The sequence below is a fragment of the Sphingomonas crocodyli genome, assembly GCF_004005865.1.
Lineage (GTDB): Bacteria > Pseudomonadota > Alphaproteobacteria > Sphingomonadales > Sphingomonadaceae > Rhizorhabdus > Rhizorhabdus crocodyli.
The window spans coordinates 729,188-844,530 of record NZ_SACN01000001.1 but is presented as its reverse complement, the minus strand read 5'-3'; the positions used below and the strand labels follow the sequence as shown (position 1 = coordinate 844,530).

Annotated in this window: 98 protein-coding genes and 1 pseudogene (1 of these 99 cut by a window edge); 60 read left to right on the top strand and 39 right to left on the bottom strand. The window is 64.6% G+C overall.

Translation table 11 applies throughout. The features are described from left to right. The 4 genes in view from EOD43_RS04005 to EOD43_RS03990 are tightly spaced (at most 29 nt apart) and all read right to left on the bottom strand, a layout consistent with a single transcriptional unit that may run on beyond the window. Positions 1 to 4,163: the 5' portion of a hypothetical protein gene (locus tag EOD43_RS04005; RefSeq protein ID WP_240653067.1), read on the bottom strand. The gene continues 889 nt to the left of window position 1, outside the view; 4,163 of the gene's 5,052 nt are visible here — the first part of the coding sequence; the start codon lies at positions 4,161 to 4,163; its stop codon lies off the left edge, out of view. Between the two features lie 16 nt (positions 4,164 to 4,179). Further along, positions 4,180 to 5,280 carry a DUF11 domain-containing protein gene (locus EOD43_RS04000; protein ID WP_127741314.1) on the bottom strand — a complete coding sequence of 367 codons (1,101 nt, stop codon included), beginning with the start codon at positions 5,278 to 5,280 and terminating at the stop codon, positions 4,180 to 4,182. Positions 5,281 to 5,309: 29 nt separating this feature from the next. Further along, positions 5,310 to 5,765 carry a DUF11 domain-containing protein gene (locus EOD43_RS03995; protein ID WP_164857081.1) on the bottom strand — a complete coding sequence of 152 codons (456 nt, stop codon included), beginning with the start codon at positions 5,763 to 5,765 and terminating at the stop codon, positions 5,310 to 5,312. Positions 5,766 to 5,779: 14 nt separating this feature from the next. After that, on the bottom strand, positions 5,780 to 6,751 hold the full coding sequence (locus EOD43_RS03990) for a DUF11 domain-containing protein (protein ID WP_127741310.1): 972 nt from the start codon (positions 6,749 to 6,751) through the stop codon (positions 5,780 to 5,782). Between the two features lie 282 nt (positions 6,752 to 7,033). Here EOD43_RS03990 and EOD43_RS03985 point away from each other — a divergent pair, with 282 nt between their 5' ends. The 6 genes from EOD43_RS03985 to EOD43_RS03960 all read left to right on the top strand — a co-directional run bounded on the left by EOD43_RS03985 (position 7,034) and on the right by EOD43_RS03960 (position 12,378). Next, complete coding sequence (locus EOD43_RS03985; protein ID WP_164857080.1) at positions 7,034 to 7,708, top strand: TetR/AcrR family transcriptional regulator C-terminal domain-containing protein; 675 nt, start codon at positions 7,034 to 7,036, stop codon at positions 7,706 to 7,708. 19 nt (positions 7,709 to 7,727) lie between these two features. Beyond that, positions 7,728 to 8,504, top strand: coding sequence for an SDR family oxidoreductase (locus tag EOD43_RS03980; protein WP_164857079.1), 777 nt, complete (start codon positions 7,728 to 7,730; stop codon positions 8,502 to 8,504). Positions 8,505 to 8,545: 41 nt separating this feature from the next. Continuing rightward, positions 8,546 to 9,301: an alpha/beta fold hydrolase gene (locus EOD43_RS03975; protein WP_127741304.1), complete on the top strand. Its 756-nt coding sequence runs from the start codon at positions 8,546 to 8,548 to the stop codon at positions 9,299 to 9,301. A gap of 3 nt (positions 9,302 to 9,304) precedes the next feature. Then, positions 9,305 to 9,949 (top strand): prolyl hydroxylase family protein, encoded by a 645-nt coding sequence (locus EOD43_RS03970; protein WP_127741302.1) that lies wholly within the window; start codon positions 9,305 to 9,307, stop codon positions 9,947 to 9,949. A gap of 917 nt (positions 9,950 to 10,866) precedes the next feature. Next, a complete protein-coding gene (locus EOD43_RS03965) occupies positions 10,867 to 11,703 on the top strand; it encodes a TauD/TfdA dioxygenase family protein (protein ID WP_127741300.1) in 837 nt (278 codons plus the stop codon). Positions 11,704 to 11,715: 12 nt separating this feature from the next. Beyond that, on the top strand, positions 11,716 to 12,378 hold the full coding sequence (locus EOD43_RS03960; protein ID WP_127741298.1) for a peroxiredoxin-like family protein: 663 nt from the start codon (positions 11,716 to 11,718) through the stop codon (positions 12,376 to 12,378). Here the strand turns inward: EOD43_RS03960 and EOD43_RS03955 are convergent. Further along, on the bottom strand, positions 12,375 to 13,136 hold the full coding sequence (locus EOD43_RS03955; RefSeq protein ID WP_127741296.1) for a class I SAM-dependent methyltransferase: 762 nt from the start codon (positions 13,134 to 13,136) through the stop codon (positions 12,375 to 12,377). The two genes, EOD43_RS03960 and EOD43_RS03955, sit on opposite strands and share 4 nt — an antisense overlap. A 7-nt stretch (positions 13,137 to 13,143) precedes the next feature. After that, on the bottom strand, positions 13,144 to 13,893 hold the full coding sequence (locus EOD43_RS03950) for a sulfite exporter TauE/SafE family protein (protein WP_127741294.1): 750 nt from the start codon (positions 13,891 to 13,893) through the stop codon (positions 13,144 to 13,146). Between the two features lie 81 nt (positions 13,894 to 13,974). Between EOD43_RS03950 and EOD43_RS03945 the strand changes: the two genes are divergently transcribed. Continuing rightward, a complete protein-coding gene (locus tag EOD43_RS03945; protein WP_127741292.1) occupies positions 13,975 to 14,868 on the top strand; it encodes a LysR family transcriptional regulator in 894 nt (297 codons plus the stop codon). Here the strand turns inward: EOD43_RS03945 and EOD43_RS03940 are convergent. The 7 genes from EOD43_RS03940 to cyoA are packed head-to-tail and all read right to left on the bottom strand — an operon-like array spanning position 14,861 to position 21,451. Continuing rightward, a complete protein-coding gene (locus tag EOD43_RS03940; RefSeq protein WP_127741290.1) occupies positions 14,861 to 15,391 on the bottom strand; it encodes a response regulator transcription factor in 531 nt (176 codons plus the stop codon). The two genes, EOD43_RS03945 and EOD43_RS03940, sit on opposite strands and share 8 nt — an antisense overlap. 1 nt (position 15,392) lies before the next feature. Next, complete coding sequence (locus EOD43_RS03935; RefSeq protein ID WP_127741288.1) at positions 15,393 to 16,694, bottom strand: ATP-binding protein; 1,302 nt, start codon at positions 16,692 to 16,694, stop codon at positions 15,393 to 15,395. Further along, on the bottom strand, positions 16,694 to 17,353 hold the full coding sequence (locus EOD43_RS03930) for an SURF1 family protein (protein ID WP_127741286.1): 660 nt from the start codon (positions 17,351 to 17,353) through the stop codon (positions 16,694 to 16,696). The genes EOD43_RS03935 and EOD43_RS03930 overlap by 1 nt, the downstream gene beginning before the upstream one ends. Positions 17,354 to 17,363: 10 nt before the next feature. Continuing rightward, complete coding sequence (gene cyoD / locus EOD43_RS03925; protein ID WP_127741284.1) at positions 17,364 to 17,714, bottom strand: cytochrome o ubiquinol oxidase subunit IV; 351 nt, start codon at positions 17,712 to 17,714, stop codon at positions 17,364 to 17,366. 1 nt (position 17,715) lies between these two features. Continuing rightward, positions 17,716 to 18,333 carry a cytochrome o ubiquinol oxidase subunit III gene (gene cyoC, locus EOD43_RS03920; protein WP_127741282.1) on the bottom strand — a complete coding sequence of 206 codons (618 nt, stop codon included), beginning with the start codon at positions 18,331 to 18,333 and terminating at the stop codon, positions 17,716 to 17,718. Beyond that, positions 18,330 to 20,336, bottom strand: coding sequence for a cytochrome o ubiquinol oxidase subunit I (gene cyoB, locus EOD43_RS03915; protein WP_127741280.1), 2,007 nt, complete (start codon positions 20,334 to 20,336; stop codon positions 18,330 to 18,332). Before cyoB ends, cyoC begins: the two co-directional genes overlap by 4 nt. A 14-nt stretch (positions 20,337 to 20,350) precedes the next feature. Further along, positions 20,351 to 21,451, bottom strand: coding sequence for a ubiquinol oxidase subunit II (gene cyoA / locus EOD43_RS03910; RefSeq protein WP_127741278.1), 1,101 nt, complete (start codon positions 21,449 to 21,451; stop codon positions 20,351 to 20,353). A gap of 131 nt (positions 21,452 to 21,582) precedes the next feature. Here cyoA and EOD43_RS03905 point away from each other — a divergent pair, with 131 nt between their 5' ends. Then, positions 21,583 to 22,920, top strand: coding sequence for an MFS transporter (locus EOD43_RS03905; protein ID WP_127741276.1), 1,338 nt, complete (start codon positions 21,583 to 21,585; stop codon positions 22,918 to 22,920). 11 nt (positions 22,921 to 22,931) lie between these two features. Here EOD43_RS03905 and EOD43_RS03900 read toward each other — a convergent pair whose 3' ends face one another. The 4 genes and pseudogenes from EOD43_RS03900 to EOD43_RS03885 form a co-directional block, all read right to left on the bottom strand. Further along, positions 22,932 to 23,822, bottom strand: coding sequence for a LysR family transcriptional regulator (locus EOD43_RS03900; RefSeq protein ID WP_127741274.1), 891 nt, complete (start codon positions 23,820 to 23,822; stop codon positions 22,932 to 22,934). Positions 23,823 to 23,942: 120 nt separating this feature from the next. Continuing rightward, positions 23,943 to 24,408: pseudogene (locus EOD43_RS03895) on the bottom strand (nuclear transport factor 2 family protein). Positions 24,409 to 24,436: 28 nt separating this feature from the next. Beyond that, positions 24,437 to 26,500, bottom strand: coding sequence for a 2Fe-2S iron-sulfur cluster-binding protein (locus EOD43_RS03890; protein ID WP_127741272.1), 2,064 nt, complete (start codon positions 26,498 to 26,500; stop codon positions 24,437 to 24,439). 53 nt (positions 26,501 to 26,553) lie between these two features. Next, the gene (locus EOD43_RS03885) at positions 26,554 to 27,171 is read right to left on the bottom strand and encodes a glutathione S-transferase family protein (RefSeq protein WP_127741270.1); all 618 of its coding nucleotides are present in this window, start codon (positions 27,169 to 27,171) and stop codon (positions 26,554 to 26,556) included. Positions 27,172 to 27,535: 364 nt separating this feature from the next. Between EOD43_RS03885 and EOD43_RS03880 the strand changes: the two genes are divergently transcribed. The 5 genes from EOD43_RS03880 (at position 27,536) to EOD43_RS03860 (ending at position 34,722) form a co-directional block, all read left to right on the top strand. After that, positions 27,536 to 28,336, top strand: a complete 801-nt coding sequence (locus EOD43_RS03880; RefSeq protein WP_127741268.1) for a class II aldolase/adducin family protein — start codon at positions 27,536 to 27,538, stop codon at positions 28,334 to 28,336. A gap of 146 nt (positions 28,337 to 28,482) precedes the next feature. Then, positions 28,483 to 29,466 carry an AraC family transcriptional regulator gene (locus EOD43_RS03875; protein WP_127741266.1) on the top strand — a complete coding sequence of 328 codons (984 nt, stop codon included), beginning with the start codon at positions 28,483 to 28,485 and terminating at the stop codon, positions 29,464 to 29,466. Positions 29,467 to 29,596: 130 nt separating this feature from the next. Further along, positions 29,597 to 30,928, top strand: coding sequence for an LLM class flavin-dependent oxidoreductase (locus tag EOD43_RS03870; RefSeq protein ID WP_127741264.1), 1,332 nt, complete (start codon positions 29,597 to 29,599; stop codon positions 30,926 to 30,928). Positions 30,929 to 31,201: 273 nt separating this feature from the next. Next, complete coding sequence (locus EOD43_RS03865; protein ID WP_164857077.1) at positions 31,202 to 33,388, top strand: TonB-dependent receptor; 2,187 nt, start codon at positions 31,202 to 31,204, stop codon at positions 33,386 to 33,388. Further along, on the top strand, positions 33,388 to 34,722 hold the full coding sequence (locus tag EOD43_RS03860; protein ID WP_127741260.1) for an MFS transporter: 1,335 nt from the start codon (positions 33,388 to 33,390) through the stop codon (positions 34,720 to 34,722). The genes EOD43_RS03865 and EOD43_RS03860 overlap by 1 nt, the downstream gene beginning before the upstream one ends. A 7-nt stretch (positions 34,723 to 34,729) precedes the next feature. On the opposite strand, the gene EOD43_RS03855 is transcribed toward EOD43_RS03860, so the two are convergent. Continuing rightward, a complete protein-coding gene (locus EOD43_RS03855) occupies positions 34,730 to 35,431 on the bottom strand; it encodes a hypothetical protein (protein WP_127741258.1) in 702 nt (233 codons plus the stop codon). 271 nt (positions 35,432 to 35,702) lie between these two features. On the opposite strand from EOD43_RS03855, the gene EOD43_RS23530 reads away from it, so the two are divergent. Together EOD43_RS23530 and EOD43_RS03850 are read left to right on the top strand one after the other, a co-directional pair. Then, a complete protein-coding gene (locus tag EOD43_RS23530) occupies positions 35,703 to 35,879 on the top strand; it encodes a hypothetical protein (RefSeq protein ID WP_164857076.1) in 177 nt (58 codons plus the stop codon). Positions 35,880 to 35,957: 78 nt separating this feature from the next. After that, complete coding sequence (locus EOD43_RS03850) at positions 35,958 to 36,437, top strand: pyridoxamine 5'-phosphate oxidase family protein (protein ID WP_127741256.1); 480 nt, start codon at positions 35,958 to 35,960, stop codon at positions 36,435 to 36,437. 39 nt (positions 36,438 to 36,476) lie between these two features. On the opposite strand, the gene EOD43_RS03845 is transcribed toward EOD43_RS03850, so the two are convergent. Both EOD43_RS03845 and EOD43_RS03840 read right to left on the bottom strand, forming a co-directional pair. Continuing rightward, positions 36,477 to 39,341: a PAS domain-containing protein gene (locus EOD43_RS03845; protein ID WP_127741254.1), complete on the bottom strand. Its 2,865-nt coding sequence runs from the start codon at positions 39,339 to 39,341 to the stop codon at positions 36,477 to 36,479. A gap of 121 nt (positions 39,342 to 39,462) precedes the next feature. Then, a complete protein-coding gene (locus EOD43_RS03840) occupies positions 39,463 to 41,706 on the bottom strand; it encodes an acyl-CoA dehydrogenase (RefSeq protein ID WP_127741252.1) in 2,244 nt (747 codons plus the stop codon). Between EOD43_RS03840 and EOD43_RS23525 the strand changes: the two genes are divergently transcribed. Genes EOD43_RS23525 through EOD43_RS03830 form a run of 3 tightly spaced genes read left to right on the top strand, consistent with a single transcriptional unit; the run spans position 41,705 to position 48,140 of the window. Beyond that, positions 41,705 to 41,878, top strand: coding sequence for a hypothetical protein (locus EOD43_RS23525; RefSeq protein ID WP_164857075.1), 174 nt, complete (start codon positions 41,705 to 41,707; stop codon positions 41,876 to 41,878). The two genes, EOD43_RS03840 and EOD43_RS23525, sit on opposite strands and share 2 nt — an antisense overlap. Before the next feature lie 53 nt (positions 41,879 to 41,931). Next, complete coding sequence (locus tag EOD43_RS03835; protein ID WP_240653066.1) at positions 41,932 to 43,932, top strand: autotransporter assembly complex protein TamA; 2,001 nt, start codon at positions 41,932 to 41,934, stop codon at positions 43,930 to 43,932. Further along, positions 43,932 to 48,140 carry a translocation/assembly module TamB domain-containing protein gene (locus EOD43_RS03830; protein ID WP_127741250.1) on the top strand — a complete coding sequence of 1,403 codons (4,209 nt, stop codon included), beginning with the start codon at positions 43,932 to 43,934 and terminating at the stop codon, positions 48,138 to 48,140. Before EOD43_RS03835 ends, EOD43_RS03830 begins: the two co-directional genes overlap by 1 nt. A gap of 217 nt (positions 48,141 to 48,357) precedes the next feature. On the opposite strand, the gene EOD43_RS03820 is transcribed toward EOD43_RS03830, so the two are convergent. The 4 genes from EOD43_RS03820 to EOD43_RS03805 form a co-directional block, all read right to left on the bottom strand. After that, on the bottom strand, positions 48,358 to 48,681 hold the full coding sequence (locus EOD43_RS03820) for a reverse transcriptase-like protein (RefSeq protein WP_127741246.1): 324 nt from the start codon (positions 48,679 to 48,681) through the stop codon (positions 48,358 to 48,360). A 48-nt stretch (positions 48,682 to 48,729) separates the two neighbouring features. Next, entirely contained in the window at positions 48,730 to 49,581 is an 852-nt protein-coding gene (asd, locus tag EOD43_RS03815; RefSeq protein WP_127741244.1) for an archaetidylserine decarboxylase, read from the bottom strand. A gap of 133 nt (positions 49,582 to 49,714) precedes the next feature. After that, positions 49,715 to 50,368 (bottom strand): pentapeptide repeat-containing protein, encoded by a 654-nt coding sequence (locus EOD43_RS03810; RefSeq protein WP_127741242.1) that lies wholly within the window; start codon positions 50,366 to 50,368, stop codon positions 49,715 to 49,717. Positions 50,369 to 50,453: 85 nt separating this feature from the next. After that, positions 50,454 to 52,310, bottom strand: coding sequence for a methanol/ethanol family PQQ-dependent dehydrogenase (locus tag EOD43_RS03805; protein ID WP_127741240.1), 1,857 nt, complete (start codon positions 52,308 to 52,310; stop codon positions 50,454 to 50,456). A gap of 154 nt (positions 52,311 to 52,464) precedes the next feature. Here EOD43_RS03805 and EOD43_RS03800 point away from each other — a divergent pair, with 154 nt between their 5' ends. Next, on the top strand, positions 52,465 to 52,854 hold the full coding sequence (locus EOD43_RS03800) for a hypothetical protein (RefSeq protein WP_206363486.1): 390 nt from the start codon (positions 52,465 to 52,467) through the stop codon (positions 52,852 to 52,854). Between the two features lie 12 nt (positions 52,855 to 52,866). On the opposite strand, the gene EOD43_RS03795 is transcribed toward EOD43_RS03800, so the two are convergent. Next, positions 52,867 to 53,376: a rhodanese-like domain-containing protein gene (locus EOD43_RS03795; RefSeq protein WP_240653220.1), complete on the bottom strand. Its 510-nt coding sequence runs from the start codon at positions 53,374 to 53,376 to the stop codon at positions 52,867 to 52,869. A gap of 112 nt (positions 53,377 to 53,488) precedes the next feature. On the opposite strand from EOD43_RS03795, the gene EOD43_RS03790 reads away from it, so the two are divergent. Together EOD43_RS03790 and EOD43_RS03785 are read left to right on the top strand one after the other, a co-directional pair. Continuing rightward, on the top strand, positions 53,489 to 54,253 hold the full coding sequence (locus tag EOD43_RS03790; protein WP_127741234.1) for a quinoprotein dehydrogenase-associated SoxYZ-like carrier: 765 nt from the start codon (positions 53,489 to 53,491) through the stop codon (positions 54,251 to 54,253). Further along, complete coding sequence (locus EOD43_RS03785; RefSeq protein ID WP_127741232.1) at positions 54,250 to 55,191, top strand: quinoprotein relay system zinc metallohydrolase 1; 942 nt, start codon at positions 54,250 to 54,252, stop codon at positions 55,189 to 55,191. Before EOD43_RS03790 ends, EOD43_RS03785 begins: the two co-directional genes overlap by 4 nt. 37 nt (positions 55,192 to 55,228) lie before the next feature. Here EOD43_RS03785 and EOD43_RS03780 read toward each other — a convergent pair whose 3' ends face one another. Next, the gene (locus tag EOD43_RS03780) at positions 55,229 to 56,623 is read right to left on the bottom strand and encodes a porin (RefSeq protein ID WP_206363485.1); all 1,395 of its coding nucleotides are present in this window, start codon (positions 56,621 to 56,623) and stop codon (positions 55,229 to 55,231) included. A gap of 243 nt (positions 56,624 to 56,866) precedes the next feature. Between EOD43_RS03780 and pedF the strand changes: the two genes are divergently transcribed. Beyond that, positions 56,867 to 57,298, top strand: a complete 432-nt coding sequence (gene pedF, locus EOD43_RS03775) for a cytochrome c-550 PedF (protein ID WP_127741230.1) — start codon at positions 56,867 to 56,869, stop codon at positions 57,296 to 57,298. A gap of 134 nt (positions 57,299 to 57,432) precedes the next feature. Next, complete coding sequence (locus EOD43_RS03770) at positions 57,433 to 58,092, top strand: response regulator (RefSeq protein ID WP_240653065.1); 660 nt, start codon at positions 57,433 to 57,435, stop codon at positions 58,090 to 58,092. Positions 58,093 to 58,111: 19 nt separating this feature from the next. Here EOD43_RS03770 and EOD43_RS03765 read toward each other — a convergent pair whose 3' ends face one another. The 5 genes from EOD43_RS03765 to adh all read right to left on the bottom strand — a co-directional run bounded on the left by EOD43_RS03765 (position 58,112) and on the right by adh (position 64,779). Then, complete coding sequence (locus EOD43_RS03765; RefSeq protein WP_127741228.1) at positions 58,112 to 60,346, bottom strand: hybrid sensor histidine kinase/response regulator; 2,235 nt, start codon at positions 60,344 to 60,346, stop codon at positions 58,112 to 58,114. Further along, entirely contained in the window at positions 60,346 to 61,518 is a 1,173-nt protein-coding gene (locus EOD43_RS03760) for an FIST N-terminal domain-containing protein (protein ID WP_127741226.1), read from the bottom strand. The genes EOD43_RS03765 and EOD43_RS03760 overlap by 1 nt, the downstream gene beginning before the upstream one ends. 4 nt (positions 61,519 to 61,522) lie before the next feature. Next, positions 61,523 to 62,776: a DUF3422 domain-containing protein gene (locus tag EOD43_RS03755; RefSeq protein WP_127741224.1), complete on the bottom strand. Its 1,254-nt coding sequence runs from the start codon at positions 62,774 to 62,776 to the stop codon at positions 61,523 to 61,525. After that, a complete protein-coding gene (locus tag EOD43_RS03750; RefSeq protein ID WP_127741222.1) occupies positions 62,776 to 63,165 on the bottom strand; it encodes a DUF779 domain-containing protein in 390 nt (129 codons plus the stop codon). The genes EOD43_RS03755 and EOD43_RS03750 overlap by 1 nt, the downstream gene beginning before the upstream one ends. A 93-nt stretch (positions 63,166 to 63,258) precedes the next feature. After that, complete coding sequence (adh, locus tag EOD43_RS03745) at positions 63,259 to 64,779, bottom strand: aldehyde dehydrogenase (RefSeq protein WP_127741220.1); 1,521 nt, start codon at positions 64,777 to 64,779, stop codon at positions 63,259 to 63,261. 182 nt (positions 64,780 to 64,961) lie between these two features. Here adh and EOD43_RS03740 point away from each other — a divergent pair, with 182 nt between their 5' ends. The 14 genes from EOD43_RS03740 to EOD43_RS03675 all read left to right on the top strand — a co-directional run bounded on the left by EOD43_RS03740 (position 64,962) and on the right by EOD43_RS03675 (position 82,040). Further along, a complete protein-coding gene (locus EOD43_RS03740; RefSeq protein WP_127744608.1) occupies positions 64,962 to 65,399 on the top strand; it encodes a pseudoazurin in 438 nt (145 codons plus the stop codon). Then, complete coding sequence (locus EOD43_RS03735; RefSeq protein WP_127741218.1) at positions 65,399 to 65,698, top strand: EthD family reductase; 300 nt, start codon at positions 65,399 to 65,401, stop codon at positions 65,696 to 65,698. The genes EOD43_RS03740 and EOD43_RS03735 overlap by 1 nt, the downstream gene beginning before the upstream one ends. Positions 65,699 to 65,812: 114 nt before the next feature. Continuing rightward, positions 65,813 to 67,807, top strand: coding sequence for a TonB-dependent receptor (locus EOD43_RS03730; protein ID WP_127741216.1), 1,995 nt, complete (start codon positions 65,813 to 65,815; stop codon positions 67,805 to 67,807). Positions 67,808 to 67,817: 10 nt separating this feature from the next. Further along, on the top strand, positions 67,818 to 69,752 hold the full coding sequence (gene acs / locus EOD43_RS03725; RefSeq protein ID WP_127741214.1) for an acetate--CoA ligase: 1,935 nt from the start codon (positions 67,818 to 67,820) through the stop codon (positions 69,750 to 69,752). 122 nt (positions 69,753 to 69,874) lie between these two features. Continuing rightward, positions 69,875 to 70,456 carry an ANTAR domain-containing response regulator gene (locus EOD43_RS03720; RefSeq protein ID WP_127741212.1) on the top strand — a complete coding sequence of 194 codons (582 nt, stop codon included), beginning with the start codon at positions 69,875 to 69,877 and terminating at the stop codon, positions 70,454 to 70,456. Continuing rightward, positions 70,453 to 71,670 carry a CmpA/NrtA family ABC transporter substrate-binding protein gene (locus tag EOD43_RS03715; RefSeq protein WP_127741210.1) on the top strand — a complete coding sequence of 406 codons (1,218 nt, stop codon included), beginning with the start codon at positions 70,453 to 70,455 and terminating at the stop codon, positions 71,668 to 71,670. The genes EOD43_RS03720 and EOD43_RS03715 overlap by 4 nt, the downstream gene beginning before the upstream one ends. A gap of 190 nt (positions 71,671 to 71,860) precedes the next feature. Then, complete coding sequence (locus EOD43_RS03710) at positions 71,861 to 73,099, top strand: nitrate/nitrite transporter (RefSeq protein ID WP_127741208.1); 1,239 nt, start codon at positions 71,861 to 71,863, stop codon at positions 73,097 to 73,099. 50 nt (positions 73,100 to 73,149) lie between these two features. Then, the gene (locus EOD43_RS03705; RefSeq protein WP_127741206.1) at positions 73,150 to 74,364 is read left to right on the top strand and encodes a hypothetical protein; all 1,215 of its coding nucleotides are present in this window, start codon (positions 73,150 to 73,152) and stop codon (positions 74,362 to 74,364) included. Positions 74,365 to 74,592: 228 nt separating this feature from the next. Then, the gene (nirB, locus tag EOD43_RS03700) at positions 74,593 to 77,100 is read left to right on the top strand and encodes a nitrite reductase large subunit NirB (RefSeq protein ID WP_127741204.1); all 2,508 of its coding nucleotides are present in this window, start codon (positions 74,593 to 74,595) and stop codon (positions 77,098 to 77,100) included. A 5-nt stretch (positions 77,101 to 77,105) separates the two neighbouring features. After that, complete coding sequence (nirD, locus tag EOD43_RS03695) at positions 77,106 to 77,450, top strand: nitrite reductase small subunit NirD (protein WP_127741202.1); 345 nt, start codon at positions 77,106 to 77,108, stop codon at positions 77,448 to 77,450. Then, the gene (locus EOD43_RS03690; RefSeq protein ID WP_127741200.1) at positions 77,447 to 80,065 is read left to right on the top strand and encodes a nitrate reductase; all 2,619 of its coding nucleotides are present in this window, start codon (positions 77,447 to 77,449) and stop codon (positions 80,063 to 80,065) included. The genes nirD and EOD43_RS03690 overlap by 4 nt, the downstream gene beginning before the upstream one ends. Continuing rightward, a complete protein-coding gene (gene cobA, locus EOD43_RS03685) occupies positions 80,052 to 80,834 on the top strand; it encodes a uroporphyrinogen-III C-methyltransferase (protein ID WP_127741198.1) in 783 nt (260 codons plus the stop codon). The genes EOD43_RS03690 and cobA overlap by 14 nt, the downstream gene beginning before the upstream one ends. A 70-nt stretch (positions 80,835 to 80,904) precedes the next feature. Continuing rightward, complete coding sequence (locus EOD43_RS03680) at positions 80,905 to 81,828, top strand: iron-containing redox enzyme family protein (protein WP_127741196.1); 924 nt, start codon at positions 80,905 to 80,907, stop codon at positions 81,826 to 81,828. Next, positions 81,828 to 82,040, top strand: a complete 213-nt coding sequence (locus EOD43_RS03675) for a hypothetical protein (protein ID WP_127741194.1) — start codon at positions 81,828 to 81,830, stop codon at positions 82,038 to 82,040. Before EOD43_RS03680 ends, EOD43_RS03675 begins: the two co-directional genes overlap by 1 nt. Positions 82,041 to 82,067: 27 nt before the next feature. On the opposite strand, the gene EOD43_RS03670 is transcribed toward EOD43_RS03675, so the two are convergent. After that, positions 82,068 to 82,586: an MgtC/SapB family protein gene (locus EOD43_RS03670; RefSeq protein ID WP_127741192.1), complete on the bottom strand. Its 519-nt coding sequence runs from the start codon at positions 82,584 to 82,586 to the stop codon at positions 82,068 to 82,070. A gap of 157 nt (positions 82,587 to 82,743) precedes the next feature. On the opposite strand from EOD43_RS03670, the gene EOD43_RS03665 reads away from it, so the two are divergent. The 5 genes from EOD43_RS03665 (at position 82,744) to EOD43_RS03645 (ending at position 86,910) form a co-directional block, all read left to right on the top strand. Beyond that, on the top strand, positions 82,744 to 83,040 hold the full coding sequence (locus EOD43_RS03665) for a plasmid stabilization protein (protein ID WP_127741190.1): 297 nt from the start codon (positions 82,744 to 82,746) through the stop codon (positions 83,038 to 83,040). Between the two features lie 65 nt (positions 83,041 to 83,105). Beyond that, positions 83,106 to 84,452 carry an APC family permease gene (locus EOD43_RS03660; protein WP_476712813.1) on the top strand — a complete coding sequence of 449 codons (1,347 nt, stop codon included), beginning with the start codon at positions 83,106 to 83,108 and terminating at the stop codon, positions 84,450 to 84,452. A 41-nt stretch (positions 84,453 to 84,493) separates the two neighbouring features. Beyond that, on the top strand, positions 84,494 to 85,099 hold the full coding sequence (locus tag EOD43_RS03655; RefSeq protein WP_127741186.1) for a DedA family protein: 606 nt from the start codon (positions 84,494 to 84,496) through the stop codon (positions 85,097 to 85,099). A gap of 102 nt (positions 85,100 to 85,201) precedes the next feature. Next, positions 85,202 to 86,080 carry a diacylglycerol/lipid kinase family protein gene (locus EOD43_RS03650; protein WP_127741184.1) on the top strand — a complete coding sequence of 293 codons (879 nt, stop codon included), beginning with the start codon at positions 85,202 to 85,204 and terminating at the stop codon, positions 86,078 to 86,080. Next, the gene (locus EOD43_RS03645) at positions 86,077 to 86,910 is read left to right on the top strand and encodes an inositol monophosphatase family protein (RefSeq protein WP_127741182.1); all 834 of its coding nucleotides are present in this window, start codon (positions 86,077 to 86,079) and stop codon (positions 86,908 to 86,910) included. Before EOD43_RS03650 ends, EOD43_RS03645 begins: the two co-directional genes overlap by 4 nt. Here EOD43_RS03645 and EOD43_RS03640 read toward each other — a convergent pair whose 3' ends face one another. The 6 genes from EOD43_RS03640 to EOD43_RS03615 all read right to left on the bottom strand — a co-directional run bounded on the left by EOD43_RS03640 (position 86,911) and on the right by EOD43_RS03615 (position 92,984). Then, positions 86,911 to 87,957: a c-type cytochrome gene (locus EOD43_RS03640; RefSeq protein ID WP_127741180.1), complete on the bottom strand. Its 1,047-nt coding sequence runs from the start codon at positions 87,955 to 87,957 to the stop codon at positions 86,911 to 86,913. It abuts the gene before it with no gap. Next, positions 87,954 to 88,547 (bottom strand): cytochrome c oxidase assembly protein, encoded by a 594-nt coding sequence (locus tag EOD43_RS03635; protein WP_127741178.1) that lies wholly within the window; start codon positions 88,545 to 88,547, stop codon positions 87,954 to 87,956. The genes EOD43_RS03640 and EOD43_RS03635 overlap by 4 nt, the downstream gene beginning before the upstream one ends. Beyond that, complete coding sequence (locus tag EOD43_RS03630; RefSeq protein ID WP_127741176.1) at positions 88,544 to 88,924, bottom strand: hypothetical protein; 381 nt, start codon at positions 88,922 to 88,924, stop codon at positions 88,544 to 88,546. Before EOD43_RS03630 ends, EOD43_RS03635 begins: the two co-directional genes overlap by 4 nt. After that, complete coding sequence (gene ctaD / locus EOD43_RS03625; RefSeq protein WP_127741174.1) at positions 88,921 to 91,443, bottom strand: cytochrome c oxidase subunit I; 2,523 nt, start codon at positions 91,441 to 91,443, stop codon at positions 88,921 to 88,923. Before ctaD ends, EOD43_RS03630 begins: the two co-directional genes overlap by 4 nt. After that, complete coding sequence (gene coxB, locus EOD43_RS03620; protein WP_127741172.1) at positions 91,440 to 92,402, bottom strand: cytochrome c oxidase subunit II; 963 nt, start codon at positions 92,400 to 92,402, stop codon at positions 91,440 to 91,442. The genes ctaD and coxB overlap by 4 nt, the downstream gene beginning before the upstream one ends. Positions 92,403 to 92,504: 102 nt before the next feature. Next, positions 92,505 to 92,984: a DUF4126 domain-containing protein gene (locus EOD43_RS03615; protein ID WP_240653064.1), complete on the bottom strand. Its 480-nt coding sequence runs from the start codon at positions 92,982 to 92,984 to the stop codon at positions 92,505 to 92,507. A 110-nt stretch (positions 92,985 to 93,094) separates the two neighbouring features. On the opposite strand from EOD43_RS03615, the gene EOD43_RS03610 reads away from it, so the two are divergent. The 9 genes from EOD43_RS03610 to EOD43_RS03570 all read left to right on the top strand — a co-directional run bounded on the left by EOD43_RS03610 (position 93,095) and on the right by EOD43_RS03570 (position 101,483). After that, positions 93,095 to 93,520, top strand: coding sequence for a DUF2231 domain-containing protein (locus EOD43_RS03610; RefSeq protein WP_127744606.1), 426 nt, complete (start codon positions 93,095 to 93,097; stop codon positions 93,518 to 93,520). Then, complete coding sequence (locus EOD43_RS03605) at positions 93,520 to 94,830, top strand: PQQ-dependent sugar dehydrogenase (protein WP_127741170.1); 1,311 nt, start codon at positions 93,520 to 93,522, stop codon at positions 94,828 to 94,830. Before EOD43_RS03610 ends, EOD43_RS03605 begins: the two co-directional genes overlap by 1 nt. 829 nt (positions 94,831 to 95,659) lie before the next feature. Next, a complete protein-coding gene (locus EOD43_RS03600; protein WP_127741168.1) occupies positions 95,660 to 96,874 on the top strand; it encodes a tyrosine-type recombinase/integrase in 1,215 nt (404 codons plus the stop codon). A gap of 298 nt (positions 96,875 to 97,172) precedes the next feature. Further along, complete coding sequence (locus EOD43_RS03595) at positions 97,173 to 97,838, top strand: hypothetical protein (RefSeq protein ID WP_127741166.1); 666 nt, start codon at positions 97,173 to 97,175, stop codon at positions 97,836 to 97,838. An 80-nt stretch (positions 97,839 to 97,918) separates the two neighbouring features. Next, positions 97,919 to 98,173, top strand: coding sequence for a helix-turn-helix domain-containing protein (locus EOD43_RS03590; RefSeq protein WP_127741163.1), 255 nt, complete (start codon positions 97,919 to 97,921; stop codon positions 98,171 to 98,173). Further along, a complete protein-coding gene (locus EOD43_RS03585; RefSeq protein ID WP_127741161.1) occupies positions 98,166 to 98,447 on the top strand; it encodes a helix-turn-helix domain-containing protein in 282 nt (93 codons plus the stop codon). The genes EOD43_RS03590 and EOD43_RS03585 overlap by 8 nt, the downstream gene beginning before the upstream one ends. Next, positions 98,437 to 99,807, top strand: coding sequence for a bifunctional DNA primase/polymerase (locus EOD43_RS03580; RefSeq protein ID WP_164857073.1), 1,371 nt, complete (start codon positions 98,437 to 98,439; stop codon positions 99,805 to 99,807). The genes EOD43_RS03585 and EOD43_RS03580 overlap by 11 nt, the downstream gene beginning before the upstream one ends. Further along, on the top strand, positions 99,804 to 100,784 hold the full coding sequence (locus EOD43_RS03575; RefSeq protein ID WP_127741157.1) for a hypothetical protein: 981 nt from the start codon (positions 99,804 to 99,806) through the stop codon (positions 100,782 to 100,784). The genes EOD43_RS03580 and EOD43_RS03575 overlap by 4 nt, the downstream gene beginning before the upstream one ends. 60 nt (positions 100,785 to 100,844) lie before the next feature. Beyond that, the gene (locus tag EOD43_RS03570; RefSeq protein WP_127741155.1) at positions 100,845 to 101,483 is read left to right on the top strand and encodes a hypothetical protein; all 639 of its coding nucleotides are present in this window, start codon (positions 100,845 to 100,847) and stop codon (positions 101,481 to 101,483) included. A 96-nt stretch (positions 101,484 to 101,579) separates the two neighbouring features. Here the strand turns inward: EOD43_RS03570 and EOD43_RS03565 are convergent, their stop codons facing one another. Next, positions 101,580 to 102,506: a hypothetical protein gene (locus tag EOD43_RS03565; RefSeq protein WP_127741153.1), complete on the bottom strand. Its 927-nt coding sequence runs from the start codon at positions 102,504 to 102,506 to the stop codon at positions 101,580 to 101,582. A gap of 549 nt (positions 102,507 to 103,055) precedes the next feature. Here EOD43_RS03565 and EOD43_RS03560 point away from each other — a divergent pair. The 9 genes from EOD43_RS03560 to EOD43_RS03520 all read left to right on the top strand — a co-directional run bounded on the left by EOD43_RS03560 (position 103,056) and on the right by EOD43_RS03520 (position 115,128). Then, positions 103,056 to 104,129, top strand: a complete 1,074-nt coding sequence (locus EOD43_RS03560; RefSeq protein WP_127741151.1) for a PGN_0703 family putative restriction endonuclease — start codon at positions 103,056 to 103,058, stop codon at positions 104,127 to 104,129. An 11-nt stretch (positions 104,130 to 104,140) separates the two neighbouring features. Next, positions 104,141 to 104,644 (top strand): hypothetical protein, encoded by a 504-nt coding sequence (locus EOD43_RS03555; protein WP_127741149.1) that lies wholly within the window; start codon positions 104,141 to 104,143, stop codon positions 104,642 to 104,644. Next, positions 104,641 to 104,970: a DUF2958 domain-containing protein gene (locus tag EOD43_RS03550; RefSeq protein WP_127741147.1), complete on the top strand. Its 330-nt coding sequence runs from the start codon at positions 104,641 to 104,643 to the stop codon at positions 104,968 to 104,970. The genes EOD43_RS03555 and EOD43_RS03550 overlap by 4 nt, the downstream gene beginning before the upstream one ends. Positions 104,971 to 105,554: 584 nt before the next feature. Beyond that, positions 105,555 to 106,274 carry an SHOCT domain-containing protein gene (locus EOD43_RS03545; protein ID WP_127741145.1) on the top strand — a complete coding sequence of 240 codons (720 nt, stop codon included), beginning with the start codon at positions 105,555 to 105,557 and terminating at the stop codon, positions 106,272 to 106,274. Beyond that, the gene (locus EOD43_RS03540) at positions 106,267 to 107,193 is read left to right on the top strand and encodes an SHOCT domain-containing protein (RefSeq protein WP_127741143.1); all 927 of its coding nucleotides are present in this window, start codon (positions 106,267 to 106,269) and stop codon (positions 107,191 to 107,193) included. Before EOD43_RS03545 ends, EOD43_RS03540 begins: the two co-directional genes overlap by 8 nt. Before the next feature lie 241 nt (positions 107,194 to 107,434). Further along, positions 107,435 to 108,544, top strand: coding sequence for a metallophosphoesterase family protein (locus EOD43_RS03535; RefSeq protein ID WP_127744605.1), 1,110 nt, complete (start codon positions 107,435 to 107,437; stop codon positions 108,542 to 108,544). Then, positions 108,541 to 111,174 (top strand): AAA family ATPase, encoded by a 2,634-nt coding sequence (locus tag EOD43_RS03530; protein WP_127741141.1) that lies wholly within the window; start codon positions 108,541 to 108,543, stop codon positions 111,172 to 111,174. Before EOD43_RS03535 ends, EOD43_RS03530 begins: the two co-directional genes overlap by 4 nt. A 121-nt stretch (positions 111,175 to 111,295) precedes the next feature. Further along, positions 111,296 to 113,416, top strand: a complete 2,121-nt coding sequence (locus tag EOD43_RS03525) for an ATP-dependent nuclease (protein WP_127741139.1) — start codon at positions 111,296 to 111,298, stop codon at positions 113,414 to 113,416. After that, positions 113,413 to 115,128 carry a UvrD-helicase domain-containing protein gene (locus tag EOD43_RS03520; RefSeq protein ID WP_127741137.1) on the top strand — a complete coding sequence of 572 codons (1,716 nt, stop codon included), beginning with the start codon at positions 113,413 to 113,415 and terminating at the stop codon, positions 115,126 to 115,128. The genes EOD43_RS03525 and EOD43_RS03520 overlap by 4 nt, the downstream gene beginning before the upstream one ends. Positions 115,129 to 115,343: the final 215 nt, after the last annotated feature.

Sequence of the window (115,343 nt, the reverse complement as noted above, 5' to 3'; positions counted from 1 at the left end):
GTGCGGCTGCTGTCGAATCCGGCGTCCACCGTCCAATGCTCCCCGATCGGCAGCGACTGGGCCAGGCCGAACTGCGCGAAGCTGCGCGGCCCATTTTCACCCACCACCTCCCGGTTGCCGGTCGTGCTGATCTTCGCCCCCGCCCAGGGGCTCAGTTCGAAACCGGCGCGGATGTTGCGCGCCGAATAACGCGCCCCTTCCGCAAACTCCGTGCCGCCGATCAGGCGAACGCTGTCGCTGATCGTCCACGCCGCCGTCACGCTGCGCCGCACGGGGAAATCCAGACTGTCCTTCTTGCCGCCCAGCGCGAACTGGTTCTCGGCCGCCACGGTCAGCTTGTGCTTGAAGAAGTCGCGCGTGCCGCCGACGGCGATCAGGCGCGAATCCCGTTCGACATTGGCATTGCCCTTGTCGTCGGCGATCTTGACCCCGGCATGCAGGGTCATGTCGTCGCCCTTCCATTCCAGCCGCGCGTCGATCGCGTCGCGCGTCGCCGGACCGGTCAGCGATTCCTGATGCCAGACGGAGGTGGAGGCCGACAGCCCCTTCCAGATGCGGATCCGCCCGTCCGCGCCGTACTTGCGCGTCCCCGCCTCGACCACATTCTGCTGGCCCAGCCCGAAGCGCGCATCCTGCTGCCGCACATAGGCGAGCAGGTCGGTGCGGCCGTCATGATGCTCGACCTCGGCGATATAGGCGCGGTTCTGCTTCAGCCCGTCCGGCCCGCCCGTCGCCGCCTCCGCGCGCAGCGTGGTGGTGCGCGTGATCTTGGCCTTCAGGTCGACGCCGCCCAGCGTCGCATTGCCCAAGGTCTCGTCGCGGATCAGGTTCGCGCCCACCTCGACCCGGCCGTTCAGCAGGGTCGCGGCCGCGCGGCCGCCCGCCACCAGCCGCTTCGTGCCGGTGCCGTAGAGTTCGTAATCGGCGACGATGAAGACCGGATTGCCGTCCAGATCGCGGGTCGGCACCGGCGCCTTGAAGGTCAGCGTGCCGTTGGTCGCATCGACATCATAATCGATGTGGCGGCTCAGCTGGCGGGTCTCGATGACGAGTTCGGAGCGGAAGCGATCGCGCGTCTCCAGCCGCACCAGATCGCTGTTCGGCACGATCTCGCGCGCCCGCAGGCGATAGGGGCCGGTCAGCCCGTTGCCCTGAATCTCGTCGCGGCCGTGCAGGTCGTCGCTGTTCGCGGCGAAGGCGGCGATCGACACGCTCTTGGCGCGGAACTCGCTCTTGAAGCCGTTCAGCGTGCGGTTGAACTTGGTCAGCTGCCCTTCGGTCAGGTCGGTACGGAAATCGCCGAACAGCGCGTAGAATTGCTGCCGCTCCAACCGCAGGTACAGCTTGCCGCGCGTCGCCGCGTCATAGCCCTGCTGGCTGCCGTCGCCATAGACGGTGTAATAACGATCGGGATCGATCACGCCCATCAGCCCGCGATCGCGATCGACCTTGCGGTCGCTGTCATAGGCGATCGTCGCCAGCCAGCTGCCCTTGATCCGGCCCTTGGCATAGAGCGCGACCTGGCCGTCGGTGATCGTGTCGTTCTTCTTCAGGCCGCCGGCCTTCTTCGCCTGACCCGACAACACCTGATGCCCGAACGTGCCCGCGCCGAAGCCCACGACCACCCAGTCGCGCGCCGCCGCCTGCAACCAGGGGCGAACCTCCTCGGTGCGCGCACGGCCGTCGGTGGGGAAGCTGAACACCATCCGCGCGGCGCCCGCCTGTGCGGTGGGATCGAGCGGGATGTAGGCGATGCCCTCATCACCCGTCACGCGCGCGGCGGGCGAGCTGTTGCCCAGCCCCTGCAACGGGCGTGCTTCCTGTGCCGCCGTCTCCATCGCCGCGCGATAGGGCGCGTCGATCGTGAAGGCGGCGGGGGTGCCGGCACGCACGGGCTTGCCCTCGCGGTCGGTCAGCCGCACCGCGATCACCGGCTTGGTCACGCCATCGGCGATCAGCTTGGAACGCGCGGGCAGATATTCGGCATGCGCGGCGACGTTGGCATAGTGGACCGTGCGGCGCAGGACGGCGACTTCGCGGCCGCTTGCGTCGGTCACGCGCGCCTCGACCTGGTTGTCGCCATCCTTCAGCGGCAGGCCGCTCCACTTGGCGATCACGATCTGGCCATTGCCGTCGCCCTGATCGCGCAGCAGTTCGTCGACGGGCGCGCCGTTGACGCGCAGCGCGACCTTTTGCCCCGGCAGATGCTTGATCACGACGCGCAGCACCGGCGCGCGCGGATTATGGTCGGTCGTCGGGAACAGGAAATCGACGCCCGGCTCGATGCCGTCCAGCCAGTCGATCCCGTTGCCCGCCGCGCTCGCATCGTCGGCGGCCTGCGGAATCACGGCTTCCTCAGCCTTTTCCTTGGCCGGATCGCGGTTCAGCACGAAATCGATGCGCTGCAGCGTGCCGCCCTGCCCTTCGACGAAGCGCGAAATCGCGCTGCCGGCGGTGCGGGTGTCCTTTTCGCAGTCGATCGGCGTCAGCGACGCCGGCAATCCGCCGACATCGAGCTGGACGACGTGCCTGCCGGCGCGAACCCCTTCAAAATGGTACAGACCATCTTTGTCCGTTACCACATAGGTTCCATCCTCCATCAGAATCCGGGCGTTGGCCACGCCCTTTCGCTGTTCGAAGGGAATCTCGCACGGCCCCTGGGTCACGCGGCCGATGATCGTGATGGCGTCGGTGTTCAGCAGCGGGCGGATGCGCACGCTCGCGCGGCCTTCGGCGCTGCGTTCGCCGTTCGCATTCATCGCGATCGCGCGGTTCAGCGCCTCGCCGACGGGCGCGCCGGGCGTGACTTCCACCGTATAGCGGATTTCGGCCGCACTTCCGGGCCGCATCATCGGCGCACGGAAGGTCAGGCTGCGTCCGTCGCCCGAAACGTCGGGCTCGGCGATGCCCCGCGTCGATCCGCGGCGATAGCGAAGCCCGGCGGGCAGGACGTCGCTGATCGTCACGCCGACCGCCGACAGATTGGCGTCGCGGTTCACCAGGCGCAGGCGGTACTGGATCACATCGCCGGGCGAAGCGGTGCGGGTCGAAGCCACCTTGTCGAGGGTCAGCGCGGCATTGCCGGGATCGAGCGGAATATCGACCTGCAGCGGCTCGGGATCCGACAGCAGGAAGGCCTGTCCATAGGACGGGCCGTCGATGATATAGCTGCCGGCCGGGCCTTCCAGGGTCGCGAGCTGGGCGGGCGTCGCGACCGATGGAGCGGCATAGCCTTCCGGCGGCTCGATCTTGAGGTGATAACGGCCCGCCGCGAGCAGCGGGAAGCGATACCGGCCGGGCGAGCCGGGATAGAGGGCGCCGCTGGCGTCGGACACCGTCTCGCCGCTCAGCATCGTGTTGGGATAGGCGCTGACCCCGTCGTCACCGAACACCTGGGCGGGCAGTCCGGTGGCGTCGTTGATCACGGTGATACGGGCGCCGTTGACGACCTGGCCCGTAACCGAGTCGAAAACGAACCCAAATGGATCTATCAGGGCGTCGTCGTCGCTATTGTTGGTTCCATCCTCGTCGCCGTCGAAGCTGACGTGGATCCTGTCACGGCGACGGATCTGCAGATGGCAGTCGTCCTGCACGATCGACGCGATCGCGCTGGGCAGCGCGCCGGCATAGATGCCGGTATCTTCGCCGGTTTCCTCCAGCCGCAGATGCTCGACGTCCCCGAAAGCCGACGTCAGCGTCACTTCCTCGAACTCGCGCACATTCGGGTCGCGATTGCCCGCCGGATTGGTGAGCTCGATCAGGATCGGGGCGGTCGACGCATAGCTGTGCGTGTCGCTATAGGCGCCGGCAGGCGGCTCCTCGGCCAGCCCGTCGCCATCGAAATCGGTGAGATCGTTTGTGCCGTTGCGGCACATCGCAATCGGCAGCTTGTTGGCATAGTTCGCGGCAATGCGCGTGAAGCGGACAACGGCCGGCGGCCCCTTGGCCGTCGTAGCCTGAACTTCGTTCGAGCTGATCGTCTGCACGGCGCCACCATTGGCGCGGAACGACATGCTCGCCGTGTTCGAAATGGTCGCGGCCCCCGAAGCGGTCGATAGGACCGCCGCGAAGGCACATAGCGCTCGCGCCAGCGGGCGGCGGACGAAGCCCAGGGAGTTGGCTTCGCCGCCGCCCGCGCGCTGCCGCGCGTTCAAGGCAGACAATAGGCGCAAGTGCGCTTTAGTTGACGGTCACGCGGAAGCGAGTCGTCACGGTGCTCAACGCCGGGACGGTCGCGATCAACGAATGGATCTTCGTATTGTCGAACGAACCCGTCGTGCCGTCGGCATCGTCGGCGCCGCTCGTATCGTCATCCTCGAACGATCCATCGGCGACGCATGCACCCAGCAGGGTCGAACCGCCGACATACAGGCTGCCCGGAACATAGGTCGAATTGGCGGGGATGGCGTCTTCCACCACCACGTCCTGCGCCGTGCCGGGGCCGGCATTGGTCACCTGGATACAATATTCCACGGTCGCGCCCGGAATCGCCTTGGGCAGCAGCGAACCGTTGACCGGATCCATGATCGTGGTCGCGGTCTTGATCGCGGTGACGGCGGCGGTGCCCACGACATATTCGTCGAAGGCGGAGAAGCGGCCGTCGCGAACCGCGTCGATCGCGCCCTGGCCATCGGCGAAGACGTTGTCGACGGCGCCCGGATTGTCGCCCAGCAGCGACGCGATCGTATCGGCGCCCAGCGCGCCGCCCGTGCCGCCGGTCGCGGCGACGGCGGTCAGCGAAATCCCGGCCACCGCGTTGGACGGGCCGGTCGCGGGAATGTCGGCGACGATGAACACCGCCACGCTGGCGTCGGGCGCCAGTTCGTCGACAAAGGTGCCGGTGTCGACGCCCGCATCGTAGATCCCGTTGCCGTTGCTATCGACGAAAACGCGGATGTTCGAGACGGTATAATTGTCCTGATGCCCGAAGATCGTCGAAACGAGCGCGAGCTGCTCGGTCGCGAACAGACGATAGTCCATTACCGAGTTGGTATTGTTGGTGACGGCGAAGGTCGTCACCTGGTTGGTCGAACCGAAGGTCACGGTCGTCGCCGCGCCGCCGACTTCGGACACGGTGACGTTGACCTTGCGGTCGACCAGGAAGTTCGCGGCGTTCGACGAGACCGGGCTCTGCGCGGTGCCGCCGACCGAGAAGTTCACGGTCGCGGTGTTCGTCACGGTCGTGCCCGCGACGGTGCCGGCGGCATGCGCGATGCCGGGCATGGCCAGTGCCAGGGCGGAGCCCGACAGCAGCAAGGGGTTGATAAACTTACGCAACATGACTGACTACTCCCTGTTGAAAACGAAGATCAGCGGACGACCGCGTGAAAAGAGACCTGGCCCGACGCCCCCGGCGCGATCGCCTGGTTCAGGTGCCAGCGCAGCTGGCGGACGTCGGTGAGGCGGGCGGGACGGCGGCTGCCGTCGGCGCCGGCGACCGTGAGCGAGGCGAGCGGGCCGAACTGAACGCCGTCGACCGACATGTCCGGCTCGCCGCCATCGCCGGCGCCGCGATAGAGCATGTCGGCGGGGATCGGGTTGCTCAGCACCACGTCCTTGGCGGCCTGATCGCCCGTGTTCTTGTAGGCGAGGACATAGACCATGTGGTCGCCCGGCACGGCCTTGGCGGCCGGGGTCAGCCGTTCGGCGCCCGCGACGGTTTCGACGCGCAGCACGCGGGCGTCGAGGGTGATGCCGCCGGCCAGCGCCGGAACGGCCGAAAAGGCCGCGAACATCGCAGCCAGCCGGGCAGTCGTGCGGGTCATGGTGTCACTCCATTTCATTGAATTCGAACCTGAAAGCTGACGGTGTGGGTCGCGGGCGCGGGCACATTGCCCAGCGCGACCGAGATGCCCGATCCGGTGAAGTTGCCCGCATCCCCGTCGCCCGCGTCGCTCAGCGCGGCGCCGTCGAGCTTGAGGCTGCCGGCGACATAAGCGGTGCCCGCGGGGATCGGATCGGCGATGACGACGTCGCTCGCGGTGCCGCCGCCGGTGAAGCGGCCTTCGAGCGTGTAGGTGATGATCGCGCCGCGCATCGGCGTCGCGCTGCCGTCGCGCGCCGTGATCGCCTGCGTCTTGACCAGTTCGGCCTGGACTTCCTGAACCGAGGTGGTGCGGATCGGCCGACCGTTCACGTGGCCGCCGGTGCCGCCGATCACGACGTCGCTGCCGCCTTCGCCCGCGCCGGTGATCACCTCGCCCACGCGACGGCGGCCGAAGCGCGAGGATACGGGCAGTTCGACCGTGCTGCCGTCGAGCGTCCCGGTGCCCAGCACGAACACGCGATAGCGCGCGAACGGGCGCAGCATCGGCGTCTCGGTGCCATAGGGAATGGCGGGATCGATGCCGGGATCGTAGCAGCCATTGTCGTTGGCGTCGGCGGCAAGGCCGGTAACCTGGAAATTGCCGGTGGCGACGGGCTCGCCGATGATGAAGCTCTCATCGCCATTGCCGGTGTTGAGGATTTCGAAGCCGACCGCGGTCACATCGCCGGTCGGATTGCCGCAGGCGGGCAGCGGATCGACGGTGAAGTCGATCAGTTCGTCCACGCGCGTGCTGACGGGATTGGACGCGATCGTGCTGGTCTGGCCGTCGATGCCGTACTGGACCTGGGCGACGTTGCGGATGGCAGTGCCCGCTTCGGTCGCCGCATGAACCGGATTGATCGACAGGCAGGCGATCAGCGCTGTCGCCGAAGCAACAGCGCCGGCCCATGCCCGGCGACCAATCCGAAGTTCAAGCAAACGCAACAGAACGCAACTCCCCTAACGCAGGTTCGGGGGTGCGCTCGCTTGCTTAATCAGGAGTTATTTTTGGTCGTCTCGGCGGCCCGCAATGTCATCATCGGCATGCCAATCTAATACTCAGGTATAACTTTGCCGAAACGGATTAGACCAAGGTCTTACGTAGAAATCCGCGACCGCGCGAAGGTTTGCGCAAACCGACGTTACGGCCGAATCACCTTCAGTTATGTCAGTAAGCATTTCCGAATTGTCTTCCGAAATAGGTCCGCTATCCATCGGCGGATGACCGTGCGTAACCAGACCATCTCCGCCGCCCCCGCCCCCCGCCGTCCGCAGGGGCGCCCGCGTCGGCTGACGCTCGACAAGATCATCGACACGGCGTGCGAGATCGGGATCGACCGGCTCGATATGGCGGGCCTCGCCGCCAAACTCGGCACCGGGGTCGCCACGCTCTACGGCTATGTCGACAATTACGACCATCTGATCCACCTGACGCTGCAGCGGCTGGGCCAGTCGACCCTGATCGTCGATCATGGCCAAAGCTGGCAGGCGGTGCTGCGCGAACATGCCGCCTCGATCTTCGCGGTCTATCGCCGCCATCCGCAGCTGATCGGCCATATGATGGACGGCACCCGCCGCACCCTGGCCGACATCGTCTATTTCGATCATGTCGTGAAACTGCTGGTCGATCGCGGGATCGCCCCGGTCGATGCGCTGTCGCTCTATTTCGAGGTCAATCAGATCACGGCCGGCGCCGCCGTCGGCCTGCATTACCGCGCCTCGGCCGAGGCGGCCGCCGGCGGGCCGGATGCGCTGCGGGAGGAACTGGTCGCCGCGTGCGACGCCAGTGGGCTGCCGGCGCTCCGCGAAGGCTTCGCCGCCACCGGCCTGCCGCCCGCGCTCGGCGACTATCAGCGCGCGCTCGAGCGGCTGATTGCGGAGCATGAATCAACGACGACATAACAAGAATGGAGAGTGGGGGATGCGATCGATCTTCGTAACCGGCGGCGCGAGCGGCATCGGCCACGCCACCGCAAAGCTGTTCGCCGGCAAGGGCTGGCGCGTCGGCATCGGCGATATCCAGACGCCGAAGGAACCGATCGACGGCGTCGCGTTCTTCCTCCTCGACGTGCGCGATCGCACCCAGTGGCGTGACGCGCTCGACACATTTTGCGGTGGCCCCGAAGGCGCGCTCGACGTGCTGGTCAACAATGCCGGCATCGTCCGCTACGGCCGCTTCGTCGCCAGCGATCCCGTCGATTCCGATCTGCTGGTCGACATCAATATCAAGGGCGTGATCAACGGCTGCCACATGGCGCTGCCGCATCTTCGCGCCGGCACCAATCCCGTGATCGTCAACATGGCGTCGGCGGGCGCGATCTATGGCGGCGCCGATCTGGCGGTGTACAGCGCGACCAAATTCGCGGTGCGCGGCCTCTCCGAAGCCCTCGACGGCGAGTTCGCGCCGCTGGGGGTGGAGGTGCGCTGCGTGATGCCGTGGTTCACCGATACGCCGATGGTTCATCAGAGCGGCTTTGATCGCAACACCTCGCTCAACGACGAAATGGCGCGCAACGGTTCGCACACGCCGGCCATGCCCGCCGCTGCGGTGTGGGACGCCGTGCACGGCAAGGCGCTCCATTATCCGGTCGGCCGCCCGACCAAGATCTTCCGCCTGTTCGCGCGGCTTTTCCCCGATGCGATGCGCAAAGTCGCACGCAAAGGCGTCCTCGCGAAAGACGCGGCGCGCGCGGCCTGACCGGCGACACGATAGACAAAGACAAAGACCAGGAGAGAGATATGGCGACCTTCGTACTGATCCACGGAATGTTTCACGGCGGCTGGTGCTGGGACAAGGTGAAGGCCGCGCTGGAGGCGGACGGGCACACGGTGTACGCCCCCGATCTCGCCGGCTGCGGCAAGGATACGACGCCCCCGATGCAGGTCACGCTGCAACGCTGGACCGACGATCTCGTCGCCCTGCTCAACGGGATCGACGGCAAGGTCGTCCTGCTCGGCCACTCGCGCGGCGGCCTGCCGATCAGCCAGGTGGCCGAAGCGGTGCCCGAAAAGATAGCCGCTCTCGTCTATCTCACCGCCTTGATGCTCCCCAACGGCAAGGCCGCGATGCACATGGCCGATATCGGTGCCGAGGCGGGGATCGAGCTGCAAATGGGCCTGATCCAGCCGCGCCCCAATGCCGATGGCACCGCCTTGATCCCCAATGAGGGCGCCGACGAGATCTTCTACGGCGATTGCAGCGCGGAGGATCGCGCCTGGGCGATCCCGCAGGTCGGGCATGAGCCGATGATCCCGCTGGGCACCCCTGTCTCGCTCAGCCCCGAACGATACGGCTCGGTCCCGCGCATCTATATCGAGACCACGCTCGATCGCACCCTGCCGATCAACAACCAGCGCGCGATGATCGCCGTGTCGAAGCCGACCGAAGTCATCAGCTTCGAATGCGACCATATGCCCAACGTCACCCATGTGCCCGAACTGGTCGCCGCGCTGGAGAATATTGCCGAGCGTTACGCCGCGCGCGAGGCGGCCTGATCGATGGCGGCGGTGGGGGTCGCGGCGGGGGTCTCTGGGCGCCTCGCCGCCGCCTCGGGCGTTCAAAAAGTGCCCTCGCGCCGCGCCGATCTGTTCGTGAAGCGCGACTTCATCCCCGCCGATCTGTGCGCCGCGCTGATCGCGCGGATCGACGCCGATCGGCGCCCCTCCACGATGGCCGATCATCATGGCGACGCCAGCTTCCGCACCAGCGAGAGCTGCGATCTCCACGCGGCCCTGCCCGAAGCGCAGGCGATCGACCGCGCCATCGCAGACCTCACCGGCCTCGATCCCACGCACGGCGAACCGCTTCAGGGCCAACGCTACGACGTGGGGCAGGAATTTCGCGACCACACCGATTATTTCGAACCAACCGGGTTTGACTATCTGCGCTACTGCGCCGACGCCGGGCAGCGCACGTGGACGGTGATGATCTACCTCAACCGCCCCATTTCGGGCGGCGCCACCCGCTTCAGGACGCTCGACAAGATCGTCCAGCCCGAACCCGGCAAACTCCTCGCCTGGTCCAACCTCGACCCCGCCGGCCACCCCAACCCCGCCACTCTCCACGCCGGCCTGAAAGTCCGCAGCGGCGTCAAATATGTCGTGACCAAATGGTATCGCGAACGGCCGTGGGTGCGCCCCTGATCCTCCCCCGGAGGGGGAGGGGGACCATCCGCAGGATGGTGGAGGGGTATTAGCCGGCAGCGGCACGCTCATTCTCCTGACCATCGCCCCCGGCCAATACCTCTCCACCGGCTATGCCGGTCCCCCTCTCCCTCCGGGAGAGGATTTTCATCCTTGACAAAACGAACCATTTGGGTTATTCACTCCACCATCCCCTCGCATGATCAGCCTGGGGGTACAGGACCGGCCCGGAGCAGAGCTCGCTCCGCATCCGGGCCGTGACAGGTCGGCGCGAAGTCATCCGGTTTCAGAAGCGGATGCGCATCGCTTCTCGCCGGCATGTGCTGGACGAACCCGCCGGCAGGCGGAGGCGACTTGCGGTTTCGAAGGAAAGACAGGGCCGATCCACTGCGGGCAACCGCATCCCGGGTAGCCCCGACCGGACAGACCACGCTTCGCCCCCAATCGCCGGGGCCATCCTCTCGAGGGATGGCAGCAGCCAATCGCAGGACCGCATCCCCTGGCCTGGTGACAGCAGGTAAAGCATGTCGGTTCGGTCGGCCCCAGCCATGCCCGCACCACTGACCCTAGTTACCCTACGTCCGGGTGCCCTTTTGGCAGGACGCGCCGACCTTCACCTGTCCTGATTTTGGAGTCGAGTTGCGCCCTTTTCAGATCCTCCCCCGGAGGGGGAGGGGGACCATGCGCAGCATGGTGGAGGGGTATTGGCCGGCAGCGGCACCTACCCACTCCTGCACACCGATCCCGACGAACTACCCCTCCACCACCCTTCGGGCGGTCCCCCTCCCCCTCCGGGGGAGGATCGCATCGCTACCCCACAAAGTTCAGAAATCCTCATCACCTCATCGCGGCTTCTCGTTGGTCGCGCCGCCGCCACCGCGCCTAGCCTTTGGGGGTCAACCGGAAGGAGCCCCCCAATGGCAACCACGACACTCGACACCACGACCAACCTGACCGTCGATCAGCTCACCCCCGTCATCGGCGCCGAGATCGGCGGGGTCGATCTCGGCCAACCGCTCGATCGCGGCACGCGCGACGAACTCTATGCGCTGCTGCTTCAGCACAAGGTGCTGTTCTTCCGCGATCAGCATATCAGCCGCGACCAGCAACTCGCCTTCGCCGCGAAGTTCGGGGAGCTTTATGCCCACCCGACCGGCGGCCTGCAGACGCATCGCATCATTCAGCCGATCGCCGCCGAGGATGCGAAGAAATACGAATATCGCGGCAATCACTGGCACACCGACACCAGCTGGCGGCTCAATCCGGTGCTGGGCGCAGTGCTGCGCGCCGAAACGATCCCGCCCGTCGGCGGCGACACGATCTGGGCGAATGGCGGCGCGATCCTGCGCGGCCTGCCCGCCGATCTGCGCGCTGCGATCGACAATCTCTACGTCGTCCACGATTTCCAGGATGCACTCAACCGCGCCGGTGAGATCTATCCGCTCGTCGCCCACCCGGCGGTGCGCACCCATCCCGAGACGGGCGAGGACATCTTTTGGATCAATTTCAGCCTGAAGCCGCGCTTCGTCGATCTCGACAAGGCCGAGAGCGATGCGCTGCTCGCGCGCCTCTATGACGAGGTGAAGAAGCCCGAACACAGCGTCCGCTTCCGCTGGCGCGAAGGATCGGTCGCCTTCTGGGATAACCGCGCCGGCCTGCATTACGCGGTCAAGGATTATGGCGATTTCCCGCGCGTGATGCACCGCGTGCTGATCGCCAGCGACGACGTGCCCCACCGCGTCCGCAACGCCTGAGGAGGACGGACGATGCCCCAATCCCTCACGGCGCAGTTCGACGCGCTCCATGCCGAGCGCGAGCGAACCTGGGACGCGGCAAAACTCGCCAGGAATGTCGCGCAGCGTCAGGCGCTGGTCGACGCCTTCGATCCCGCGAAGGTCGTCAGGCCCGGCGATCGGGTAACGCCCTTCACGCTGGATCTGTCGACCGGCGGCACGGTGACGCTCGACGATCTGACGGCGGACGGCCCCGTCGCTCTGGTCTTCTTCCGTTTCGCCGGCTGCCCCGCCTGCAACATCGCGCTGCCGCATTATGATCGGACGCTGGCCCCCGTGCTGCGGGCCGCTGGCATCAGGCTGGTCGCGGTCAGCCCGCATCTCCCCGAACATGGGTTAGATGCGATCCGCCAGCGGCATGATCTGAGCTACGCGGTGGCGAGCGACCGCAACAATGCGTTGGCGAAGCAGCTCGGCATCGCCTTCGTGCCGCTGGACAATGCGCCGCCACCGGGCGGGGGCGAGTGGATCGGCAGCCTGACGGGCACCGGCACCGGCGAACTGCCCCAGCCCGCGATCGTCCTGATCGATCGCAGCCATGTGGTCCGCTTCGTCGATGTTAGCCCCGACTGGCTTCGCCGCACCGAGGCCGATGTGGTCGCAGCGGCCCTGCGCGGCGAGGCTGTCGCCGCCTAGGCGGCGCGCAGCTCGAACATCGCCACATCGAGCAGGAAGCTCCCGTCCGGCTCGATCGCCAGCGCCGATCTCACCTCGGCGCTGGCGCCGTGCTGCAGCGACAGGATCGCCGCGACATGCGCCTCCGCCGTCCGCATCCGCGCGATCCAGCTGGCAAACTCCATCCGCAGCCGATGCGTCGCCACCGCTTCGATCAGGAAGCCCGCCCGCCCCAGCGCGGCGCTCCATTCGGCGACCGAATAATCGCGCACATGGCTGGGATCGCGCAGCAATTCGATCGCCTGCAGATGCGTGTCGGCCAGCGGCATCGGCAAGGCGACCGGATCGATGAACACCGCGCGACCGCCGGCCCGCGTCACCCGCCGCGCCTCGCGCAGCCCCGCATCCCAATCGCGCCAGTGATGCGCGCTCATCCGGCAAAAGGTCAGATCGAAACTGGCATCGGCGAAGGGCAGTCGCTCGGCCGGTGCCTGCCGGGTCGTGATATTGCCCAGCCCGCGCGCCTCCGCCTCGGCCGCAACCGCCGCCAGCATGTCGGCGGACAGATCGCACGCGACGACCTCCGCAACATGCGGCGCGACACGATAGGCGACATGCCCGCCGCCGCATCCCAGATCGAGCGCACGACCGCCCGCATCCCGCGCGATCGCCTCGATCCGATCGAGATCGGGGCCGGCGCTGTGGACGGTGCTGGCGACATAGGCGCTGGCCTGCGTGCCGAATTGACGGCTGGTGGCGTCGTGATGTGAAACGGTCATGGGATCCTCAACGATAGAAACGAACGAACAGCAGGGTGGTGACGGCGATGGACAAGGCGATCGTGGCGGCCCGCACGGCTGGGGCCGGAAGGATGCGGCCGAGATGCGCGCCCGCATATCCGCCCGCCAGCGCACCGCCGCCGACAAACAATGCAGCATCCCAGCGCACCGCGCCGGCCAGTGCGAAACACAGGATCGCGATGCTGTTGGCCGCCGTCACCATCAACGTCCGCGGCGCATTGAGCAGCTTGATGTCCGCATCGTGGAGCAAACTCCACGCCGCCATCATCATCAGCCCCACCGCGCCGCCGAAATAGCCGCCATAGACGCCAAGCACGAACTGGACGCCCAGCACCGCATGCCGGCCGACACTCAGCCTGCGCCGCAGCGCCGGCCCCAGCCGCGCCCCGAAGGCCAATGTGATCGTCGCGACCAGCATCAGCCAGGGCAGCAGCGCATCGAACAGCCGGGTCGGTGTCCACAGCAGCAGCAGGCTCCCGACAAGACCGCCCAGCAAAGTCACCGCCAGCATTGGCGGCAACCGAACTCCGCCGATCGGCCTCAGCCCCGCGCGATAGACCCACGCGCTCGACGCGCCGCCCGGATAGAGCGCGACGCTGCTCGTCGCATTCGCCGAGACCGAAGGCACACCGCTCGCGATCAGCACGGGCAACGTCACAAACGACCCGCCGCCCGCCAGCGCATTCATGCCACCGCCAACGAAACCGGCCAGAGCAAGGAGTATCACGCCATCCATCCCGTGGCCTTGCGCCCGCTGGCGATCGCCCACAATGCGCGATATGCGATGTCAGCTTTCGGATAGAACGAAGGATAGGACGTGCGCTTCGATCTGGTGGACCTGCGGCTGTTCGTCGCGATCGTCGAGGCGGGCAGCATTTCGAAGGGTGCGGAGAAGGTTCATCTCGCGCTCGCATCGGCCAGCGCGCGGGTGAGCGGGATGGAGGCGATGCTGGGCGTCGCGCTGCTCGATCGCGGGCGGCGCGGCGTGGTGCCGACGGCCGCGGGGCGCAGCCTGCTCCACCATGCCCGCTCGATCGGTGCGGCGGTCGAACAGATGCGCGGCGACCTGCGCGGCTTCGCGACCGGGCTGAAGGGATCGATCCGTATGCTGTCGAACACGGCGGCGCTGGTCGAACTGTTGCCCGCCGCGCTGCGCAGCTTCCTCGCCACGCATCCCGATGTCGACATCGATATCGAGGAACGGACGAGCGCCGACATCGTCGCCGCCATCGCCGAAGGGCGCGCCGAATTCGGCGTGATCGCCAACAGCGCCGATAGCGCGATGCTCGAAACGATCGCGCTCGCATCGGACAAGCTGGTGCTGATCGCACCCGCCGCCCATCCGCTCTCCAGCCGCGACACGGTCGCCTTCGCCGAACTGCTCGAAGAACCCTTTGTGGGGCTCAGCGCCGGCGCGCTGCACAGCCACCTCGCCGATCATGCCGCGCGGCTGGGCCGCCGGATCAACTATCGCGTGCGCCTGCGCAGCTTCGATGCGGTCGCTCGGCTGGTCGAGGCGGGCGTGGGCCTGGGCATCGTGCCGCTGGCCGCAGCCGCTTTGTGTCGCGCGACCGGCATCGCGACCATCCCATTGTCCGATGGCTGGGCCGATCGCGAACTGCTGATCTGCGCCGCCGATTTCAAGGCGCTCAGCCCGCATGCGCGGCTGTTCGTCGACCATGTCGTCGGCGCGGCGCGCGCGCCTATTTGACCGGCATCTTTTCCAGTTTGCGGGCCAATGTGCGGCGGTGCATGCCCAGCCGCCGTGCGGTTTCGGAGATGTTGAAGCCGGTTTCCGCCAGCACTTCGTTGATCATCTCCCACTCATGGGTTTTGATCGACGAGGATCGCGCCGTGACCCGCACGTCGGGATCGCCCGCCGCGCGGCCAAACGCCGCCTCGATATCGTCGGTGTTCGACGGCTTCACGAGATAGTGGCACGCGCCCAGCTTGATCGCCTCCACCGCCGTCGCGATGCTGGCATAGCCGGTCAGAACGACGATCAGCATCGCGGGATCGTGCGCATGCAACTTCGCCACGCAGGGCAGGCCCGATGCCGTGCCCAGCTTGAGATCGACGACGGCATGGTCGGGCGTCTCCGCCTCCAGCAGCGCGTCGAGTTCGGCCGGGCTGGCGGCGACACGGACGCGGTAGCCGCGTCGTTCGAACGATCGCTGCAGCGTGCGGGCGAAGGTTGCGTCATCCTCGACGATGATCAGGCTGTGATCGTCCATATCAGCCGGCTCCCGAAGCACTGACCAGCGGCAGGAGCAACCGCACCTCCGCGCCGCCGCCTTCGCGATTGCGCGCCTCCAGCCCCCCGCCCAGGCGACGCATCGTATTGCTGGCAAGGAACAGGCCGAGGCCGTGCCCGGCCCCCTTGGTCGATTGATAAAGCGTCCCGACCTTGTCGAGTGCGGACGGCGCGAAGCCCGGCCCGCCATCGCGTACCGCGATCGCCAGCATCTCCCCCTCGATCGCCGCATCGATCGAGATACCGGCGGGCGACGCCTCCCCCGCATTGTCGAGCAGGTTCCAGATCGCCTGGCGCAACGCGGGATCGGCGGCGATCACCGCGCCGGCGGCATCCGCACAATTGTCAGCCAGCGGCACCTGCGCATGCGTCGGCCGCCATTCGGCGACGGTCGCATCGATGAAGGCGGCGGCGGCCAGGCTCTCCATCGCCTCGCCGCGCGGCTGCCCGGCCGAATGGAGAATGTCCGACACGATCGCCTTGCATCGCTGCACTTCGGCGACCATTTCCTCGACCTCGACCGCAAGCTGATCGTCCTGCCGGATCGCGGGCATGCGCCGCCAGTCGGCCAGGATCACCGACAGCGTGCCCAGCGGGGTGCCGAGTTCGTGCGCGGCGCCCGATGCGAACAGGCCCATGCGGACGATCCCCTCCTCCTGTGCCGCATGTTGGCGCAGATCGGCGAGATGCGCGTCGCGGGCGCGCAGGTTGCGGATGATCCGGATGATGAACATGCCCAGCAGGGCCGCGACCATCACGAAGGCGATCCAGCGCCCGATCGCGAACAGATCGACGCCCCCGGCCGCAAGCTCCGGCGGCAGACGCAGCGGGATCGATCGCGTGCTGAGCAGCGCATAGCTGAGCGCGGTCGCAGCCCCCAGGACCGCCGCCGACGCGGCCTCCAGCAGGATCGCGCCCAACACCACCTGCAGCAGATAGAGCGAGATGAAGGGATTGTCCGCGCCGCCGCTGAAATAGAGCTGCAGCGTCAGCACGCCCATGTCGACGAGCAGGGCGAGCATCACCTCCCCCTCGCGGACATGATGCCGCCGCCGCGCGAGCGTCGCGAACAGGTTGGTCGCCGCCAGCAGCAGCGCGACGCCGAGCATCTCGACCATCGGCAGGGCAACGCCCAGCACATAATGGACGAACAGGATCGCGATCGTCTGCCCGGCCACCGCGATCCAGCGCAGTTGGATAAGCTGGCGCATATTTTCGGCCGCCGCCGTTTCGGTGGTGGACCCGTTGGGCTTGCGCGCGAGCGCGAGAAGCGGAGCGTCCATCAACGCCGCCGGGGCTTCCGCAGCAAAAAGGCCGCAAAGCCGCTCAGCCCCGCAAGGCCGAACCAGGTGAGCGCATAGACCAGATGGTTGTTGTTGAAGCGAACCACGGTGAGCCCACCTACCGGATAGCCGACCTTATGGGGAGAGGCATCGGCATCGACGAAGAAGGACGCGACCGGCCCCAGCCCGCGCGCGGCGGCGATTGCGGCCACATCGCGCGAATACCATCGGCCGGCGCGCGGATCGTTCGCGCGCAGGAAGCCGCCGCCGGGTTCAGTGAGACGAAGCAGGCCGGTCACGCGCACCCCGCCCTGCGCGCCTTCGCACAGATCGCGCCAGCCCGCCGGCACGAAACCGCGATTGACCAGCACGATGCCCTGCGCGGTGCGCAACGGGGTAAGCAGCCAGAAGCCCGCGCCCCGTTCGGTGAGCGCCTGCACCCGCACCGATTTGTCGTGCAGGAAGGTGCCCGTCGCCGTGACGCGGCGATATTCGTCGCCATGCGCTTCGGCGATCGGCACCGGCGCGGCGTGGATCCCCGCCTCGACACGCGCGATCAGATCGAGCTTCCACGCGCGCCGTTCGATCTGCCAGATGCCCAGCGCCACGAAGCCGATCGTCGCGATCAGCGCGAGCGCGATCAGGATCGCCCGTTTCATGGCGCAGGCTTCAGGGTTGCGCGTCCATCCCGTCGCCCATCGGCATCATATTGGCGTTGAGGTGGTACATGATCCACAGCGATCCCACGATCACGATCAGCACCAGTACCGCCGTGAAGGCATAAGCCAGCAGGGTCCAGCCCCCCTCCGAACTCGTGTTGACGTGCAGGAAGCATACCGTGTGGACCAGGATCTGCGCGACGGCGGCGGCGATGATCACCATCGCGGTCGCCTGTGGGGCCAGCACATGGTTCATCACCAGCCAGAACGGCACCGCGGTCAGGACGACCGACAGCAGGAAACCGTACACATAGGCGCTGCGCGAAACGTGGGGCGCTTGATCGTGGGTGGTGTCGCTCATCTCACAGAACCCCGAGCAGATAGACGAAGGTGAAGACGCCGATCCACACGACGTCGAGGAAGTGCCAGAACATGCTGAGGCACATCAGCCGGCGCTGGTTTTCCGGATGCAGCCCGCGCTGCGACAGTTGAACCAGCATCACCACCAGCCAGAGGATGCCGAAGCTGACGTGCAGCCCGTGCGTCGCGACCAACGTGAAGAAGGCCGAGAGGAAGGCGCTGGTCTGCGGCGTAGCACCTTCGTGGATCAGCGTGCTGAACTCGTACAGTTCGACGCCGACGAACGCCGCGCCGAGCAAGCCGGTGATCGCCAGCCATGCCTTGGTGGCGCCAAGCTTGCCCTCCTGCATCGCGATCATCGAGAAACCGTAAGTGATCGACGACACCAGCAGGATCGCGGTGTTGAGCGCGACAAGCGGCAGTTCGAAGATTTCGCGTGGCGAAGGCCCGCCCGCAAAATTGCTGCTCAGCACGCCATAGGTGGCGAACAGGGTCGCGAAAATGAGCGCGTCGCTCATCAGGTAGATCCAGAAGCCCAGCAGCGTCGCGCCGCCGGCTTCGTGATGCTCCTCCTCCGTGACGTAGAAGGTGGTGGTATCGGTCATGCTGGTCGCGCTCATGCTGCCGCCCCCGCCGCGAGCAGCTTCGTGCGCGCGTCTTCCTGTTCCGCCACCTCATCCGCCGGGATGTGATAGTCGCGGTTGTAATTGAAGGTGTGGATGATCCCGCCGATCAGCAGCGCACCGGCCGACAAAGCGGCGAGCCACCAGATGTACCAGACCATCGCGAAGCCCAGCACCATCGCAAGGCCGGAGAGGATCACGCCTGCCCCGGTGTTGCGCGGCATGTGGATCGGCAGGAAGCCCTTTACCGGCCGTTCGGCCCCACGATCCTTCATGTCGTACCATGCATCGAGATCGTGGACCTGCGGCGAGAAGGCGAAGTTGTACGCGGGCGGCGGCGAACTGGTCGACCATTCAAGCGTGCGACCGTTCCACGGATCGCCCGTCGTGTCGCGCAGCTTGTCGCGGTTGATGATGCTGACCGCGATCTGGATCACGAAGGCCAGGATACCGATCAGGATGATCACCGCGCCGATCGCCGCGATCACGAACCAGATCTGAAGGCTGGGATCGTCGAAATGGTTCACGCGGCGCGTCGTGCCCATCAGGCCGACGATGTAGATCGGCGTCCACGCAACCCAGTATCCGATCACCCAGCCCCAGAAGGTCACCTTCCCCCAGAAACGGTCGAGGCGGAAACCGAAGGCCTTGGGGAACCAGTAATCCATCCCCGCGAACAGGCCGAACACCACGCCGCCAATGATCACGTTATGGAAGTGCGCGACGAGGAACAGCGAGTTGTGCAGCACGAAGTCCGCCGGCGGCACCGCGAGCAGCACGCCCGTCATCCCGCCTACCACGAAGGTGAGCATGAAGGCGACCACCCACATCATCGGCAGTTCGTAGCGGATTTCGCCGCGATACATCGTGAACAGCCAGTTGAAGATCTTCGCGCCGGTCGGGATCGAGATCACCATCGTGGCGATCCCGAAGAAGCTGTTGACGCTGGCGCCCGATCCCATCGTGAAGAAATGGTGCAGCCACACGAGGTAGCTCAGGATCGTGATGACGACCGTGGCATAGACCATCGACGAATAGCCGAAGAGGCGCTTGCCGGTGAAGGTCGACGTGATCTCCGAATAGATGCCGAAGACGGGCAGGACGAGGACGTACACCTCCGGATGGCCCCAGATCCACACCAGGTTCCAATACATCATCGGGTTGCCGCCGAGATCGTTGGTGAAGAAGTTGGTGCCGACATAGCGATCGAGCATCAGCAGCGCGAAGGCGCCGGTCAGCACCGGGAAGATCGCGATCGCCAGCACGTTGCTGCACAGGGCCGTCCAGGTGAAGATCGGCATCTTCATCATCGTCATGCCGGGCGCGCGCATCTTGATGATCGTCGTGACCATGTTGATCGCGGACAACGTCGTGCCCACACCGGCTATCTGCAGCGCCCACAGATAATAATCCGGCCCGGTATCGGGGCTGTTCTGCAGGTTGGTGACCGGCACATAATTGAGCCAGCCGCCGCGTGAGAATTCGCCGACGAACAGCGACACCATCACCAGCAGCGCGCCTGCCACCGTCAGCCAGAAGCTGAGATTGTTGAGGAAGGGAAAGGCCACGTCGCGCGCGCCGATCTGCAGCGGCATCACATAGTTGACGAGGCCGACGATCAGCGGGATCGCGACGAAGAAGATCATGATCGTCCCGTGCGCCGAGAAGATCTGATCATAATGATGCGAGTTGAGATAGCCCTCGCTCGCGCCGAACGCGATCGCCTGCTGCGCGCGCATCATCAGCGCGTCGGCGAAACCGCGCAGAAGCATGATGATGCCCAGGATCATGTACATGATCCCGATCTTCTTATGATCGACCGAGGTGAACCATTCGCGCCACAGGAAACCCCACAGCTTGTACTTGGTGACCGCGGCGACGATGCCGAGGCCCAGCGTCATCACCACGATGAAGGTGACGAGCAGGATCGGTTCGTGGACCGGGAAGGATTCGAGGGTCAGGCGACCGAAGATCGTCTTGATGACGGATTCGTCGAACATGATGGCTCCGTCGATCAGGCGGCGGCGACGCGGGCGGTGCCCGGCGCGGCGTCGATAAGGTTGAGCGAGCTGTGATGGTCGTGATGCTGGCCGGCGGCCGGCGGCGGCGATTGCGCGCCGGGCTGCGGGGTGAGGCTTTCGCCCCCGCCCTTTTCATGCCCTTCCTTGAACACCGCGCCTTCGGGCTTGCCTTCCTCCGGCTGCGAACCGTGCATCCCGGTCATGCACGGCGTGCCGGGCTTGACGCAGCGTTGCAGGATGCGGCGGAACAGTTCGGGTTCGACCTGCGCAAAGCGCATCACCGGCACGCGCTGGCTCGGCTTTTCCAGCTTCAGATAATTGTCGACATCAAGCGCCGATCCGCGGGCGCGGACACCCGCCACCCAGCTTTCGAAACCGGCATCCTTCACGCCATGCAGCTTGAAGCGCATGTGCGAAAAGCCCGCGCCGCTATAATTGGCGGACAGGCCGTCATACGTCCCTTCGCGGTTGATCACCGCGTGAAGCGTGCTGCGCATCCCCGGCATGGTGTAGATCATCCCCGCGAGCGTCGGCGCGTAGAAGGTGTTCATCATGTTGGTGGACGTCAGATCGAACCGCACCGGCCGATCGACCGGCATCACCAGCTCGTTGACCGTCGCGACGCCCTGTTCGGGATAGATGAACAGCCATTTCCAATCGAGCGAGACGACCTGGATCACCAGCGGCTTGACGTTGGGATCGACCGCCTTCGTCGCCGACACGCGGTTGAGCGGGCGGAACGGATCGAGCAGGTGCGTGCTCCACCATGTCAGCGCGCCGAGACAAATGATGATCAGCAGCGGCGCCGACCAGATCACCAGTTCCAGCGCGGTCGAATGATCGAACTTCGGATCGTAGGTCGCGCCCTTGCCCTTGCGATAGCGCCACGCGAACACGACGATCAGCGCCATCACCGGCACGATGATCAGCAGCATCAAAGCGGTCGAGATGTAGATGATATCTCGCTGCTGCACCGCGATGTCGCCTGCCGGATCGAGCACAGCCCGACTGCAGGACGACAGCAGAGCCGCCGCCGATAGGATGGTCGCGGCCTTCAGGGGACGCGGGATCGCAGGAAAAAGGTGTTCGCGCATGGTCACCGCCTATCCCGGCGTGCTGTCGTGCCGACATTGGACATTTTGTCCTATCCCCCCGGTGCTGCATTTCTGGTGCAAGGAGCGTCGAAACAACATATTATCAGGCTTGTCCGCCGGAGCGAACCCTTATGACTGCACCGATCGCCGGATCGAATTCGACAACTCTCGAGCGCGACGCGCAGCGTCTGCACGCGCACGAGCATCGTATCGCCCCGGGCGAGATCGCGATCGGCGTTGTCGTCGGGCGGACCAGCGAGTTCTTCGACTTCTTCGTTTATGCGATCGCGTCAGTTCTGGTCTTTCCGTCGCTGCTCTTTCCCTTCGTCGATGCGGTGACGGGCACGCTCTATTCGTTCGGCCTGTTCTCGCTGGCGTTCCTCGCACGCCCGCTGGGGTCGGCATTGTTCATGTGGATCGATCGCCATCACGGGCGCGGCGTGAAGCTCACCATCGCCTTGTTCCTGCTGGGCGGATCGACGATGTCGATGGCGTTCATCCCGGGTTACGAACAGATGGGCGTCACCGCGATCTGGGCCCTGGCGGTGCTGCGCATCGGGCAGGGCATGGCGCTGGGCGGCGCGTGGGACGGGCTGCCTTCGCTATTGTCGCTCAACGCGCCCGCCAACCAGCGCGGCTGGTATGCGATGATCCCGCAGCTGGGCGCGCCGCTGGGCCTGATCGTGGCGGCGGGCCTGTTCGCCTTCTTCCTGACGACCCTGTCGGACGCCGATTTCCTGTCGTGGGGCTGGCGCTATCCCTTCTTCGTCGCCTTCGCGATCAACGTCGTCGCCCTGTTCGCCCGGCTCCGGCTGGTGGCGACGCCCGAATTCCAGCATCTGTTCGAAAGCCGCGAACTGCAGCCCGCGCCGTTCTGGGAAACCGTCCGGCTCGATTGGCGGACGATCGCGCTCGGCTCCTTCGCGCCGCTCGCCAGCTTCGCCTTGTTCCACCTCGTCACGGTGTTCCCGCTGTCGTGGGTGCTGCTCAACACCGGCGAATCGGCCGAACGCTTCCTGTTGATCGAGATCATCGGCGCGATGGTCTGCGTGCTGGCGATGCTCGCCTCGGGTGTTGTCGCCGATCGGGTCGGGCGGCGCGCAGTGCTGGGCATCTCGGCCGGGCTGATCGCGGCCTATAGCGGCTTCGCGCCGCAACTGCTCGGCGCGGGCGGCTTCGGTGAGACCGTCTATATGCTCGCCGGCTTCGTCCTGCTCGGCATCGCCTTCGGCCAGTCATCGGGCGCGGTGAACGGCAGCTTCTCCAGCGAGCGCCGCTACACCGGCGCGGCGACCGTCGCGAACCTCGCCTGGCTGATCGGCGCCGGCTTCGCCCCGCTGGTCGCGCTGGCGCTGGCGACCCGCTTCGGCCTCTGGTCGGTCGGGGCCTACCTGCTCTCCGGCGCGATCTGCACCCTCGCCGCGCTTGCCATCAACCGGGAATGGGCGCGTTCAACGAGCGCAGGATGATACGCCTCGGCTCAGTTGAGCAACCGGCTCTCGCGCAGGCGTGATACCGCGAGATCGACGAAGGCCCGCACTTTGGCAGGCGCATGGCGGCCTTCGGGGTGCATTACGTGGATGGGGAGTGGCGGTTCCTCGTTGTCCGCCAGGACGATCTGGAGCTCGCCCGCCTGCAATGCGGGGCCGACCTGATAATGCAGCACGCGCGTGAGGCCCCAACCGGCTTTTGCCGCGGCGATCGCAGCATCGTTGGTATTGCACTGAAGCACGGCGTTGACGGTGACGCGCTGATCATTGGCGAAACGCCATTCGGGCGATCCCCATGCGCTGGTGGCGGCCGCGATGCGATGGTGTTTCAGGTCGGCGGACGTTTCCGGAATGCCATGCCGATCGAAATAAGCGGGCGATCCGACGATGACGCGGCGGACCGTGCCCACCTTGATCGCGGAGAAGCCCGAATCCGGCAGGTGCCCGATGCGGATCGCGACATCGATGCCCTCTTCGACGATGTTGACCGGCCGATCGACGAAGAAGGTTCGCGCCGACATCGTAGGGTGGGCATCCAGATATTTGGTCACGATCGGGAGGACGTAGATCTGGCCGAACATCGCGGATGCGGTGACGGCCAATGTTCCCGCAGGCGTGGCATAGGACCCGGCGGCGGCCGCCTCCGCCTCGGCGATGTCGGACAGGATGCGGCGGCAATCGTCGAAATAGCGGACGCCGGCCTCTGTCATCTTCACCGACCGGGTGGTGCGCACGAGCAGGCGGGTGCCGATTAAAGCCTCCAGCGACGCGATCGCGCGGGTGACGACCGGCGCGCTGACATGCATGTCGCGCGCCGCCGCAACGAAGCTTTCCGTTTCGGCGACTTTGACGAAAATGCGCATCGCCTGCCAACGGTCCATCCGCACCTTCCCATGCCGCAACGCCAGTGCATCTGCATAAGCGTCTCCGCATCCACTTCGGAAGCCTTGCATAGGATATCGGGCGGAAAATCGGATGGAATGTGGGTATGGACGCCCCGGTCAGAAGCCGAAATAGCTGAGGCCGGGATGGTCGTCCGGGCGGCGACCGAGCCGCCAGCGGAACTTGCGATCCTCCTCGCGGATCGGATGCTCGTTGATGCTGGCGTGACGCGCGCGCATCAGCCCGTCTTCGGCAAATTCCCAATTTTCGTTGCCATAAGCGCGGAACCAATGGCCGCTATCGTCGTGATATTCGTAGGCATAGCGCACCGCGATGCGGTTGCCGGTAAACGCCCAAAGTTCCTTGATCAGGCGATAATCGAGTTCCTTGTTCCACTTGCGCGTGAGGAAGGCCTGCGCCTCTTCGCGATTGGTCACGAACTCGGCGCGGTTCCGCCAGCGCGTGTCGACCGTGTAGGCGAGCGCGACCTTCGCCGGATCGCGGCTGTTCCAGCCATCTTCGGCCAGGCGCACCTTCTCGATGGCGCTGCGTTCGGTGAAGGGGGGGAAGCGGCGGACGGGACATGATCGGTCCTTTCGGGATGGAATGATGGTCAGAGCGCGAGTTGAATACGGTCTTCGTCGTCGGTTTCCGGCTTTGCGGGCACGGCACAACAGATCAGCACCTCATCCTCGGCAACGGCGGCAGTCGGCTCCCTGATGTAGGTGACGGCGCCTTTGAGCAGCTTGGTCTTGCAGGTTCCGCACGATCCCTCGCGGCAGCTGAACTCAGGCTCCAGACCGCGGGCTTCGGCCAGTTCGAGCAAGGTGCCGGCACCCGGCGTCCAGCGCGCTTCCTTCAGCGAATTGAGGAAGGCGACGGGGACCGGCTTGTCCGACGGTGGGCGGCGCTTCGGGGGTGGCGTGCCGGCATCCGGGGTGCGGACCAGTGACGACGGGCCGAAAGCCTCGGCATGGATGCGCGCATCGGCAACGCCATATCCGCGCAATCCGTCGTAGAGCGACTGGGTGAAGGCGGGCGGACCGCAGACATAGAAGTCGTAATCGTCGAAGCGCAGGAAGCGGGTCAGCAGCGGCATATCGATGCGCCCGGCGGCATCATAATCGACGCCCTCCCGAGCGCCGGCCGGGTCGCTGAGCACCCGGATCACGCGCACTGCATTGTAGGAAGCCTCGACCAGATCGGCGAGTTCGGTATCGAACGGGCGCTCGGCGCGGATGCGGGCGGCGTGAAAGAGGTGGGTCGGGCGAACCGACTGCTTGCGGACGCCTTCGTAAACGACGTGGCGCAGCATCGCGAGCATCGGGGTGATCCCGACCCCGCCCGCCAGGAGCACCGCAGGCCGCGTCGCCTGTGCATCGATCACGAAATCGCCGGCCGGCGCGCGGGCCTCGATGATGTCGCCTTCGCGGATGCTGTCGTGGAGATGGCTGGAGACCGCGCCATCGCGCTTCACGCTGATCCGGTAGAGATTGTCGGACGGCGCGACCGACAATGTGTAGGTGCGGATGATCGGCTTGTCCGCGCCCGCCAACGTCACCCGGATCGGCAGGTGCTGGCCCGCCTGATGCGGGAGCAGGCCGATGCCGTCGTCGGGCGTCAGGTGGAACGACCGGATCGTACTGCTTTCGTCAACGATCCGGACGACCTTCATCGGGCGCCAGCGGGTGGCAAGTTCCGCCGCGCGCAGGCGATCGGCGGCCTGATCCCAGTCGCCGGTCATCAGCGCATTGGGCGACCAGCCATCCGCACGAAAGGTCCAGCGCAGGGCAAGCGCACCCGAACGGCGGACGATGCGGCGCGGGCGGAAGGTCCATAGCCGCTCGGCGCCCTGGAAGGCGGCAATCTCGGGCGAGTCCAGGATCACCTCGGCATCGCCCGTCATGTGCAGCATGTCGCCGGTCGCATAATCCGCGAAGACCAGCCCGGCCTTCCCGTTAAGCAGGATGTTGCCCAGCGTGGAGAAGAACAGATTGCCGTCGAAATCGGGGATCGTGAGCAGCCCGTCTTCGGCGACGCGAACGAACCCGGCCTTGCCGCCGCGGTGCGACACGTCGACCTGTCGCGCCCCCTCGCGATCGGCATAGGTTGCGACGTAGAAAGCGTCGGCGCCTTCGATCATTGCGCGGGCGGGCGCGTCGATCTGCGGGAGTTCCTCGGCCTCGTCCGCGACCGGCAAGGCGGGATCGCGAACGAAGGCGAAGTCGCGCAACTGGATGTAGCGCGGGCAATTGCCGAAGCTCTGGTCGACTTCGATCCGCATACCGCCGTCGGTGTGCGTCGCGACGCCGTTCATCCGGTTGCGGCGGCGCGTGTGCAGTTCGATCCCGAGCAGGCCGACAGGCGTGCCGTCGCCGATACCTTGGCCGGCGGGATCGCCGGGGTGCGGGCGGGCCGCGATGTCGAGAATGGTCGGCGTTGGGGAGGACATGAAGCCCGGCCGCCCCTCGACAAAGGTGGCCCAGGCATCGCCGGCAGCATCGACGCTGCCGAGGACGATGAAGGGAAGCTGCGCGTAAAAGTCGCGATGCTGATCGGGCATGAAATCGCGCACCACGCGCTTGCCGATCTCCGCCATCCGATCGGCAACGCCCACCTTTTCCTGAAGGGCCCGCTCGCCCTCATGCCAGATGGCCAGCTTCGGCTTGTCGATCATCCCTGCCTCCCGAAGCGAGCCGGACGCGCGGTCAGACGCGCCCGGCGTGACGATCATGCGGCCGCGGCGAGGCCGACGGGCGTTTTGACGAAAGGCACGAAGCCCGGCAGTGCTTCGATCCGGCGCAGAAGCGCCTTCACCGCCGGATAGCCCGACAGATCGACATTGCCCTCCGGCGCGCGCGCCACATAGCTGTAGATCGCGACATCGGCGATCGTAGGCCCGTCGGCGGCCAGCCAGTCGCGATGGGCGAGATGGAGTTCGATCTTCGCCAGAATGACATGAGCGCGGGCGATCACCTCATCGGCATTATAGGGCGCACCGAACACGGTGATGAGCCGCGCAGCCGCCGGACCATAAGCGATCTCGCCCGCCGCGACCGAGAGCCAGCGCTGGACAGCGGCCGCCTCGAACGGCGTTTCAGGCAACCAGTCGGTGCGCCCGGCCTTCTTCGCGAGATAGACGAGGATCGCATTGGAATCCGCGACGATGATGTCGCGATCCTCGAGCGCGGGAACCTGCCCGAATGGGTTCTTGGCGAGAAAGTCGGGCGTCTTGTGGGCTCCCGACTTCAGATCGACCTCGACCAGTTCGTGCGGCAGCCCGAGCAGCGAGAGGAACAGGCGGGCACGGTGCGAATGGCCCGACAGCGGATGATGGTAGAGCTTCATGATGCTTCTCCAAGGGTTCAGACCGGGCCATTCCCGACCCTGTATGCGGTTTATGCGGCTGACATTCGGCGAGATGAATGCGCAAAACACGAAGGAGATTATTTCCCATAGAGAAACAATCCGCCGATGTCGCCGCTAGGCCGACCGGCGATTATGCGGCCCGCGCGGTATCCTGTACGGTCTGGAAACTCTCCATCACCGTCGCATGGTAAAGTCGCCATAGGACTTCCTCGAATCTGCGCGCCGACGCAGCACAGAGCCCACTAAGCCAAGTAAATGCGGGCAGACCCGCCGGGACGCACAGCGTTGGGTTTCGGACGATTGGGCGCTCGTCGATGACGGCGAAGCAGGCGTAAATGGTGTCATGGAAAAATCGCCAGTCACACCGATACATCGAACGTCAGATCACGCGATGAGCGAAGTGGAATGGCGCACGCGTGTCGACCTTGCCGCCTTTTATCGGCTTGTCGATCATTTCGGGTGGACCGACCTGATATATAACCATCTTTCGGCCCGGATTCCGGATGCGACCAATACCTATCTGGTCAATCGCTACGGGTTGATGTTCGAAGAGATTACCGCCTCGAACCTGATCACCGTCGATGCGGAAAGTGGCGCGGTATTGCCCCGGCCGGGTAGCGCGGGGGCGGAGCGCAACGAGGCCGTCCATGTTCTGCACGGAAGCGTGCTGCGGAGCCGTCCCGATCTGATGTGCCTCGCGCATGTTCATACGCCCGCGATCATGGCGGTGTCGGCGATGGAAGGGGGGCTGTTTCCGATCACGCAGACGGCGATGGGATTGATGGGGCTGCTCGGCTATCACGATTATGGTTTCGACGATGCCGCGTGCGATCGTCTGGTCCATGATTTCGCGACGGCCGACATCGTGATCCTGCGCAATCATGGCGTGCTCATCGGAGGTACAACGATCGCCGAGGCGTTCGTCCACCTTCACAATTTCGAGTTCGCCTGCAAGGCGCAGGTCGCTGCGGTGGCGAACAGGGACGGGTGCATCGTCCCGCCCAAATCGGTGCTCGAACAGCATGTCGCCGTGGTCGATCGCTGGATGGAGCGCGCGGGCGGGCCGCGTGATGGGCGCGAATGCATCGAGTGGCAGGCCTGTCTGCGCATGTTGGAACGGCGCGGGATCGACTATGCGATCTAGATAGATCGCGAGTGAAACGCCGAAATAACTCGCCAATCGTCCGGAGGGCCGCGATGCAGGCCTGCAGGTCTATCAATTGCCGACCTCTGATCTAGCAATCCTCGATCAATGAGCCGCATGCGAAGCGGCCAGATCGGAGGCTGGATATGACCGGGAAGGCAGACGCCCCCCTGCCGTCGCTTTCGGGCGTGCTCAATCGCATCAACCTGCTCGGCGCGGATTGGGTGCGTATCCGGGTCGCGCCAGGCGAAGGTTTCACGATGCCGGCCGGCGATCATTGCGCGGTGCATTTCGTGACGCGCGGACAGCTGCAGTTGCAGGTGGATCAGGATCCGCCGATGCGTCTCCGGGCGGGCGCCACCGCCATATTGCCGCGAGGGCAACGCCATAGCTTGCGTTCCGACGGCGCGACATCGCTGCGCCGTCTCGATTGCTTCGATGATGCCAAGGATGCGGATATCCCGCGCCTGATCGATGTGGGATCGGCGAAGGGGGACGATGCCGCGATCGTGCTGAGCGCGCAGCTTCATGTCGACTGGCCGGCCGCTCTGCCACGGCCGCAGGCGTTGCCCGCCGTGTTGCTGGGCACCCGGACCTATGACGAGGAACGCCCCGCGGCTGAAACGGCCGCCCGCGCGCTGGATCTCACCGCGCGACGCCCCGGTGCGATGGCCTGTCTTTCGCGCTTTGCCGAACTGCTTCTTGTCCGCGAACTGCGTGACGTCCTGCTGGAACATCCCGAACTGTTCCACTCCCGCGACGAGATCACCGCGGCGATGGTTCGCGCCATCGAGGCCGTGCGGATGAAGCCGGGTCATTCGTGGACGGTGGAACGGCTCGCGCGCTATGTCGCGATGTCTCGATCGACCTTCGCTGCAGCGTTCAAGGACTTCTATCAGCGCGGCCCGATGGAAGTCGTAACCGAACAACGCATGGAAATCGCCGCCAGGATGCTGCGCGAAAGCAACCTGCGGGTGAAGGCGATCGCGGCAAAGGTAGGCTATAGTTCCGACACGGCCTTTCTGCGGCGCTTCACCGCGCATTTCGGCGTGCCCCCGTCGGCCTATAAACGCGACATTGGGGGCGGTGAGGATGCAAGCCCGACCGACTGGATCGGCTTGCTGGGCTAGGCACCGCCCGCCGACATTCGCGCGATGATCCGAAACCGCTCGCTTTGCGTCGCGGAGCGCCGCCTCCGCTGGAAAAGCCCCGAAAATCATCCAAGACGGCGGCAAGAACGACAATCGACAAGAGAGAGACATGACGAAACGTCAAATGCGGCTGAGCGGCTTTTGTCAGGGCAATGGCAGCTATCATCAGGCGGGCTGGCGGCATCCGGACGCGCGACCCGAACATGGTTCCAGCTATGATCTTTGGGTCGAGACCGCAAAAAAGATGGAGGCCGCGAAGTTCGACATGATGTTCGTCGCTGACATCATTTCACCGCCTGATGCGGAACAGCCAGACATCTTCCCGTTCAACAGCGCCGCGGATCGCCTAGAGCCGATGACGTGGCTCGCGGGGCTGGCCGCGCATACGAAGCATCTTGGCCTCGCCGGGACCATCGCGACCTCCTATCGCCCCCCTTATGATGTCGCCCGCGAACTCGCCTCCCTCGATCTGATCAGCGGGGGCCGCGCGGCGTGGAATATTGTAACCGGCATCGCGCCCGAGGATGCGACCCAATATGCGGATCAGGTCTTTCCGCCTCAGGCCGATCGCTATGAAAAGGGCGAGGAATTCGTCGATGTCGTCCTGAAGCTGTGGGCCAGCGTCGAACCCGGTGCCTTTCGTCGCGACAAGCAGTCGGGAACCTATACCGACGCCGAGAAGGTTCACCTGATCCGCCACGCGGGCCGCTTCTTCAACGTCCGCGGGCCGCTGGGTATCGAGCCTTCGCCGCAGCGGCGCCCCGTCCTTGCCCAGGCGGGGCAATCCGAAGAAGGACGCAGGCTTGCGGCGCGGGTTGGCGAGATCATCTTCACGGCGCAATCCGATTTCACGGCCGCAAAGGCTTATTATGACGATATTCGCTCGCGCGCTTCGGCGCTGGGGCGCAACCCGGATCATGTGAAGATCCTGCCCGGATGCATGGTGATCACCGGCGAAAGCCGCGCGGAAGCCGATGAGAAGTGGGCGCAGCTGAACGAACTCATCGATCTCCGGCCCGCGCGGACGCGATTGCAGATGGCGTTGAAGTTCGTCGACCTGTCGGATCTGCCGCTCGACGCACCATTTCCCGAAATGCCGCCGGAGGCCGTCATCAGCCGGGGCATGAACCATGTCGAGGCCGCCCGCCGCGAAGGCCTCAGCCTGCGTGAGGTGCTGATCCGGTCGTCGGCAAGCAATGCGCATCTCGTTGTCCGCGGCACGGCCGCCGATGTCGTCGACCAGATGGAGCATTGGTTCACTGGTGGGGCATGCGACGGCTTCAACCTGATGCCAGCCGTGATGCCGACCTCGCTGGATGATTTCATCGCCGCTGTTCTTCCCGAGCTACGGCGGCGCGAACTGTTTCGGACCGAATATGAAGGGACGACATTGCGCGCCAATCTGGGCTTGCCGGCGGATCCCATTCCCCTGCGTCACTAAGCTGCGATTTCCGACGAGCTTTTTCGGACGAATGAAGAGTTTGTGCGGGCAACCTCTTCTCGACGGGTTTCGGGTGGGTACATTAAAGATGTTTTGGCGGCCTCAAGGGCTGCGGATGGCATCGCAACAAGACAAGCATTGATGCGCCGAATGTAACTATAAGGTCGGGATCAATAGGCAGCCTCAACGTAGCCAGGGCCGATTTATTGGTCACGATTACTTAAAATACTAACGCCCCACGTACGCGATAGGGGCTGATGGGGAGGGATGAAGATGAAACGGAGCTTCGCGCACTTCATGGGCAACGCCGCCGTCATTTGCGGCGCAATGGCTTGCGGGACCGTCGCTGCTGCACAGGACGCCACGCCCTCGATCGCCGATCAGAACAGCGCAGACGTTGCCGAGATCATCGTCTCCGCGCAGCGGCGCGACGAACGGGCGCGCGACGTGCCGATTTCGCTGACCGTGCAGAGCGGCGCGGATCTCGAGGCCAAAGGCGTCACCCAATTGCGCGAACTCGAGACCGTCACGCCGGGGTTGAGCACTGCGCGCAACGGCAACAATTTCCAACCGGCGATCCGCGGCGTTACCTCGGTCGACAGCAATCCCGGTAACGATTCCAACATATCGCTGTATATCGACGGCGTGTATCGCCCGAACGCGACGGCGAACTTCATCGATCTTCCCGACGTGGATCGCGTCGAGGTGCTCAAGGGGCCGCAAGGCACATTGTTCGGGCGAAACGCGACGGGCGGCGCGATCCGCATCCAGACGCGGCGCCCGACCTATGATCTGACCGGCGATGTGGTGGCGAGCTATGGCCGCTTCGACGACAAGATGGTGCGCGGCTTCGTCAGCGTGCCGATCGCCGATCAGGTCGCGGCCCTGAGCCTGAGCGGCCTCTATCAAAAGAGCGACGGCTATCTGCGTGATGCCATTACCGGCGCCCGGTTCGGCGGTGTCGATGCGAAACTGGTCCGGGCCAAGCTGCTGCTCGAACCCACCGATACGCTGACGTTGCTGATCTCGGGCGAATATAGCGATCGGAAGGATGATAATGCGGGCAGCCAGCCGTTGAATGGCAATACCGCCGGGCGCGGACTGCCGGGTGTCGAGATCCCCGCCACCCCCTATGCAATCGCCAACAACCGCCTGACCGGCACGCAGCAGGATCTGGGCGGCATCCACAACAAGAGCGCGATCGTCAGCGCGGAGGCGGGGCTGGATCTCGGCTTTGCGACGCTGACGTCGCTGACCAGCTACAGCCACTATAACCTCTATTCGCAATCGGAGGCGGATTTCACCAACGCACCGGTTTCGATCTTCTACACCACCTCGTTCCAGCGGACGTTCAACCAGGAACTGAACCTGTCGTCCAATGGCGGCGGGCCGCTCAAGTGGGTGGCCGGCCTGTTCTATTATGACGACAGCGCCCGCTACGATCCGTTGGCGGTCATCAGCCCGACAAGCGCCACCAATATCTACGGCAAGCAGGATACGAAGGCCTATGCGGCGTTCGGCGAGGTCACCTACACGCTCGCCCCGCGCCTGACGATGATCGCCGGACTGCGTTACAGCCATGAAAAGCGCACACTATACGGCACCTTCAATACGGGCACTTTTCCCGAACTGGCCGATCGCTCGTTCGACAGCTTCACGCCGCGGATCAGCGCGCGATACGAAGTCACGAACGACACGAATGTGTACGCGACCTACAGCAAGGGCTTTAAGAGCGGGGGCTTCACGGTCAGTTCGCTGGCCACCGCCGGTTTCGCGCCCGAAAAGCTCGACGCCTATGAAGTCGGTATCAAGTCTGCGCCCTCGCGCAGCTTCTCGGTCAACGCGGCAGGCTATTATTACAAATATTCGAACCAGCAGGTGCAGGCCGCGGTGACGCTGCCAAACGGTGCGATCGTCGGCCAGACGATCAACGCCGCATCGTCCAACATCTACGGTATCGAGCTTGATGCCGTCGCGCGGCCGAGCCGCGAACTCACGATCTCCGGTACCTTCTCGTGGCTTCACGCGCGCTTCGATGATTTCCGTAACGCGATCGTGCAGCAGCCGCGCAGGGTAGGGGGCGTGATCGCCAATAATGGCAACGTCCAGACCGTCATCAACGCGAGCGGTAACCCGCTGATCCGTTCGCCCGACTTCACCGTGTCGGCCACCGTCGACTATGTGAAGCCCATCGGAACGGACGAAGTCGGCGTGAGCGCGACGGTCTATATGTCCGACAAATTCTCCTACACGTTCGACAATCGGGTCCGTCAGCCGTCCTATCAGACCGTCAATGCGCGCGCCTTCTGGCGATCGGCGAACGGGCTGGAACTGGCGGTGTGGGGCAAGAACCTGACCGACACGCTCTACTACCAGGGGGCAAGCGTCCTGCCCGGCGGTGACGGCATCTTCTTCGCGCCGCCGCGCACCTATGGCGTCGAAGCCCGCTTCCACTTCTGATGACGGAAGCGGCTCAGGCCCAGGCGCGGCACCCGCGCGCCTGGGTGGCACTGGCGATTTTGTTCATGCTCGTCGTGCTGGCCTATGTCGACCGGATGACGATCGTGCTGATGGTCGAACCCATCAAGCACGATCTGGGGATCAGCGACGTCCAGATCAGCTATCTGCAAGGCCTAGCCTTCGCCCTGTGCTTTGCGCTGGCGGGGCCGCCGCTCGCGTGGGTGGCCGATCGCTACAGCCGGGTTCAGGTGATCTTCTGGGGCGTGGCGATCTGGTCGCTGGCGACAATGGCGTCAGGAATGACCAGCAGCTATTCGCAGCTGCTGGGCGCGCGCTTCCTCGTCGGTGTCGGGGAAGCGGCATTGATGCCCGCCGCCTTCTCGCTTCTGGCCGATCTGTTTCCTTATCGGCAGCGGGCGCTCGCCTTCGGGATCGTTTCGGCGGGTGCTGCGGTGGGCGGGGCCGCGGCGATGGCGGGCGGCGGTTATCTCCTGCAGGCCGCCAGCCGTGCCGGTACGCTGATCCTCCCCGTGATCGGCGAAGTGCAACCCTGGCAGCTCGTTTTCATCGCCGCCGGCCTGCCCGGAATCGCGATGGCAGCGTTGGTGTTCCTGATCCCGGATGTGCGCGGCGGCATCGGGCTTGATGTGGCTGAAAAACAGCCTTCACAGCCGGCGCTTCTGGGCTGGGTTCGAACCAACACGCGGTTTGTGCTGCTGTTCTCGCTGGCGGTCACTCTGCTGTGCGCCATCGCTTATGGAATAACGAACTGGGCACCCAGCTTCTTCGTGCGAAGCTACGGTCTCCAGATCGTCGACTTCGCCTTTGCGCTTGCGGTGATCCAGTTGATCGCCGGTGTCGCCGGTTATGTCGGCGGCGGCCATATCGCCGATCGGCTGACGCTGCGCGGCTTCGCGAACGCGCCTTATGTCTATCTCGCAGGCGTCTCGATCCTTCTGCTCGTCGCGGGGCTGGGGGCGTTCACGCTGCGCGCCGGACCGGCGGTTTCGCTAGCCTTCCTGGCTCTCTTCCATCTCGTGCTGCCCTATACAGGCATCGTAGCCGCTGAACTTCAGCTCGCTGCGCCCCGTCACTTGCGGGCGCAGGTGATCGCGCTCGTCACCGCGATCTATACGCTGTTCGGCATGGTGATCGGCCCGACGAGCATCGCGTGGCTGACCGAGCATGCTCTGGGCGATGCGGGGCAATTGGCAACGGCGCTGACGATCGCCACGGCTACCTTCTGTCCGCTCGCCCTCCTATCACTTCTCCTGTCGCGAAAGGCAGCATCGACTGCGATTGCGACGACCCGGGCGGTGGAAAACGGGCGCTGAGACGGCGTCAGCCCCGACCCAACAACGGCATGCCCGGCGCGGGGTTGAGCAGCTTGGCCTCCCAATCCACCCTGGCCACCGCTGCACGATGGCGTAATGCCCGAAGCGCGTCATCGTGCGACATCGCAAGCTCCAGCTCCGCCCACTGCGCCCAATCCGAGATCGCCCACAAGGCGATCGCTTCGCTGTCGTTCACCAACAGCGTCTTGTACGCGCCGCACAGCTTCAGTCCGAAGCGCCCGAACGCCGGGCACCAGTCCGTTCCGATCGTGCCGAGAAGATCGTCGATGCACCCCGGCGGGCCGCGGAACGTGTAATGCACATAGCCTGCGCCTGCCATCGCGCCGGTGGCCGCATCGGCCAGGGCCGGCGAAAAGGCCGTTGGCGCGAGCAGTCGATCGGCACCCTTCGTGTCGGTCACGCCCTGCGGCGCATGCGCCCAGAAGATGTCATAGTGATCGCGACTGGCCAGAGAGGGATCCGCGAGAAAGGCGTATTCGCCCTTCAACATCCCCGTGAAGCCGGACAGTCCATCGACCTCCCACATCACGATCGCCTCCGGCCACCTGTGCGTCGACCCGTTGACGGCCCACACCCCGAAAAGGCGCATCCCGTAAAGCTCGCGCGCCGGCTCGGCCCAGCTCAGGAAGTGGGTCAGAAAATCCTGCCGGTGACGAACGGTGATCTCGATCGTCTCGTGGATGTACAATCTCGTCTCAGCTGCGGTTCGCATGTCCAGTCCCATTCGCCATGCTGAGATTAGTGCCCAAGTCCGAATTGCATCTCCACTGGCCGTTGATCCGATATCGCTTTCCCATCGTCTGGGGCGTCACGGATCGCCGCATATGGCATCGATGGCAGCCACGGGAAAATCGACCTAACAAGGATCAAGTCGCGTCGGATTTCCGGAACGCGCCGTCCGTCAGGCCCGTTCTTTCCGGCGAGGGACATTGAAGTCCACGCAAGGAAAGGATCGCGACATGAGCGTCGAAGGCAAGATCAAGGAAGCGGCCGGCTTCGTGAAGGAAGAGGCCTACGAGCACGGCAAATCGCCCGAAAGCCAGCAGAAGGCGCAGGAAGGCCGCGATCTGCGCAATGAGGGCCGTGTCGAGGATGGAAAGGCGCCCAAGACCACGACACCCGGCACCGACGCCTGATCGCACAATCCGTCAGGACAAGGAACGCCGTCCTCCGGGGCGGCGTTCTTCATTGTGAGATAATCGAGGAGAGATCGCATGGCCGATGCACAGACGCTGAAGGAACATCTCTGGAAGAAATTGACCGATGGCCCCTTCATGATGGTGGGCCTGACAGGTTCGGGCCAGCATAGCGAACCGCTGACGGTGCAGCTCGACAAGGATCAGGTCGATCGGCTCTATTTCTTCATCGGCCGCGACAATCGGCTGGCGGCCGGTGGGGCCGCGATGGCGCAGTTCGTGTCCAAGGGGCATGATTTCTTCGCCTGCCTGTCGGGCACCGCGCAGATCGATCAGGATCGCGCGATGATCGACAAGCTGTGGTCGAAGGCCGCCGAAGCCTGGTTCCCGGGCGGCAAGAACGATCCGAACCTCGCGCTGCTGCGCTTCGACATTGCCGATGCCGAATTGTGGGAATCGGATGTGTCGCTGGGCGGCAAGCTGAAGATGCTGTTCGGCGGCACGATCAAGCCGAGCGAAGCGGGCAGCCATGCCAAGGTGGCATCGACCGCGGTCTGATGCTTGTGCGGGCGGCAAAGGCCGCCCGCATTTTCGTGGTCACGCCATGATCTCGCGGATTTTCTGCGCCAGAGCATCCATCGCGAAAGGCTTGGTCACTAGGGCCATATTGGGCGACAGCTGGCCATTCCCGATCACAGCATTTTCGGCATAGCCGGTGATGAAAAGGATCTTGAGCAGCGGATGCTGCGCGAGCATCGCGTCCGCCACCTGACGGCCGTTCATGCCACCCGGCAGGCCGACATCGGTGATCAGAAGATCGATGCCCGAATGGTTCTGGATCAGCCGCATCGCGCTGGGACCGTCGAACGCCTCCAGCACATCATAGCCAAGTTCTTCGGCCACCTCGACGACAAGCATCCGCACGGTCGGTTCGTCATCGACGACCAGCACGCAGCCATTGGCCGATGAACCTGCTTCTCCGATCGTCGCGAGCGGCTCGACGCCGTCCATCACGTCGTCCTCGCCTTCGTTTGCGAGGTGACGGGGCAGGTAGATGCACATCGTCGTGCCCATGCCTAGCTCGGTATAGATCCGAACCTGCCCGCCCGATTGCCGCGCAAAGCCGTAGATCATCGACAGGCCAAGGCCGGTCCCCTCGCCCATCGGCTTGGTGGTGAAGAACGGATCGAAGGCATGGCTGACCACATCGGCGCTCATGCCCGTGCCGGTATCGGTCACGCAGATCGAGACATATTGGCCGGGATCGAGATCGCGTTCGCGCGCCGCACGCTGATCGAGCCACTTGTTCGCGGTCTCGATCGTGATCCGCCCACCGTCGGGCATCGCGTCGCGCGCGTTGATGCACAGGTTGATGATCGCGTTTTCCAGCTGGTTGGGATCGACCAAGGTGGTCCACACGCCCGCCTTGCCGACGGTCTCCACCTCGACCTGCGGCCCCACCGTGCGGCGGATCAGTTCCTCGATCCCGAAGATCAGCTTGTTGACGTCGGTCGGCTTGGGATCGAGCGTCTGCCGGCGTGAGAAAGCGAGCAGGCGATGGGTAAGCGCCGCCGCGCGCCGCACCGCGCCGTGGGCCGCGACCGAATATTTCTCCAGTTCGGTCACGCGCCCCTGAGCGATACGCACCTGCATCATCTCCAGCGCGCCGGAGATGCCGGTCAGCAGATTGTTGAAGTCATGCGCCAGGCCGCCGGTGAGCTGGCCGACGGCCTCCATCTTCTGCGACTGGCGCAGCGCTTCTTCGGCGCGATCGCGTTCGGCGGCGGTTTCGACGACTTCCTCGGTCAACCGCCGCTCGATCGCCTTGCGATCGGAGACATCGAGCATCGCGCCGACCATGCGTTGCGGGGCGCCCGCCTCGTCACGCAGCACATAGCCGCGGTCGAAGACATCGGCGTAGCTGCCGTCCGCTCGGGCGAAGCGATATTCGTCGCTCCAGTCGGTGCCGTCACCATCGATCACATGATGGATGCTGTCATGGACGCGGACCCGATCGTCTGGGTGGATATGTTCGAGCCACCATTCGCCGGTCGGCTCGACCTGCGCGAGCCTGTGGCCATAGGCATGTTCGAGCGCGATGTTCCAGGTGACGTGATTGGTGCGGAAATCCCAATCCCACACCGCGTCGTTGGTTGCCCGGCCTGCCAGCCGAAGCCGTTGCTCGACTTCGCGCAGAGCCGCCTGGGCCGTGCGATCCGCCGTCACGTCCTGCACCGTGCCGATCAGGCGGATGGGCAGATCGTCGTCGAACATCGCGATGCCCTGGGCATGGATATGCCGTTCGATCCCGTCCTCGATCCCGATCGTGCGATATTCGGTGTCGAACAGGCGATTGCCGTTCGGATCGAGCGAAGCGCGGACCGCCGCATCGGCCCCGCCCCGATCGTCGGGATGAAGCCCCGCGAGGAAGGCGGTCTCATAGGTGATCGCGGCATCGGGGTTCAGCCCGAACAGCTCCTTGCACCGCACGTCCCATTCGAGCCGCCCGGTCTGCGGCCAATAGTCGAACTGGCCCATGCGCGCCGCGCGGGTCGCGAGTTCGAGCTTTTCCTGGCTGGTCGCAAGCGCATCGCGCGAGGCACGCGCGGCGGTCACATCGGTGGCGGTGCCGAACCATTCGACGATCTCGCCTGCCGCATCGAGGATCGGGACAGCGCGTGAGAGTGTCCAGCCGATCGTTCCATCGGCCTGGCGCACGCGATGCTCGAGGACGAAGGGTTTCTTGGTGCGGACAGCCTCGTCGATCGCCTCGAGGATGCCCGGCCTGTCCTCGACCGGCAGGTAGGTTTCGAGCCAGCGGACCGAGGGCGCCTCGGTATCGGCGAGGAAGCCGCGGCCGTCGAGCTGGCGCATCTCCTGCCAGTCGGCGCTCATCTGATAGATCACGTCGGTGGTCGAGCGAACCAAAGCGCTGAAGCGCGTTTCGCTCTCGATGAGCTTGGCCGCCTCCTCGGCGATCCGGCGCGCGTCGGTAAACTTGCGCGTGGTATCGACCGCGACGTCGAGGACGCCGACGATGTTGCCATCATCATCGCGCAATGGGCTGTAGGAGAAGCTCCACCACGTCTCTTCGGCATAGCCGTTGCGGGTCATGGTGAGCGGCATGTCCTCGACCGCGACGGTCTCACCGGACAGCGCCCTGTCCATCAGCGGGCCGAGATCGTCCGAGATTTCGGGCCAGACCTCGCGCATCGGCCTGCCCAGAGCATGGCCGTGGCGCGCGCCCAGAAAGGGCGCGTAGGAATCGTTGTACAGAAAGGTCTGCTCCGGCCCCCAGGCGACGAACATCGCAAAGCGCGACGGGAGCATGAGATCGACGGTCGTGCGCAGCGAGACTGGCCAGCTTTCGCGCGCACCCAAAGGGGTGGCACGCCAATCGAAGGCGCGCACGGCGTCGGCCATGTTCCGGTCGGCCGGCGGCGGCGAAAAGATCGAGCTCATGAAAACCGAATAGTCACGCGTGGCCCCCGAGTCATGCCGATCCCGCAATTGTTTGCGACGGCATCCAACCTTTACGCGGTGCCGGAGTTCCGAAAACCTATCCGATGTCTCGGTCCGGGCCTCACTCCGCCGCCTGGCGATAGGCCATGTCGTGCTGCGTCAGTTCCTCCGCCGCGAAATCATCGACCGCGACGATGGCGGCAACGGCGTCTTCCGCCGCACCCAGCTGCTCCGCTTCGGCGTCGGTTACGAGACCCTTGGCTTGTGCGCTTCGCCAATCCTTGTGGCCGGCCTTGCGCAGTCGGTCGCGGATCGGCTGGGCCGCATCGACCAGCCTGAAGGCCCGGCCGAGTTGTCCGACCGGCTCGCTCTCGGTCCCGAAATACAATCCCGACGTCAGCCGATCGCGCGTAGCCGATGGTGCCAGCAGCAGATCGGCGACCTGTCGGACAAGCCGGTCGCTCGGCCCGCGCCGGCGACGGCCGAAGGGCATGATAAAGACCCGCAGCGCGACGCGGATAGGCGGATAAGGCAGGTTCGCCAAAATCTCGTCGAATCTCTGCTCGATCGTCGCGAAGCTGGTCGCCATCGCATAGTCGAGCAGCGGCCAGTCCGCCTTCTGCTGGCCCTCGTCATGCCAGCGCTTGAGCGCGGCGGATGCGAGATAGATTTCGGACAATATGTCGCCCAGCCGGGCCGACAGCAGCTCGCGCCGCTTGAGTTCGCCGCCCAGCGTCAGGAAGGCGATGTCCGATGTCAGCGCGAAGGCGGCCGAGTAGCGCGACAGCTGACGGTAGAAGCGCCGCGCCTTGCCGGCCTTGGCGGGCGCGGGGGCGAACAACCCGCCGGTCCAGCTGCGGACGGTGGCGCGCAGCGCGGTGCGGATGAAATGGCCGACATGCCGCCAAAGCTTGTCGTCGAAACGGACGAGCCCCTGCGCCGGATCGCTGTCGCCCACCGCGCGGATCTCGTCGAGCAGATAGGGATGCGCGCGGATCGCGCCCTGCCCGAACACCATCAGGCTGCGGGTCAGGATGTTCGCGCCCTCGACGGTGATACCCACGGGCACCGCGCGATATTGCCCGGCGAGATAATTGCCCGGCCCCTCCATGATCGCCTTGCCGCCATGAACGTCCATCGCGTCGTTGACGACCTGGCGCATCCGTTCGGTCGCATGCAGCTTCATGATCGACGCGATCACCGCCGGGTGGCGCCCCTGATCGAGCCCCGCGCAGGTCAGCCGCCGCGCACCATCGAGCACATAGGCGTTGCCCGCAATCCGCGCGAGCCGCTCCTGTATCCCTTCGAACTTGCCGATCGGCAGGCCGAATTGCGCGCGGACACGAGCATAGGCGCCGGTGGTGTGCGCTGCAAAAGCCGCCGCCGCCGCCGACAGGGAGGGCAACGAAACGCCGCGTCCGGCTGCGAGCGCGCTCATCAGCATTTTCCAGCCCTGGCCCACGCGCTCGGCGCCGCCGATGACGAGATCGAGCGGCACGAACACGTCCTCGCCGCTGATCGGTCCGTTCTGGAACGGCTGCATCGAGGGCAGGTGGCGGCGGCCGCGTGTGACGCCGGGCAGGTCAGTGGGCACCAGCGCGACCGTGATGCCGATCTCCTCCTGCTCACCCAGAAGATGGTCGGGATCACGCAGCTTGAAGGCGAGGCCCAGCACGGTCGCGATCGGGGAGAGCGTGATATAGCGCTTCGCGAAGTTCAGGCGGATGCCGATGACTTCGCGACCCTGCCAGTTACCCCGGCAGACCACGCCGATATCGGTCATCGCCGCGGCATCCGATCCGGCTTCGGCGCTGGTCAGGCCGAAACAGGGTATCTCGCGCCCGTCGGCAAGGCGCGGCAGCCAATGATCCCGCTGCGCATCGGTGCCGAAGGCGACCAGCAACTCGCCGGGGCCGAGCGAATTGGGCACCATCGCGGTCACCGCCGCCGTCACCGATCGCGACGAAATCTTCCGCACCACCTCGCTATGCGCAAAGGCCGAGAAGCCCAGACCGCCATATTGCTTCGGGATGATCATCCCGAAGAAGCGTTCCTTCTTCAGATAGTCCCAGGCTTCGGGCGGAAGATCGCGATCCTCCCACATCACCCGCCAGTCATCGATCATCGCGCAGAAGCGCTCGACCGGGCCATCGAGGAAGGCCTGCTCCTCGGCGCTCAGTTCGGCCTTGGGAACATCGAGCAGCTCGGACCAGTCCGGATTTCCGGTGAAGATCGTTGCGTCGAGCCACGCGTCCCCGGCATCGATCGCTTCGCTTTCGGTCGGCGACAATTGCGGCATGGCGCCGCCGACCAGCGAGAAGATTGGGCGGGACACGAGTTCGCGGCGGATGGCGGTGATGGGCATGATCAATTCCTTCGACCTGCCAACGAAGCACGCGCCGATCGGCTCCGCATCACGGCACCGGATCGCTCCGAACATCCAGCACGCCCGCACCATCCGGCGCGGGAAAGGTGCGGGTGGCGGAAATTTTATGTCTCGCAGGAACATTGAAGCGGTTCAGCCTTTGTCGCGCTGAGAAGGCGTTCGCGACCGGCAAAGGCCGGGGTGTGCGCGGCAAGGGGGATTGGTTTGCGGTTCAGTTCGCTGCGGTTGATGTGCAGCGCCGGCATGGGTCTGGCGTCGATTGCCAATGCCCAATCCAACGATGCTTTGCTGAGCGACCCCGCCTTCGACGCGAGCCTGCCTCCGTTGTCGGCGACTGCTGCTCCCCCTGTTGAAGCCACGCCCGATGCGGCCCCCGCCGCCGATCCCGAACTGACCGCGCCGCTTCCGTCGATGGCGACCTTCGATACCAATCCGCCGCCGGCGACCGACACGGCCGACGAGAAGGCGCCCGAGGTTCGCTACAAACTGGTCATCGAGGGGCTGAAGGCGATCGGGCTCGAAAGCGAGTTTCGCGATCTTTCCGCCTTGCTGAGCGATGGACGCGACGCCGCCAATGCCGCGCAGGTCTCCGCCCGCGCCGACGAAGATGTCCAGCTTGCCGAGCGGCTGATGCGCAGCGAGGGCTATTATGACGCCATCGCCAGCACGACGATCGACACGCTGCCCAATGCGACCAACAGCCTGACGGTGCAGCTGAAGGCGACGCCGGGGCCGCGCTACAGCCTGGGCGATATCCGCATCACCGGCGCAGAGCCCGAGCCGACGGGCATCGCGCGCGAGGCATTGGCGATCAAGACGGGCGATCCGATCGTCGCCGCCGATATCCAGAGCGGCGAGGCAAAGATCGCGCTGCGCCTGCCCGAAGCCGGCTACCCCTTCGTCAAGGTCGGGCAGCGCGACATATTGCTCGACGAGCGCAACCATCGCGGCGATTACAGCCTGCCCGTCGATGCCGGGCCGAAATCGAGTTTCGGATCGATCCGCACCGATGGCGATCCGGTTTTCACGCCCGACCATCTGACCGTGATCAGCCGCTTCGATCGCGGCGAACTGTATGACAGCCGCCAGATCGACGATCTACGTCAGGCGCTGATCGCGACGAGCCTGCTCGGCACCAGCGCGATCGAGCCGGTGCGGACCGGCCAGAAGGCCGCCGACGGCACCGAGATTGTCGACGTGCTGGTGACGCAGACCAAAGGCCCCGCACGGCAACTTGCGGCCAGCGCGGGCTACGGCACCGGCGAGGGCATCAAGCTCACAGGTTCGTGGACCCATCGCAACATGTTCCCGCCCGAAGGCGCGCTGACGGTCGAGGCGGTGGCGGGCACGCTGCAGCAGAGCCTGGGCACCACCTTCCGCCGATCGAATGCCGGGCAGCGCGATCGGGTCTTCGCGCTCGGCGCCTCGGTCGCGCGGCAGGATTTCGATGCGTATAATGCGCAGACGCTCACTTTGTCGGGCAGCCTGTCGCGGCAGAGCACCCCGATCTTCCAGAAACGCTGGACGTGGAGCGTGGGCGGCGAATTGATCGCCACGCGCGAAACCCCGTTCGAGGCCGCCACGCTCGATCGCGATCGCAACACCTATTTCATCGCCGCGATCCCGCTGCAGATCGGCTATGATCGATCGAACAGCCAGCTCGATCCGACCAAGGGCTTCCGCCTGTCCGCGCGGGTCAGCCCGGAGGCGCAGAAGCGCAGCGGCGGCGGCTTCGATTTCTATGGCCGGATGCTCGCCGAAGGCAGCGCTTATTATCCGATCAGCGATGCGATCACGCTGGCCGGCCGTGCGCGTGTCGGATCGATCCTGGGCGCGGCGCGCGACGATATCGCGCCGTCGCGGCGGCTCTATTCGGGCGGCGGCGGATCGGTGCGCGGCTTCGGCTATCAGCAGCTTGGCCCCAAGGATATCGATGACAAGCCGATCGGCGGCCGATCGCTGACCGAGTTTGCGCTCGAGGCGCGCTACCGCTTCGGCGATTATGGCATCGTGCCCTTCTTCGATGCGGGCCGGGTCGGCGAATCCTCGACCCCGTCGATCAAGAATATGCGCTACGGTGCGGGTATCGGCGTGCGCTACTACACCAATTTCGGGCCGTTCCGGATCGACGTCGCGACACCGATCAACCGGCAGCCGGGCGAATCCAAGCTCGCGCTCTACATTTCGATCGGGCAGGCCTTCTGATGGCCGAGACCGAAACCACCGCACCCGCCCGCCCACGCTGGATGGCCGTCGCCAAATGGGCGGGGATCGCCGTCGCCAGTCTGCTGCTGCTCCTTCTTCTCGTGGTGCTGGGCCTGAACACCGCGCCCGGCCGGCGCTTTCTGGTCGATCGGGTTGCGGGCTTCGAAACCGAGTCCGGCATGCGGGTCGGCATCGGCCGGATCGACGGATCGCTCTATGGCCGGATGATCCTGCGCAGCGTCGAACTGCGCGATACGCAGGGTGCCTTCGCCCGCGCTGGGGAGATTACCGTCAACTGGCGGCCCTTCGCCTATCTGGGCAGCAGCAAGGTGGACGTGCGCGAACTGCTGTCGCCCGAAATCCGCCTGCTGCGCATGCCCGCGCTCAAGCCCGTTGCGCCCGATCCCGATGCGCCGATCCTGCCCGACATCGACGTCGCGATCGGCAAGGTCGCGATCGATCGGATCGTGATCGAGCCGCCCGTCACCGGAAAACTGCATGTCGCGCGCCTCGCGGGATCGGCCGATATCGCCAGCGGCCGCGCGCGCATGACGCTCGACGCGCGCACGCTGAAGGCGGCGGGTGCGGCCGGGGGCGATGTGCTGACGCTGCGCCTCGATGCGATGCCCGCTGCCAACCGACTGCTGATCGACGCCGCGCTCGTCGCGCCGAAGGGCGGGCTGGTCGACAGCTATGCCGCGCTCGGCAAGCCGCTGTCGATCAAGCTGGCGGGACAGGGCGACTGGGCCGCCTGGAACGGCACGCTCACCGGCCGCGCGGGTGACGCGCCGCTGGCCGACATCCGGCTTACCGCGCGCGACGGCCGCTTCACGCTCAAGGGCGATGCGGTGCCGGGCACGCTCTATGCCGGCCCCGCCGAGCGGCTGACCGCGCCCAAGCTCGCGCTCGATATCGCCGCGACGCTCGGCGAGCGCCGCGCCGATCTCCGCTTCGCCGCGCGTTCCGATGCGCTTGCGGTCGACGGATCGGGGCTTGTCGATCTTGGCCAGAATCGCTTCGGCAATCTGAAGATCGCCGCCAAGCTGCTGACCCCCGGCGCGATCGCCGAGAATGTGCGCGGCCGCGACGTCGCGTTCAGCGCCACGATCGACGGCCCCTTTGCGACGCCCACGATCGCTTATGATCTGTCGGCGACTTCGATCGGCTTCGGCACGATGGCGGTCGAAGGGTTGCGCGCACAAGGGCGGGCGACGATCGATGCCAAGCGCATCCTGATCCCGGTCAGCGCCACCGCGCGCCGCGTGAGCGGGCTCAACGCCGCCGCCGGGGGATTGCTCACCGGCCTCAAGATCGACGGCGATCTCGCTTGGTCCGACGGGCGATTGATGTCGGACAATCTGCGCCTGCGATCGTCGCAGATCGACGCGACCGCTTTGATCCTCGTCGATCCGGCCAAGGGGCGCTACACCGGCGCGATCAAGGGGCGCGTCAACGATTATCGGATCGACGGCCTTGGCCGGATCAGCCTGACCACCGACGCGAAACTGGTGCCCGGCCCCAAGGGTGGCTTCGGCATTCAGGGCGTCGTTCGTGTCCTGACGCGCAGCCTCGATAACGCCACCTTGCGCGACACGCTGGGCGGCAATGCGGTGACGACGGCGCGCTTCGGCTTCGATGAGAATGGCACCGCCTCGCTCACCGGCCTGCGCCTCACCGCGCCCGCCTTCACGATCACGGGGGGCAGCGGCAGCTACAATATCGATACGGGCCGCATCGCGCTCAACGCCCGTGCGATGTCGAAGCTGTACGGCCCCATCGCGGTCACGGCGTCGGGCACGCTCGAACGTCCGCTCGTCCGCTTGCGCGCCGCGCGGCCCGGCTTCGGGGTCGACCTGCGCGATGTCGAGGCCGAGTTGCGCGGCGTGCCCACCGGTTATGCGGTGCGCGCGAAGGGCGTTTCCGCCTATGGTCCGCTCGATGCCGATCTGCTCGTCCGCTATGGCCGCGGGCCGATGGGTCTCGACATCCGCAAGGCGACCTTCGCCGGGATCGACCTGTCGGGCAGCCTCACCCAGACGCGCCAGGGGCCGTTTGCCGGCACACTGACCGTCGCGGGTTCGGGCCTCAACGGCAGCGCGGTGCTCGCCGCCGCCGGTGCCGACCAGCGCGTCGATCTCGACGTGAAGGCCGCCGCGGCGCGCATTCCCGGCCCGGTCCCGATCGTGATCGGCGCGGGGACGATCACGGCGCGCGCCGTCCTTGCTTCATCCGGCCCCTCGATCAACGGCCGCTTCACGCTGCAGGACGTGCGGCAGGGCGAGAATATGATCAACCGCGCGCAGGGTCGCATCGCCTATGACAAGGGGCGCGGCACCGTGGCCCTGATCGCCGACGGGCGCAGCGGCGTGCCGTTCGATGTGCAGATGCAGGCGTCGCTCGCACCCGATCGCGTCGTCGCCAATGCCAAGGGCCGCGCCAACGGCATCGCTTTCTCGCTCGCCGCGCCCGCCGTCGCGACCAAGGCGGGGGCCGACTGGACGCTCCAGCCCGCGACGTTGGTGGTCCCGCAGGGCAAGGTCGAACTCAGCGGCACTTATGGCCGCGCGACGGCGCTCAAGGCGCGGCTCGCCAATATGGATGTATCGATCGTGCAGGCGTTCATGCCCGGCCTCGGGCTGGGCGGCCGCGCGACGGGCACGATCGACTATAGCCAGCCCGCCGGGGCGACCGTGCCCGCAGTCCGCGCACGGCTCGATATCGCGCGCTTCACGCGGACGGCGGCCTATGTCGTCTCGGCCCCGGTCGATATCGCCTTGCTCGGCACGCTGGGCGAAGGCGGTGGCGAGATGCGCGCGCTGATCCGCCGTGGCGGCGGGATCGTGGGTCGGATGCAGGCGCGGCTCGTGCCGCTGGCTGAGGGCGCGACCTTGTCCGAACGGCTGTTCGCCGCGCCGCTTTCCGGCGGGATCCGCTATAACGGCCCGGCCGAAGTGCTGTGGACGCTGACGGGCATCGGCGGTCAGACGGTCAGCGGGCCGGTCGCCGTCGGCGCCGATTTCGGCGGGCGACTCGATCGCCCGACCCTGACCGGCGTGGTGCGCGCCAATGCGCTGCGGTACCAGAACGACACCTACGGCACCGTCATCAGCGATCTGGCGATCGACGGCCGCTTCACCCAATCGTCGCTGATCCTGACGAAACTGACGGGCAAGGCGGGGGCCGGCAGTTTGAGCGCCAGCGGCACGATCGGCCTCGACGCGGCAAGCGGCTTCCCGAGCGACCTCAAGGCCGAACTGCGCCGCGCCCAGCTTGCGCGCAGCGATGCGTTGGGCGCCACCGTCTCGGGCACGATCGCGATCACCAACAGCAAGGCGGCCGGTGCGCTGATCAAGGGCGATCTGACGATCCCCGAGGCGCGTTACCAGATCATCCGGCAGGGCGCGGCGGAGGTGCCCGAACTCACCGGCATCCGCCGCCGCACCGATCAGCCGGTAAAACCCGGCGCAGCGCAGGACGGCGGCGTGCCCAGCGACTGGAAGCTCGACATCCGCATCCGCGCCGACAACAAATTGTTCGTCAGCGGCATGGGTCTGGAAGCCGAATGGGCGACCGACCTGCGCGTCGGCGGCACCGCCACCGATCCGCGCGTCACCGGCACGCTGCAGGTCGTGCGCGGCACCTACAGCTTCGCCGGGCGTCGCTTCGATCTGGACGAGGATGGCGAGGTTCGCTTCCAGGGCGGGCCGATTACCGATCCCCAGCTCGATCTGTCGGCCGACACCACGGTCGAGGGCGTGACCGCGACGATCAACATCGGCGGCCGCGCGATGAACCCGCAGGTGACGTTCACTTCCACGCCCAACCTGCCGCAGGACGAAGTGCTGTCGCGCCTGCTGTTCGGGAGTTCGGTGACGTCGCTGTCGCCCACGCAGGCGATCCAACTCGCCGCCGCGCTCAACTCGCTGCGCGGATCGGGCGGCGGCCTCAACCCGCTCGGCAAACTGCGCTCCGCCTCGGGCATCGATCGGCTGCGCGTGCTGGGCGCGGACAAGACCGCCGGCCGCGGTACCGCACTCGCCGCCGGGCAGTACATCTCCAACGACATCTATGTCGAAATCATCACCGACGCCCGCGGCTTCACCGCCACCCAGCTCGAAATCGCCCTGTCCAAGGCGCTGAGCATCCTCAGCCAGACCGGATCGTTCGGCGGATCGAATGTGGGGCTACGCTATTCGAAGGATTATTAGTCGGGAGGCAGAGAGACCATTGTTAACGTCGTTGAAGCGGTGCGGGGCGCTTGCCTTTCGTTCGGCTGGTGAGATGAAAATGTCGGCACCTGTCGCATCGGTAAGGCATCAGCACGATCTCGGTCGCTTGAGCAACGGCGATGGCATCAGCCTCCGACCGGAAACGCCGTTTCCGTAAGCAGATGCTGAGCCTCGTACGCATCGGCGGATCGCTCGCTTAACGCTCATGCAGCCTTGCCAGCGCAATGCCTGCGAGGTTCTGCGTCCGTTTCACATATCGGATCCGCACACGCCCGGCGGGCCGTGGAAGCGCGCGAAAGGCCTGCATGTGATGCAGGTAGGCAGGAGGGCAGCGGACAGATCCATTGGCCTGCGCGATCACCGCGGCGGCATCGCCCAGCAGCACGGGGTCTGTCAGATCATGCTGATGGGCAAGGCGCATCGCTTCAATCAGCGCGAGCCATTCCGCATCCATGCCGGTTCCCGGCCCAAGATTCCGCTTGATGGTTGCGCGCCCGGCAATGACGACCGCCAGTTCCATACCCACCGGATCAGAGCGGCATCCGCCATCGAAAAACACCTTCACCTGTCAACTAACACCGTGGCCCATCGCCTCGCCCATGCGGACCGACCGTTCGGGCGCCCAGCTTTCCTCAAAGCCGATCACGTCCCGTTCGAAAAGCAGCACGACTGTCGAACCGAGCAAAAACCGGCCCATCTCCGCACCTTTGGCGAGGGAAATATCCTGATCGCCATAGTCCCATCGGGCGAGCTTGCCGGTACGCTTGGCGTTCACCACTCCGTGCCATACGACGGAGATACTGCCCACGATCGTGGCGCCCACAAGGACCATCGCAAACAATCCGTGTGTCGGAGAATCGAAGATGCACACCACCCGCTCGTTGCGCGCGAAGAGATTGGGCACGCCGCGCGCCGTCGTCGGGTTCACCGAGAAGAGGCCACCGGGGACGTAGGTCATGCTCACCAGCCTGCCGTCGCAGGGCATGTGCAGGCGATGATAGTCTTTGGGGGACAGATACAGATTGGCAAAGCTGCCGTGCTGAAACCTGGCCGCAAGATCGACGTCGCCACCAATCAGATCGGTGGTGGTGAAATGATGCCCCTTAGCTTGAATGATGCGGTCATCATCGATCTCGCCCAGCTGGCTGATGGCGCCATCGACCGGACAGATGAAATCCGCGCCTGCGATCGGGCGAGCGTCCGGGCGGAGCGGACGGGTGAAGAAGTCGTTAAAACTGGGATAACTGCCTATGTCCGGATTTGCGGCCTCGGTCATGTCGACGCCATATTTGCGAACGAACAAACGGATCAGCGTCGGGGTCACCGATGCCCACCGCGCGCTCGCGACACGACCGGCAGCGACGGTCAGCGCCTGTTTGGGCAGAATGTGCTGCAGCAGAATCTTCAGCTTGTCGGGCATCGAGGGCTCAGAAACAGTGGAACGCATCGCATCGCTAGCCGCTAAGCCGCGTGATTCAAAGTCGCTCGCGCTTGGTCGATGCCATCGTCCCCCGCCCCGCAGTTCTAAGCCCGGATAGCGACGACCTTGAAGCCTATCGATTACGCCCTCTCTCCTTGGCTTCGGCCTCCCAGACGGTGTCGCCTTTCTGCCAGTTGACCGGGCATCCGGTGCAGCCGCCCATGAAGGCGTCCTGAAAGATCGCGAAGCGCAGGCGGCTGTTCTGCATCGTCGCGCCCGACAGGTTCACCTCGTAGAATTTGGCTTCCTGAAGATCGGCGTTGATCAGGCGGACGCGCTGGAAGCTCGATCCCTTAAGGAAGGCTTTTTCGAGCGTCGCGGCGGTCAGATCGGCGTCGTCGAAGATGGCGTGGCCGGCGCGGATGAAGGTCAGGTCGGTGCCGCGCAGGCTTGCACGGCGCAGGTCGGTGCCGTTCATGAAGGCGGTTTCCATCCGCGCGCCGTCCAGATCCGCGCCCGAGAGGTTGGCGCCTGAAAGATTTGCGTGGCGCAGGTCGGCGCGGGGCAGTCGCGCGCCGGCGAGATTGGCGCCGGTGAGATCGGCATTCTTGAGATCGGCGAAGCTGAGGTCGGCATTGGGGCATTCGGCCTTCGGGCCGATCGTGCAGGTGCCCACGACCCAGGGCGACGGTCGTTCCTCAACATTGACGTTAACGATCATCTGTTGCGCGCCGGCAGGAGCGGCCATCGCCATGATCGCAGCGCCCAGCAGGGTGAGTTGGCGCATGGTGCTTGTCCTTGAAAAGCGGGATGCATGAGCGGAAAGGGCCATCCGACGCGACAGGATCGCGCCCGGACGGCCCCCGCCCCGCTCAGCTATCCGGCAGTTCGAACACCCAGAAGGAGCCGCCCTGGCTGACCGTCTTGGTCAGATCGGCCATGTCGCCGCCCCACAGAGGCACCGCGCCGCCATAGCCGGAGGCAAGGCCGATATATTGCTTGCCGTCCATCTCCCACGTGATCGGCACCGAGACGACGCCCGATCCGGTCTGGAATTTGTAGAGTTCCTCGCCGGTCTTCGCGTCGAACACCTTCATGTATCCGTCGCTGGTGCCCTGAACGACGATATTGCCCTTGGTCGTCAGGTTGCCGCCCCACAGCGGCAGATGCTCCTTGGCTTCCCACGCAATCTTGCCGGTGACCGGATCGAGCGCGCGCAGCACGCCGACATGGTCGGGGTGGGTGCGCTTGATGCGGAAGCCCTGGCCCAGATAGGCTGCGCCTTTCGCGTAGGTGACATTCTCGGTCCAGTAATCTTCCTTCCAGTCGTTCGACGGAATGTAGAAGAGGTTGGTGTCCGGATTGTAGGACATCGGCATCCAGTTCGTGCCGCCCAGGAAGTTCGGCGTCACCTGAATCACCTTGCCCTTTTCCTGGCCGGGTTCGGGATTCGGCGGACGCTGACCGGGGTTCTCGTTCGGGCGGCCCTTCTTGACGTCCCAGCTGCTGGCCCAGCTGATATCGGGCACGAACGGATAGATGGCGAGCGCACCGCCGACCTGCTTGGAAATGCGGCCGTCACGCTTCGTCATCGTGTCGAGATCGGTCAGGAAGAAATAGCCGTTGCGATCGGCGTGGGCGCCCGCGCGGATCGTCTTGCCGTCCTTCTTCAGATCGAACAGCACGATCGGATTGTTGCCCGAGAAATCCCACGCATCGTTGGGCGTGTGCTGGAAGAAGCCGACCGGTTCACCCGTCGACGGCTCGATGTATATCTGGCCCGACGTATAGAGGCTGTCGCCCGGCGAACGCTTGTTGGTGTTCCACGGCGCGGGGTTGCCGGTGCCGATAACGATCGTGTTGGTCTTCACGTCATAGGTGGCCGATTGCCACGGTGCGCCGCCGCCGTGATGCCACGCCTCGACCTTCTTGCCGTCCTTGTCGTTCGGCCAAGACGGTGCCTTGGGGTTGCCGGTGTAGGAGGATGGCTTGCCGGCAAGGCGGCCCTGATGCCCCTCGACCATCGGGCGCATCCACAGCTCCTCGCCCGTGTCGGGATCGCGGGCGTAGAGTTCGCCGACCGCGCCGAATTCGTCGCCCGACGAACCGTGGATCAGCATGACTTTGCCGGTCTTGGCATCCTTCACGATCGTGGGAGCGCCCGTCATCGTGTAGCCGGCGGTGTGATCCTGGAACTTCTTCTTCCAGATCAGCTTGCCGGTCTTGCGGTCGAGCGCGATCATGCCGGCGTCGAGCGTGCCCATGAAGATCTTGTCGCCATAGATGGCGGCGCCGCGATTGACGACGTCGCAACACGGGCGAATGTCGTCGGGCAGGCGATAGCTGTAGGACCACAGCTTTTTGCCGGTGCGCGCATCGAGCGCGAAGATGCGGCTGTAGGATGCAGTGATGTAGATGACGCCGTCATAGATCAGCGCCTGCCCCTCCTGCCCGCGCTGGCGCTCGTCGCCGAATGAGAAGGTCCATTTGGGTTTGAGCGTCTTGGCGTTGGACGCGTTGATCTTATCGAGCTGGCTGTAACGCTGCGCGCGGACTCCCGCGCCGTACATCAGCACATTGTCGGTGCTGGTCTCGTCGTTGAGGATGTCGTCCCAGCTGACGCCCGGCTTGGTGTAATCGTGCGGTTGTGCTGGCATCTGCGCGGCGATCGGCGCGCCGCAAAGGGCGGCGGTGGCCAGCAGGGTCCGATAGAAAGTGCGTCCTGTCATTTGCTCTACCCCTCCTGTCCCGCATCGGGCGGGTTCGGATGGTTTTGTCGGCGCGGCCAACCGGCGGGACAATTGCACCAAAGGACAATGGCCGCCGGCCCCGGCGCCCCGCACACCATCGGCGATGAGGAAGGCGGCATCCCGATCGGCGTTGATGATAGCGCTCGCTGCTGCGCTGCCCGGTGCGGCGCACGCGCAGAGCGATCTGCGTGCGGCGATGGCGAAGTGCCGTCCAATCGCCGATCTGCCGTCTCGCGCAGCCTGTTATGACCGCATCGCCCTTGAGGATGGCGGCCCGCGTTGGACGGGGCGGCTGTCCTTCACCACGGAGGCCTTCACCGTCGACAGGCCAACCCTGATCCGCTTCGACAGCGAAGGCGTGATTTTCGTGATGTATCTGAAGGATGCGGCCGGTGAGGTCGTCCAGAACATCCACCATGCGGGCGCCGGCGAGGGACGCTACCTGATCGGCCAGCCCGGAACCTATACGCTGCAGATCAACGGTGCCGAGGGCTGGCGCATCTGGCTCGAGCCGCAATCCTGACCCGATGGCCGATCATCGGCCGCGATAGGGTTCGACCCTCTTGGTAGCCTGGCCGGCGTCCCGCCAGCCATCCAGCCCGTCGGCAAACCAGCGCACATCGCCGAAACCCGCCTGTTTCAGCCGGCGGGCGGCGTTCCAGCTCATCCAGCAATCGGCGAGGCAGAAGACGATGAGGGTTTTGTCCCGCCGCCGGCCGCCAAGCCGATCGACACCTCCGACGAACCACCGCTCGATATCGGGTGCGAGTGCGCCGCGCCCGGCCTCGGGAAACCAGTACGCGCCGCGAATGGTATGGTGGGGCATTGCAAGCCGCCAGCGGCCCGATTGCGGATCGCGGATGCCACCTTCCGCCGGGGTCACATCGATCAGGATGGCATGGTCTCGAACCAGCGCGACGACCTGCGCGGCGGTGATCCGATCCACCCCGGCCGGGGCGTCCGCCACGACGCCGCGATACTGCGCAATCCGATAGCCGGTAACCGGATCGAAATTCGGATCGACCGCCGGCTGGCCGATCGCCATCGCCAACGCCGCCGCCATCGCGAATATCGCCATCTGCCACCCGCATCATTGGTCCAAGGTGTCATGGTAGCGCCCTGCCCCTCCCGATACGCTTGGCCTTTGGGAGGAGAGGATGCGGAGCCTAGCCCTGATCGCCGCCGCGCTGATCGCAGCGCCGGCATCGGCCGCCGACCCGTTGGGATCGCCCAATTGGGACGGTATGGAACGCCTGCTGGACGGCGGGCCGGTGCGCTTCGATCCACGCGTCCGCGTGATCGTGCCGATGATCGCCGAGAATCAGCGCAGCTTCCCGGTCGTGGTCGACGCGCGCGGCATCGCCGGCGTGCGGCGCATACTGATCCTTGCGGATCTCAATCCGATACCACTTGCCGTCGACTATCGGCCGCTCAAAGCCGCCGCCTATCTATCGACCAACATCAAACTCGATCAGCGCACGCCGGTGCGCGGTGCCGTGCAACTGGCGGACGGGAGCTGGCTGGTCGGCGGGGTGTGGGTGGATGCGGCCGGCGGCGGCTGTTCGATGCCATCGCTCAGTCGCGGGCGCGGCGATTGGGCGCAACATCTTGGCGAGGTGCGCGGCGGCGCCTGGTCGGTCGGCGAGGAGGCGCGACTGCGGCTTGCCTTCCGTCATCCGATGGACACCGGCTTCGTCGCCAATATCCCGACCTACAATCTGGAAAGTGTCGAGGTGAAAGCGGCGGACGGCTCCTTGCTCGCATCGTTCGAGGTGCAGGCATCGGTCGCCGAAGACCCCCAGTTCGGGCTGATCGTGCAAGCGGCAGCAGGCGAGGCGCTGACCATCGCCGGGCGAGACACCAACGGCGTCGACTATGATGCGCGGTTGACGGTGGCCGGCGCGAGCGGTGCAGCGCGATGATTGGACGGCGCAGCTTCATCGCCGGTCTGGGCCTGATCGCATGCATCGCACGGGCGCAAGATTTCGACTATAAGATCGAACCGGTGTCGATCGGTGACGGCATCTGGATCGTGCGGGGCGCCGATGCGCCGATCGACCGCAACAACGGCGGAGCCATCGCCAACCTGACGATCATCGCGACCCCAGTGGGAGCCGTACTGATCGATTGCGGTCCGTCGCTGCGGTACGGGGCCCTGCGGAAGATGATCGAGGCGCTGACGGGCAAAGCCGTGGTGCGGATCTACATCACTCACGTCCACCCCGATCATCTCTATGGCGACGGCGCTTTCGACATCGATATGATCGCCGCGACGCAGGCGCAGATCGAAGATTTCACCGCCGAGGCCAAACGCTTCAACGATGGCATGTACCGGCTGCTGGGGGATTGGATGCGCGGCACCGAGGCGGTCATCCCGCGCCATGTGCTGACGGGTGAAGTGGAGGATTTCGGCGGACGGCGGATCCGCCTGCTGCCGCTTGCCGGCCACAGCGCGGCGGATCTTGCTTTGCTCGACGAAGCAAGCGGAACCCTGATCGCCGGCGACCTTGTCTTTCACAATCGCGCACCGAGCACGCCGAACGCCGATCTTGCCAAGTGGAGGGCATCGCTCGACACGCTCAAGGCCTTGAAGCATCGGCAGGTCGTGCCGGGGCATGGCCCGTTCGACCGGAGCCCGGCTGCGGCGATCGATCAGACCCGCGACTGGATCGACTGGATCGAAGCTACCATCGACCAAGCGGTGCGCGATGGCCTGGGGCCGGTCGAGGCCGGCAACCTGCCCCTTCCGCCGCGTTTCGCCGCGATGGCGGCCGCGCGTTACGAGTTGCAGCGATCGGTCTCGCATTTCTATGCGGCCGCCGAAGAACGGCTGGTAGCGCGGATAGATCGCAAAAAATAAGGCGGCCGACTTTCGCCGACCGCCCCCTTCCTTCCCGTCAGAAGAACAGGATCGCGCCGGTTGCGATCGCGTCGGACGACGCCTTGTTGCCATTATGCGCTTCGGAGCGCGTGTGGACATATTCGCCGACCAGCGTCACCCAATCGGTCAGGCCGTAGCGAAGCTGGCCCACCCAGCTGCTGTTGGTGTCGAGCAGGGTCGGATTGACCTCGCCCTTCGCCAGATCGAGATGGCTTTCGCCATAGCTCGCGCCGATGGTGAGCTTGCCAATGCCGTACGTGCCCTGGACGTAAAAACCGTCGCTGTCGCGCTTCCGCCCGGCGGCATCGGTCGACAGGATGAACAGCCCGGTCGTGCCGATGCCCGAGCCATTGTAATAATAGCCGAGCAGGCTCGCCGTGCCGAAGGTCAGCTTGCTGCCGACATCGAAACCGCGCCCCGTATAGCTGGGCGACGTGCCGATGCCGTCATGCTTCTGGGTGATGCCATTCAGCCAGACCTTGCCGCCGAAACCGCCAGACGCGAAATCGTACGTCACCTTGCCCTGAAAGCCGGGGGTCTTGTTGACTTCGTTGTTGCCGATCGTGACGAGCGGCTGGAACGCGCCGATCGCGACCTGGAACCCACCCAGCTTGGGGCTGGTGTAGGTGATCTGCGGCTGGAAATCGGTGTAGAGATAGCCCAGCCCGATGCGGCCGAGCGATGTGTTCGACGGCGCCGAATTGCCCGCCGCGGTGCCGACAGACAGCAGGGTGATGTCGTTCAGGATCGCTTCCTGCCCGAACATGCCAATGTCACGGCCGATCTTCACTTCGCCGAAATTGGGTTTGCCGAAGGTCAGGTAGGTCTGGCGGAAGTCGATGCCTGCCGTGGCGAGCGCCTGTGGCGTGCCGCCCGAATTGGCGCCGCCGCTGGTCAGCACGCTGTTGATGCCCGGATAGATGCCGAAATGCGCCCCGACATCCCAGCCGCCCTGGTTGGTGGTCGCCTCCACCTTCAGGAAGCCGGGGAGCAGACCGTTGCGCACCGACGAACTCTTGGGGCCGACCGTCGCGAGCCCGCCGACAACAGCGTTCGCGGGCGTCGCCGGATCGCCCTTGTCATGAACGTAGAAACCGTTGATCGATCCGGAGAATTTCAGCGCCACGCTGCCGATCTGAACGCCTACGCCGCTGTCGGTCGCGCGAACGACCTTCATCTCATCGAGCCAGGACGAACTGGGTGCGGATGCGACCGCCGGGGTCGCGACGGCTGGCGTAGGTTCTTCCGCCTTGCGCTGCGCGAGCGCCTGATATTCTTCTTCGGTGAGGATCCCCTTCGCCTTCAGTCGCAGCAGCAGATCGTCGGTCGTATCGGCATAAGCCGGCGCCGCTGCGCCGATCATGGACGCGACAAAGGCTGTGGCGAAAAGCCACGTCTTCTTCCCAGTCATCCTGAACCTCCCTTTTCCGCGGGCCTTCACGGCCCCGCGCGGCCCAAGGATGTGGTGAGAGATGCTGCGCCGATATTGCACTTTTGGTCACGGATCGGCCCGCGCAATAATGGCGACAGAGCGCTTCGGCCGGCTCAGTTGTACCTAAGTCCTATGGGCGCGGGCGAGGCATCGCTGTCTATTCGGCACACGCATCGAACAGGGCACAGCCCGGTCGTGCGCAGGGCCGCAGGAGAGCGTACAATGAGTCCCAAGTTTCGCCGCACGACCTTGATCCTTTCGGGACTGGTCTGCGTGGCGTCGGTGTCGAGCAGCCTGTTCGCGCACGGCAATATGACGCCGCAGCCTGTCGATACGCACACCCTGCCCGACATCGGCGACGAGTGGCGCAAGGTGAACCCCTATCGCGACAATGCCGAAGCGGCGAAGATCGGCGAATCGGCCTATGGCCAGAATTGCGCCCGCTGCCACGGGCTTGAGGCGATGAGCGGCGGGATCGCGCCCGACCTGCGCTATCTCGAAACCGGCGACAGCGGCGACGAATGGTTCATCAACCGCTTCCAGCATGGCTCGGCGCATGACGGGAAGGTTTATATGCCGCCGTTCGGCGACGTTCTTGGGCAAAAGGCGGGCTGGGCGATCCGCACCTGGCTCGACACCAAGCACGAAGAATGACGGCGATCGGGATCATGGGGGAGCATCGCACTTCTCCGATGTCGGGCGGATTGCGGGGAGTGGCTGCGGTTGCTCCCCTTTCCGCATTCCCCGCCGATGGGTTAGGCTCCGTCCGCGCAAGGAGATTGGATCAGGTGGAAAGAGTGCTGATCGCCGATGATCATCCGCTGGTACGCGATGGTCTGCGCACGGTGATCTCGGTCGCATTCGACCAATGCGAGCTGTTCGAAGCCTCCTCGATCGAAGAGGCGATGGGAGTGATCGAGCGCGAGGGCGATTTCGATCTCGTCCTCCTCGATCTTAACATGCCGGGCACGATGGGCTTTTCCGGTCTTCAGGCGATCCGCGATCATTTCCCGTCGGTACCGGTCGTCATCGTATCGGCCGCGCAGGAACGCGGGCTGGTGCGCAACGCGCTCGCGCACGGGGCGGCAGGCTTCATCCCCAAGTCGCTCAAGCGCAGCGCGATCGTCGATGCGCTCAAGTCGATCCTGGCCGGCGAACTCTACACCCCCGACGATTTCGACGAGGGCGAGGAATCGATCGACGCGGCGGAGGCCGATATTCTCCAGCGGATCGACACCCTGACGCCGCAGCAGCGCGTCGTGCTGGGCTGCATCGTTTCCGGCAAGCTCAACAAGCAGATCGCCTACGAACTCGACGTGTCGATGACGACGGTGAAGGCGCATGTCTCGGCGATCCTTGCCAAGCTCAACGTCTTCAGCCGCACCCAGGCGGTGATCATGGTCAACAAGGTGAACTTCGTCGCACCGCCGGCGCGACCGCACAATTGATAGTGTAGCGGCCGCTATATTAAGCCGACAGTCGCCCGATCAGCGCCCGGAGCTGCGCGGGCTTGACCGGTTTCTGCAGCACATGAAGCTGCTCGCCCTGCAATTGTTCGCGCAGTTCGGGGGTGCGATCCGCGGTGATGACGATCGCAGGCACGGACCGGCCGACATGGCCGCGCAGAACCTCGATCGCCTCCCGGCCCGTCGCGCCATCGTCCAGATGATAGTCGGCGATGATGAGGCCCGGCCTCGCGCCCGACCGATCGATGGCCTCGATCGCTTCGGCGACATCGCCCGCGGTCAGCACCTGGCATCCCCAGCCGGCAAGCAGCGCAGCCATGCCGTCGAGGATCGAACTCTCATTGTCGATGACGACGATGGACTGCCCCGCCAGCGGCGCCTTGACGGCACGCGGCGAAGCGCCTGACGGCACATCCTGCGCACTGCCCATCGGCACGGTTATGCCGAAGATCGCTCCTTCGCCCGGCGCGGAGGCAAGATCAATCGGATGGCCAAGCATCCGGCTTGCGCGCTGGACGATCGCGAGGCCGAGGCCCATGCCGCGATCGCGCGTCGCGCCCCCGACGCGGCGAAATTCCTCAAAGATCAGCGCGTGATGCTCCGGCGCGATGCCAGGGCCTGTGTCGACTACCTCGATCCGCAACAGATCGCCCTGCGCACGGCAGGTCACGCTGACCGATCCTTCGGCGGTGTAGCGCAGCGCGTTCGATATCAGGTTCTGAAGAATGCGGCGCAACAGGCGCGGATCGGTGCGCGCCCACAAATTGGGTTCATCGATCGTCAGCGCCAATCCGCGTTCGCGGGCGAAGGGCGCGAATTCCGCGCGCATGCTGCGCAAAATCTCATCGACACGGACATCGCCAATCTCGGGCGTGATCGCGCCCGCATCAAGCTTCGAAATCTCCAGCAGCGCCTCGAGCAGATCCTCGACCGAGTCGAGCGCCGAGCCGGTCTGGTGGACGAGAGCGCGGGTCGGCAGCGCAAGCCGCCGATCGGCCAGCGCCGAGACGAACAGACGCGCAGCATTGAGCGGCTGGAGCAGATCGTGGCTCGCCGCCGCAAGGAAGCGGGTCTTGGAAATATTGGCCTGCTCGGCCACCGTCTTGGCCTCGCGCAGCGCATCTTCGACCGCAAGGCGTTCGCCGATCTCGTCCTGCAGCTTGACGTTGACTGCGGCGATATCGGCAGTCCGCTCGTCCACGCGGCGTTCCAGCGTCTCATTGGTCTCGCGCAGCGCTTCGGCCGCGCGCAGCGCTTCGGATACGTCGCTGAAGCTCAGCACCATTCCGCCGCCGGGCATCGCCGAGCGACGCACCTCCAGCACGCGATCGCCGACCTGGAGCCGACGCACCACCGCCTCGGCCGATCCCTCGCCGAGCCAGCCGACGATCGGTTCCCCATAACGCGCGACCAATGCTGCGTGATCGCCGATCGCCCCCATGACGTCGCTAGGCAGGCCCAGCAGCGACATCAACGGGTCGTTCCACGCAACCAGCCGGCGCGTGCCATCATACACGCACACGCCATGCGCGATATTGTCGAGAGTCGCCTGCAGCATCACGCTCTTTTCGGCGAGTTCGCGCGCCCGTTCGCGCGCATCCTCGGCCTTGGCCTCGGTGATGTCGGTATAGACGCCGACGATGCCGCCTTCGCTTGTGCGCAGTTCGTTGATCTGGATCCAGCGCCCGTCGGCAAGTGCGTGGACATGCCCGCCCGATGCCACAACATGTTGCGCCATTCGTTCGGACAGCCAGCGATCGGGCGCGATCATCTCCCCCAGCGATCGTTCGTCGTTGCGGACAAGGGTGGTGATCTCATCGAAGGTCATGCCCGGCTGGATGCGCGCGGCGACCTGCGGCCACAGCCCCAGATAGGTCTGGTTGCACAATACCAGCCGATCGTCTGCGTCGAAGATCGCGAAACCCTCGTTGATGCTCTCGATCGCGTCGCGCAGTCGGCGCTGCGCCTCGTCGGCAGCGTCGCGCGCAACCGAAAGCGCCGCGTTGCTCGTCGCCAGATCGCCCAGCGCGAGTTCGAGATCGGCGGTCCGCTCGCGCACCTTGCCTTCCAGCGCAATTGCGGTCTCGAACAGAGAGAAGGCGTTGCCTTGCAGGTCGGTCGATCGTTCGACGCGGTCCATCAGCGCGGCGTTGATCCGTCGCAGCTTGGCGTTCTCGCGCTCGAGTTCGGCGATCCGCGCCTCCTCTTCGCCGGGCAGGATGCGTCGGCTGGCCATCAGCGCCCGATCGCCAGCCCGCTGAAGGTCTGGTTCACATGCAGCCCGTGATATTGTTCGCCATAGGTGTTGAAGCCGACGACATGCCGCGCGGCAAAAATGTTGGATACGGTGCGCGTCAGCTGGCGCTGCGCGATCTCGACGCTGTTCAGCACGCAGTCGAAGCCGACCACCTGATCGATCCCGCCGACCGACCGATCGAGATCGTCGAACAGGATGTTAAGGCCGCCCGCAATATCCTTGGCCTCGCCCAATGTCAGGACCACGCCCTCGTCGATCGCGCAGTAGAAGGTCAGGCTGCCATCCGGATTGGCGCTCTGGATCGAGCGGACATAATATTCGCCACCGGCGCGCACCATCGGCGGGGCGGATGCGAAGACCGTCGGCGACAGATCCTTGCGCTGGATGTTGGCAAGCCGGGCATATTCCTCGGCCGCCGGCTCGGCATTAATCTCGGTCACGACGCGGTTGACCGGATCCGCGCCGGTGATGACCATCTTCACCGATCCGGGCTGATAATATTGCGACCGGAACACCTTCATCGGCCGCCAGCTCGACAGGATCGCGACCAGCGCGGAATCGCGATGGAATTGCCCCTCGTGCAGCACGAAGGTCTCGCGAAACGCCAGCCCGTCGCCCGATGACCCGCCGATCAACGGGATCTCGCCCAGCGCATCCTGCACGGTGACGGTCAGCATCTCCTCACGGTGCGACAGGCCGTCGACCAGGAACAGGGCGACGCGCTGCTGCGATCGGCCGAAGCCCTGCGACGCTTCCGCCGCGTCGGCGACAAGGCTGCGCACACGGCGCTGCGCCTCGGCCGGATCGAAATTGTCGAGATCTGCAAAGCGGATCGCCTGCAGCGTGAAATCGCTCGCCGGAAATCCGATCGCGGTGATCGTGCCTTCGGCAAAGCCCTCCGGCGTGATCTCGCCCGACGACGTGCAGCCGATGATGGTCACATCGTCGCCGCGCAAAGCGACGGCACGGGCCAGTGCGGCCAGATCATATCGGCTCGACGCGAACAGCAGCACGCCCGTCAGACTGGGCAGATCGAGCTCGCGAAACAGTTCCTGCGCGGCCAGTTCCGGATCATCGATCCGGGTTGCGGCGACCTTGACCTTTTCGGCCTGTCGGGCGCCGCCCTCTCCTTCGTTCCTCATGTCCAGCATGATGTCATGCATGGCGGGCGGCGTCACCTGCGAAGAGCCGCCCGCGCCGGTGGCGGATGAACGCCATTATGCCCAGGCTGACGGGCAATACGGCCATAGCGAGCAGGAGTTCGGGCGAGAGCCAGGGCATCACTTTCGACACCCCTTTGGCCACGTAGCCGAGCAGGCTGATCGCATAATAGCTGATCGCCAGAACCGACAGGCTTTCCACCAGATGCTGGAGGCGCAACTGCAATCCGATGCCCTGTTCGACCGAGGTGAGCAGGTCGCGATTCTGACGCTCGATGCTCGTTTCGATCCGCGTCCGCAGCAATGCGGTTATCCGCGCCGTCCGTGCGCCCAGCGTGTCGATCCGCGCCGCGAAGGTCGCGCAGGTCCGCACCGCGGGGACAAAGCGACGGTCGTTGAAGTCGACCAGGCTCTGATGACCCTCGATCGCCTGGATATCGAGCGATGCGAGCCGATCGGCGACGATCGCGGCATAAGCATTGGTCGCGCCCAGCCGGAAGGCGGTGGCGGCGGCGACATGCTCCAGTTCGGCCGACAGCGCCGACAGCCGTTCAAGCAGCGCCTCATCATCCTGCGCGCCCTCGGCGATCAGCCGCGCCTCTTCGGACAACTGGGCCTCCAGCCGATCGAGGCCCGCGCCGTGCTGCTGCACCAGAGGCAGGCCGAGCAAGGCAAGATTGCGATAATTGCCGAGTTCCTGAACGCGCTGGATGATCCGGCCGAGGTCGGCGGGCGGACATCCGTTGGCCACGAGGATCATCTGCCCGTAACCGTCGTTTCCCATCCGGAAATCGGACCAGATCCGGCACGGCCCGACATGGCAGGTGACGAGATCGGCCTTCGCCAGCGCCGCTGCCGTCAGGACCGGACCGGCGCTCGCCTCATCGGCGAGGACGGTGATCCGCATCGCGCGGACGACATGGCCGGGCAGCCCTTCGATCCACGCAGTCGCGTCGCACGCCTCGATGCCCAGCGGCAGCAATATCGTTGCGGTGCTCGCCTCGCTGTGCCGCTCCCACGACAGCAGCGCGCCGCGCGGGCATGCACCCGCGACATGGCGGTCGTGGCTGCCCGGCTCGATGAACGAACCGTCCGGCATCGCCATCACCCGTCGCCGTTCCTCATCGCGATCGGCGGCGGCCACGATGCGGACGATCTGAACGATCCGCGACGGCGTGGTGATCGCCGGAAAGCGACGCAACAACATCTCCTGCACGACGCGTTCGCGAAGGGGATGGTTGGTGAGCATCAGGCGCCCCGCGGCAGATCGCCCGCGGCTTCGAGCGCGGCGGCTTCCGCATCGGTGAAGACGCGGCTGCGGACAATGAAGCGAAAGCCCTCCGGCCCTTCCAGCGAGAAGCCGGCGCCGCGCCCCTTCACGACATCGATCGTCACCTGCGTATGGCGCCAATATTCGAACTGAGCCGCACCGATCCACACCGGGATATCGCCACCGACATGACCGAGCAGAACATCCTGCGTGCCGACGCGAAACTCGCCGGCGGCGTAACACATGGGGGCTGAACCATCGCAGCAACCACCCGACTGATGGAACATCAACGGGCCGTGGACCGCAGCCAGATCGGCCATCAGCGCTTCGGCGGCCGGGGTGGCGAGAATACGGGGTGGCAGGGCCATGATCGATCTCCGATCAAGGAGAGGCGGCGGGCCGAAGCCCGCCGCAAGTTTGCGTCCGTCTCGAGAGAGGGCAGTTGCCGGACACACGGAGTCTTAGAAGAAGCCCAGTGCCTTGGGGCTGTAGCTGACGAGCAGATTCTTGGTCTGCTGATAATGATCGAGCATCATCTTGTGGGTCTCGCGCCCGATGCCCGACTGTTTGTAGCCGCCGAAGGCCGCGTGGGCCGGATAAGCGTGGTAGCAGTTGGTCCACACGCGGCCCGCCTGAATGCCGCGGCCCATGCGGTAGGCGCGGGTTCCGTCGCGGGTCCAGACGCCGGCGCCCAGACCGTAAAGCGTGTCGTTGGCGATCGCGAGCGCGTCATCGGCATCCTTGAAGGTCGTCGCGGCGACGACCGGGCCGAAAATCTCCTCCTGGAACACGCGCATCTTGTTGTGCCCCTGCAGGATCGTCGGCTGGACATAATAGCCGTCGGTCAGCTCGCCGCCGAGCGTGGCGCGCGCGCCGCCGGTCAGCACCTTGGCGCCCTCGTCCCGGCCGATGTCGATATAGGACAGGATCTTCTCAAGCTGATCGTTCGACGCCTGCGCGCCGATCATCGTCGACATGTCGAGCGGGCTGCCCGCGCGGATCGCCTGCACGCGGGCGATGCACTTCTCCATGAACCTGTCGTAGATGGATTCCTGGATCAGCGCGCGGCTGGGGCAGGTGCAAATCTCACCCTGATTGAGCGCGAACATGGTGAAGCCTTCGACCGCCTTGTCGAGGAAGTCGTCATCCTCGGCCATCACGTCGGCGAAGAAGATGTTGGGCGATTTGCCGCCGAGTTCCAGCGTGACCGGGATCAGATTTTCGGTCGCATATTGCATGATCAGACGGCCGGTGGTCGTCTCCCCGGTGAAGGCGATCTTGGCGATCCGCTTGTTCTGCGCAAGCGGCTTGCCCGCTTCGATACCGAAGCCGTTGACGACGTTGAGCACGCCCGGCGGCAGCAGATCGCCGATCACGTCCATCAGCACCATGATCGACAGCGGGGTCTGTTCAGCGGGCTTGAGGACGACGCAGTTGCCGGCGGCGAGCGCCGGGGCCAGCTTCCACACCGCCATCAGGATCGGGAAGTTCCACGGGATGATCTGGCCGACGACGCCCAGTGGCTCGTGATAATGATAGGCGACGGTATCGTGATCGATCTCGGCGATCGATCCTTCCTGCGCGCGCAGGCACCCGGCGAAATAGCGGAAATGGTCGATCGCCAGCGGAATGTCGGCGGCGGTCGTCTCGCGGATCGGCTTGCCGTTGTCGATCGTCTCAACCAGCGCGAGAAGATCGAGCTTCGCCTCCATCCGATCGGCCATCAGGTTGAGGATGCGGGCGCGGTCGGCGGGCGAGGTGCGACCCCAGCTTTCCTTCGCCTTGTGCGCAGCATCGAGCGCCAGTTCGATATCCTCGGCCGACGAGCGCGCGATGCTGCACACCGTCTTGCCGGTGATCGGCGACGGATTGTCGAAGTAGCGGCCCTGAACCGGAGCGACCCAATCGCCGCCGATGAAATTGTCGTATTTCGAGCGGATGGCGACATCGCCCTTCAGTTGCTCGATCGCCTGCTGCAGCATCTCTTCATCTCCTTATGTCCGGCCCGCGGCATGGCGGCGGCACGAATCCCGGTGATGATGATGCGCGGCAGTCGACGGCCGACGCCATTGTACCAAGGGGCAATAGCGCGCCGCGAATGAAGCGTGTGTTCTTCCTGCCGACGCCGCCGCACGCGGCCAAAAATGGTTCGGAGAGATCGGAAATGCGCTTCCCCCAATTGGTCCTGGCCGCCGTCGTGGGCGCCGGCTTCGTGGCGGCACCCGCCGCCGCCAAGGACATCACCGTGCAGATGAAGAATATGGGCAAGGACGGGATGATGGTGTTCGAGCCTGCCTTCGTGAAGGCGGCCGTCGGCGATACCGTCCACTTCGTCCCCACCGACAAGAGCCACAATGCCGAGACGATCGAGGGGATGATGCCCGAAGGCGTCGCCCACACGGTCGGCGGGATGAACCAGGAAATGACGCTGAAGCTCGACAAGCCCGGCGTCTATGGGATCAAGTGCAAGCCCCATTATTCGATGGGCATGGTTGCGCTTGTGCAGGCCGGGAAGCCGGCCAACATCGCGGCGGCGAAGACCGTCAAGCTCCCCGGCCTCGCCGCCAAGCGGATGACGCCCCTTCTCGCACAGGTGAAATGATGGCCAAGCTCGTCGTGACCTATCCGTCGACGCCGAACGCGCGTTTCGACGCCGATTATTATCTCGCCACCCACATCCCGCTCGTCCGCGCGAAATGGGCCGCGCACGGCCTGACCGACGCATCGGCGCTGCTGCCTGATCAGGCCGATGCGCCCTTCGCGGCGATCGCCTTGCTCGCCTTTCGCGACAAGGCGTCGATCGAGGCCGCCCTGGGCTCGGTCGAAGCCGAGGCGGTGTTCGGCGATCTGCCCAACTTCACCGACATCGCGCCGCAGCCGATGCTCGCAAAGGACGCCTGACGGACGGCGCGTCGTCCTTTGGTACAGGCGACGCACCGCCCACGCCCTTTTATCGGAAAGGGCCAATGCTCCGCGGATGGCACGGGGCGAAGGGAAACAGGGGGGGGGGATAAGATGCGCGGCTTCATTTTCCTGATGCTCGCCATCGCCCCCACCGCCGTGCGGGCGGAGGATGAGGATGCCGGCGCCGACATCGTCGTGCTGGGCAAGGGGCTGTCGCAGACGCCCGGCATGCCCGCTTACGGATCGGTGACGATCGATCGCAACCGCCTGACCAACGCCGCATCCGGGCGAATCGAAAATGTCCTGACCGACGTCGCCGGTTTTCAGCAGTTCCGCCGATCGGACAGCCGATCGGCCAACCCTTCCGCGCAGGGAGCAACGCTGCGCGCGCTGGGCGGCAATGCGTCGAGCCGAACGCTGATCCTGCTCGATGGCGTGCCGATGGGCGATCCCTTCTTCGGCTATATTCCGTTCAGCGCGATCACCCCCGATCGCATCGGCCAGATCCGCGTGACGCGCGGTGGCGGCAATGGCGCCTTCGGTGCGGGCGCCGTCGCCGGCACGATCGAACTGACGAGCGCCGGGCGCGATCAATTGCCCGCCATTGCCGCTTCAGCTCTTTACGGCAGCCGCGACGCGACCGAATTGAGCGCGAGCATTTCACCCGAAGTCGGCGGCGGTTTCCTGTCGCTGTCGGGGCGTTGGGATCGCGGCGATGGTTTTCAGACCACGCCCGTCGCACAGCGCGTCGCCGCAACCGTGCCAGCCCGTTACGATAGCTGGTCGATCGGCGCGCGCGCCGTCGCGCCGCTGTCCGACGACATGGAATTGCAGGTGCGCGGCCTCGCCTTTCGCGACACGCGCACCTTGCGCTTCGCCGGGGCCGACAGCCTCAGCGAAGGGCAGGATGCGAGCATCCGCCTCGTCGCGCATGGCGATTGGCAGGTCGATGCGCTGGCTTATGCGCAGCTTCGCAACTTCGCCAATGTCGTGATCAGTTCCACGACCTTCCGCCGCTCGCTCGATCAGCGCCATACGCCTGCGACCGGCCTCGGCGGCAAGATCGAACTGCGCCCGCCGGTCGGCGCGGCGCATGTGCTACGCATCGGCATCGACGGCCGCTTCGCCAACGGGACGATGTTCGAGGATGCCTATAATGCCACGACCGGAGCGCTGACCGCGCGGCGGCGTGCCGGGGGCGACCAGAGCACGACGGGCCTCTTCGTCGAGGATGACTGGACGCTGGGCCGGCTCGTCCTGACCGGTGGGCTGCGCGCCGATCGCTGGCGGATCGTCGACGGCTATTTCCACGCGGCCACCGCCGCGGGCGTATCGACCGCGGACAATCGCTTCGCCGATCGGGATGGCTGGGCGGTGTCGACGCGCGCGGGCCTGCTCTACCGATTGTCGGATGCGATCGCGCTGCGCGGGGCCGGCTATACAGGCTTCCGCCTACCCACCCTCAACGAACTCTATCGCCCATTCACCGTCGTTCCGATCACGACCCAGGCCAATGCCGCGCTCGCCCTTGAAAAGCTCAAGGGCATCGAAGCCGGGATCGACCTGACCCCGGCCGAAGGGCTGAACCTGAGCGCAACCGCATTCCACAACCGGCTCGACAACGCGATCGCCAATGTCACGATCGGCACCAATCTACGCCAGCGCCGCAATGTCGATGCGGTCGTCGCCAATGGCGTCGAGCTGACGGCCGGATGGCGCAAGCACGCATTCCATCTCTCGGCCTCCTATGCCTACAGCCATGCCGAGGTCGATGCGCCCGGCCAGCCGTTCGACGGCTTCGCCCCCGCGCAGAGCCCGCGCCACGCAGCGACAGCGACGGTGGCGTGGGAGCCGGCGCGCGGGCCGATGCTGTCGGCCACGATCCGCTACATCTCACGGCAATATGAGGATGATCTGCAGGTCGACAGGCTGCGCAGCGCGCTGACGGTCGACGGGGTCGCCACGGTGCCGCTGGCACACGGCCTGCGCCTCGTCGCGCGGGTCGAGAACCTGTTCGATACCAAGGTGCAGACGCGCAACGCGGGCGGATCGATCGATCTGGGCACGCCACGCACGCTGTGGGCGGGCCTGCGCTTCGAAGGATGAAGGGAAAGACATGGCGGACGACATCTATCCGGTGCCAGCGGAATGGGCACGGGACGCGCTGGTCGATGCGGCCGGCCATGCGGACCAGTATAGAAGCTCGCTCGATCGGGCCGATGCCTATTGGCTCGAACAGGCGGGCCGGCTCGACTGGGTGACGCCGCCGACGCGCGCGTGCGAAAGCTCGTTCGACGAGGCCGATTTCGCGATCCGCTGGTTCGGCGACGGCGTGCTCAACGTCAGCGCCAACTGCCTCGACCGACATCTGGCCGAGCGTGCCGATGCGATCGCTCTGATCTGGGAACCCGACGATCCCGCCGAGGCGCCGCGCATCTTCACTTATGCCGAACTCCATGCCGAAGTGTGCCGCTTCGCCAATGTCCTGAAGCAGGCCGGCGCACGGCGCGGCGACCGCATCACCCTCTATCTGCCGATGATCCCCGAGGCGGCGTTCGCGATGCTTGCCTGCGCGCGGATCGGCGCGATCCATTCGATCGTGTTCGGCGGCTTTTCGCCGGATGCGCTCGCGGGGCGGATCACCGACTGCGACAGCACGATCGTCGTCACGGCGGATGAAGGACGGCGCGGCGGCAAGCGCGTGCCGCTCAAGGCCAATGTCGACGCCGCACTCGATCAAAGTTTCAGCGTGAAGAAGGTCATCGTCTTACGTGCGACCGGCGGCGCGGTACCCTTCGATCCTGCACGCGACATCTGGTATGATGAAGCCGCAGCAAAGGTTTCGGCCGATTGCGCGCCGGAACCGATGAATGCGGAGGACCCGCTGTTCATCCTCTACACCTCGGGCTCGACCGGAAAGCCCAAGGGCGTGCTTCACACCACCGGCGGCTATCTGCTGTGGGCCAGCCTTACCCACCAGTTCGTTTTCGATTACCGGCCCGGCGAGGTTTTCTGGTGCTCGGCGGACATCGGCTGGGTCACGGGCCATAGCTATATCGTCTATGGGCCACTTGCGAACGGTGCGACGACCCTGATGTTCGAAGGGGTGCCGACGTGGCCCGACGCCAGCCGTGTGTGGCGGATCGTCGAACGGCATCGCGTCGCGACTTTGTTCACAGCGCCAACCCTGCTGCGATCCTTGATGAAGGAAGGCGACGACGCGGTGCTCGTCGCCGACCGAGCGTCGCTGCGCCTGCTCGGCACGGTGGGCGAGCCGATCAACCCGGAGGCATGGCGCTGGTATCATGACGTTGTGGGCGAGGGCCGCTGCCCGATCGTCGACACCTGGTGGCAGACCGAGACCGGCGGCGCGATGATCACCCCGCTGCCCGGCGCGATCGACCTCAAGCCCGGTTCGGCGACCAAACCCTTCTTCGGGGTCGAGCCGCAGATCGTCGATGCCGACGGCAAGATTCTGGAGGGCGCGACCGAGGGCAATCTGGTTATCGCGCGCAGCTGGCCGGGGCAGATGCGCACCGTCTGGGGCGATCACGAACGCTTCTTCCAGACCTATTTTTCGACCTATCGCGGCAAATATTTCACCGGCGACGGATGCCGCCGCGACGAGGACGGCTATTACTGGATCACCGGCCGGGTCGACGACGTCATCAACGTCTCGGGCCACCGCATGGGCACCGCCGAAGTCGAATCGGCGCTGGTGCTACACCCCAAGGTCGCCGAGGCGGCGGTCGTCGGCTTCCCGCACGACATCAAGGGTCAGGGCATCTACGCATACGTCACCCTGAACGCCGGCGAGGAATCGAGCGAGCCGCTGCGCAAAGAGTTGCGCGACTGGGTCCGCACCGAAATCGGCCCGATCGCGACCCCCGACGCGATCCAGTTCGCCCCCGGTCTCCCCAAGACCCGTTCGGGCAAGATCATGCGCCGCATCCTGCGCAAGATCGCCGAGGGCGACGTCTCCTCGCTTGGCGACACCTCCACCCTCGCCGATCCTTCCGTCGTCGACGATCTGGTCGCGAACCGCAATTAGCCCGTCGATTACAGGCGCCTGACGTCCAATCCTCCCCAATTAGCGACTTTTCCTAGAGGCATGATTGTCTCAAGGCCGCCGTTCGACCATAGGTCTCGCGCATTCGCGTTTTGGGGGAAGCGTTGAGGATCGCGATCGTCGACGATAGCGGGCTGCGGGCGACCGTTCTGGAGGACGGGCTGCGCGAGGCAGGCTATGACGATATCCATGTCGTGCCGCCGCACGGCGCCTTCGTCGCGAAGCTCGAACGCATGGCGCCCGATGTGGTGCTGATGGATCTGGGCAGCCCCAGCCGCGACACGCTGGAAGAGATGCTGGCGGTCAGCCGGGCGCTCGCACGGCCGATCGCGATGTTCGTCGATCAATCGGACGACACGATGATCGGCGCAGCGATCGACGCGGGGGTTTCGGCCTATGTGGTCGACGGGCTGCGCAAGGAACGGGTGAAGCCGATCCTCGATCTCGCGATCCGCCGCTTCAACGCGTTCGCCAAGATGCAGGCGGATCTGGACGAGGCGCGCACCGCGCTGGCCGATCGCAAGACGATCGATCGCGCCAAGGCGATCCTGATGAAGACCCGCGGCCTCGACGAGCCGGCCGCCTATACCCTGCTGCGATCGACCGCGATGAACCAGGGGCGCCGGATCGTCGACGTCGCCGAGGCGCTGATAACGGCGAGCAGCCTGCTGGGAGGCAGCGAATGACCCCCATTTCGATCGCCTTCCTGCCGCTGACCGACAGTGCGGTCCTGATCGCCGCGCGCGAGAAGGGTTTTGCCGAGGAGGCGGGCATCGCGCTCGATCTGGTCCGCACGACATCGTGGGCCACGGCGCGCGACCGGTTGGTCTACGGACAGGTACAGGCGGCGCACATGCTCGCCCCGCTCGCGATCGCGGTGACGTTGGGGCTCAGCCAGCATCCGGCCGCACTGGCGGCTCCGTTCAAGCTCAACGTCAATGGCAATGCGCTGGCGATGGCGAGCGATTTCGCTGCCGCGCTCGATCCCGATCCGGTCCGCCGTCTCGCCGATCCGATCGCCGCCGCGCATGACTTTGCGGGCGCGATCGGACTGCATCGGCGCAAGCCGGTGATCGGCATCGTCCACCGTTTCTCGTGCCATGCGCTGATGCTGCGATACTGGCTGGCGACCGCAGGCGTCGATGCCGATCGCGACGTGACGCTGCGCGTGCTGCCCCCGTCGCTGATGGTCGAGGCGATGCGCGCGGGCGAGATCGATGGCTTCATCGCCGGCGAACCGTGGGGCAGCGTCGCGGTTGCCGAGGGGCTGGGAGAGATCGTCGCGGCCGGATCACGCATCTGGCAACGCGGCGTCGAGAAGGTGCTGGCCTTCCGCGCCGACTGGATCGAGGCGCAGGCCGAGACGATCGACCGGCTGCTGCCCGCGCTCGCGCGTGCCGCCATCTGGTGTGACGATCCCGCCAATCATGCCGAACTGGCCGAACTGCTCGAAAGGCCCGGATATGTCGGTCGGCCCGCCGCCGAACTGATGCCCGCGCTGACCGGGCAGATGGTGCTGCGGCATGGCGAGCCACCGGTGACGGTACCCGATTTCATGCTGTTTCAGCGCGAAGCCGCAAACTTCCCGTGGCGCAGCCAGGCGCTCTGGATCTACTCGCAGCTCGTCCGCTGGAACATGGCGGAGGCGGATGAAGACAATGAACGGCGCGCCGCCGACGTCTTCCGATCGGATATCTATCGCCGCGCGCTGGCGGGGTCGGGGCTGCCGATGCCGGGGGCGAGCATGAAGGTGGAAGGCGCCTTGTCCACGCCGACGGCGGTGGGTGCGCATGAAGGCGCGCTGACCCTCGGCCCGGACCGATTTTTCGATGGCCGCGCCTTCGATCCGCAGGATGTGACCGGTTATCTCAAGGGCTTAGCCGCGATTCCCCCGGATTAGTTTTTTGCACTTGCGAGAAACGGCGATTTCCGCCAGCTTTTGTGGGTCGCGCGACGAAGCGCGCCCAGAGGAGGCCGTCCCAACGTAGGGATCCGCCCTCCACCGACGACAGCAGAGCCGCTGTCCAGTCCGCAATGCGCGAGGCTGGAGAGCGGCTTTTTTCGTTTTCACGATATTGGGGGTATCCGTCATGGCTACGGCATATTGGGACGATCTGGACTCGCCGCCGCGCGGCTTCTGGGATGCGGGGCATAAGCCCACGCTGATCGCCGCCTTTTTGTATTTCGATCTGGCCTTCATGGTATGGGTGCTGCTGGGCCCGTTGGGTCCGGACATCGCCGCCGCGCTGGGCCTCACGCCCGCGCAAAAGGGGCTGATGGTCGCGACGCCGACGCTCGCGGGCGCGATCCTGCGCCTCGTCAACGGGCTGCTGGTCGATCGGATCGGGCCGAAACGGTCGGGCGCGATCAGCCAGGTGATCGTGATCGTCGGCCTCGCCATTGCGTGGGCGATGGGCGTGTCGAGCTTCGCGGGCACGCTGGCGCTGGGCGTCGTGCTGGGCTTTGCGGGCGCCAGTTTCGCGATCGCGCTGCCGCTGGCCAGCCGCTGGTATCCGCCCGAGCATCAGGGCAAAGCGATGGGCATTGCCGGCATGGGCAATTCGGGCACGGTGCTCGCCTCGCTGTTCGCGCCGATCCTCGCCAAATTGTTCGGATGGAATGCGGTGCTGGGCCTTGCCTGCATCCCGCTGACGATCGTGTTCGTCGCCTATATGATCATGGCGAAGGATGCGCCGAACGCACCGCCGGCCAAGCCGCTGTCGGCCTATTTCCAGCCGCTCAAGCAGGCTGACGCCTGGTGGCTGATGCTGTTCTACAGCGTCACCTTCGGCGGGTTCGTCGGCCTGGCCGCCTCGCTGCCAATCTATTTCACCGATCAGTTCGGGCTGACCACGATCATGGCGGGCTATGCGACCGCCGCCTGCGTGTTCGCGGGTTCGCTGATCCGCCCGGTCGGCGGCGCGCTGGCCGACAAGATCGGCGGCGTGAAGATGCTGTCGGCGGTCTATGTGGTCGCAGCGATCGCGCTGGCGGGCGTCAGCATGGCGCCGACGCTGGAGGCCGCGCTGGGCACCTTCGTCGTCGCGATGCTGGCGCTGGGCGCAGGCAATGGCGCGGTGTTCCAATTGGTGCCGCAGCGTTTCCGGGACGAGATCGGCGTGATGACCGGGCTGGTCGGCATGGCGGGCGGCATTGGCGGCTTCTACCTCGCCTCCTCGCTCGGCTTCGCCAAGCAGTTGAGCGGTTCTTACCAGCCCGGCTTCCTGATCTTCGCGGGGCTGGCGGTGATCGCCTTCCTGTCGCTCGCTTTGATCAAGCGCCGGTGGCGCACGACCTGGAGCGCGGCGCTGGACGGCGTCCGCATCTGAAGGCCGCACGGGCGGGCCGCGCGCCCGCCCATTTTCCGTGGGGGACGGGAATGAAGACCATCATCGCAACGGCGGCCGTGCTGGCCGCCGCAGGGCCGGCTTGTGCCCAGGGGATCGCACTCAAGCCCATCGCCGAAGCGCGCATCCGATACGAACATGTCGATCAGGACGGCCTGCCCGACACCGCCAACGCGCTGACCGCGCGGGTGCGCGGCGGGGTGCAGGCGAGCAGCGGCGCGCTGTCCGCAACCGTGCAGGCGCAGGGCACGCTCGCGATCAAGGGTAACTATTATGACGGGCTGCACGGCGTCGCGACGCGCACGCCGCTGGTCGCCGACCCGGAAAATGTCGCGCTCTACATTGCGCAGCTTCAGTACAGGACGAAGGCCGCGACGCTGACGGCGGGGCGGCAGAAGATCGCGCTCGATGACGAACGCTTCGTCGGCAATGTCGCCTTCCGCGACAACGGCCAGACCTTCGACGGGGTGCGTGCCGAAATTACGCCGATCGCCAAACTAAAGGTCGACATCAGCTATGTGTGGAGCGTCCGCACCGTCTGGGGCATCGACGGACGTGCGGCGCGGCAGCAGGCGATTTCGGGCGACAACGTCTTCGCCAACATCTCCTATGCGACACCGATCGGCGCGCTGACCGGCTTCGCCTATCTGGTCGATGTCGACGAGGCGGCGATGCAGGGTTTCCGCATGTCGAGCCAGACCTATGGCGCCCGTCTTGCCGGGTCCCGCGCCGTATCGAAGACGGCGAAGCTGGCCTGGCAGATCAGCTATGCCCGCCAGTCGGACTATCATCGCAACCCGAACGATTATGCGGCGGATTATTATCTGGCGGACCTGATGCTCGACGTGCGCGGGTTCAAGCTGGGCGGGGGCTATGAGATGCTGGGCGCCGACAAGGGCGCGGCGCTGACCAGCTTCCAGACACCCTATTCGACCCTGTTCAAGTTCAACGGCTGGGCCGACAAGTTCCTCGCCGCCACGCCGCCCAACGGCTTGCGCGATCTCTATGGCAGCGCGGGCTATGGCTGGAAGCAGGTCGGGCCGTTCACCGGCGTTACCGCGCAGATCGTCTATCACGATTTCCGCAGCGACCGGCTGGATACCCACTACGGCCACGAATGGAACGCCTTGCTCTCGGCGAAGCTGGGCAAGCGGACGGCCGTTTCGGTGCGCTACGCCGATTATCAGGCCAAAAGCTTCGCCACCGACACGCAGAAACTGTGGTTGCAGCTCGATTGGACACTGTGACGCTGCAGTGCAAAATATTCACTTGAGAGAATCGGCGTTTCACGACATTCTCTCAGGTGAACGGGCAAGGATGCCCGATCCGACATAGTCCGATGCCTCCACCGACGGAGGCGGAGGGCGCATCGAACCGGCGGGCAACCCCCGGTCGCGATGATGGCAAGGCCGCCATGCAGGCGCTGGATTTCCAGCGTCCGCATGGCGGCCTTTTTCGTTTCTGGAGTTTGGGGCATGGACTTTCAGGGCAGGACGACGGTCGACGAGACCGACGAAGGACCAAGCGGCGCGGCGCGCGAGCATCTCGTCGTCATCGGCAACGGCATGGCGGGATGTCGCGCGATCGAGGAGCTTCTGGCGCGCGACGCCGGCCGCTTCCGCGTGACGATCTTCGGCGCCGAACCGCATGTGAATTACAACCGGATCATGCTGTCGCCGGTGTTGGCGGGCGAAAAGACGTTCGAGCAGATCGTGATCAACGACGCCGCCTGGTATGCCGATAACGCGATCGACCTGATCGCGGGCGATCCCGTCATCGCGGTCGATCGCGCCGCGAAGACGGTGACGGCGCGGTCGGGCCGCAGCGTCGCCTATGACCGGCTGCTGATCGCCACCGGTTCCGATCCCTTCATCATCCCGGTGCCCGGCAAGGACCTGCCCGGCGTCATCAGCTTCCGCGACATGAATGATGTCGATGCGATGCTGGCCGCCGCCGACAAGGGCGGCGACGCCGTCGTGATCGGCGGCGGCCTGTTGGGCCTGGAGGCCGCGCATGGCCTGACCCTGCGCGGCATGAAGGTGACGGTGCTGCACCTGATGCCGACTTTGATGGAGCGCCAGCTCGACGAGGCGGCGGGGTGGCTGCTCAAGACCGAACTCGAACGGCGCGGGCAGACGGTGCTGACCGGCGCCGACACCGCCGAGATCGTCGGCGAAACCTGCGTCGAAGGCGTGCGCCTGAAGGACGGCCGCCTGATCCCGGCGAGCCTGGTCGTCATGGCGGTGGGCATCCGCCCGTCGACCGGGCTGGCGCGCGAGGCGGGGCTTGCGGTCGGGCGCGGCATCCAGGTCGACGATCATATGGTGACGAGCGACCCCGCCGTCCTCGCGGTCGGCGAATGCGTCGAGCATGACGGGCAGGTTTACGGCCTTGTCGCTCCCTTGTGGGACATGTGCCGCGCGCTGGCCGATGGGCTGGTCGGGCAGCCGACCGGCTATCGCGGCTCGGTCACGTCGACCAAGCTCAAGGTGTCGGGGATCGACGTCTTTTCGGCGGGCGATTTTTCGGGCGGCGACGGCGCGGAGGATATCGTCCTGCGCGACGCATCCCGCGGGGTCTACAAGCGCGTGATCGTGAAGGGAGATCGCATCGTCGGTGCGGTCCTCTATGGCGATACCGCCGACGGCGGCTGGTATTTCGATCTGCTCAAGAAGCAGGAGGATATCGCCGATCTGCGCGATCTCCTCATCTTCGGACAGGCCTTCGCCTCGGGAGGGGGCGCTTCGGCCCCTAAGGCGGCCGTTGCGGCGCTCTCGGACGATGCCGAGATCTGCGGCTGCAACGGCGTTTCGAAGGGACAGGTCGTCGCCTCGATCGCGGGCGGCGCGTGCAGCCTCGATGCGGTGCGCGCGACGTGCAAGGCGTCGGCAAGCTGCGGCTCCTGCACCGGGCTGGTCGAAAATCTCCTCGCGCTGACATTGGGCGACGATGTGAAGGCCGGGCCGAAGACTTTGTGCAAATGCACCAGCTTTACCCATTCGGATGTCCGCCGCGAGATCGTCGAACAGGGGCTGCGCTCGATCCCCGAGGTGATGCAGGCGCTCCACTGGTCGACGCCCGACGGCTGCTCCTCGTGTCGCCCCGCGCTCAATTACTATCTGCTGTGCGCGCTGCCGGGCGACTATGTCGACGACCAGCAGAGCCGCTTCGTCAACGAACGCATGCACGCCAACATCCAGAAGGACGGCACCTATTCGGTCGTCCCGCGCATGTGGGGTGGACTCACCAACCCGCGCGAGCTGCGCGCGATCGCCGACGTGGTCGAGAAATTTAACGCGCCGATGGTGAAGGTGACGGGCGGCCAGCGGCTCGACATCTTTGGTATCAAAAAGGAGGATCTGCCCGCCGTTTGGGCCGATCTGAACGCCGCCGGCATGGTGTCCGGCCATGCCTATGGCAAATCGCTCCGCACGGTGAAGACCTGCGTGGGTTCCGAATGGTGTCGCTTCGGCACGCAGGATTCGACCGGCCTTGGCGTGCAGATCGAACGGATGACGTGGGGATCGTGGATGCCCCACAAGTTCAAGATCGCGGTGTCGGGATGCCCCCGCAACTGCGCCGAAGCGACGATCAAGGATTTCGGCGTGGTCTGCGTCGACAGCGGCTTCGAACTCCATGTCGGCGGCAATGGCGGCATCAAGGTCCGCGCGACCGATTTCCTCTGCAAGGTCACGACCGAGCAACAGGCGATGGATTATTGCGCCGCCTTCACCCAGCTCTACCGCGAGGATGCCTGGTATCTGGAGCGGACCGCACCGTGGATCGAGCGGGTCGGCCTCGATTACATCAAGGCGCGCATCGTCGATGACGAAGTGGGCCGCGAGGCGCTGACCAGCCGCTTCCTCTTCTCGCAAAGCTTCTCGCAGGACGACCCCTGGGCCGCCCGCGCCGCCGGCGCAGAGCGCGAGCAGCACGCGCATCTGGGCGAATTCCGCCCGATCGAAATCCTGGCCGCGGAGTGATGGATATGACCGGAGACTGGATCGACATCGGCGCCGTCGTCGAAATCCCGCTGCGCGGCGCGCGCACCGTGCCCGTCGCGGGGGGCGAGGAAATCGCTCTGTTCCGCACCGGCGACGACCGCGTCTTCGCGCTCGTCAACCGATGCCCGCACAAGCACGGTCCGCTGAGCCAGGGCATCATCCACGGCCATGCCGTCGCCTGCCCGCTGCACAATTGGCGCATCTCGCTGGAGACCGGCGAGGCGCTGGGCGAGGACAAGGGCTGCGTGCCGACGGTGCCGGTACGCGTCGATGCCGGCCGCATCCTGATCGCGCGGCTCGCGCTGCTGGCGACGGCGATCGCGGCGTGAGCGAGGCGGCGGTCCGCACCACCTGCGCCTATTGCGGCGTCGGCTGCGGCATCCGCGCGACCGTGACCGGCGATCGGCAGGTGAAGATCGAGGGCGATCCCGATCATCCCGCCAATCGCGGCCGCCTCTGTTCGAAGGGCACCCATCTGGGCGAGACGGTGGGGCTGGACGGGCGCCTGCTCCACCCGATGATCGGCGACAAACGCGTCGGATGGGACAAGGCGCTCGATCTGGTCGCGCGCCGCTTCAAGGAGACGATCGCGCGCCACGGGCCGGACAGCGTCGCCTTCTACGTCTCGGGCCAGCTGCTGACCGAGGATTATTATGTCGCCAACAAGCTGATGAAGGGCTTCATCGGCTCCGGCAATATCGACACCAATTCGCGCCTGTGCATGTCGAGCGCGGTGGCGGGGCATATCCGGGCCTTTGGCGAGGATGTCGTGCCCGCCAGCTATGACGATCTCGATGCGGCCGACCTGATCATCCTTGTCGGATCGAACACCGCCTGGTGCCACCCGATCGTCTATCAGCGCATCATGGCCGCGCGCGCCGAACGCGGTACCAAGCTGGTCGTCATCGATCCACGCCGCACCGAGACGTGCGAGGATGCCGACCTGCACCTCGCCATCCGGCCGGGCAGCGATGTGGCGCTGATGAACGGGCTGCTCGCGCATTGCCGTCGCGAGGGGCTGCTCGACGAAGCCTTCCTCACCGCGCATGTCGCGACGCCCGACGATTTCTGGGATGCGATTGAGGAGGACAGCGATCTGTGGAGCGTCGCCAAGACCTGCGACGTCGCGCCAGCCGACCTGAAGCAGTATTACGATCTGTTCGCCGCCAATCCGCGCACCGTCACCCTGTTCAGCCAGGGGATCAACCAGGCGCTGCGCGGCACCGATCAGGTCAACGCGATCATCAACCTGCACCTCGCCACCGGCCGGATCGGCAAGCCGGGCGCCGCGCCCTTTTCGATCACCGGGCAGCCTAATGCGATGGGCGGCCGCGAAGTCGGTGGCCTTGCCTCCACACTCGCAGCGCACATGGATTTCGCGCCTGAAAACGTCGCGCGTGTCGGCCGTTTCTGGTCAGCGCCTGCAATGGCGACGAAGCCGGGCCTCAAGGCGGTCGATCTGTTCCGTGCGGTCGGCGAAGGCCGGATCAAGGCTTTGTGGGTGATGGCGACCAACCCCGCCGTGTCGATGCCCGATGCCGGCCGCGTGCGCGAGGCGCTCGCCGCCTGTCCGTTCGTGGTCGTGTCGGATGTGATCGCCGACACCGACACCGGCCGCTTCGCGCACGTCCGCCTGCCCGCGACCGGCTGGGCGGAGAAAGACGGCACCGTTACCAACAGCGAACGGCGGATCAGCCGCCAGCGCGGCCTGCTGCCCGCCCCCGGCGAGGCGCGCCCCGACTGGTGGATCATCAGCGAAGTCGGCAAGCGCATGGGCTGGGGCAGCGCCTTCGCCTACGAACGGCCCGCCGACATCTATCGCGAACATGCGCGGCTCTCGACCTATCAGAACGGTGGCGCGCGGCTGTTCGACATCGGGCACCACGCCGCGATCGGCAACGCGGCCTATGACGCGATGGAGCCGAACCTTTGGGGCGGCCAACCCTTCGCCGATGGCGGCTTCTCCACTCCAGATGGCCGCGCGCGGCTCGTCTCCGTGCGGCAGGCGAAGCTGGCCGATCCGCTGAAGGACTGGCCGCTGACGCTCAACACCGGCCGCTACCGCGACCAGTGGCACACGATGACGCGCACCGGCCTCTCGCCCAAGCTCGCGCGCCACCGCGAAGAACCGCTGGCCGAGATCAACCCCGAGGATGCCGAACGGCGCGGGATCGCCGAGGGCGACATCGTTCGCGTCGCGACCCCGCAGGGCGAGAGCCTGTTCCGCGCAACCCTGAGCGAAGGCCAGCGCCGCGGCGAGATGTTCACCCCGATCCACTGGACCGATCGCCAGTCGAGTGGCGGGCGTACCGGCCTGCTTCCCCGGCCGCTCACCGATCCGCATTCGGGGCAGCCGGGGTTCAAATCGACCCCGACACAGGTCGAAAAGGTCGCGACCGAATGGCGCGCCTTCCTGATCGTGCGGGGTGAGGCGCCGCGCTGGCCCGAGGCGGTCTGGACGACGCGGATCACGGTGGGGGGCGGTGCGCTCTACGAACTGGCGGGCAACGGCGATCCGGCGGCCCTCGAAAAGGCGCTGCCCAAGGGCGACTGGATCGAGGCGGCGGACAAGGCGCGGGGCACACGGCGGATCGCCGTCATCGCCGAAGAGCGGATGGCAGCTGCCCTGTTCGTCACCCGCGACGGCGAACTGCCGAGCCGCGACTGGCTGATCGCGCAGCTACAGGCGCCGTCAGTCGCTCCGACACTCCTCGCCGCGCGCGCGCCGGGCGCGCAGGCCGATCGCGGGCCGATCATCTGCGTCTGTTTCGACATCGGCCTCAAGACGATCGTCGCCGCGATCGCCGACCAGCGCCTGGCCGATGTCGCCGCGATCGGCAAGGCGCTGGGCGCGGGCACCAATTGCGGATCATGCCGCCCCGCGCTCGGCCGAATCCTGACCGAAAACACTGCCGCCAAGGAGGTGAGCCATGCCGCCGTCTGAACCCGTCTGGCTGGTGGGCGCCGGCCCCGGCGATCCCGAACTTCTCACGCGCAAGGCCGAACGGTTGATCACCGAAGCCGACATCATCTTCCACGACGCACTGGTCGGCCCCGCCATCCTCGATTTCGCCCGGCCGCAAACCGAACTGGTCAGCGTCGGCAAAAGATCGGGGCGTCACTCGAAGGATCAGGACGACATCAACGTCCTGCTCGCCGAAGCCGCACTCGCGGGCAAGAAGGTCGTCCGTCTGAAGGGCGGAGATCCCTCGATCTTCGGCCGATCGACCGAGGAGATCGAGCATATCGCCGCCTTCGGCATCCCCGTCCGCATCTGCCCCGGCATCACCGCCGCCAGCGCGGCCGCCGCCAGCGGCATCGCCTCACTCACCCTACGCGGCCTCGCTCGCCGCCTGACCTTCGTGACCGCGCACGCGCGCAAGGGCGAGACGATCGATCTCGACTGGACCGCGCTTGCCGCCCCCGACACCACCCTCGCCGTCTATATGGGCCGCGCCGCCGCACCCACGATCGCCCAACGCCTGATCGCCGCAGGCCGCGCCGCCGACACGCCGGTCATGATCGCGGTCAACGTCTCCCTCCCCGACGAACGCCTGATCCGCGGCCGCCTCGACGCACTCGCCTTCCTGACTGCGACGATCAGCGACGATGATCCCACCCTGCTACTGATCGGCGAGGCGGTGTGCAAGCGGCTGTCATCCTGCAGTGCCGGACTGTTGCCGCCGAAAAAGACATTGATGCAAATCAGTTAGGGCAGAGCGATCGCAACCGCACGCCATCGAAAGTGTTTTCTGAGCCAAACCGAAAACACGAGGATCGATGATGGCAACCCAGTTCCGACGCGAGGCGCAGGGCTCCCAGTTTCTCACTGACAGCTTTCAACGCGGGCTGGCGCGATGGAATCGCGAGCGGCTCGCCCCTGCCTTTCCCACCCATGACTGGCAGCAGCTGCTCGACCGGGATAACCGCATGCTGCGGCTTGAAGGCGGTTTTCTGGAGGAGTTGCGCGCAGGGGTTGCGGATGAGGCTGCGTCGGCCCCAACCGACCCCGACGGCTTCATCGCGTGGTTCGAGGATTTGAAAGCGACCGGCCCCGGACAAGGCGATCCGCTCTTCCCCTGGCTGGCCGAAAAAGCGGATGCCGATCAACTGAGGTGGTTCTTTGAACAGGAGGCGGCAGGCGAAGCCGGCTTCGATGATCTGGTAGCGATGACCCAGGTCAAGTTGCCTGTCGGGCCCAAGCTGGAACTGGCGCGTAACTACTGGGATGAAATGGGACGCGGCAATGCGAAGGGCATGCACGGCCCGATGCTCGACCAACTTGTTGAAACGCTGAATGTCGAACCCAGCATCGAGACGACTGTGTGGGAAAGCCTCGCGCTGGCCAATGCGATGACGGCGATGGCGACGACGCGGCGTTATGCGTGGCATTCGGTTGGCGCCCTTGGCGTGATCGAACTGACCGCGCCGGGACGATCGGCGATGGTTGCCAAAGGGCTGCGCCGCATCGGGCTGAGCGAGCGCGAGAGGCGCTATTTCGACCTTCACGCGGTGCTCGACGTCAAACATAGCGCGGATTGGAATCGCGAGGCGCTCCGACCGGCCATCGCGGAAGATCCTGCGCGGGCGATCGCGATCGCGGAAGGCGCGTTGATCCGTCTGGCGCGGGGTCAGGACTGTTTCCGACGCTATCGCGAGCATCTGTGGTCAGACCAGTCGGCAATGCGCCCTCGCGGAGAGGCCTGATGCCAACGCCCTATCAGGCCGATCAGCGCGACTATTTCATCGAACGTGCGCGCCAGGAGGCCGTACTCGCCACCAACTCCAAAGACCGCTGCGCCGCGGCCATCCATTTGAAAATGTCTGCCGCCTATCTCCAACGCGCTGACGATCTCGACAGCCCTCCCTACATTGCACGGGCGGGAGGCGGACGATCACTGGACGCAGCTGCGAAGTGACCCGCGCGCGTCTTCTTTCGAAATCCGTCAGCTCTGCGTATCGCTATCACTGCCTCGCCGGTTGGGCAGGCTGACATGGCCGCTGACGGTCGGAGCCTCTTCATCGGGCAGGGGCAGGAAACGTTTCGCGACGCCCACGACCGTCAACACCAATATGGCCATTACCGAGGCGATGACGACGAGCGCGAACTGGCCAGCGCCGCCAGCAATTCCGACTGCGGCCGCCATCCACAGGCTCGTCGCTGTCGTCATGTTCTTCACGCCGCCACCGCGCACGAAGATGAGCCCGCCGGCGATGAAGCCGATGGCCTGGGCAAGTCCCTGAACCACCCGCACCGGGTCGCTGTCGGTGCCGCGTCTGTACAGATCGTCCGACAGGAGCAGCGCCGAGACGGTGATCATTGCCGAGCTGAGCGCGACCAGCGCGTGCGTGCGCATCCCCGCATCATGGCCGCGCCACTCCCGCTCGAAGCCGATCGCGAGCCCCAGTAGCGTGGCAACGCCGAGCCGGATGATGATCGGCAGCCAATGGTCATGCATCAACATGGTCAGCCAACGGCGGCGGCGCGATTTGGTTTCGGCCGTTGGATATCAGGCGCCGTTGCCGGATCGCCCCAGTGGATCAGCCAACATCAGCACACGGCCTGAAAGAATGTGCGTGATGGGAGCGTTCCTCGCCACCAAGGAAGAAGGAGACGGCAATATGCCCCGCGGTGACAAATCGAGCTACACCGACAAGCAGAAGCGCAAGGCCGCGCATATCGAGGAAGGATATGAGGATCGCGGTGTCGGCAAGGCGGAAGCCGAGCGACGCGCCTGGGCGACGGTGAACAAGGAATCCGGCGGCGGCAACAAATCGGGATCGGGTCGGGGCAAGCCGGATACGCATGAGGCGGCGCGCAAGGGCGGCCGGAAAAGCGGTTCGAGCCAGAGCCACGCGACACGGTCCGCCGCCGCGAAGAAAGGTTGGGAGACGCGCCGCAAGAAGGCCAGCGCCTGAACGACACGGCACGATCGCCGCAGCCGGACGTTCGGACCTGACAATCAGTTGATCAGGGATGGCGCGTGGCGGAACTCAAGCGATCGGTCAGCCGCTTCCAACTGATGCTCTACGGCGTCGGCTCAATGCTGGGCGCGGGCATTTACGGGCTGATCGGCAAGGCGGCCGGTGTTATGGGCTCGGCCCTGTGGGCGGCCTTTCTTTTGGCGATGCTCGCCGCGCTCCTGACCGGCCTCAGCTATGCCTCGATCGCGTCACGTTATCCCAAGGCAGCCGGCGCCGCTTATGTCACCTTACGCGCCTATCGCTGGCCAAGCCTGGCTTATGTGGTTGGGCTGACTGTGCTGCTTTCGGGGCTCGTATCGATCGCCACGCAGGCGAAGGTGGTGGCGGAAAATGTCGCGCCATTGCTGGGCGTCGCGGAAGGGCCGTCGATCGCGGGTACCCCATTGATCATCCTGTTGCTCGCTATCGGCTTCCTGCTGCTGCTCGCCGCGATCGTGTTTCGCGGGATTACGGAATCGCTGTGGGCCAACGCCCTGTGCACCTTCCTGGAAGCGGGTGGGCTGCTGCTGGTGATCATCGTAGGCATCACTTTCTGGGGCGACACCAACCTCATCGAAACGCCGACCCGAGCTGACGGCACGTCCGGCATCACCGCGATATTGCTGCTGCAAGGTTCGCTGCTGACCTTCTTCTCGTTCATCGGTTTCGAAGACATGCTGAATGTCGCGGAAGAGGTTGAAAATCCTCAACGCTCCATCCCCTTCGCCCTGATCGGCGCGATGCTGATCGCGTCGGCGATCTATGTCGCGGTCTCGATCACCGCCGTGTCCGTCTTGCCGTGGCAGGAACTCGTCGATGCGCCGAGTCCGTTGCAGGCCGTCGTCGCTCGTGCGGCCCCGTGGTTTCCAGAAATAGGCTTCACCTTCATCACGATCGCGGCCGTCGCGAATACCGCGCTGGTCAACTATGTGATGGGCTCGCGGATGCTCTACGGCATGTCGCGCCAGGGCATGCTGCCTGAGGCATTGGGAAGCGTGCACGGCCGAAGGCGGACGCCGCACGTCGCCATCGCACTGATGCTCGCCGTGGTAATCGCGCTTCAGTTTGCCGGCGACATCACCCAGCTCGCCAGCGCCACGGTATTGCTGTTGCTGCTCGTCTTCACGGTGGTGAATATCGGGCTGGCCATTCTCAAACGGCGCGACGGCAGGATCGAGGGAAGTTTCGATGTCCCGTTGGCGGTCCCCGTCCTCGGCGCGCTGGTCTGCCTGTGCATGATGGCGGGACAGGCCACGCAGGAAGACATGATGGGTCCGCTGATCGCGCTCGGCCTCGTCGCTACGATTGGCTTGCTTTATATCGTGAGCGGCAAGAGGAACGCCGAGCTGGTCGAGGCGACTTCATAAGCTGGACGGATCCCGGACGATCGATTTCGGTTTCCCATCCTATGGATGACTGGATCAACTCGCTGATCGAGACGCTGGGGGCTGCTGGCGTCGCTCTGCTGATGTTCCTCGAGAACATCTTCCCGCCCATTCCGTCCGAGTTGATCATGCCGCTGGCGGGCTATGCGGCGGCCGACGGGCGGACGTCGCTACCGCTCGTCATCGCCGCAGGGATCGCCGGAACCTGTGCAGGAGCCGGCTGCTGGTATGGTCTGGGGCGGTGGCTGGGGGAAGAACGCCTCAAGCGATGGGCGCGCCGCCACGGCCGATGGATCACCTTGTCGCCCGACGACATCGAATGGCTCGATAGCTGGTTCGAGAAACATGGCGGATGGGCAATTCCGGTGGGACATCTCCTGCCCGGCATCCGCACTCTGGTCTCGATCCCCGCCGGCGTCTTCGTCATGCGTCCCTTGCGCTTCGCTGTGCTGACGATCCTCGGCTCCGGGATCTGGACCAGCGCACTCGCAATAGCAGGCTGGTGGCTCGGCCAGAACTTCTCCTCGGTCGAACGGTGGCTGGGGCCGGTCAGCACGACCATCATGGCCGCAATCCTCCTGATCTATATTTACCGCGTCATCACCTTCCGGGCGAAGACATCGTCCTGAAGGCACTAGCCGAAGCATTGGTGCGGCAAATCGATCGCCGACCCGCGAACTCTTTGCAGAGCAAAGGGTTTTGACGATCGAAAGAAATAGCGGGATCCGGAAATGCTACGCGCGCTGCTGGTCCATAACGAGAATGCCGGAACCGATCCGTTGCCGCGCGGCGAGATCGAGGCGGTGTTGCGCCAGGCCGATATCGAGCCGATCTATTGCGCGCATGGCGAGGATGATCTCGCGAAGGCGCTGGAAACGCCGGTCGATCTGATCATCGCGGCGGGCGGCGATGGGACGGTCGCCGATGTCGTGTCGACCCTTGCCCGCATCGAAGCGCCGATCGGCATTCTGCCCCTGGGCGGCTCGAACAACATCGCCAATGCGGTCGGCGTCGACGGCGACTGGCGGGACATCCCGCGCCGTTGGGCGCTGGAGCACTGGGCACGGCTCGACCGATGCGAAGCCGATGGCCCCTGGGGGCGACAGACATTTGTCGAGGCGCTGGGTTCGGGCATCTTGTCCGAAGCGTTCGATCAGGCCGACGATACGCCAGATACGGCGAAAGAAAAGGAACGGAACGGTCGCGCCGCGTTCCGCAAGGCGCTGTCGGAAGCCGAGCCGTTCGACTGCACCATCGAGGCGGATCAGTGGAGTTGGTCGGGCGCGTGTCTGATGGTCGAACTGATGAACATCTCCTTCGTCGGTTCGCACCTCGCGCTCGCGCGCGGCGCAGAACCGGGCGATGGCCTGCTCGATATCGTACTGGTTACCCCTGATGATCGAGAGGCGGTACTGCGTTGGGCGGAGTGCCCCGATGATGCCCCCTTCCCGATCGCCACCCACCGGACGCCATCCGCGTCGCTAACCGTCGAGGATCGCCACATCCGTCTCGACGACCGATCGCCCGACGAGACGCTGTCGGGCCGGGTCGACGTCCGCATCCGCCCCGGCTGGGTGAAAATTCTCGTACCACAGGAGGTCCGCACATGACCGCAACAGCACCCGACGATGCCCTGCTCGCCGAGATCGAGAATGTGGCGGTGGAACTCGCGCAACTGGGCGGCGCGGAAATCCGCGCGGCGCTCGGCGGGATGATGGTGGTGAAATATAAGGGGGTCGAGGAAGACCCGACCCATTTCAAGGATCCCGTCTCGCAGGTCGACGGCCGCGTGGAGGCACTGATCCGCGCAAGGCTGGCCGAGAAATTCCCCGATCATGATATTGTGGGCGAAGAGATGGATCACCGCCCCGGTCTCGGCCACGATTATATATGGGCGGTCGATCCGATCGACGGGACGGCCAACTTTATCAACGGCTTCCCGCTGTTCGCATCTTCGGTTGGGGTGCTTTATCGTGGCCGGCCGATCGTGGGTGCGGTCTGGTGCAGCACCAGCCATGTGCTGGAACCCGGCGTCTATCACGCGGCCGTAGGGCATTCGGTCCGCTTCAACGGCGCGGCGCTCGAAACCCGATCCAATCCGTCGATCCGCCGAAGGCTGGGCGGCGAACCGCGCGCGAGCCGGCAATCGACGCTGGGCTGGGATGGCCGCAAGACCGGCTCGGCCGCGATCGAATGCGCCTTTGTCGCCGCCGGATTGCTCGAAATGGCGTGGTTCGAGCGGCCGAATATCTGGGACGTGGCGGGCGGCATGGCGCTGTGCCTTGCCGCCGGGCATGATGCGGCCGAATGGCGCGATGAGGCATGGATGCCATTTGCGGACTTTGCTCAACCCGGCGCCGATGCCGGCGACTGGTCCGCCCCCCTCGCCTTCGGCAAGCGCGAGAGCGTCGCCAGCTTCATTGCAACCGAGCGACCCTGATCAGTTGCGGCGCGGCGCTTCCGCGATCGCCCGTGCAACGTCATCGACCTCCTCTGACGGAATACGGCGAGCAATCGTCGCCATCGTGTCGGCGGACTTACGCGCATCGACGACGGTTGGATCACCCTGCCATGCACGGAGCCGCTCTGCGACATAGACGGGACGTTGCCCGGATAGCAGCGGAGCCCCCTTGGTCGGGCGGTGGCAATTCGCGCAGGCCGGCAACTGGCGCGATCGACCGCCCTGCGTCAGCAGCTTATGACCGGATGGGGGCGCGTCGGTCAGCCCCGGCATGGCGGCGAAATGGCGTGCAAGCTGCCCCATCTCCTCCGTCGTCAGAGCGGCTGCAGCCACCTGCATGACGGCGCTTTGGCGCTTGCCGGACGCGTAATCCTCCAGCGCCTTCGCGAGATAATCGGGCTTTTGCCCGCCGAGGATGGGGATATCCGCCTGACCGCGTCCGCGACCGTCGGCACCGTGACAGCCCGTGCAACTTGCCAGCAAGCCGGGACGCAGGCCGGCCATCTCATCCGCGCCCGCTTCTCCGATCAGAGCGCGATACTGGGTCGGTGTCATATCCGGCAGACGCCGGACGAAGGCGGTCATGCGGCGGATCTCGTCTTCGCGATCGGCGGCGGGCCACGCCGGCATTGCCGTGAACTTCACGCCGTGCCGGATGATCCAGAACAGTTGCGCGTCGCTCCACTCGCGCGCCGTGAGCGCAAGATCGGGCGCGGGCGGCGTGGCAGCCTGCATCACGGGCGATGGACGGATGCCCGGCGCACCGTGACAGACCTGGCAAGCTTGACGGAAATGACCGGCGGCGCTGACGAGGCTGGTGTCATCCCTAACCTTTTCGGGCGCTTGGAATGCGGCATAGGTCCGCACCGAATTGCGCATCACCCAATGCAGGAACCAGTCGGTGATCCGCCAATGCCCCGACGAGGCCGAAACCTGCATCGCCCCCGACCAGGCGAACAGCATCCCGGCCGCGAGAAGCCCGACGAGCACCAGCACCACACGCTTCCAACTGAGACGGATCGTCATGCCGCCGCCCCTCCCTTTTGCCGCAACAGCGCGGCGAGAAGAACGAGACCGCCAATGAAGTAGCTTGCCGCTCCCACCAGCAGCATTACGACGCCGCCCAGTTGCTGGTCGATCAGCGGCGCTAGGCCGGCATGATGCATGTCCGGATAGAGCGGGCGTGGCGCCAGTCCGATCAGCACACCCAGCAGGGTCATGTGCATCGAGGTGAGCAGCAGCGCGCCGATCCCGGCCATGCGCTGCGGCGCGTGGAAAACGGATGCCCAGAGCAGCCATCCCGCGATGAGAAAGCAAAGCTGCTCCGCCGCCAGCACGATCGGCGAGCCATGCGCCGCCGCACGCAGCGCGGGCAGGTGCCAGAGCCAGACCGTCGCGAGTTCGACCAGCATCATCGGCATCGGCGCGACAATCCCTGGCCAGCGCGCTGCCGAGTCGATCCGCCCGCCCGACAGTCCCCACGCGACCAGCGGCGCGGCCACCGCAACCGCGATCATATGCCCCGCCATATGGCCGATCATGCCCAGCTCGCCTGCCGCAAGCATCCAGCCGACCGGCAATGCGGCCAGACCGCAGATCAGCGCCCCACGTTTCACGAACAACTCCGCAGGAATATGACCGGCAGCGCCGTGAACGCGACCCCGACGAAGCTCAGGCCAGCCAGCAGCAAGGTCGATTTGGCGAGGAAGCGCAGCCGATCGATCTCGGTCGAATCCTCGTGCGGCACCGTTCCGCCCGGCATTCGCCCCTGAACCCAGGCGATCCATCCCGACAGGATGATGATCGCGAGCGCGATCACCGTCCCCACCACGAACAAGGTCGGGAAGGTCGCGAACTCACCCACCTTCGCGCAGGAGATCGCCGCCCACAGATAGGAAAAGAGGAAGTGCCCCGCCCACACGGTCGGCGGCACGATCAGCGTCCACAAAGTGACCTTGAGCCGTTCGGGCCAGCGGCGCGGATCGCGTGTCATGCGACCTCCGGGAACAGACCGATCACGGCATAGGTGAGCACCGCGGTCAGCGCAAAGAAGTGCATGTAAACGGTCACGTTGCGCAGATCGGCGTCATGCTGCGGGTTCATCCGCCCGGCGAGACTGCGCGCCAGCGCATAGGCCTGCATGATTGCGGCGACGCCCGAATGCGCGGTCGTCCAGATCACCAGCGTCCACACGATCGCCGGATAGCTGTGCGCCTCCGGATCCATGCCCGTCGTCCAGGGGCCGGCGAGGCCCGCGCCGATGCCGGCGAGACTGGCAGCGATCCCGACGAGCAGCATCAGGCGGGCGGCGCCGACGCCCGATCGCGCATGCACCTCGCGCGCACCGATCGTCAGGAGCCAGCTCACCAAGCCAAGCGCCAGCGCGGCCAACGGCCAGACGATGCCCGGCCCGTCGGCCAACGCCATCGGCGGGAAATCCTCATGCCGCGTCCAGAAGAAGAAATAGCCGAAGACCAACCCGGAAAATGCGGTCGCATCGGCCATCATCGTGATGAACATCGCCCACCATCCGGGCGCCGAGGGACCGGACAGATAGAGCGGCAGTTCGATACCGTGGCCGATCGGCTTGCACGGCTTTTCCGGAATCTGCGCGGTGCCGGTCCACAACCACCAGATCGTGCAGGCGAGCGTCGCCACGCCGCACGCCAGCGCAGCCCAATAGAGATGATAGGTGGTAAGGATGAACACCCCGCCCAGCACCGCCGCCGTCAGCATCGGCTTGACGCTCGGCTCACCCAGCCGGATCACCGCGAGCGGGCGAGCATCGAGCACCGTGGTCACGATCGTCTCGCGCCGCCCTTCCTCCGCATCGGGCAGGAAATAACGGCCTTCGTCGACCTTCTTCACGAAATCCTTCTGGTCCCACAGCGGATAGCGGCTTTCGATCAGCGGCACCGATCGCACGCCCCAATTTTCGTCATCGGGCTGGGCGAGCCATTCGAGCGTCCCGGCATTCCAAGGATTGCGCTCCGCCTTCTTCCGGCGCGGTGACAGGCACAGATCGACGCAGACCACCGCGACGCCCGCCGCGAACAGATAGGCGCCGATCGTCGACGCCAGGTTGAGCCCGCCAAGCCCCAGCTCGGCGGGATAGGTGAACACGCGGCGCGGCATCCCCATCAGGCCGGACAGGTGCATCGGGAAGAAGGCGATATTGGCGCCCACGAACATCAGCCAGAAGCCGATGCGGCCGAGCCGATCGGACAGCTTCTTCCCCGTGATCAGCGGCCAATAATAATAGAGGCCGGCGAACAGCGGCATCAGCGTGCCGCCGATCAACACATAATGCAGGTGCGCGACCACGAAATAGCTGTCGTGCGCCTGCCAGTCGAACGGGGCCACCGCGACCATCACGCCCGTCAATCCGCCGATGACGAAGATGGCGAGGCTGCCCGTCGCATAGAGCAAGGGCGTCGACCACGTCACGCGGCCCGCCCACAAGGTCGCGATGAACACGAAGATCTGAACGCCGGTCGGGATCGCGACCGCCTCGGACGCCGCCGAGAAGAAAGCGAGGCTGATCTTGGGTAGTCCCGTGGTGAACATGTGGTGGACCCACAGGCCGAAGGACAGGAACGCCGTCCCCACCGCCGCCAGCACGATCCACGGATAGCCGAGCAGATGCCGCCGCGCGAAGGTGGGCACCAACATCGCGAACAAGGCGATCGAAGGCAGGAAGATGATGTAAACCTCGGGATGACCGAAGATCCAGAACAGGTGCTGCCACAGTAAGGGATCGCCGCCGCGCCGCGCATCGAAGAAGGGCCAGTTCAGCAGCCGCTCCATCTCGAACAATATGTCGCCCGCGATCAGCGGCGGGAAGGCGAACAGGATCATCACCGCCACGACCAGAATATACCAGGCATAGAGCGGCATCAGGTTGAGCCGCATCCCCGGCGGCCGGCATTTGAGCACGCCGACGATCAGTTCGACGGCGGCGGCGACCGACGACACCTCAATGAAGCTCAGGCCCAACATCCAGATGTCGGCGCCCAGCCCGGACAGATCAGTGCGCGTGGTCAACGGCGGATACATGAACCAGCCGCCATCGGGCGCGGCATCGAAGAAGATCGATCCCGACACGAAGATGCCGCCGATCAGGAAAGACCAGTAACCGAAGGCAGACAGCCGCGGAAACGGCAGGTCGCGTGCGCCCAGCAGTTGCGGCAGCAGGATGATCGACACCGCTTCGAACATCGGCACGGCGAACAGGAACATCATCATCGAGCCGTGCAGCGTGAACAGCTGGTTGAAGGTGCCCGCCTCGACCAGATCATTGTCCGGCACCGCCAGCTGCGCGCGCATGATTAGCGCCAGCACCCCGGCAAAGAGCATGAAGCCGAACGCGGTCAGCGTGTACCAGACGCCCACCTGATTGTTGTTCGTGTCGGTCCAGCGGAAGAACAGCCCCTTGGGCTGCGCCCACACCGCGCGCAGCCGCTCCTCCTGCGCCGCCCGAAGCGTGGGATCATCCTGATCGTGCAGGCTCATGTCAGCGCCTTCAGATAGAGCGCGATCGCGCGGGCATCGGCGGGCGACATCTGGGGATAGGCGGGCATACGCGCACCCGGCTTCGCATCCTGCGGCGCCCGTAGGAAGGCGGCGATATTATCGACGGTCGGCGGCAAAATGCCCGCGCCCAAGGTCCGCCGCTCGCCGAACCGGCTGAGATCGGGACCGATGGCGGCATCATGTGCCGTTCCCCGGATCGCATGGCAGGCGCCGCACCCATTGGCGTCGAACAACGCCCGTCCCCTCGCCTCGCGCTCCGGACGAACAGGCTCCGCGCTGCTCGCGAGCCAGCGGTCGAACGCTTCCGGCTCCATCGCGATCACATCGAACGCCATCAGCGCGTGGCTGAGCCCGCAGAACTCGGCGCATACTCCGCGATAATGCCCGGCCTTTTCGGCGCGCATGATCAGACGGTTGGTGCGGCCGGGGATCATGTCCATCTTGCCGCCCAGCCCAGGTATCCAGAAGCTGTGCACCACGTCGGTGGCGCCCAGTTCGAACGTCACCGTCCGACCCACCGGCAGACGCACTTCGTTCGCGGAAAGGAGCGCCGGCCGTCCCGGCGCACGATAGGCGACCCTCCACCAGAATTGCTCGCCATCGACCGCGATGACGAGATCGCCCGGCGCGGCGGTGCGGGGCCGCATCGTCGGCAGAGCATAGAGCAGAAGCGCGGTCAGGATCAGCGTCGGCCCGATCGCGCCGACCCACAGCACCAGACGCATCCCCTGCTCATGGCTCAGACTATGTTCGGGCGCCCGCACCGCGCGCCAATAGAGCATCGCCGTCGCCAGCAGAATCACGACCGCGCCCACGGTCAGGACGATCGCGATCTGCCGGATCGCGCGCGCATCCGCCCCGAACACATCCAGCGCGGACTGATGCGCGTTGCAGCCACCGAGTGCCGCAATCAGAACAAGGCAGATCAGACGCCCCATGCCCGCGGGCCATCCCCCTTCGTCATCTTCGATGGAGGGGGCAACCCGCCAGAGCGGATCGGGTTCAATTATTGCCGTATCGTAACAAGGCGCGGCGTGTGCCTAACGCGCGATGATCGCACGACCTGCCGCCAGTACGAGGCCGTCCTCGACCAGCCCGGTAGGCGTCTGCCCGAAAGATTGCATCGCCCGAAGGCGCAGTGCCAATCCGACGTGAGACGAGGCTAGCGCCGTCGCCACGGCAAGCAGGGCCGCCCCCTTCCGTTCGCCCTTCGGCGCAAGTGCCGCGCCAGCGAAACCCGACGTCAGCGACCGTGCAATCAGGCCGAGGGCAACGGTCCGATCGGGAGCGGTCTTCATCTTGTCGCCCGCCATTTCGGCTGCAGCCAACAGGTGCGCACTCGCGCCGATGATCGGATTGGCAAGCAAGGCACCGCCCGGCGGATCGGCCGGCAGATCACCCTTCCGCGCCGCCTGCGTGACAAGCGCCAAAGGCGTCATGGCGCGCTGGCCTGCAACGAGACCGATCAGAATGGAACGCAACATATCGCAAGACCTCTCTGGGCGCAGGAAAGTGATCAAGGCAAACTCTCAGGATTGCTTGAAGGTCCGCAGCCCACCGTTCGATTGTGCAGGAACCGTCTGTGGTTCCTGTGCATTCGATGGCGGTCACGCCTTTCCGGAGACAGGATTTGCTCGCCACCCCGCCAGCGGCCCGACCGCCGCTCCATCCGCTGCACGCACTGCTGCTGGCCTTCCCGATAGCTTTGTTCACGGGCGCCCTTCTGGCCGACATCGCCTATCTGCAGAGCGCCGAAATCCAATGGACCAATTTCGCCGCCTGGCTCAACGCGGGCGCGCTGTTGATGGGTGGGTTCGTCCTATTATGGGCGCTGATCGAAGCCTTCCGCTTGCGCCGTGATCGCGTGCGCGGCCGCGCTGGCCTCTACGCCTTGCTTCTGGCGGTGATGTGGATCGCGGGTCTGATCAACGCTTTCCAGCACAGCCATGATGGCTGGAGTTCGGTCGGTACGACCGGCCTCCTGCTGTCGATCGTCAGCGCAGCCCTCGCCATTGCCGCCGGCTGGATCGCGCATAGCGGCTGGAGGAGCCTGTGATGCCGTTCCGTATCGTCATGACCGCCACCGCGGTTGCCTTCTCCCTCACCGCCTGTGGCGGGAGCCGTCCGGGTATCGATCAGGAGGGAGCTAATCCCGATTTGCCGGAACAGCGCCAGACGCTGCTGCCGCCCATGAAGATCGCAACCCCGATCGGCTGGGGCGACGAGAAGCCGGAGGCGCCGGAGGGGTTCACGGTCACCGCGCTGGCGACCGGCCTTAAGGTGCCGCGCCAGCTCCTGGTGCTGCCCAACGGGGACATCCTCGTGGCGGAAGGCTCGGGCAAGTCGGCGCCGGCGCTTCGCCCCAAGGACGTGATTGCAGGTCTGATCAAGGCGCGCGGCAAGACAGACGTGAAAGGCGGAAACCGCATCACCCTGCTCCGCGATCGCGATGGAGACGGCAGGGCTGAGCTTCGGACGGTCTTCATCGACGGCCTCAACGCGCCCTACGGCCTCGCCTTCGTCGATGGCCAGATCTACGTCGCCAATCAGGATGCACTGCTGCGCTTTCCCTATCGCGATGGCGAAACGCGGATCACGACACCGGGCATCGGGGTCACCAAGCTCCCTTCGCGGATCAACCATCACTGGACAAAGGCGCTCGCCGCAAGCGCCGACGGCACGAAGCTTTATGTGGGCATCGGCTCGAACAGCAATGTCGGCGAACGTGGCATGGCGGTCGAGGAAGATCGTGCCGTCATCTGGGAGATCGATCGGGTCACGGGCGCTCGTCGCACCTTCGCGACGGGCGTGCGCAACCCAACGGCGCTTGCGATCGAGCCCCAGACGAACGCGCTTTGGGCCGTCGCCAACGAGCGCGATGAACTAGGGCCGCAGCTTGTGCCCGATTATCTCAGCTCGATCCGTGATGGCGGCTTTTACGGCTGGCCCTACAGCTATTGGGGCCAGCATGCGGACCCGCGCGTTCATCCGCAAAAACCCGACATGGTCGCAAGGGCGATCCGCCCGGACTATGCGCTCGGATCGCATGTCGCGGCTCTCGGACTCAGCTTCGTGACCGGCGACGGCCTCGGCCAGTTCACCAACGGCGCGTTCGTCGGCGAGCATGGAAGTTGGAACCGTCAGGATCTGTCGGGATACAAGGTCGTGTGGGTGCCGTTCGTGAACGGGCGGCCTTCGGGAAAGCCGCGGGATATCCTCACCGGCTTCCTCAAGGACGGCCATGCACGCGGCCGCCCCGTCGGCGTCCGATATGATCCGGTCGGGGCAGCGCTGCTCGTCGCCGACGATCTTTCAAACACAATCTGGCGGGTCGCGCCGACGCGTGCCTTGTCCGCTCAGCGTTAGAAATCGAGCTATCGGGCGTCTGGATAATCGCAACCGCAGCCAGCTCGGCACCGAGGCCCGCAAATTCGGTCAAGCTTCCATCATAGTATAAGTAATTTTCATCTTCTCACCACGCAGACTGAAGTTGTTCTTCATCATTTATGCGAATGGTGATCTCCAGGAGTGGCATCTCCCTTTCCAGCCAACCCAGCGATACTCAGTAGTCCTGAGAAGCCAAGATGTGGATCGCCTGCTTATGGAGAACGATCGTCAATAATGGTCGATTTGAGGCCGGGGCGGTCACTCGGCCAACCTAGGCAAACAAGTGACTATTCGCCCCTTTGTTGAACGATTGAAAATCGACCCCGGAATGATTTTTCGGTCGTCTGCATATGCAGGCGAAAAATGGCGGTCAATCGCGGACGACGTCCGAATCCCAGATAGTCCGCCAATCCAACTTCGTTAATCTAAACTCTATCAACGACTTAGATTAAATCTATCGCTGAGCCCCACACCCCAGCCCCACACTCGATTTTTACCGATTTTCACAAGTTGTTGAAAAGGAACGATGAAATTTGCATCGCCAAAACAGGCAAGTTATTCAATAAAAAGGATTTTATAAAGAAAGTGGCGGAGCGGGAGGGATTCGAACTCCATTGTTCGCGGTCGCGCGTGAATGTTCACGATCGTTCAAAAATGTCATTTTAAACAGTACCTTAAATAGATTCTCTCCAATAGGAACGGTCTGCCGACGTTCGCCTAAATCCGCCCAAAGCCATGTTGAAAGTGGGCATCAAAGTGGGCATCAAAATGGGCATCGGATTACGAACTCAACCCCTGGGAGCTCTAAATGTCACGCGGCCTCAATCGGCTTACGGCTCGCGGTGTCGCCGCACTGAAAATGCCGGGCCGGCATGCAGATGGTGGCGGGCTGTATTTTCGGGTCACAGCAAAGGGCGCTCGGTCTTGGGTTTTTATGACCGGCACGGCGCAGAAACGTGTCGAGATAGGGTTGGGCGGGCTCGCATCAGTGAGCCTTGCGGCGGCTCGACAGATAGCATCGGACATGCGCGAAGCGGCAGCCCTCGGTAAAGACCCGCGCGTCGTCATCACGTCGATGAAGGCGAAGACTGAATGCGCGACACCAAAATTCGGCAAGTTTGCTGAGGATTATATCTCTAGCGTCGAGGCGGGTTGGAAGAGTGCAGTCCATCGCCAACAGTGGCGAAGCACCCTCCGTGATCACGCAGGAATTCTGCACGATCGTCTGGTGAACGAGATATCGACCGACAATGTTCTGGCGGTTCTGAAACCGATCTGGCTTTCGAAGGCAGAAACAGCGAGGCGCTTACGAGCGCGTATCGAGAAGATCCTCGACGCGGCGAAGGCCCGCGGATTCCGAAGCAGGGATGAGCTGAACCCAGCAGCATGGCGTGGGCATTTGGAACTCCTGCTTCCAAGCCAGTCAAAGCTCCAACGAGGGCATCATGCAGCGTTGCCTTGGCGCGAAGCCCCAGCGTTTATGCGAGAACTGCGCGCGCGGCCAGCCCAGGCCGCGCGGTGCTTAGAATTCGTAATTCTGACCGCGGCCCGAAGCGGCGAAGCCTTAGGCGCCACCTGGGGCGAGGTAGATCTCGATGCGAGACTATGGCTCGTGCCAGCCACGAGAATGAAGGCTGGCGCAGAGCATGTGGTCCCTCTGTCTGAACGCGCCTGCAAAATACTGCTCGACTTGCGACCTGCGAAGCCGGCGATGGGCGACCTCATATTTCACGTCGCGGGGGCGGCGCGCAGCAACATGGCGATGGCAATGTTATTGCGCCGCATGGGGCATGGCGGGATCACCACCCACGGATTTCGCTCCACGTTCAGGGATTGGGCTGGCGACGCCACCAACTATCCTAGAGAGATTGTCGAGCAGGCCCTCGCCCACACGATCAGCAATAAGGCAGAGCGCGCTTATCGTCGGGGAACAGCGATCGAACGCCGGCGGGAGATAATGAACTCCTGGTCGGCCTATTTGGAGAGCGGTGCTTCTGCGTTGCCGCTGGCTGAGGTTGATTGATCCTGAGAAAAATCGCCGTCGATATGAGGCCGAAATGCTCGGCAAGCCCTCTCTGTTCGACATAGCACCACGACCATTTTGCGCCTGGCCGGCCCGGACAAGGAAACCATTTAGCAGGTGACTGGCCGTGCTACGGCGGCGAGACTGTGCGAAAGGTCTGACGATCAAAGACTCTTCTGAGCTAATCCTGCATAGGCTTTACGATTCCAGAATAATTGGAAAAAACTACGGCGGCCGGGGTCCAAATTTATCCATCTACGGGATCACTTAAATCGCAAACTAGGGGTCTGATATAATAATGCGCTCAGATAAAGAATGGATTTTGATCTCTGACGCTGTGTATATTGTCTCGGATCGCTTCGAATGTTCACTTGAAGCAGCCTCAAAGATGCTGCTAGCGTATTCGACCGGTCACGAAGTCGGAGTGCGCTTCGGATGGTCTCATGCTGAGGCAGATGAACGTGACTTCGCGCCAGTTATTCAGAAGCAAGCGGGTTTCATCCCTTTTTATGACTGGCAACAAATTGCCAGTATGGCGATATCGGACAATGGCTATCGCTGGACAGAAAACACGATTATAACTGAATACATAGATGAACACTCTAGATTTCTCGCCGAACTAAGTGGCGTGCAGGAGAGACCCTACCTCACAGTTTTTGGCGACGTTTGCTTCTCACGCGGGAGTCTCGGTAGCCTTTTACTAGAACGGACCCATGTCAGCGGCAGTGCGGTAGGGCACTTTTGGCACGAACTGTCGAAGCATATCGTAGCTCAGTGGCATTTTGCTCCGCCAAGCAAAGGTAGCACGCCGGACAGAGTGAGCATCCGTGCTGCTGCTGATTCTATCAGGGCTAAAATGGATCCGCATAATCGCCCCTCGTTCGCCAAACTTCGCCTGCTGCTCGCAGAGATCTATGATCATATGGAGAAGGTGGATCCTCGAACCTATAACACTGATTTATAAGGAAATAGCCAAGAAGCCAGGGGCGATAAGCGGAGTCTGGCATCATCCCGACGTTCAATCCCGAACGTCGGAGAACTTCAATGCAGGAAGTTGGTAAAACGGCCTTTGAGCTCACGCTCGATGCGGCCAAGAATCGCACCACCACGCAGCGTTTGCTGGACAGTCGTTTAGCCCTGTCGATCTACGAGGTTGTCCTCGCATTGGGCATCTCGAGGACCACGGTCTATGCGCTCGTCAAGGACGGGCAACTCGAGCTTCGCAAGGTGGGCCGGCGGTCCCTCATCACGACCGCCAGCGTCGAGAGCCTGCTTCGCGAAGGTTCGATCGATGGCTAACCGGTCGGCTTTCTCGCGCTGCGCCAGCGTTACCGGCGCGCCCGTCCCGTTCCGGGTTCGAGAAATAGTGCTGTCGCCTACCGAGGTGGAGCAGGTTTTCGGTGTAACCGCCAAAAAACTCGCGGCCCTGCGCCGCGCCGGCAACGGGCCGCAGCACCTCAAGGTGGGTCGGTACTATATGTACCGGCCTGCGTCGGTAGCCCAATGGCTGATCGAGGTAGGCGCGGACGAGCAGCGTGATCGGTCGGATGAGGGAGGCTGCGATGTCGCCTGAAACCGGATTTCTCGATCGGCCAAATCCACCGACGCAGTATTACGCCGTGGTCGATGCCCTTCTCGATAACGAGTACACCGGCCTGCTGCCGATCAAGGACGGCGGGAAGCAGGCGGCGCTCAAAGGATGGAACGACCCTAAGCGGCGGCATCGCTCGCGTGAGGCGGTGCTGCACGAGGCGAATCGCTTCGCATATTTTGGCGTGGCCATCGTGTGCGGCGACGTCATTGCGATCGATATCGACGTCGAAGATGAGGCCGAAGCTGCGCGCCTCGAAGCGATCGTGCGCGAGGAAGTTGCTGGCGAGCCACTCGTGCGGATCGGTCGTTGGCCGCGGCGGGCTCTCTTCTTTCGCGCCTCCGAGAAAATTGCCACCGCCCACGGTGATGGGTACGACATTCTTGGCGCCGGATCGTATGTCGTTTGCTTCGGCATCCATCCCCTCACCGGTAAACCTTATTACTGGTGCGGCCGCAGCCCTCTCGATACCAAGCACGCTGAGCTGGCCCTGATCACGTCTGCCAACGTCAAACGCCTTCAGAAGCGCCTTAAGGCACGTCTCGAGACGATGACGGTGGCGACGGAGAGCGAGAACAACAAGCCGATCAATTGCCTCGTTGCGGACGGACGCGACAAGCTGCTTCGCGACATCATCTTTGCCATTTGGCAGCAGGGCATTGATGACGTGCACAAGCTCGCAGAGCTGGGGTGGCGCGAGTTCGAGCTTCAGGCCGACCTGCGCCGCCCTAAGCGTAGCGGCTCGACGTCTTGGGCCTTCGAGGACGCGCTTGAAAAGGCACGCTATACGATCAAGCGTGCGGCTGACGGTGATATCGTTCGTGGCTTCGGAGACAGCACGCTGCGCTATCAGCCCCGCTTCGAGAGCTTCGCGCAGGCGATCAACACCATTGCAGCCTTCGGCCGCTGGTTCGCCAAGTCCCAACCGGAGACGGCGGTCGAGCTCCTGCCGCCCGCAGCGGTCAAGATCTCGCAGCTTATGCTTTGCCTCTGCCGCGACGATCGCGGTTGCTTCGCAAGCGTCGAGACCCTAGTTCGCCTGACGGACTATTCCATCCCGCATGTCAAGCGCGTGCGCGCCACGCTCGTGTCGCGGGGCTACTGGTCCCGGCACCGCTATGGGAAGGGCCGCGGACACATCACCGAATATCGGCCGTGCGTCGAGTTCACGGTCGCCGAAGCGAAAAAGGTATCATTCCCCGGTGCCTGGATATCCAGTGGTGTGGGGGGAGACGATCAGGCAAGCGCATCGTCTAACTTCAAGAACGAAAATTCAAACAATATAAATGAGCATCTCAATCTCACTTTTCTTGTCGCGCGAGCCGATGGAGAAGAGAAGTGACCGATTACCGCCCTTATCTTCCGTTTGGCGACCCGAGCCACTTTCGGCAAGTGAACCCCTTCCGCCCTTCGGATCAGCACCAGCCGCGCGCGCGCGAATTTAGTCGCCGCCCGGATTTCGATCCGCAGAAGGATTTCCTTCGTGTCAGGGGCCTCCTCCGGACTTCTGTACTGTCTGTGCAGCCGATCGGGAGCACTTGGTTTCGTTGTTGGGAAAAGAGGAAGCCTGCGCAGTTCCGGCTCGAGCCGCAGTTTGTCCTCGAGCCGCTCGCCCTTATCGGCGATGCGCCCTATCTCGATTATATCGTCAGCCAATCTGCGTTCAAAGGCGACAAGGGCGCGCTTTACCATCAGGCCGAAATCAGCGTTGAAACGATGTGTATCGACCTGGGGTTGGGTGGCGACAGCTTCGGCAGCGCGACTGCAGCAATGAGTCGCCTCAACAACACCCTGATTACCGTCGACAACTGGTGGGATGAGGACTTTCGGCCGAAGGTCCCGCTTGTTGAAGCTCGGCCGATCGCAGCAAAGCGAGGCTGCTACCGGGTCACGTTATGCGAGTGGCTGTCGCATCAGATCGCCTACGAGAACTTCCTTTGGCACCCTCTGCCCATGACGCCTCTGTCGGGAATAGAATACCGACTTGATGGCTGGGCGCGCACATTCGTCGGTGGTGATCCGCGGCGAGGACCACAGATCATCTCTAAGCGAGAAGCGATGTCGCGGATTGGCTACATGCCCATGACGGCGAAGGAAGCTTGGCAAAGGATCATTGAAACGGTGGCCCTCGATCAGGTGCCCGACTTCCAGTTCAAGATGATTGAGCACGGACGGGAGGCGGCCATATTGGTGACCCCGCGGCCACCGCAGCCCCCTGCGCCGATCGAAGTCCAATCTGAAAGTAATGAAATCACTCTCGATTGGGCTGGACCGGATTGGCCGCCGGCCGAAGGCCCGACGGAACTGACTCTCGAATAGCTCACCGAGCAGAGCCGCCACGAGATCAATATATAGCCGCGCCTCTTTAGGAGCTTCACTATGCGTATCAATATCTTCGGTTGCGAAGAGCCTGACCTGCCGCTCGGATTCGACGTGAATATAAACCGTCTCCCGCGGCCAATCGCCGATCTGGCCAAGGCCGGCATCGGGTCGCGCATGCTTCGCTATTATACGTCGCCCAGGTTGGAGACCTGGGTCGATTACGTTGCATTGGTTAGTCATGCAGGTCTCGGCCGACGACTACATGATCCCGAGAGCATCTACTTCGTGCCACCGACGGCCAAACGCCGCATCGCATATTGGGACGACCCGGTTGATGAAGCCGATCCGAAGGTGCTGACGATGGACATCCAAGCCCTTGTGGCCGCGCGAGAGCGAGCCAAGACGCTGCACCAGATGAGCAAGTATCTTCCGCCCTGGCCCTACGATCTTCGGGTTGCCTGGTTCGCCGATGGCGACCTGCCACTGGCGGAGCTCATTAAAGCCGGTCGCCTCGATGCATATCCCGGCGGCCGATGCTGGTGGGTGCGAGCAGCCGAGGCGGCAGAACTGCTCCCTGCCGGCGAAAGTTTCGATGATCCTAGTAGCGACTGGTATGTGTCCCCGCACGACCGCGCCGATCACGACGAGATGGCGCGACTTCTCTCGGAACATCGCCAGAATTGGCCCGAAGCCTAGGAGAGCCATCGAGGCGAATGAGCTCCGGGTCTCGAGACCGCTGGCGTCTATCGATGTCGCGAAAGGCGAGAGATCGCCGCCCCACCAACCAGTTGTCTAACGAAGGAGATGGGCGTGATCGTCATACCAAGCGAGAAAGCGACCGTCATAGGCAATCGGGCCGGAGTGGCCGACATTCAAATCTGGTAATGCGTTGCGTTGCTGCCACAGCGCGATCGATCGATCCTGCAGCAAAGGGGAAAAACCGACCCGTCGGCCCATTACGCGACCTTGGTCAGCAAGCCTCAATTTTCCCCTGGCCGCAAAGCGCCGAGTTGGATCTGAATGTGGTGAGCGTCGATCCACCACGCGCAAGCCCTTCATCATGTATCGGAAGCGCTCCCACTGCCAGCCGACCTGCCGACCATTAACATGACTGATCCGCACCGTTTTGGAGTCCGGCGTCAGTAGCAGAGGCCGCTTCACGATATATTGGAGCCGGCGACGGAGAAATTCGTTGAAGCCGTTCGTGCTCTTGAAGTCGATCACCTGATCGTCCGGCACGTGAAAGAAGAGGTGGGTGTGCACGCCGTGGGTCTGGCCATTTTCGAGCACCCACAACCAGGCTGCCGGTACACCCTTCCGCCGGTACCATCCGCGAAGCACGTCGAGTAGTTGATTCTGAAGCTGTGCGATCTGCGCGTCGTTGCGCACGCCGACCGTGGACCAGGTTACATCAACCTTCGTGTTGAGGATAAGACCCAAACAATTGGCAAAGGCTACCGCGCGATAAGCCCGCTTGAATTGCGTCAGCCCTATCGCGTCTGTGACCCTGCCTTCCCACGCGCGCTTATATTCCTGTCGATTGTGGCCGTAGATGCCGGCGAGGAGGGACGCATAAGGTCCGCTTCCGTGCACCCCGTTAAATTGCCCACCCTCTGTTACGTCCACCAGGTCGATGCCGCTTTGGTGGCAATAGCGAAGCCAATCTTCTGCGCTGTCGAAATCGTACCGGGTGAGCGGGCGCCCCTCATCATGCTTCACGGATGCGCCACCCTTGTTCTGTGAAGTGGTTCGAGCCGCTAGCCTCGCCAAATGTTGTTTGTGAAGTCACGGTTCAAAAACGCTCGCAGAGTTGGCGCCGAATGAGAGAGTGGCCGCTGTTCGGGCAGAGCTATATGGCTTCGCCCTACCTCTACAACTACGCCTTACCACTACCACTTACCTCTACTACAATTTACCTCTACCACTACACCCTGCCCCTGGGTCATGCACCGAACCATGTTTGATCAGTCGTTCGGGTAGCCATTTTCAATCTCGCCTCGACCGTTGCGGCGCAATCACTCGTGGCTCGAGAGTAGGGCCATCGCCGTAAGAAGGCTGATAGAGCGCACTGCAAATATTTGAAAATAGCGGCGTAAAATGCGGGCCAAAGCGCCAGATGCCGGGTTAAGCGCGAGCGACGACCTCCAGGCGGGACCACCACTTCAGGCGGGGTTCAGCCGCAATGTTCAGCCAGTTCTGTCCACAAAGACGCTAGCCCAATGAACCCTCTTCGCCCGCCCCGTGTGGGGCCTTTGACGAGGAGACCCTATGTCGCAGTCCACCCGGCCCGTGACCGCGCCCTTGCCCATCGTGCCCGTCGAGCTGTTGAAGCGCTTCCATGTGCATGAGCGTCACGACAGTCGCCTCAAAGCCTGTGCCCGCTTGTTGCAGGTCCTCTGGCTCACCGATCATAAGATCCCGACCGGCTATCATCAGGGACGCAACGGACCCCGCCGCCTCGGATCACGGCTGAGCATTACTGCCGCCCAAGCCGGTCGCAATTTTCTTAGTCCGGACCTCGCCAACCTCGCCCAGCATGTCGTCGCCTACCAAGAGCCCGGCGCGTTCATTGACGCGGGGCGCGTGTTCGCCAACGCCCTCGGCTCGACGGGGCTCAGCATCAACGTCATGGGAATGCTCGCCCTCGATCTGGGTTTGGCCGCGCGCGTCCTGTGCCAGCTCTTCCCCGAGCTCAACATCGCCAGCGTCGACCATATCCGCTTCGAACATTCCCCCGGACGGTCAGACCCCACCCTCACCGGGGACCGATCCGCCTTCGATGTCTGCGCCTTCGTCAACCGCCGCCAGGGACGCAGTGCCAAGACCAAGCCGGCCGTCATCGCCTTTGAGTTCAAATATACCGAGAGCCTGCACGATTCCGCCGCCTGTGCCCCGGGTCATTATGATGATCTTGCCGAAGCCTCAGGTCTGTTCAAAGACCCCCAGCACGCCGCCCTTCGTGTAAATCCCCTCCAGCAATTGTTCCGTGAGCATCTGTTAGCTCAAGCGACCGTCATGCGCGGGGATTGGCCCGAGGCCATCTTCGTGAGCATTGCCCCGGCCGCCCATGACCACGCCCAGCGTCAGGCCGATCTCTACACCGCCTTCCTCAACCCGCCCACAGATGGCCAAGTCCCCTACCGGCACATCACCCTCGAAGCCTTCGTCACCGCGCTCCACTTTGCCGGCGCGTCCAACGCCGCCCAGGCCCTGTTCGAACGCTATCTCGATTGGGGCCGCATCGACCGGGCCGTCGCCCAGGCCATCCACAAGCGCGTCGAGAAGTGGACCCCGGTTCCTAAGCCCGCACCGCTCCAGCTCGTCGATCAGCAAGCGGCTTGAGGAGACCCGACATGGCCAATCGTGCAGCAGCAACAATCATCCTCGGCGGCACCCTCAGTGAGGCCGCTTACCGCACCCTCGTCGACGTCATTGTCGGGGAGGGTCTCTCTACCCACTGGTGTGGACCGCTCTTCGATGCGCATCACCGCACCGTCGGCCAACCCCTCTTCTTATGTGACCATGATGTGCCCGGCGCGCAGTTCGAAGAGCTGGAGCGCTGGTGCATCACGCACAACATCCCCTTCGTCCGCTGGTCCAGTGCCTGTGCCGGAGGGTGGGAAGCGGGACGGGTGGTCTTCGATCCTGCCGTCGGCCAACCCCGTTCCTACGCCGCCGATAAGGATAACCGGGTGCTCATCGATCTGCAGACGGTCACACGTCTGGGTTCCTACACCGCGATCCTCGATCATTTCCGCCGGGCCAATTTCATCGTGCCCCCGCTCATCGTCGAGGGCGACCCCGTGCCAGCCACCACCAGCCACGCATTAAGCCCACAGGAGGAGACGGTACGATGATCATTGTCCCCTTCCTCACCCCCGCCGACTTCGCACAATTGTTGGCCAATGGGCGACGCACCGCGGCCGGGGAGCAGATCGATCCTCCACCCGTCGTCAAGCTCTTCACCCCCGATGCGGCCGCCACTTGGTTGCTGACCGAGATTGATCCGGTCGAACCTGATCGGGCCTTCGGCTTATGCGATCTCGGATTGAGCGAACCCGAGCTTGGCTATGTCAGCCTGACCGAGCTCGCCTCGATCCGGGGGATGCTCAACCTCCCCATTGAGCGCGACGCCCTGTTCGTCGGGACGGCCCCGCTTTCACGGTACGCCAGTGCTGCATGAGCCAGTGGCATCATCGTCGAGATGCCGGACAACCCCACCACGTCCGAGCGGTGAACAACCTAACCATCGGCCAGCGGGTGTTCTTTTGGACGGGACGCGGTTCGCACGGGCACGGGGTCATTCGGGCGATCAACGGGAGCCTCTTCCTGATCGATCCCGAGCCCGACGCCGTACGCGGGAGTGACCATCGCATTCTCAGATCGGGCCGTGACTATTGGGGGCCGCGGGATCGTGGCGTGCGCCCTGAGCAGATCAACACGCCGCACAGGCCTTGGTTCGTCAACAATTGAGCCGCGGGAGACGAGCATGACCGCATTTGACAGCAGCGGGGCGCATCGAACCAAATCTGCGCGATACGACATTGCCTTCCTACACACCGCCCGCCTACAAACACACCGCCTCCGCGATACTCGGGGGTGGGGCGTGAGAACCTCTTCGTACTGCACCTCGGTCGAGCCTATTCGGCCGGGTGGCATGCGCGCATGTCCAACCGGCAACGGTAAAGGCGCATGCGCGCTGAGCAGTGCCAGTGTTCTCAACATCCGGCTTTGGCCGTTGCCCCTGATGGACATAGGGGGCAACCGATGACCGACCGGATCGAGGCGCTGGAGCGCCTTGCGCGGCTCAAGACCGAAGGCGTGCTGACCGACGCCGAGTTCGAGCAGCAGAAGCAATTCCTGCTGGGCCAGGGCGCACCGAGCGCATCAAGCATCGAACCAGAACCTGAGCCTATGGGGGCATGGGCGACGAGTTGGCATCAGACGCGGGGGATGCGGCGTGTCTTTCGTTGGTTCTGGGGGATCCAGTTGCTCGCGATCGTGCTGATCGGAGCCTATTTCCTATTGCGCGTTTTGATCTCCGAGCCGCGGCCTACAGCGGATGCAGCCGAGACGAATGCCGCCGCGCCAGCCGAGGATAATGCAGCCGCGCCGGAAGCGGATGCAGAGGCGACGGAAACCACACCCGTTGTCGGTGAAGCCGAACCCTATGCCAGCACCGAAATCACGATCTTGGATGCCACCTTGGCCAATCCGTGGACCTTCGATGGGGAAACCACCGACGCGAACAACAGTAGCGACGTCTGCCCACGCAGTGCGGTGACCTTGGTCAACCGTTCGTCAGAAGCCTTGAAGCTGCATCTGTCCGAGCAGGAGACGGCTCATGACGTCGCAGACCTCCCCAATCTCGAGCCGGGCATGAAGGTCACCTTCAAGGTCGGCAAGGTCGGGGGCTATGTCATGAGCCGCGAGAACCTCACCGTCCTCTATTTGCTCAACGTCGTAAACTGTCCGCCCAATGACTGACGTTACCGAGCGCCTCGAGCGGCTGGCACGGCTGCGAACCGCCGGCATGATCACGCAGGCTGAGTTCGAGCAGGAGAAGCGCACACTGCTCGATGCGGCGAATCCCACCTACACTACGATCAACACCAGCGGTACAATCTCCGCCACCGCCACCACAAACGACGCCGAGGCCCAGCCGCAGCATTCGTTGCTCGTCCGGAGTTTTGCACTCCTTGGGCTCATCGCGCTGTGCATCCTGATGTTCGCGGCAATCGGTTGGTTACAGGAGGCCAAAGAGGCCGATGAGCAGCAGGAACAGGCCAACGGCGTGGGGGCGCAGGCAGCTGTGCAACAATGGGTCGACGAGACTGCCAACGGGATCGAGCAGGCTGTGGCTCAGTTAGAGCAAATGGGCGACGACGTTGCGCATCTTCAGCCGACCGGTTGGACGATCGGCGCCAAGCGCGACCCCATGACGGATCTGCAAGTGGCCACCGCCACCACCCGCATCGCCGCCGCCCCCTTCATGGTCGAAGTGGCGATCACCTGCACCGGTGATCAGGGCTTGGTCTACGACTTCGTCACCTTCAACGAGATTGGCCAGCCGGAAAACTTCCGACGCAGGATCACCGACAAGGGCGACCAGCAAACATCCTTCTCCGTACGCGTCGACCGAGCGCCGGCGTTCAACATGATCGACAGCGATATGCGCAACAGCAATGTGGCCCAATTGATCTCGCTGACGCTGTACGAACAACTCTACTTCGCCGAGACTGCAGCACGGGGCAAGCATTTGGCCGTGCAGCTTCCGCTCGAAAATGGCGACGCGGTTGTGCAGATCGATCAGAACAGTCCGCCCATTCGTCGGATGCTCGACAATTGCTTGAAAGGGCTTGCCATACGGCGCGCATGGGTGAAGGCGCACACTACGACGTCTTGAGACCAAATATCGGAGGTCCGCGAGTAAATCCTGGTGGATATATCGATCGCAGTCCTCACCTGTATAAGACCGCTATGGGGCCGGTTGCTGAAGGGCTGCTTGCAGAGAACGGACCGTACAAAGCTGCCGTTTGTGAATCACCGGCGGTCGGGTTGCTATACTCTCGCAGATTACGAAAGAGCTGCGCCTGATGAAAGCAGGTGGGGTGTCGGTCTGCGACGGGGGACGCTATAACAGCGACATGAAATTCCTGCACTCCGCTGACTGGCAGCTCGGCAAACCTTTCGGCCGCTTCGATCCCGATGTTCGGGGGGCGCTGACGGAAGCCCGCTTCGACGCCATCGACGCGCTTGGGAGAGCCGCGGCCGAACATGGCGCGCAGCACGTTATTGTCGCTGGCGACATATTCGACACCGAAGGCCCGGAAGATCGCACCATCGTGCAGGCGATCTCGCGCATGGACCGACACGCTTGCAGCTGGTGGCTACTGCCCGGGAACCACGACTTCGCGCGGAATGGTGGCCTGTGGGATCGCGTTCGGCAACGCGCCGGCGACAAGATCGCTATCCTCTCGGAACCCGAACCCCGCGAGCTCGAAGAGCAGATCTGGTTGCTGCCCGCACCGCTAATCCACCGGCACAACCTGGAGGATCCGACAACGCTCTTTGAGGCGATGGAGACGCCGGGCGCCCGGCTGCGCATCGGCATCGCACACGGCTCGATCCGTGATTTCGGATCGAGCGGAGAGACGAAAAACCAGATCGCGCCGGACCGTGCCCGGCTGTCAAACCTCGACTATCTCGCGCTCGGCGACTGGCATGGGACCCTCAAGGTTGATGCGCGGACGTGGTATTCCGGAACTCCGGAAACCGACCGCTTCCAGCGCGATGAACCAGGCGGCGCGCTCGTTGTCGAAGTCCACCCCGACATCGCGCCCACCGTGACGCCGATCCGAACGGGCCGCTTTCAATGGCTCAACCGCGATTGGACGGTCAACGATAAGGCTGCCTTCGATGCTGAGTGCGACGAGCTCCTTGCCAAAGTCGACGCGCCGAACACGCTTCTGCAGCTAAGCCTGGCGGGCATAACCAGCCTTGGCGACCGGGTCGCGATGCTCGCGCGGCTGGAGAACGATCTCGGTCATCGCCTGCGGCATCTGGCCGTTCGCCCGGATGACCTGGTCGGACGCCCCCGTGAAGAAGACCTGGCTGCACTGTCCGTGGAAGGGATGCTTGGGACCGCCGCGACAAAGCTCAACGCAAAGATCGACGCTGGCGGCCCGGACGGCGTCATCGCGAAGCGCGCGCTCGAACGATTGTTCGTCGAGTATAGCCGAGAGGAGCAGGCATGAGCCTCGTCATCCGGCAAATCGCGATCGATGGCTTTCGGAAATTCCGAACGCCCTTTTTGATCGAGAATCTATCGGGCGGATTGAACATCGTCATCGAACCGAACGAAACCGGGAAATCGACGCTGCTCGAGGCGCTGCGCGCCGCCTTCTTCGTCCGCCATAACACCCGCAATCAGCTCGCCCAGTCCTTCGCGCCCTACGGCGAGGCAGTTGGTCCCGAGATTAAGGTGAGCTTCGACGTCGACGGCTCTCCCTGGTCGCTCACGAAGCGCTTCCTCAGGAGCCCGTCGCTTGAGATTTCAGGTCCTCTGGGTCGTGCCCAAGGCGATGACGCGGAAGCTCGGCTCAACACGCTGTTCGGCTCGGTCCGTGACACCAGTCGCGGGGGCGACGTTTCGACATATGGGGCGTTGGGGTTGCTTTGGGTCGCGCAAACCGAGGCGCTCGCCGTCGCGGGTCCGGGGCAGATCGTTCGCGACACGATCGCGTCCACGCTCGAAGCCGAGGTCGGTTCGATCATGGGCGGAGACGCCTATCGGCGCGTGCGCCAACGGATCGACGCACAATATGAGCTTTATTGGTCGCCGACCGGCCAGAGGCGCGGCCGGCAGAACGACGCGCGGGAACGGGCTGACGCTGCGATCGCGGCCGCACGAGAGGCGAGTGAACGCCGTGCCGCTTTGGAGAGGAGCTTTTCCGACCTCGATGCCGCGCGCGGGCGGCTCAAAATCATCCAACGGGAGATTGCGGACGAGACCGATGGGCAAACGCGCAAGGAGCTTGTCGATTCTCGTGAGATCGCCCGCGCGGCCGCGCAAATCCTATCGACGCGAAAGGCCGAGCAGGAGGCGGCCGTTGCGAAACTGAAGGGACTGGAAGATCTGAAATCTCGCCACGCGGCGGCGACGATATCGCGCGATAGCGCCACGACCGCGGTGGAAACAGCACGCGTAAAACGTGCCGAGCTCCGCGAGGCGCTTGCGAATGGCAAAACCAAGGTCGCTACGGCACGCGAGAACCTCGAAGCGGCGCGCGGCGAGCGTCATGACACCCGAGCGGCGCTTGCAGCGGGCGAACAGGCTATTCGCCTCAGCCGTCGCCAGATGGCGATCGCCGCGGCGCGCCGTCGCCATGATGAGCTGCTGAAGCTTGAGCATTTGCATGGCGAGACAAAGGCGCGCGCCGCAACCGCCATTCCGGCCAAGGCGATCGAAGCGCTCGAAGCGAACGATCGTGCGGTGAACCAGGCTCAAGCCGTCGTGGAAGCGGGCGCGACCCGACTGACGCTGTCCGGCGCCATCCAGGGGGTAACTATCGACGGCGAGCCGATGCCCGTTGGCGAGCGCACCATCAGTCGCCCGGCCAGCATAAAGATCGGAGGGACCCTCTTGATCGTCAGCCCGCCGGCCGCGGCTGCGAGCGCTGAGGAGACCCTCGCTGCGGCAATCCTCAAACGGAAGTCTGCGCTCGACGAGCTTCACGTAGCCGACCTTGCCACTGCTCGATCTCGCAACGAGGCGGCTCGCGATGCTGCCGCTGAACTTCGCACACTTGCTGCACGGGTCGAAGCGGCCACACCTGCCGACGATACGCTGCAGATCGCAGCCGGCGCTGATGCGTTGAAACTGTTTGTCGCAGAGCTCAAGCCCGAGGAACCCGAGGCGGACGCGGCGCTCCCCGATATGAGCGCGCTGACCGCTGCAGTCGAGGCGGCCGACACGAAGCTCGCGCGGGCCGAGGGGACACAGGACAGCGCGATCGCGGCGCTACGACGTGCTGAAGAAGCTGACGCACCGCTCGCTTTGGCCGAAGCGGGGGCGGTGAGCGACCTAGCCAACGCGGCCGCCCTACTCAAAGAGATTGAGGCTCGTCCGGAATGGGCGACTCTGGATGTCGATCTCGAGCGAGCGCGAGAAACGGCAGCGCAAGCGGCCGTTCGCCTAGTAGAGGCCGAGCGGAACGCATCGGCGCATGATGTCGGCGCGATCAATCGCAAGATCGAGGTCATCGACGCCCGCGTCCGGGTTGCCGCTGATACGCGCACGAGACTGGAAACCGAGATCGCCCGGCTTGAGGGCACGATCGAGAGCGAAGGCGGCCTCGGCCTGGCCGATCGCGCTGCGGCGGCTCAAGAGGAAGTCGAAGCGGCGAATTCCGCGCTCCAGCGGGTCACGGAGGAAGCAGACACGCTGAAGCTGCTCCGTGACACACTGGAAAGCGCAAGAAACGAGACTGCCGCCAAGTTCGTCGGTCCGGTCGCGAAGCGCGCGAAGCGGTACATCTCGCAACTGCTGCCGGACTGCGATCTTACCTTTGCCGAGGATCTATCGCTCGCGAGCGTCAGCCGCACTGGCGTCGACGAAAGCTGCTCCAATCTCTCCCGTGGCACGCAGGAGCAGCTCGCCGTGCTCACTCGCATAGCCTTCGCTGACCTGCTGCTTGAACAAGGAAAGCCCGTGTCGCTGATCCTGGACGATCCGCTGGTTTATTCCGACGATGGTCGGCTCGATACGATGATCGAGATCCTGACAGAGGCAGCGACGCGGATGCAGATCATCCTGCTGACGTGCCGTGATCGCGCCTTTCGCCACGTGCCCGGAAACAGGATCGTCCTCCGTGCCGCCGCTTAAGCAATACCTGCCGCCGGGCGGGTCCGCTTGCTACCGGCAATACCGGAGCCACAGCTAGCTCAAATCCACTCGCCGTAAGCCCGTTTTGGTCAGACCAACATCCGAAGCCGAGATTGAACCCATGCTTATTGAGAAGATCCAGGTACAGGGATTTCGGCTCTTGGAAGACGTCGAGTTCCTGCTAGAACCGACCGCGACGGTCATCGTCGGCCGGAACAACAGCGGCAAAACCTCACTCACTGAAATCTTTGATCGTCTCGCGGGGGAGCACGGGCCCAAGTTCAGGCTGGAGGATTTCTCGGCCGGTACCCGAGGTAAGTTTCTCGAAGCAAAGGCGAAGCGCGAAGCCGGCGGCAACCCAGAGGATGTTCTCGCTCTCCTTCCGGCGATCGCAGTCACACTGACGTTCAAATATGATTCCTCGGTCGGTGAGCTCGGCCCTCTCGCACCTTTCGTGATCGACCTTGATCCTAGCTGCTCCACCGCCATCGCACGGATCGAGTATGGCGCTTCGTCCGCGTCGCTCGCGACCTTGTTCGATGTTCAAGAGCCAGAGGCCGGCAGCGACGCTGTCGCGCATTTTTACCGTCAACTTCGTGACACCTTACCTAGAGCGTATCGCATAAGCGTCACGGCGATAGACCCCACGGACCCGGCCAATTTCCGCGTACTCGACGGCACCGGCTCTCTGTCCGCCCTCGTTCAGTGCGGTTTCGTGCGCGCGCAGCGAACACTCGACAGCAGCAAGCCGACCGATACCGCAGTGATAGGGCGGCTCCTAGGAACGCTATTCCAGACTGCGAGCTCGATGACTGCCGCGGAGAGCGACCAAGCCCTGGCGGCCGCGCTGAAGACCTCTGTGAGTCAGATCGAACAGACGATTCAGAACGACTTCGACACGATGGTGAAGGACCTGCTGCCAGCTTTGAGCGCGTTCGGCTTCCCAGGTCTCAACGACGCTGAGCTCAGGCCTGAAACGTCGCTCAACGTCGAGACGCTTCTCTCGGACCACACGAAGATCTTCTACACCGGCCAGCACGGTGTCCATCTTCCCGAGGGTTATAACGGCCTCGGCACCCGCAACCTGATCTACATGCTGTTGCAACTCGAGACCTTCCATAAGGCGTATCGCGCTCGCTCGATCCGGCCCGGTACCCATCTCGTCTTCATAGAAGAGCCGGAGGCGCACCTGCATCCCCAGATGCAAGAGGTGCTGATCGCACAGTTGAACGCCGCCGTCGCGGCACTGTCTGCCAAATATGTCGGCGAGCCGGTCTGGCAGGTTCAGTTCATTATCTCGACACACTCGCCGCACGTCGCAAACGCGGCCTCATTCGAAGCGGTGCGCTATTTTCTGAGTTCGAGCCAGGATGCGGCGGGGGCGCGGCGGACCAAGGTCAAGGATTTCCGCAAAGGCAGCGCCGCTATCCCGCAGGAGGATCGCGAATTCCTTCATCAGTATATGACCCTGACCCAGTGCGATCTGTATTTTGCGGACAAGGCGATCCTGGTCGAAGGGACCACCGAGCGCATCCTGATGCCCCGCATCGTGCGGCTTGTGGACGAAGAGCTCGCGCCCGAACGGAAGCTTGGCCGCCAATATATCACGACGATCGAGGTCGGCGGCGCCTACGCGCACATCTTCTACCCACTCCTCGACTTCCTGGAATTGAAGAGCCTGATCATCACCGACATCGATGCGGTTCGCATCGACAAGAGCAAGGATAAGCCGCGCGCCGTCAAATGTCCTTGCGCCGAAGGCGAGCACAGCTCGAACGCCGCGATCCGAAACTGGTTCTCGGTCCCCAAGGGCCAGCAGATCAGTATCGAGGCGCTCTGCGCCAAGACGCCGGAAGAGAAGCTCTCCCGCTATCGCTCAATCGCTTACCAGGTCCCGGAAGACGGCTCGAGCTGGTGCGGGCGGAGCTATGAGGATGCGCTGATCCTCGCAAATCCTGAGCGGTTTGGCCTGCCTGAGGAAGGCGATCGCGGATTGCTCGCTTGGGAAATGGCACAAGACCTCAGCAAATCGGAGACCGCCCTGCGGTTCGCCATTCAGGAAGCGGATTGGGCCGTTCCCAAATACATCAAGCAAGGCCTGACCTGGCTATCCGAGCCGCCCCCGCCTCCGGAAACTCCGCCACCGCTTGCTGGCGTCGGCGCGGGCGCGCTGCCGATCGCGGCAGGCTCGGACTTTAGTCCGGCTGCGCCCGAAAGCTCCGCGCCGCAGTACGATCTATGACGAACCCTGCGGTCGAAGCTGCCAAGGAGGCGCAGAAACGGGTAGACGCGTGCCTAGACGAAGGCCGCAACTTCCGGCTGGAAGCCGGTGCTGGCGCCGGTAAGACCTATTCGCTCGTCGAGGCGCTCAAGAAGCTCATCAACGAGCGCGGCCGCGACCTGCAGCGAGCAGGCCAGAAAGTCGCGTGCATAACTTACACCGAGGTGGCGCGGGAGGAGATCGCGCAAGAGATCGAGCAGCACCCCGCGATCCTGGTCGAGACCATCCATGCTTTCTGCTGGGGGTTCATGTCCAGGTTCCAGAAGGATTTGCGGGCGCTCGTCGCTGGGATGGAGGACAAACAGGACAAGATTGCGGAAGCAGGCGGGATCGCTGACCAGATCGTGGAGTATCAGCTGGGCTTTTTCGGCATCGACGAGAAGCACATTACGCTCCATCACGACGACGTCCCTCGGTTCATGGCGCAACTTCTTGGAAAGCCGAAATTTCGGTCCCTTTTCGCCGCGACATATCCCGTTATCTTCGTGGACGAGTATCAGGACACCGACCCTCACTTCATGGCGGCGCTGGCAGAGCATTTTCTAGCCACCGGCACCGGTCCCAGGATCGGCTTCTTCGGCGATCACTGGCAGACAATCTATCGAAGCGACTATGGTCTGGCGGAATATCCCTCCCTTGAACCGATCGACAAGGCTTCGAACTTTCGATCGGTGCCCGCGGTGGTGAACGTGCTGAACGCGTTGCGACCGGAGCTGAAGCAGGCCGTCAAGGATCCCGACGCTAAAGGCGAGGCGCGGTTCTTTCATGCCAATTCCTACACCGGTGAGCGGACCAGCAGCTCGTCTTCCAAGAACGACACGCCGCCGGAGGTCAGCCGGGATTTTATGGCGAAGCTGACGGAAAGGCTGAAGGAGGACGGGTGGGATCTGTCATCCGAGAAGACGAAGATCCTCATGCTGACGCATAACGCGATTGCCGCTGAGCGCGGCTATCCCACGATCGCCAAGGCTTATCGTTACAATGACTCCTTCGCGAAGAAGGAGGATCCGTTGATCGCGTTCCTTGTCGACACCGTAGAGCCGATGTGTCGCGCCTTCACCGAGAAGCGCTTCGGCGACATGTTCAGAATCCTTGGGTCACGGCCAGAGCTCAGCGCGCACGAAGACAAGGTCGCGTGGGCGACTGACATGGCCGCGTTAGCGGACGCGCGCGGCAACGGAAGCATAGGCGACGTCGTCGACCTCCTGAAGGAAACAGGTCGACCTCGGCTACCGGACCGGATTGTTAGGCGCGAGCAGGAGCTTGCGGCGGCCGAAAACGGTGCGGAGTTGCCGCGCTCGCTTCAGGAGCATGGCCTCGTCCGAGAGGCGCCGTACCAGGAGCTGGTGCGGCTCGCCGAATTTATCGAGGGCCAAACGCCGTTTGCGACACAGCACAGCGTTAAGGGCGCGGAGTTCGACAACGTCATCGTCGTGCTTGGCGGCGGGTGGAACCATTATAACTGGCCACAGCTGCTTGAGCTGCTGACGACGGGCGCCATCACCGCGAAGAACGAGAAGGGGTATTATCGGGCGCGGAACCTCTTTTACGTGGCGGTTTCCAGGCCGAAGAAAAAGCTGGCTGTCTTAGCGACCCAGACTTTGTTGCCGACGGCGCTGCAATCGGTAGAGAAGCTATTCGGGTCTGGGAATGTCATAGCTCTCACCGCCTAGCCAGACAAGCGAGCCTCCCGACGGCATTGACCCTCCCGGTCCTGCAGCGCTCACCCCACGAGGCAAGGGACCGGTCCCAGCGAAAGAGGCCTTATCAATTTCCGGGCAGTCGATATTAGGCCTGCCAAGCAGCCAGGGTGCGGCCCTCGGCTTCTGCCACAACCCTCTCATGAGCCCAGCTGGCCGAATGGCTGCTTTCGGCATTTACGGTAGCG

What these genes read in the sequence shown, in the direction of transcription:
- EOD43_RS04000 (WP_127741314.1), bottom strand. Translation starts at nt 5,280, where the DNA reads ATGTTGCGTAAGTTTATCAACCCCTTGCTGCTGTCGGGCTCCGCCCTG.
- EOD43_RS03995 (WP_164857081.1), bottom strand. Translation starts at nt 5,765, where the DNA reads ATGACCCGCACGACTGCCCGGCTGGCTGCGATGTTCGCGGCCTTTTCG.
- EOD43_RS03980 (WP_164857079.1), top strand. Translation starts at nt 7,728, where the DNA reads ATGCGATCGATCTTCGTAACCGGCGGCGCGAGCGGCATCGGCCACGCC.
- EOD43_RS03975 (WP_127741304.1), top strand. Translation starts at nt 8,546, where the DNA reads ATGGCGACCTTCGTACTGATCCACGGAATGTTTCACGGCGGCTGGTGC.
- EOD43_RS03970 (WP_127741302.1), top strand. Translation starts at nt 9,305, where the DNA reads ATGGCGGCGGTGGGGGTCGCGGCGGGGGTCTCTGGGCGCCTCGCCGCC.
- EOD43_RS03965 (WP_127741300.1), top strand. Translation starts at nt 10,867, where the DNA reads ATGGCAACCACGACACTCGACACCACGACCAACCTGACCGTCGATCAG.
- EOD43_RS03960 (WP_127741298.1), top strand. Translation starts at nt 11,716, where the DNA reads ATGCCCCAATCCCTCACGGCGCAGTTCGACGCGCTCCATGCCGAGCGC.
- EOD43_RS03955 (WP_127741296.1), bottom strand. Translation starts at nt 13,136, where the DNA reads ATGACCGTTTCACATCACGACGCCACCAGCCGTCAATTCGGCACGCAG.
- EOD43_RS03950 (WP_127741294.1), bottom strand. Translation starts at nt 13,893, where the DNA reads ATGGATGGCGTGATACTCCTTGCTCTGGCCGGTTTCGTTGGCGGTGGC.
- EOD43_RS03940 (WP_127741290.1), bottom strand. Translation starts at nt 15,391, where the DNA reads ATGGACGATCACAGCCTGATCATCGTCGAGGATGACGCAACCTTCGCC.
- EOD43_RS03935 (WP_127741288.1), bottom strand. Translation starts at nt 16,694, where the DNA reads ATGGACGCTCCGCTTCTCGCGCTCGCGCGCAAGCCCAACGGGTCCACC.
- EOD43_RS03930 (WP_127741286.1), bottom strand. Translation starts at nt 17,353, where the DNA reads ATGAAACGGGCGATCCTGATCGCGCTCGCGCTGATCGCGACGATCGGC.
- cyoD (WP_127741284.1), bottom strand. Translation starts at nt 17,714, where the DNA reads ATGAGCGACACCACCCACGATCAAGCGCCCCACGTTTCGCGCAGCGCC.
- cyoC (WP_127741282.1), bottom strand. Translation starts at nt 18,333, where the DNA reads ATGAGCGCGACCAGCATGACCGATACCACCACCTTCTACGTCACGGAG.
- cyoB (WP_127741280.1), bottom strand. Translation starts at nt 20,336, where the DNA reads ATGTTCGACGAATCCGTCATCAAGACGATCTTCGGTCGCCTGACCCTC.
- cyoA (WP_127741278.1), bottom strand. Translation starts at nt 21,451, where the DNA reads ATGCGCGAACACCTTTTTCCTGCGATCCCGCGTCCCCTGAAGGCCGCG.
- EOD43_RS03905 (WP_127741276.1), top strand. Translation starts at nt 21,583, where the DNA reads ATGACTGCACCGATCGCCGGATCGAATTCGACAACTCTCGAGCGCGAC.
- EOD43_RS03900 (WP_127741274.1), bottom strand. Translation starts at nt 23,822, where the DNA reads ATGGACCGTTGGCAGGCGATGCGCATTTTCGTCAAAGTCGCCGAAACG.
- EOD43_RS03890 (WP_127741272.1), bottom strand. Translation starts at nt 26,500, where the DNA reads ATGATCGACAAGCCGAAGCTGGCCATCTGGCATGAGGGCGAGCGGGCC.
- EOD43_RS03885 (WP_127741270.1), bottom strand. Translation starts at nt 27,171, where the DNA reads ATGAAGCTCTACCATCATCCGCTGTCGGGCCATTCGCACCGTGCCCGC.
- EOD43_RS03880 (WP_127741268.1), top strand. Translation starts at nt 27,536, where the DNA reads ATGGAAAAATCGCCAGTCACACCGATACATCGAACGTCAGATCACGCG.
- EOD43_RS03875 (WP_127741266.1), top strand. Translation starts at nt 28,483, where the DNA reads ATGACCGGGAAGGCAGACGCCCCCCTGCCGTCGCTTTCGGGCGTGCTC.
- EOD43_RS03870 (WP_127741264.1), top strand. Translation starts at nt 29,597, where the DNA reads ATGACGAAACGTCAAATGCGGCTGAGCGGCTTTTGTCAGGGCAATGGC.
- EOD43_RS03865 (WP_164857077.1), top strand. Translation starts at nt 31,202, where the DNA reads ATGAAACGGAGCTTCGCGCACTTCATGGGCAACGCCGCCGTCATTTGC.
- EOD43_RS03860 (WP_127741260.1), top strand. Translation starts at nt 33,388, where the DNA reads ATGACGGAAGCGGCTCAGGCCCAGGCGCGGCACCCGCGCGCCTGGGTG.
- EOD43_RS23530 (WP_164857076.1), top strand. Translation starts at nt 35,703, where the DNA reads ATGAGCGTCGAAGGCAAGATCAAGGAAGCGGCCGGCTTCGTGAAGGAA.
- EOD43_RS03850 (WP_127741256.1), top strand. Translation starts at nt 35,958, where the DNA reads ATGGCCGATGCACAGACGCTGAAGGAACATCTCTGGAAGAAATTGACC.
- EOD43_RS03845 (WP_127741254.1), bottom strand. Translation starts at nt 39,341, where the DNA reads ATGAGCTCGATCTTTTCGCCGCCGCCGGCCGACCGGAACATGGCCGAC.
- EOD43_RS23525 (WP_164857075.1), top strand. Translation starts at nt 41,705, where the DNA reads ATGATCAATTCCTTCGACCTGCCAACGAAGCACGCGCCGATCGGCTCC.
- EOD43_RS03840 (WP_127741252.1), bottom strand. Translation starts at nt 41,706, where the DNA reads ATGCCCATCACCGCCATCCGCCGCGAACTCGTGTCCCGCCCAATCTTC.
- EOD43_RS03830 (WP_127741250.1), top strand. Translation starts at nt 43,932, where the DNA reads ATGGCCGAGACCGAAACCACCGCACCCGCCCGCCCACGCTGGATGGCC.
- EOD43_RS03820 (WP_127741246.1), bottom strand. Translation starts at nt 48,681, where the DNA reads ATGGAACTGGCGGTCGTCATTGCCGGGCGCGCAACCATCAAGCGGAAT.
- asd (WP_127741244.1), bottom strand. Translation starts at nt 49,581, where the DNA reads ATGCCCGACAAGCTGAAGATTCTGCTGCAGCACATTCTGCCCAAACAG.
- EOD43_RS03810 (WP_127741242.1), bottom strand. Translation starts at nt 50,368, where the DNA reads ATGCGCCAACTCACCCTGCTGGGCGCTGCGATCATGGCGATGGCCGCT.
- EOD43_RS03805 (WP_127741240.1), bottom strand. Translation starts at nt 52,310, where the DNA reads ATGACAGGACGCACTTTCTATCGGACCCTGCTGGCCACCGCCGCCCTT.
- EOD43_RS03800 (WP_206363486.1), top strand. Translation starts at nt 52,465, where the DNA reads ATGATAGCGCTCGCTGCTGCGCTGCCCGGTGCGGCGCACGCGCAGAGC.
- EOD43_RS03795 (WP_240653220.1), bottom strand. Translation starts at nt 53,376, where the DNA reads ATGGCGATCGGCCAGCCGGCGGTCGATCCGAATTTCGATCCGGTTACC.
- EOD43_RS03790 (WP_127741234.1), top strand. Translation starts at nt 53,489, where the DNA reads ATGCGGAGCCTAGCCCTGATCGCCGCCGCGCTGATCGCAGCGCCGGCA.
- EOD43_RS03785 (WP_127741232.1), top strand. Translation starts at nt 54,250, where the DNA reads ATGATTGGACGGCGCAGCTTCATCGCCGGTCTGGGCCTGATCGCATGC.
- EOD43_RS03780 (WP_206363485.1), bottom strand. Translation starts at nt 56,623, where the DNA reads ATGACTGGGAAGAAGACGTGGCTTTTCGCCACAGCCTTTGTCGCGTCC.
- pedF (WP_127741230.1), top strand. Translation starts at nt 56,867, where the DNA reads ATGAGTCCCAAGTTTCGCCGCACGACCTTGATCCTTTCGGGACTGGTC.
- EOD43_RS03765 (WP_127741228.1), bottom strand. Translation starts at nt 60,346, where the DNA reads ATGGCCAGCCGACGCATCCTGCCCGGCGAAGAGGAGGCGCGGATCGCC.
- EOD43_RS03760 (WP_127741226.1), bottom strand. Translation starts at nt 61,518, where the DNA reads ATGCTGGACATGAGGAACGAAGGAGAGGGCGGCGCCCGACAGGCCGAA.
- EOD43_RS03755 (WP_127741224.1), bottom strand. Translation starts at nt 62,776, where the DNA reads ATGCTCACCAACCATCCCCTTCGCGAACGCGTCGTGCAGGAGATGTTG.
- EOD43_RS03750 (WP_127741222.1), bottom strand. Translation starts at nt 63,165, where the DNA reads ATGGCCCTGCCACCCCGTATTCTCGCCACCCCGGCCGCCGAAGCGCTG.
- adh (WP_127741220.1), bottom strand. Translation starts at nt 64,779, where the DNA reads ATGCTGCAGCAGGCGATCGAGCAACTGAAGGGCGATGTCGCCATCCGC.
- EOD43_RS03740 (WP_127744608.1), top strand. Translation starts at nt 64,962, where the DNA reads ATGCGCTTCCCCCAATTGGTCCTGGCCGCCGTCGTGGGCGCCGGCTTC.
- EOD43_RS03735 (WP_127741218.1), top strand. Translation starts at nt 65,399, where the DNA reads ATGGCCAAGCTCGTCGTGACCTATCCGTCGACGCCGAACGCGCGTTTC.
- EOD43_RS03730 (WP_127741216.1), top strand. Translation starts at nt 65,813, where the DNA reads ATGCGCGGCTTCATTTTCCTGATGCTCGCCATCGCCCCCACCGCCGTG.
- acs (WP_127741214.1), top strand. Translation starts at nt 67,818, where the DNA reads ATGGCGGACGACATCTATCCGGTGCCAGCGGAATGGGCACGGGACGCG.
- EOD43_RS03715 (WP_127741210.1), top strand. Translation starts at nt 70,453, where the DNA reads ATGACCCCCATTTCGATCGCCTTCCTGCCGCTGACCGACAGTGCGGTC.
- EOD43_RS03710 (WP_127741208.1), top strand. Translation starts at nt 71,861, where the DNA reads ATGGCTACGGCATATTGGGACGATCTGGACTCGCCGCCGCGCGGCTTC.
- EOD43_RS03705 (WP_127741206.1), top strand. Translation starts at nt 73,150, where the DNA reads ATGAAGACCATCATCGCAACGGCGGCCGTGCTGGCCGCCGCAGGGCCG.
- nirB (WP_127741204.1), top strand. Translation starts at nt 74,593, where the DNA reads ATGGACTTTCAGGGCAGGACGACGGTCGACGAGACCGACGAAGGACCA.
- nirD (WP_127741202.1), top strand. Translation starts at nt 77,106, where the DNA reads ATGACCGGAGACTGGATCGACATCGGCGCCGTCGTCGAAATCCCGCTG.
- cobA (WP_127741198.1), top strand. Translation starts at nt 80,052, where the DNA reads ATGCCGCCGTCTGAACCCGTCTGGCTGGTGGGCGCCGGCCCCGGCGAT.
- EOD43_RS03680 (WP_127741196.1), top strand. Translation starts at nt 80,905, where the DNA reads ATGGCAACCCAGTTCCGACGCGAGGCGCAGGGCTCCCAGTTTCTCACT.
- EOD43_RS03675 (WP_127741194.1), top strand. Translation starts at nt 81,828, where the DNA reads ATGCCAACGCCCTATCAGGCCGATCAGCGCGACTATTTCATCGAACGT.
- EOD43_RS03670 (WP_127741192.1), bottom strand. Translation starts at nt 82,586, where the DNA reads ATGTTGATGCATGACCATTGGCTGCCGATCATCATCCGGCTCGGCGTT.
- EOD43_RS03665 (WP_127741190.1), top strand. Translation starts at nt 82,744, where the DNA reads ATGCCCCGCGGTGACAAATCGAGCTACACCGACAAGCAGAAGCGCAAG.
- EOD43_RS03655 (WP_127741186.1), top strand. Translation starts at nt 84,494, where the DNA reads ATGGATGACTGGATCAACTCGCTGATCGAGACGCTGGGGGCTGCTGGC.
- EOD43_RS03650 (WP_127741184.1), top strand. Translation starts at nt 85,202, where the DNA reads ATGCTACGCGCGCTGCTGGTCCATAACGAGAATGCCGGAACCGATCCG.
- EOD43_RS03645 (WP_127741182.1), top strand. Translation starts at nt 86,077, where the DNA reads ATGACCGCAACAGCACCCGACGATGCCCTGCTCGCCGAGATCGAGAAT.
- EOD43_RS03640 (WP_127741180.1), bottom strand. Translation starts at nt 87,957, where the DNA reads ATGACGATCCGTCTCAGTTGGAAGCGTGTGGTGCTGGTGCTCGTCGGG.
- EOD43_RS03630 (WP_127741176.1), bottom strand. Translation starts at nt 88,924, where the DNA reads ATGACACGCGATCCGCGCCGCTGGCCCGAACGGCTCAAGGTCACTTTG.
- ctaD (WP_127741174.1), bottom strand. Translation starts at nt 91,443, where the DNA reads ATGAGCCTGCACGATCAGGATGATCCCACGCTTCGGGCGGCGCAGGAG.
- coxB (WP_127741172.1), bottom strand. Translation starts at nt 92,402, where the DNA reads ATGGGGCGTCTGATCTGCCTTGTTCTGATTGCGGCACTCGGTGGCTGC.
- EOD43_RS03605 (WP_127741170.1), top strand. Translation starts at nt 93,520, where the DNA reads ATGCCGTTCCGTATCGTCATGACCGCCACCGCGGTTGCCTTCTCCCTC.
- EOD43_RS03600 (WP_127741168.1), top strand. Translation starts at nt 95,660, where the DNA reads ATGTCACGCGGCCTCAATCGGCTTACGGCTCGCGGTGTCGCCGCACTG.
- EOD43_RS03595 (WP_127741166.1), top strand. Translation starts at nt 97,173, where the DNA reads ATGCGCTCAGATAAAGAATGGATTTTGATCTCTGACGCTGTGTATATT.
- EOD43_RS03590 (WP_127741163.1), top strand. Translation starts at nt 97,919, where the DNA reads ATGCAGGAAGTTGGTAAAACGGCCTTTGAGCTCACGCTCGATGCGGCC.
- EOD43_RS03585 (WP_127741161.1), top strand. Translation starts at nt 98,166, where the DNA reads ATGGCTAACCGGTCGGCTTTCTCGCGCTGCGCCAGCGTTACCGGCGCG.
- EOD43_RS03580 (WP_164857073.1), top strand. Translation starts at nt 98,437, where the DNA reads ATGTCGCCTGAAACCGGATTTCTCGATCGGCCAAATCCACCGACGCAG.
- EOD43_RS03570 (WP_127741155.1), top strand. Translation starts at nt 100,845, where the DNA reads ATGCGTATCAATATCTTCGGTTGCGAAGAGCCTGACCTGCCGCTCGGA.
- EOD43_RS03560 (WP_127741151.1), top strand. Translation starts at nt 103,056, where the DNA reads ATGTCGCAGTCCACCCGGCCCGTGACCGCGCCCTTGCCCATCGTGCCC.
- EOD43_RS03555 (WP_127741149.1), top strand. Translation starts at nt 104,141, where the DNA reads ATGGCCAATCGTGCAGCAGCAACAATCATCCTCGGCGGCACCCTCAGT.
- EOD43_RS03550 (WP_127741147.1), top strand. Translation starts at nt 104,641, where the DNA reads ATGATCATTGTCCCCTTCCTCACCCCCGCCGACTTCGCACAATTGTTG.
- EOD43_RS03545 (WP_127741145.1), top strand. Translation starts at nt 105,555, where the DNA reads ATGACCGACCGGATCGAGGCGCTGGAGCGCCTTGCGCGGCTCAAGACC.
- EOD43_RS03540 (WP_127741143.1), top strand. Translation starts at nt 106,267, where the DNA reads ATGACTGACGTTACCGAGCGCCTCGAGCGGCTGGCACGGCTGCGAACC.
- EOD43_RS03535 (WP_127744605.1), top strand. Translation starts at nt 107,435, where the DNA reads ATGAAATTCCTGCACTCCGCTGACTGGCAGCTCGGCAAACCTTTCGGC.
- EOD43_RS03530 (WP_127741141.1), top strand. Translation starts at nt 108,541, where the DNA reads ATGAGCCTCGTCATCCGGCAAATCGCGATCGATGGCTTTCGGAAATTC.
- EOD43_RS03525 (WP_127741139.1), top strand. Translation starts at nt 111,296, where the DNA reads ATGCTTATTGAGAAGATCCAGGTACAGGGATTTCGGCTCTTGGAAGAC.
- EOD43_RS03520 (WP_127741137.1), top strand. Translation starts at nt 113,413, where the DNA reads ATGACGAACCCTGCGGTCGAAGCTGCCAAGGAGGCGCAGAAACGGGTA.